An 87,106-nucleotide genomic window follows, 5' to 3' on the forward strand; every position below is an offset into this window, starting at 1 on the left:
GATCAGACCCAGCTCATGGGGGATCGTCCGGTGGTCGGTCTCCAGGCCGAGCCGCGGGCGGTGCGCCTCGACGCGCAGCGCCTCGTACGCCAGCACACCGGCCGGCGGGCCGCTCGCCGCGGCGAAGGACTCCAGATCGGCGCGCGGCAGGAACAGGTCCCGGCCGTACGGGGTCTCGCGGACGGCGGCGCCCTCGGGGGCCTCGGCGATACTGCCCGCCGGAAGGTGGACGACCGCGAACTCCTCGGTGCGGTCGGCGATCTCCACCCGGTAGAAGAACTTCATGCTCTCCAGGTACGCGAGCAGATCGCCCTGGGTGCCGGGCTCCACATGGGCCCAGGTGGTCTCGCCGTCATCGACTATGTAGAGCGCGTGTTCGATATGGCCGTGCGGGGAGAGGATCAGCGCCTCCGTGGCCTGACCGGCCGGGAGTTCGCTCACATGCTGGGTGAGCAGCAGATGCAGCCAGCTCAGCCGGTCCGGGCCGGCGACCGTGACCACACCGCGGTGCGAGAGGTCCACGAAGCCGGAGCCGTCGGCGAGCGCGCGCTGCTCGCGGAACAGGTCGCCGTAGTGCGCGGCGACGCCTTCGTCGGGGCCCTCGCCAGGGACGGCGCCGGGCAGCGACAGCAAAGGGCTCTTCATGAGCTCAGCCTACGACTCGGTCCGGGTCGGGACCTGACCTAGGACCTCGGCGCAGGACCAGGGCCGTCGTCCGCTCGATCGGCTGAACACTTGGCGCAGCGGCCGAAGATCGCGAAGTGCTTCATATCGGTGTCGAAGCCGAAGCTCGCCCGCAGCTGCCGGACGAACGGCTCGGCCACCGACAGATCGGCCTCGATCACATCCGTGCAGTCCCGGCAGACCATGTGGATGTGGTGGTGCCGGTCGGCCAGGTGGTACGTGGGGGCGCCGTGCCCGAGGTGGGCATGGCTGACCAGCCCCAGCTCCTCCAGCAGCTCCAGGGTGCGGTAGACCGTGGAGATGTTGACGCCGCTGGCGGTGCGGCGCACCTCGGTGAGGATGTCGTCCGGGGTGGCGTGCTCGAGGTGGTCGACGGCCTCGAGCACGAGCTGGCGCTGCGGCGTCAGGCGGTAGCCGCGCTCCCGCAGATCTGTCTTCCAGTCGGTGGTCGCCACGGTGCCCAGTGTAGGGCGGTCGGACAGCGGCCGGTCAGCGGTCGGTCAGCGGAAGAAGGCGATGCCGTCGTCCGGGAGGTCCTTGAGGTCCTTGGCCCATTCGCGCGGGTCCACGACCTTCTTCAGATGCGCGGACATGTACGGCCGCAGCGGCACCTCCGGGGTGGCCTTCTCGCCGACCCACATCAGATCGCTCTTGACGTAGCCGTAGAGCCGCTTGCCGCCGGAGTACGGGCCGGAGGCGGCGGTACGGGCCACGGCGTCCGTCACCACGTCGATCTGCGGCTTGCCCTCCGCCAGCTCGCCGTACCAGACCTCGACGACGCCCTGGTCGCGGATCATGACGATCTCGACCTTGCGGTCCTTGTCGATCCGCCAGAAGCCGTACTCGCTCTCCAGCGGGCGGACCTTCTTGCCTTCGCCGTCGAGCACCCAGGTGTGCGAGATGTACTCCAGGAAGTCGCGGCCGTCGTGGGTGAAGGTCACTTCCTGCCCGAAGTTGCACTTCTCGGTCCCCGGGAAGTCATAGACGCCCGCGCCCTCCCAGTTGCCGAGGAGGAAGACGAGCGGTACGAGGTCCGGGTGGAGGTCGGACGGGATCTCGATCATGAATCCAGGTGATCTGTGGGAAGGGGCGGGGGAGGGGGTGGGTCAGCGCTGGCCCTGGTACAGCTTCTTCCAGGTCAGTGCGGCGAAGCCGAGGGTGGCGACGACGACCAGGATCATCAGCGTGGTGAAGACTGCCTCAAGCACGAGCGCGCTCCTTGGAGGAGTGGGACGTTCCGTTGGGACTCGCGGAACGGTCATGGACCGGGGCCGAGTCTAGTCGCCGGTGCGGTGACCGGCTCTTCGAGGTCTCCCGTGCGGGGGAGGGCTGCGGGGGACGGCGCGGGGGAGGTCTCCCGCCCGGCCTAGGCTGGCCGTATGGCGAAGAAGCTGGTGATCAAGGTGACGGCGGGCGCGGACGCGCCCGAGCGGTGCTCCCAGGCGTTCACGGTGGCTGCGGTGGCCGCGGCGAGCGGTGTGGAGGTCTCGCTGTGGCTGACGGGGGAGTCGTCCTGGTTCGCGCTCCCGGGACGCGCGGCGGAGTTCCGGCTGCCGCACGCGGCGCCGCTGCCGGAGCTGATCGACGGCATCCTCGCGGGCGGCACGATCACGGTGTGCTCGCAGTGCGCGGCCCGCCGGGACATCGAGGAGAAGGACCTCGTCGAGGGCGCCCGGATAGCGGGGGCACAGGTGTTCGTCAGCGAGATCATGCCGGAGGGCGTACAGGCGCTCGTCTACTGATCCAGGCCCTGTCCGGGCGATCGTTGAGGATCAGCCCGCGGCGTCAGATGCGGTGCATCGCAAGGCGGAGGTTTGCCCTCGTACTGGGCGTACTCGGGCGATCCGACAACACGGCGAGGTGCCGTAGCTGGCGTCGTCGGGCCCGAGAAGATCGCCCGGACAGGGCCTAGCGGCGGTGGTTGTACTCATCCAGCTCCCGCCACCAGCGGTCGGACTCCTCGTCGCCCGACTCGTCCCACCACCGGTCGTCCGGGCCCCTGCGGTTGGCCACGATGGCGGCCAGTGGCGGGATCACCATGGCGACGATGCACATCACGACGGCGGCCGTGACGGACCACAGGCGCACGAATCCCCATGCCGAGATGAAGAGCGTCAGGCACGCGCCCATCAGGATGAAGTATGCGTGGCGCCGTCGCGCGTACATACGACCAGGATACGTCCGGAGGCGCCGCCCGGACAGCCGTGAGACGGCCCCCGGACAACCCAGAGGGCCGCACCCCGCCGAGGCGTCCAACCCCGGGGTACAGCCCTCTGGCCGTGCCTGGCCATGACGCGAGGTACGCGTCAGACGGCGATGGCGACCTCCGCCAGGCCACCCTTCTGGGCGACGACGGTGCGGTCCGCGGTCGCGCCGGGGACCAGGGCGCGCACGGTCCACGTGCCCTCGGCCGCGTAGAAGCGGAACTGTCCGGTCGCCGAGGTGGGGACCTCGGCGGTGAACTCACCGGTGCTGTCCAGCAGCCGGACGTAGCCGGTGACCGGCTCGCCGTCGCGGGTCACCGATCCCTGGATGGTGGTCTCGCCGGGCTTGATGGTCGACGCGTCGGGGCCGCCGGCCGTTGCTCCACACATGGGTGACTGTCCTTACGTTTGGGGAGGGGGAGGGGAGGAGGGAGGGTCGGGTCAGCTGTTGGCGCCCAGCTCGATCGGCACGCCGACGAGGGAGCCGTACTCGGTCCAGGAGCCGTCGTAGTTCTTGACGTTGGTCTGGCCCAGCAGCTCGTGCAGGACGAACCAGGTGTGAGCGGAGCGCTCACCGATGCGGCAGTAGGCGATGGTGTCCTTCGACAGGTCGACGCCCTCGCCCTCGTAGAGCTCCTTGAGCTCGTCGTCGGACTTGAAGGTGCCGTCGTCGTTGGCGGACTTCGACCAGGGGATGTTGCGGGCGGTCGGCACGTGGCCCGGCCGCTGCGACTGCTCCTGCGGGAGGTGCGCCGGGGCGAGCAGCTTGCCGGAGAACTCGTCGGGGGAGCGGACGTCCACCAGGTTCAGCGAGCCGATGGCCGCCACGACGTCGTCGCGGAAGGCGCGGATCGAGGCGTCCTGGGCCTTGGCCTTGTACTCGGTCTGCGGCCGGGACGGGGCCTCGGCGACCAGGTCGCGGGAGTCGAGCTCCCACTTCTTGCGGCCGCCGTCGAGGAGCTTCACGTCCTGGTGCCCGTAGAGCTTGAAGTACCAGTAGGCATAAGCCGCGAACCAGTTGTTGTTGCCGCCGTAGAGCACGACCGTGTCGTCGTTGGCGATGCCCTTCTCGGACAGCAGCTTCTCGAAACCGGCCTGGTCGACGAAGTCGCGGCGCACCGGGTCCTGGAGGTCCTGCCGCCAGTCGATCCGGATGGCGTTCTTGATGTGGTTCTTGTCGTAGGCAGAGGTGTCCTCGTCGACCTCCACGATGACCGTCTTGGGGTCATCGATGCGGGCCTGTACCCAGTCGGCGTCAACCAGGACGTCGCTGCGGCTCATGTTTCTCTCCTCCGGGGCAGTTGCGGCGGTACGGGTACGCGTCGGTATGCGGGCTACGCGCGGTTCGGTAGCGAGCGTACGAACGGAGTGCGGGCGGGCTCGGCTGACGGGCCGATAGGAGCGGGGCCGATGAGGTTGAAGGAGCGGGCCGCGCGTCCTCGTCAGGCGGCGCGACAGAGCATGGCGGCCACGCGGCACAGGTCTACTGCCCGCCGCTTCGTGAGATCCGCCTGTCGCTTCATGCGTCCGATCGTAGGGACGGACTGGCGGGCATGTCACCGGTGTGTCGGATGGTGAGACGAGATTGTCCGCGATGTGAAACGAGAGGGGCGTCCTGTGCCCCGCCGAGCGGTCGGCGGGGCACAGGACGCCCATGGATGTCTGCTGTATGTCTGCCATCGCGGACGAGATCGTCTCAGCGGATGGACAGGAGGAACGATCTGGAGGAACGACGTGGGGGGAGGGGCCGCAAGGGGAGGGCGGCGCCGGGGGTTCCGCCGGCTCAGCCCGCCAGCTCGACGTTATTACCCACGACCGATACGTCTATGCCGTCCTTGTCCGTCTCGACCTTGTCGAGCCGCATGCCCGTCGGCAGGCCGTCGATCTTCCGGTCGATGTCCGTGCGCTGGCGCACCTTCCCCTCCCACCCGGGGATCTTGCTGCCCGGGACGGACTCGGCGCGCATCCGGATCGTGTCGCCGTTGACGATGGTGACGGTGGAGTACGTGCTCATGCTCAGGCCCATCAGCTGTCCGGTGATCTTGACGCGGGCCCGGCCCGACTCGTCCTTCCCGGCGTAGCCGACCGTGATGCCCTGGCCGGCCGCCGTGGACAGGTCCGCGTAGCTGATGTGCGCGGAGCCGGTGGCGCTGTCGGCGGTGGCGGAGGAGAAGCTGCTGGATATCCGGACGTTGTGCAGCGAGGCGTTGAGCTTGGTGACGCGCACCGTACGGCCGCCCCCCGCGTCCGTGGTCAGCCCGTCCATGCCGATCTCGACCTCGTCCAGCTCCTTGCCGGCGACCTGGGTCAGGAACGGGAAGCCCTTGATCGAGACGTCGGGGGTGTTGGTCAGCCCCTGACTGGTCTTGATCTTGTCGGCGGCCTCGGATTCCGCGAAGTACACCGCCAGGCGGTCGGCGGCGACGAACAGAATGCCGAGTACGACGAAGACGATCGCCGTGATTCGCAGTGCGCGCATTGTGTTGGGGTCCCCCATGCTCTGGCTCAGGCCCACGCCTGAGGCTGCGAGCCTAACCGCAGCGGTACGGGCGTGGCCGGGCGGCGAGGCCCGGATCACACGGCGAGGCCCGGATCACACGGCGGGGTCCCGACCGTACGGCGGGGCCGGATCACCCCAGGGCGCGCCCGATGACATAGACCGCCGGGGCCGCGGCGGCGAGGGGGAGGGCGACGCCCGCGGTCATATGGACGAAGCGGGACGGATAGTCGTAGCTGGCCACGCGCAGTCCGATCAGCGCGCACACCCCCGCCGCCAGGCCCAGCAGCACGGCGTTGGTGGTGCCGGTGTCGGTCACCCGGGTGGCCGCCAGGCCGGCGCCCGCGGACGCCGCCAGCGCCAGGACCGCGGAGGCCGCGCCCGGCAGCGGCAGGGCCCGTACGAGCGCCGCCACGGCGACGGCGGCGGCCCCGACCACGACGGCGTCCGAGGACTCGGCGACCGCGGCCAGGTGCCCGGCCGCGATCACGGTGACCGCGGTCGAGGCGACGGTCGCCGTCAACCCGTACAGCCGCTCGTCGGGCGAGGCGTGGCTGCGCAGCTGGAGGATCAGCACCAGCAGCAGCCAGACGCCGATCGTGCCCATGAGCACGGTCGGGGCGTGGGCGCGCTCGGTGGTCAGCAGGCCGATGTCCGCGGCCAGACCGCCCGCGAAGGCCAGCGCGATGCCCTGCCGGGCGGGCCACATGCCGTTGAGCCGGAACCAGCCGGCCGCGGTGACCGCCTGGAGCAGCGCCACGACGACGGCGACGGCCGGCCGGGCCAGCGGCGCGGTGGCCGCGAGGAGGGCGGCGAGCACGGCGGTCAGGGCGGCGGGCGTCAGCCCCGGGGAGAGGATCATCGGGCGGCCCTCGGCGCGGGCCTGCTCGGCGGCGGTGAGCGGCTTGGCGGATGCGGCGGGCTCGGCGGGCTTGGCGGATTCGGCGGGCTTGGGGGCGGGCCCGGCCGGAGCCGAGGGCGATGGCACGGCTTGGGCCGGGGTGTGCGGGGTGCGCGGGGCGGCTGCGAACTGCATGGTGTCCGCCGTCGTCTGGGCGGCCGGGGCGTGCTGCCGCTGACCGTCCCAGGCGGCGGCGTACGGCTCCTGCTGCCCCTGGTATCCCTGGTGCCCTTGACCTGCCTGCTGCTGCCCCTGGTATGCCTGCTGGCCCTGCTGCCCCTGGTGCGGCTGGTTCCCCTGGTTCCCCTGGTACGTCTGCTGCTGGTGGTACCCGTGCTGTGCGTACCCCTGCTCCGGATACGCCTGCTCCGGGTACCCCTGCTCCGGGTACGCCTGCTGCTGCGGGTGCTGGTATCCCTGCTGGTACGCCTGCTGCCCGTCGTACCCCTGCTGCCCGTCGTAGCCCTGCCAGGCGGCGGGCTGCTGCCCATGGGGGTCGTACTGGCCGTGCGCGTCGTACTGCCCCTGCGGGGCGTAGGACCCGTACGCGCCCTGCTGCGCTTGGCCCTCGTGTCCCTCGTATCCCTCGTAAGCCTGGTACGGCGGCTCGGCCGGCCCGTTCGGCCCATAAGGGTCGTACGGATGATTCCCGGGGTGCTGCGGCTGGTTGCTCATGACGTCGGGGTCACCCTCCTGCGAACGGCGGGAGCACCTCGACCGTGCCGCCCTCGGCCAGTTGGACCGTCTTGTGATCACGGGTGCCGACGGGGTCCCCGTCGACCAGGAACGAACAGAGCCCCAGCACCCGCGCGAACTCCGGCCGCGCGGTGTGCCGCTGCCGGGCCGCGGCCAGGGCCTCGGCGAGCGTCGCCGCGGCGTACGGCTCCTCGGCGGTGCCGGCGGCCGCCTTGGCCGCGGCCCAGTACCGGATGGTGCCGGCCGGCGGTCCCGCCGTGTTCTTCATCGCCATCGCGATCCCTCTCCCGTCATCTGCCGCCCCCCATGATGACGGGGTCCGGCGGCAGACCGGTAAATCCAGGGGCACGCCCAAAGACCCTCGCTTAGGGTTCCGGTGTGCTGGTCCGACTTATACGGGCGTACCTGAGGCCCTACACCCAATCGATTGCCTTGATCGTCGTGCTGCAACTGGTGCAGACACTGGCGACGCTCTATTTGCCGACCCTCAACGCCGACATCATCGACCACGGTGTCGTCAAGGGTGACACCGGTTACATCCTGCAGGTCGGCGGCCTGATGATCGCCATCACGCTGGCGCAGATCGTCTGCTCCGTCGGCGCCGTCTACTACGGCGCCCGGACGGCGAGCGCACTCGGCCGCGATGTGCGCGCGGCCGTCTTCGACCGCGTGCAGTCCTTCTCGGCGCGTGAGGTGGGCCACTTCGGCGCGCCCTCCCTCATCACCCGTACCACCAACGACGTACAGCAGGTCCAGATGCTGGCCCTGATGTCGTTCACCTTGATGGTCTCGGCGCCGATCATGTGTGTGGGCGGCATCATCATGGCGCTCAACCAGGATGTGCCGCTCTCCGGGCTGCTGCTGCTCATCGTCCCGACCCTGGGCATCATCGTCTCGCTGATCGTCCGGCAGATGCGCCCGCTGTTCCGCGGCGTCCAGGAGCGCATCGACACCGTCAACCGCGTGCTGCGCGAGCAGATCACCGGCATTCGCGTGATCCGGGCCTTCGTCCGCGACCAGCATGAGCGGGACCGCTTCACCGGGGCCAACACCGAGCTGCTCGACGTGTCGATGAAGGCCGGCCGGCTGATGTCGCTGATGTTCCCCGCCGTGATGATGGTGGTGAACCTCTCCAGCGTCGCGGTCGTCTGGTTCGGCGGGCACCGCATCGACAGCGGGGACATGCAGATCGGCGCGCTGACGGCGTTCCTCAGCTATCTGATGCAGATTCTGATGGCTGTGATGATGGCCACCTTCATGTTCATGATGGTGCCGCGGGCCGAGGTGTGCGCGGAGCGCATCCAGGAGGTGCTGGAGACCGAGACCAGCGTCGCCCCGCCCCTGAAGCCCGTTCCGCCCCTGGAGCGCCGGGGCCTGCTGGAGCTGCGGGGCGTGGAGTTCCGCTACCCGGGCGCCGAGGAGCCGGTGCTGCGCGATGTCTCGCTGGTCGCCAGGCCCGGTCAGACCACGGCCGTCATCGGCTCCACCGGAAGCGGCAAGTCCACCCTGCTGGGCCTGGTGCCCCGGCTGTTCGACGCGACCGACGGCAGTGTGCACCTCGACGGGGTCGACGTACGCGACATGGACCCGGTCCTGATGGCCGAGTCCATCGGCCTGGTGCCGCAGAAGCCGTACCTCTTCTCCGGCACCGTCGCTTCAAACCTGCGGTACGGAAAGCCGGACGCGACCGACGAGGAGCTGTGGCAGGCCCTGGAGATCGCCCAGGCCCGTGACTTCGTCGAGCGCATGGAGGGCGGGCTCGAGGCCCCCATCGCGCAGGGCGGCGGCAATGTGTCCGGCGGCCAGCGGCAGCGGCTGGCGATCGCCCGCGCGCTGGTCCGCCAGCCGGCCGTCTACCTCTTCGACGACTCCTTCTCGGCCCTGGACTACGCCACGGACGCGCGGCTGCGCTCCGCGCTGGCGGATGAGACGGAGGACGCGACGGTGGTCATCGTCGCCCAGCGGGTGTCCACCATCCGCGGCGCGGACCGGATCGTGGTCCTCGACGAGGGGCGGGTCGTCGGCACCGGCACCCACGCCGAACTGATGGAGAACAACCAGACCTACCGGGAGATCGTGCTCTCCCAGCTCACCGAGCAGGAGGCAGCATGAGCGTGTCTTGGCGCGCTGTGCGGGCTGGACTGAGGAGCCGCGCAGCGACGGCGGAGCGAGCAGCGACGAGGGAAGCCCGCGCGTTGAAGCGCGCCAAGACTGAGCGGGAGGAAGGGGCGTGAGCGAGAAGAGCGCTCCGGCAGTCAGTACCTCCAGCGTGCCGTTGTCCAAGGAACCGCCGCCCAGTACCGCCGCGCCCCGAAGAGGCCCCGCGCCCGCGGCCGGCCCCGGGCGCTTCATGGGCGGCCAGCCGACCGAGCGCTCCATGGACTTCAAGGGCTCCAGCCGCCGGCTGCTGGCGACGCTGCGGCCCGAGCGCGGGATGGCGCTGGCGGTGCTCGCGCTGTGCGCGGTCAGCGTCGGGCTTTCGGTGCTCGGCCCGAAGATCCTCGGCCAGGCCACGGACCTGATCTTCGCGGGCATCATCGGGCGGCAGCTGCCCGAGGGTGTGAGCAAGGCGGAGGCGGTCGAGGGGCTGCGGCGCGAGGGCCAGGGCACGGTGGCCGACATGGTCGCGTCCATGGACGTGGTCCCCGGCCAGGGCATCGACTTCGGCGCGGTCGGGACCGTGCTGATGTGGGTGACCGTGATCTACGCCTTCTCCTCGCTGCTCAACCTCTTCCAGGCGCGTATCGCCACGGTCGTGGTGCAGCGCGCGGTCTTCCGGCTGCGCGAGGACGTCGAACACAAGCTGGCCCGGCTGCCCCTGTCGTACTTCGACAAGCAGCAGCGCGGCGAGGTGCTGTCGCGGGCCACCAACGACATCGACAACATCCAGCAGACGCTTCAGCAGACCCTCAGCCAGCTGATGACCTCGCTGCTGACCATCGTGGGCGTGCTGGCCATGATGTTCTGGATCTCGCCGCTGCTGGCGCTGGTCGCGCTGGTGACCGTGCCGGTCTCGGTGGTCGTGGCGACGAAGGTGGGCAAGCGGGCGCAGCCGCAGTTCGTGCAGCAGTGGAAGACCACCGGCAAGCTCAACGCCCATATCGAGGAGATGTACACCGGCCACTCGCTGGTGAAGGTCTTCGGCCGGCAGAAGGAGTCCGCCGAGCTCTTCGGGGTGCAGAACGAGAAGCTGTACGAGGCGGGCTTCCGGGCCCAGTTCATCTCCGGGATCATCCAGCCCGCGATGATGTTCATCGGCAACCTCAACTATGTGCTGGTCGCCGTGGTCGGCGGGTTGCGGGTGGCCAGTGGGGCGCTGTCGATCGGCGACGTCCAGGCCTTCGTCCAGTACTCGCGCCAGTTCAGCCAGCCGCTCACCCAGGTCGCCTCGATGGCCAATCTGGTGCAGTCGGGTGTCGCCTCCGCCGAGCGGGTCTTCGAGCTGCTGGACGCCCATGAGCAGGAGCCGGACGCGGCCGAGTTGGCGCGGCCCGAGCGGGTGCGCGGCCGGGTCGAGTTCGAGGACGTCTCCTTCCGCTACGACCCCGACAAGCCGCTGATCGAGGACCTGTCGCTGGCGGTGCGGCCGGGCCAGACGGTGGCCATCGTCGGCCCGACCGGCGCGGGCAAGACCACCCTGGTCAATCTGCTGATGCGGTTCTACGAGGTCAGCGGCGGGCGGATCACGCTGGACGGGGTGGACATCGCGGCCATGTCCCGGGAGGAGCTGCGCTCCAACATCGGCATGGTGCTCCAGGACACCTGGCTCTTCGGCGGGACGATCGCGGACAACATCGCGTACGGGGCGGAGGGCTCGTCCTTCGACAAGATCGTGGAGGCGGCCAAGGCCACGCATGTCGACCGCTTCGTACGGACCCTGCCGGACGGCTACGACACGGTGATCGACGACGAGGGTTCCAACATCAGCGTCGGTGAGAAGCAGCTGATCACGATCGCCCGGGCGTTCCTCGCGGAACCGGCGATCCTGGTCCTGGACGAGGCGACAAGCTCGGTCGACACCCGTACGGAGGTGCTGATCCAGCATGCGATGGCCTCCCTGCGGACCGGCCGCACCAGCTTTGTGATCGCCCACCGGCTGTCGACGATCCGCGACGCGGACGTGATCCTCGTGATGGAGTCGGGGCGGATCGTGGAGCAGGGCACGCATGAGTCGCTGCGGGAGGCGGGCGGCGCCTATGCGCGGCTGTACGAGGCGCAGTTCGCGGAGCCGGTGGCCGAGGCGGAGTGAGCGGTGCCGGCTCTCAGACGTGGGCCGTCGCCCAGGCGGCGATCCGGCCCAGCAGGGCGGGGCCGGCCGCGTTCTCCGCGTGGCCGAAGCCCGGTTCGATCCACAGCTCTGTGGACGACGGGTCCGCCGCGTCCACGAGTGTCCGCGGATGGTCCAGCGGGAAGTAGGGGTCCTGGTCGCCGTGGACGATCAGCAGGGGCGTGGGGGCGATCAGCGGCGCGGCGGCGACCGGTGAGAGCGGTTCGGGGTCCCAGCCGCGGGAGTCGATACGGGTGCGCAGCCCGTAGCGGGAGACCAGGCGCCCGGCCGGCCGGGTGATCGCCCAGTGCACACGGCGCATCGGGGCGGTTCCCCGGTAGTACCAGCGGGCCGCCGCGCTCACCGCCACGGCGGCGTCGGTGTGCGCCGCTTCGCGCGCCCCTGCGCCCGCTTTTGCTTCAAGCGCCCCCGGAGTCCCCGGAGCCTCTGTGCCCGTTTTGTGCGTGCCCGTTCTCCCCGTGCCCGTTTTGCCGTCCGACGCCTCCGCCCCGTACAGCGCCGCATGCCGCAGCACCACCGAGCCGCCCATCGAGAACCCGACCGTGGCGATCCGCCGGTGCCCGAGCCGCCGCGCCCATCGCACCGCTGCGGCCAGGTCCAGGACCTCGCGGTCGCCGACCGTGGAGCGCCCGGCGGAGCGTCCGTGACCCCGGAAGGAGAAGGTGACCACGGCCGCGTGGCGGCCCAGCGCCGCCGCGGCGCGGCGCAGCGCGGGGCGCTCCAGAGCACCCGTGAAACCATGCGCGACCACGATGGCCGGACCCGGGGCCGGGTCCGTGCCCGACCCAGGTCCATACGGCTGAAACGGCGTGTACGCGGCCTCGATCGCCACCCCGTCGTCCGTCAACAACCTGGTCAGCCGTCCACGCTCCGTGATCAAGGAAACAGGAGGCGACGCGGATACAGCCTTAATCCCACGTGTCATGTGGGTTATTCTTCTGGGAAGAGGATCCGGGCAAAGTAGCCCCCGGGTCCTTTTGTGCTTTCAGACGCGTTCCGCGCGTTTGAGCGCACACGCGCTCCAGGGCGCGGAGCCGCAGTTCGGCACAGAGTGGTGCTGAGTCGCGTAAAGCAGTACACACGAAGCAGTGCGCACGAAGTAGTGCGAGTACGAAGTGGTACGGCAGGTACGAAGCAGTAGCCGCATACTCCCCCAGGCAGGGCCTGGGAGGTGCCCCCTCTCGCAAGGGACCGAGGAGGAACCGACGTAATGGGCGAGCGAAGCGTGTACGACCATAGGACGACGTCCGGGGCGGGTGATCATCGATGAGCTCCCTCCTCCTGCTGACCAACGCGCTACAGCCCTCGACGGAGGTGCTTCCCGCGCTCGGGCTGCTGCTGCACGGCGTGCGGGTGGCCCCGGCCGAGGGACCGGCCCTGGTGGACACCCCCGGTGCCGATGTGATCCTCATCGACGGCCGCCGCGATCTGCCCCAGGTGCGCAGCCTGTGCCAGCTGCTGCGTTCCACCGGCCCTGGCTGTCCGCTGATCCTCGTGGTGACCGAGGGCGGCCTCGCCGCGGTCACCGCCGACTGGGGCATCGACGACGTTCTGCTCGACACCGCCGGCCCGGCCGAGGTCGAGGCGCGGCTGCGGCTGGCGATGGGCCGCCAGCAGATCACGACGGACGACAGCCCGATGGAGATCCGCAACGGCGATCTGTCGGTCGACGAGGCCACGTACAGCGCGAAGCTCAAGGGCCGTGTGCTGGATCTCACATTCAAGGAGTTCGAGCTCCTGAAGTACCTGGCCCAGCACCCCGGCCGGGTGTTCACCCGGGCGCAGCTGCTCCAGGAGGTCTGGGGCTACGACTACTTCGGCGGCACCCGCACGGTCGATGTGCACGTACGGCGGCTGCGGGCCAAACTCGGCCCGGAACACGAGTCCTTGATCGGCACCGTGCGGAACGTGGGCTACCGTTTCGTCTCGCCCGAGAAGGGCGACCGCGGCGGCGAGGAAGCCAAGCTCAGGTCGGGCGCCGGGAGGGCGGCACACGAACCGGCTCCGGCCGACGAGGCGCCGCACGCTTCGATCGTGGCGGAGAACGTGAAAGCCGGGGCCGCACGCCCGGCCAACACTTAGCTGGACCCGCGTAGACTTCCGCGCGTGGCCAAGGTGACGCGGGATGATGTGGCAAGGCTGGCGGGGACCTCCACGGCGGTCGTCAGTTACGTCATCAATAACGGACCGAGGCCGGTCGCCCCGGCCACGCGCGAGCGGGTACTCGCCGCGATCAAGGAGCTCGGCTACCGGCCGGACCGGGTCGCGCAGGCGATGGCCAGCCGGCGGACCGACCTCATAGGGCTGATCGTGCCGGACGCCCGCCAGCCGTTCTTCGGCGAGATGGCACACGCCGTCGAACAGGCCGCCTCCGAGCGCGGCAAGATGGTGCTGGTCGGCAACTCCGACTACCTCGACGAGCGCGAGGTCCACTATCTGCGCGCCTTCCTGGGCATGCGGGTGTCCGGGCTGATCCTCATCAGCCAGGGCCTCAGCGAGAACGCCGCCGCCGAGATCGAGGCCTGGGACGCCCGCGTCGTGCTGCTGCACGAGCGCCCCGAGGCGATCGACGACGTGGCCGTGGTGCTGGACGACATCGGCGGCGCGCAGCTGGCCGTACGACACCTGCTGGAGCACGGGTACGAGTACGTGGCGTGCATCGGCGGCATCGAGATCACCCCGACCGTCGGCGACCCGGTCACCGACCACGTCGAGGGCTGGCGCCGGGCGATGCTGGAAGCCGGGCGATCCACCGAGGGGCGGCTCTTCCAGGCCCCGTACAACCGGTACGACGCCTACAAGGTCGCGCTGGGGCTGCTGTCAGGCCCCGACCGGCCGCCGGCCATCTTCTGCGCGACGGACGACCAGGCGATCGGCGTGCTGCGGGCGGCGCGGGAGCTGCGCATCGATGTGCCCGGAGAGCTGGCGGTCGCCGGCTTCGACGACGTCAAGGAGGCGGCGCTCACCGACCCGCCGCTGACGACCGTCGCCTCCGACCGGCCCGCGATGGCGCGCGCGGCGGTCGACCTGGTGCTGGACGACGCGGTACGGCCCGCGTCCTCGCGGCGGGAGCGGGTGCGCCAGTTCCCGTCGGCGCTGGTGGTGCGGCGGTCCTGCGGCTGCGCGTAACGCGCGCGATGTGTCCGGGGGCTTCCTTATCTCGGGCATACCGACTTCTGTCGGGCTTCTCAGCGGACACTTAGGAAGTTCTCATCTTCGCTGCGCACAGTCATATACATGACGGAGAACACGCCCCGCAGCGGCGATTACGAGGCCCCGCAGCACCCGCAGCCCCCGTACGGCGCCTGGTCCGGCTACCCCACGCCACCCGCGCACGCGCCCCAGGAACCCGTCACCACTCCCTCGGGGGTCACCGTATGGCCCGGAAGCGGCCCGGCGGCCGGTCCGCATCCCGGCGGCGGCCGCCGCAGGCGGCGTCCCTCCAGGTCCGCGCTGCTGATCGCGGCGGTGGCGGTGGTCTCGGCGCTCGTGGGCGGCGGGGCGGCGGCGCTGGTCACGGACGCGACCCAGAAGTCGGACAGCTCCACCACGACCACCGTCGTCAACGCCACCTCCAGCAAGGTCGGCGGGGTCAGCGCCGTCGCGACGGCGGTCAGTCCGAGCATCGTGGAGATCAGCGCCACCTCCAACAGCGGCCAGTCCACCGGCTCCGGCGTGATCATCACCAGCGGCGGCGAGATCATCACCAACAACCACGTCATCTCCGGCGCCGACACCATCAAGGTCACCTTCAGCGACGGCAGCAAGAAGAGCGCGACCGTGGTCGGCACGGACAAGAACAAGGACCTGGCCCTGATCAAGGTCGAGGGCGCCAGCAGGCTCAAGGCCGCCACGCTCGGCGACTCCAGCGGGGTCCGGGTCGGCGACCAGGTCGTGGCCATCGGCTCGCCCGAGGGGCTGACCGGCACCGTCACCAGCGGTATCGTCTCCGCGCTCGACCGCGATGTGACCGTCTCGACGGACGAGAGCCAGGGGCAGGGGCAGGGGCCGGGCGGCGGCAGCGGGGAGTGGCCGTTCGAGTTCGGCGGCGGCCGGTACAACGGCGACGTCGGCTCCTCGACCACCACCTACAAGGCCATCCAGACCGACGCCTCGCTCAACCCCGGCAACTCCGGCGGCGCGCTCATCAACATGAGCGGCCAGATCATCGGGATCAACTCCGCGATGTACTCCTCCGCCGCACAGCAGAGCTCCAGCAGCGCGGGCAGCATCGGCCTGGGCTTCTCCATCCCCGTCAACACCGTCAAGGCCGACCTCGACAATCTGCGCAACGGCGGCAGCGACAGCGGCGGCGGCACCAGTAACAGCTGAGCGGTGACAGCTGAGCGGTGACAGCTGAGCGGTGACAGCCGCAGCAGCCGACCGGCCCGCCGCCTGGGATGATCAGGCCCGTGCCCGGCCGCCCGTGCGAGGCTGAAGGCAGCGGGCCCACCCGGGCCCACCGCCCCGCCATCGCCGCCTTCCGTCGGCGCGCCACGCCGACTCCGAGTGAGGAACCCGAGCCATGAGCCCCGCCGAGCACGGCGACCAGCCCGCCCGCATCCTGATCGTCGACGACGAGCCGGCCGTCCGCGAGGCCCTGCAGCGCAGCCTCGCCTTCGAGGGCTATCTGACCGAGACGGCCCTGGACGGGCTCGACGCGCTGGAGAAGGTCGGCGCGTACGACCCCGAGCTGATCGTGCTCGATGTGCTGATGCCCCGGATGGACGGGCTGACCGCCGCCCGGCGGCTGCGTGCCACGGGTGTGACCGTGCCCGTCCTGATGCTCACCGCGCGCGACACGGTCGGCGACCGGGTCACCGGGCTCGACGCGGGCGCCGACGACTACCTCGTCAAGCCGTTCGAGCTGGACGAGCTGCTGGCCCGGATCCGGGCCCTGCTGCGCCGCAGCTCGTACGCGGCCGGCGCGGGGGCCGTCGCGGAGACCGGCGGTGACGAGCTGACCTTCGCCGATCTGCGGATGAACCTCGCCACCCGCGAGGTGAACCGGGGCGGGCGCCGGGTCGAGCTGACCCGTACCGAGTTCACGCTGCTGGAGATGTTCCTCGCCCATCCGCGCCAGGTCCTCACCCGCGAACAGATACTCAAGGCCGTCTGGGGCTTCGACTTCGAGCCCACGTCCAACTCGCTGGACGTGTACGTGATGTATCTGCGCCGCAAGACCGAGGCGGGCGGCGAGCCCCGGCTCGTGCACACCGTGCGCGGCGTCGGCTATGTGCTGCGCACTGCCGAGGGCGGCACGCCGTGACGAACCGCTTCCGCAGGCTGCCGCTCCGCTCGCGGCTGGCGCTGCTGACCGCGGTGGCGGTGGCGGTCGCGGTGGCGGTGGCGGCCTTCGCGTGCTGGTTCCTCACCCGCCAGGAGCTGACCAACGCGCTGGACCAGAAGCTGCGCGACAGCGTGTCCCCGGACCGTATCGAGCGCCTGATCGGCCTGCCCTGTTCGGCCAAGCCGCAGACCGACGACCGGCTGGGGCCCGACCCCGCGGGACTGCAGTTCGTCCGGGAGAACGGCGACCGGTGCGTCATCGGCTCGACAGCGGTGAAGGTGACGGACGCGGACACCGCTGTCGCCAACGGCCGGCAGCGGGAGGTCACGCGCGACGGCACGACCACCACCGGCCGGGCCGTCCGCGTCTACACCAAGGAGATGCTGGTCCGCACCGACACCGGTCCCGGCACGCTGACCGTGTCCGTCTCCCGCCCCCTCGACGAGGTGACCGACCCCCTCGACACGCTGGCGCTGGTCATGCTCCTGGTCGCGGGTGTCGGGGTCCTCGGCGCCGGGGCCGCCGGTCTGTGGATCGCCAGGACCGGGCTCAAGCCCGTGGACCGGCTGACCGAGGCGGTCGAGCATGTGGCCCGTACGGAGGACCTGGCGGTACGCATCCCGGCCGAGGGCGACGACGAGATCGCCCGGCTCTCCCGCTCCTTCAACTCCATGACGGCCGCCCTCGCCTCCTCCCGCGAACGGCAGCAGCAGCTGATCGCCGACGCCGGCCATGAGCTGCGTACGCCGCTCACCTCGCTCCGTACCAACATCGAACTGCTCGCGCGCAGCGAGGAGACCGGCCGGCCGCTGCCGCCCGCCGACCGCAAGGCGCTGATGGCCAGCGTCAAGGCGCAGATGACCGAGCTGGCCGCGCTCATCGGCGACCTCCAGGAGCTGTCCCGGCCGGACGCGCTGCCCGGCACCGGGCCGCTTCAGGTGGTCGCGTTGCACGAGGTGGCGGCGGCCGCGCTGGAACGGGCGCGGCTGCGCGGCGCCGACCTCACGATCGACGCCTCGCTGGGGCCCTGGTACGTACGGGGGGAGGCGGCGGCGCTGGAGCGGACGCTGGTCAACCTGCTCGACAACGCGGTGAAGTTCAGCCCTTCGGGTGGTGTGGTGGAGGTCGTGCTCAAAGACGGCCAGTTCACGGTCCGCGACCATGGCCCCGGCATTCCCGACGACGAACTGCCGCATGTCTTCGAACGGTTCTGGCGCTCGCCGTCCGCCCGCTCCATGCCCGGCTCCGGCCTCGGCCTGTCCATCGTGGCCCGCACCGTCCAGCAGTCCGGCGGCCAGGTCGGGCTCCAGCCCGCGCCGGGCGGCGGGACGCTGGCCTGGCTCCGGCTCCCGGGCGCGCCCACGCCGCCGCCGGGACTCGGCTGACACCCCCGCCCCGCCCCGCTCAGCTCCCCGCGAGCGGGGTGGGGAACTCGGATGTGTCCATGACGTCCGCGCCGTTCTGCGAGCCGTACAGCCGCGCGTACGCCCCGCCCAGGGCCAGCAGTTCGCGGTGCGTCCCGGTCTCCACCACCCGCCCGTGGTCGAGGACGAGGATCCGGTCGGCGTCCGGCGCCAGGTTCAGATCGTGCGTGATCATGATCGTCGTACGGCCGGACATCAGCCGCCTCAGCGGCCTGACCACCCGCCGCGCGGACAGTGCGTCAAGCCCGGTGGTGGGCTCGTCCAGGACCAGGACGGGCGCGTTCCGCAGCATCGCGCGGGCGATGGCCACGCGCTGCAGCTGGCCGCCGGACAGCTGCGCGGTGTGCGGGTCGATCGGGGTGTCGTAGCCCTCGGGGAGGGCGGTGATGAAGTCGTGGGCCGCCGCGTCCCGGGCCGCCTGGACGATCTCGTGGTCCGTGGCCCCCGGCCGCCCGCAGGCGATGTTCTCGCGGATGGTGTCGTGCAGGATGAGCGTCTCCTGCGGCAGGAGGGTGACATTCTCGCGCAGGAAGGCCAGCGGCATGGCGTCCAGCGGCACCCCGTCCAGGCGTACGGAGCCCTCGGCCGGGTCGTAGAAGCGCAGCAGCAGCTTGGAGACGGTCGACTTGCCCGCCCCGCTCTCGCCGGTGATCAGCACGAACTCCCCGGGCCCGGCCGTGAGCGAGACCTGGGCCAGGGTGCGCTTCCGGGCGCCCGGGTAGCGGAAGCCGACCCGGGCGAACTCCACCGTGCCGTGCACCCGCCAGGGCGCGACGGCCGCCCCCGGCGGCGGGTCGGCGACGGCGGGTTCGGCGTCGAGGATGTCCAGCAGCCGCTCGGCGCCCGCGGTCGCGGCGGTGAGAGTGAGGCCGAGCTGCCCGAGGTTGCGGATCGGCGGGTAGAGGTAGCCGAGGAAGGCCGCGAAGGCCAGGAGCTGCCCGATGGTCATCCGATCCTGGGAGATCTCCCAGGCGCCGAGTCCGATGACGGCGAGGACGCACAGCGTCTCGATGACCTCGACCAGCTGCTCGTACAGCTCGCTCATCCGCGCCCCGGCCACCGACGCGCGCATCCAGGCGCGCGCCTCGCGGCGCAGCCGCTGCTCCTCGGCGGCCTTCCGGTTGTAGGCCTGGGTGAGCACGATGTTGCCCAGCGACTCCTCGACCACCGAGGTGATCGCGCCGTCGGCGACCCGCTCCTCCCGTGCGACGGCCTTGATCCGGCCCGAGAAGCGCCGGGCGGCCAGCCAGAACAGCGGCGCCAGTACGAAGGTGGCCAGCGCCAGGTCCCAGCGCAGCCAGAAGGCGGCGGTGGCGAAGAAGACCGTGCTGAACAGGGCGGATACGGTGCCCACGACGCCGGAGACCACCATCTGCTCGATGGCCTCGACGTCCCCGGTGAGGCGTTCGACCAGGTCGCCCTGGCGGTGGCGCTGGAAGAAGTGCGGCGGCAGGTCCTGGACATGGCCGAAGACGCGGGCGCGCAGGCGCAGTACGAAGCGCTCGGCGGTCCACACCGCGAGCGAGTTGCCCGTGTACCCGACCGCCGCGCCCAGGACCGCCACGGCGAACCACTGCCCGGCGGGGGACCAGAACGCGCTGAGCGAGCCCTCCTGGAGGGCGTGGTCCGTCAGATTGGAGAACAGCAGGATCGCGGCCGTCTCGGCGAGCGCGGCGGCGACCACACAGCCGCAGATCAGCACCAGCCAGCGACGGTCGCCCCGGGTCAGCGGCCAGAAGCGGCGGAAGGCCATGCGCGCGGGCAACTGCGGGGTGGGCTGTTGCGGGGTGGGCTGTTTCTCCTCGGCGTCGTAGCCCTCGGGGCGCCGGTGGCGGCCGCGGCCGGGGGCGGGCCCGGTTCTGACCGCCCGCAACCGCATCGTCGGCTGGTCGTCGTGGCCTGTGCGCACTGTCGAGCTCACTGTCTCTCCCGTTCCTGGCGTCGGCCGGCTGCCGGGGCCCGCTCCGGGCCCTGACATGGCCGAGGCGGGCCCGCGGCACAGTGCCGCGGGCCCGCCTCCGGTATGTGGGTCAGCCGCCGATCGGGCGACGGTGCTGGGGCTTCTTGTGCTTCTTCGGCGCGGGCTTCGGGTGGCAGTTCTTCTTCGGCTCGGGCTTGCGGGCGGGCTTGACCGGAACGACCTTGCGGATGCTCATGGGATTTCCTTTCGGTTTTCCTTTTCTGGTGTCTCGCCGTTCGGCTTCGACACGGAAAAAGTTAGGAGGGATATCCGTGAGCGAGATCGGAGGAGCCTGTGCGTCAGCCAAGACCCTCATGAATGAATTCTCAGACGATTCCCGGAACCGCGGGCGCGGCGGCCGCGTCCCGGCTGCGCTCAGCCGCCCGAGTGCCGACCGGCGCCCACGGACAGCCCCGAGCCCGTCAGATCGGCCCGGATGCCCTCGCGCTCGACGGTGATGTTCCGCAGCCGCAGGCCCTTGACCTGCTTCGGCAGCTGGAAGGAGAACGCGACCCGCTCCGTCAGATCCTGGGCCCGCAGCCGCACCAGGGCCCGGGCCAGTACGGGGTCGACGCCGACCTGCTCCAGCGTCTCGGGGCGGTCGGCGACCAGGTCCACGAGGTTGGCCCGGGTCAGCCGGTCCGTGAAGCCCGGCCGCCCGGTGATCCGGCTCAGCTGCTTGTCGTCCCACAGCGCCTGTTCCGCGGCCCCGGGCGCGACGCCGAGCTGCCGCGCCACGGACTCCACCGCGAGCAGTGCCCGCGTCTTCTTCTTGTCGCGGCTGATGCGTTCGGCGGCCTCCGGGTGCAGCCGCAGCCGGGCGGGCCGCCCGGGCCGGTAGGTGGCGATGCCGGGGACGTCGAGCCGCATATCGCTGACGCTGGTGGCGACCCCGCGGTCGCCGTCCCGCCGTATATGCGCCACGGCGTGGATACGCGCCTGCCGCCCGGCCACCGGCAACACGCCCTCCGCGCGCACCGATTCGCGGTTGAGTACCCGGAACGTCACCTGCGAGGCGCCCAGTTCGCGGTTCAGATCGTCGAAGGCCAGCAGTACGTCCCCGTCCACCTGGGCCGCCTTGGCCCCGTCGAGGGGCAGCGGCAGATCTCCGAACAGGCGTATGCCCGTGGCCTCGGCCCGTACCCGGGCGAGCGTCACCCGGCCTGCCGCCACGTCGGGGACGGTGACGTCCACCCCGTCCAGGTGCTTGCCCAGCACCTGGGTGAGAAACGGAAACCCGTGGATGTTCACCTTGGGTGCTGCCGCAAGGCCGAGCTTGTGCTGCAGCGTCCGCTCCGCCCGCTTCTCGGCGTACATCACGGCGCAGCGGTCCACGAGCACCAGCAGCATGGCGCCCAGCAGAACCCCGATGGCCACCTTGGTGGTGCGCGGAATACGGGCGAGCCCCCGGTGAACCTTGCGCTCCGGATCCGGGTTGACGCTTTGGGGAGATTGGCGGGACAGGGGCAGGAACATGCGTACGGGGGATCGCATCACTCCATCCCAACACGCCCGCCCGGTCCGGATGCAAGCGCTGACGGAGGTTCGTGGCGAACAGCACGGCGCGACGTCGGCGTGCGCCGCGTGGCAGGGCTCTTTGGAAGGGCTCTTAGAGTGAGCTTCGTGCTCTACGGCAGATCGGCGGAGATCGGCGCGCTCGACGAGGTGATCGCGCGGGCTCGCGACGGCTCCGGCGGTGCGGTGGTGTTGCGGGGCGAGGCGGGCGCGGGCAAGACGGCCCTGCTCGACGCGGCGACCGCGCGAAGTGGCTCGATGCGCGTGCTGCGGGCCACCGGCGTCGAGCCCGAGTCCGACCTGGCGTTCGCGGCGCTGCACCAGGTGCTGCGGCCGGTGACCGGCTCGCTCGACGCGCTGCCGGAACCGCAGTGCGACGCCGTGCGCGCGGCGCTGGGGCTTGCCGCGGGCGGTGACGGCGATCGGTACCTGCTGGGTGCCGGCGTACTCTCGCTGCTGGCCGAGGCCTCCGCGCCGGACGGGCTGATCTGCGTGGTCGACGACTTCCAGTGGGTCGACCCGGCCTCGGCCGACGCGCTGCTGTTCGCCGCCAGGCGGCTGGGGACGGAACGGATCGCGATGCTGTTCGCCGTGCGCGGGGACGCTCCGGTCAAGGGTGTGCCGCTGACGGTGGACGTGCCCGGCCTGCCCGGGGCCGCGGCGGTCGAGATGCTGGAGTCCCGCCACGGTGTGCCGCCCGGAGTGGCCCAGGAAATCGTCACGCTGACCCGCGCGAACCCGCTCGCCCTGGGCGAGATCGCCGCCCGACTGACGCCCGCGCAGCTCGCCGGCCGCGAACCGCTGCCCGATCCGCTTCCCGGCGGCGCCCGGCTCTTCGGCGAGCAGGTGGCGGCGTTGTCCGCCGCAGCCCGGCTGCTCGCCCTGGTCGCCGCCGTGGCGGCCGACCTCGGCCTGGTGCTGCGCGCCACCGACCGGCTGACCACCGACCGGCTGACCACCGACCGGCTGACCACCGACCGGCTGACCACCGACCGGACGATACGGCCCGGGGAGCACATACGGGCGGGGGCTGGGGCGGGGGCTGGGCGGATGGCGCTGGCAGAGCTGGAGGAGTCCGGGCTGGCCGGGCTCTCGGGCACGCGCGTGCACTTTCGCCATCCACTCGTCCGGTCGGCGGTGCATGAGGCGGCCACCCCCGCCGACGTCCGCCGGGTGCATGCCGTGCTCGCGGAGCTGACCGAGGGGGACAGCCGCGCCTGGCACCTGGCCGGAGCGGCCATGGGCCAGGACGAGCGGGTCGCCGCCGAGCTGGTGGCCGCCGCGGAGCGGGCGCGGGACCGCGGGGGCTTCGGCGCCGCCGCCACCGCCCTGGCCAGGGCCGCCGAGCTGACTCCCGAGCCGCGCGCCCGTGCCGCCCGGCTGAAGGACGCCGCCGTCGCGGCCTGGCTCGGCGGCCGCCCGGGGCAGGCGGAGTCGCTGCTGGCCGAGGCCCGCGACCAGGCCGGCGGGGACGCCGACCTCGCCATGCGGATCGCCCAGCTCCGCGGCCGGTTCGAGCTGAACTCCGGCAACGCCGCCGAGGCCGTACGGATCCTGGCGGCGGGCGACAGCCTCGACATGCTGGCCGATGCCGCGGAGGCGGCCTCGTATGTCGGCGACACGGCGGCCCTCGTCGAGCTGGGGCGGAGGGCGGCGGCGCACCCCGAGGGGTTTCTGCGGGACGCGGTGGCCGGGATCGGCCTGGTGCTGGACGGCGACGACGCCGGTCCTGGTCTGCTGCGGCGGGCGCTGGCGCGGGTCGGCGAGCTGAGGCACGCGTCGGAGTATCTGTGGGCGACGGCCGCGGCCAGCTGGCTGGGCGAGTCGGACGTGGCGACCGAGATGGTCGACCGGGCCGGACGGGTGGCGAGGGTGTCGGGGATGACCGGGCAACTGCCGGTCGTGCTGGAGTTCGTGGCGACGGCCGAGCGCATCGCCGGGCGGCTGGCGAACAGCCGGGCCGTGTCCGAGGAGGGCCTGGAACTGGCCCGCGAGGCCGGGTACCGGAACACGATGGCCGCGCACCTGGCCAACCTGGCGGTGCTGGCGGCCCTGCGCGGCGATGAGGAGGACTGCGCACGACAGGCCCGTGAGGCGCTGGCCATCGCCGTACCGCATCGGGTGGGCCTGCGGGCGGGGGTCGCCGCCTACGCGTCGGCGATGCTCGACCTGTGCCTGGGGCGCCATGCGGCGGCGCATGACCGTTTCACGGCCATCGCCGCGGCGGGACCGGGCGCCGGGCATCCCACCGTGGTGTGGCGGATGGCGCCGGATCGCGTCGAGGCCGCCGTGGGCGCGGGCGACGACGCGGCCGCGCGGGCGGCGCTGGAGGCGTACGAGCGGTGGTCGGCGCACGCCGCCACGCCCGAGTCGCACGCTCTGCTGGCCCGCTGCCGGGGCCTGGTCGAGTCGTCCGAGGAGGCGTTCGGTGAGGCGCTGCGGCTGCACACCAACCCGTTCGAGGCGGCCAGGACGGCCCTGTTGCTGGGTGAGCGGCTGCGCCGCGGGCAGCGGCCGGGCGAGGCGCGGGCGCTGCTGCGGATGGCGTGGGAGACGTTCGAGCGGGCGGGCGCGCGGCCGTGGGCGAGGCGCGCACAGGGTGAGCTGCGGGCGGCGGGCGAGAGCGGACAGGCCCCGCCCTCCGCCGTTCTTGACGCGCTGACCCCGCAGGAGCTGCGCATCGCCGGCCTGGTCGCCGACGGGTTGTCGAGCAAGCAGATCGCCGCCCAGCTCTTCCTGAGCCCGCGCACCGTCGAGTACCACCTGTACAAGATCTATCCGAAGCTGGGCATCGGCTCCCGTACGGAGCTGGCGCGACTAGTAGTTCTACAGAAGGCGCCCGTGACGGAAGCGGACATGCTCTGAGACATGCGTGAAGTGAACATCTGGAGTGAAGAGTTCGGCGCCGTGACGGATGCGCCGATCCTGCTGATCATGGGGTCGATGTCGCAGGGCGTCCTGTGGCCGGACGAGTTCGTCGGCCGCCTTGCCGCCGGAGGCCGTCGGGTGATCCGGTACGACCACCGTGACACCGGTATGTCGGACACCGTCGACTTCGCGGCGGAGCCGTACACATGGGACGACATCAAGAACGACGTGTACCGCGTGCTGGACGCCCACGGCCTGGAGAGCGCCCATCTGGTCTGCCACTCGGCGGGCGGGCTGCTCGGCCAGTTCGTCGCGGTGGAGCGGCCGGAGCGGGTGCGCTCGCTGACCGTCATCGGCTCCTCGCCGCTCGGCGGCGGCGAAGGCCAGGTGATCGTGCGGGCCCTGATGGGGCAGCCGCAGCCCGAGGGAAGCCTGCCCGAGCCGGCGCCGGAGTTCACGGCCTTCTACCGCGCGCTGATCGCCGCCCCGCCGCCGGAGGACCGGCGCGCCCGGATCGACGGCATGATCGCCGAGCAGCGCGTGCTGCACGGCACCGGGCTGCCGTTCGACGAGGACGCGGCGCGTCGGCTGCAGGAACGGATCTACGACCGGGCCCGCGACCTGTCGGCGGTGGCCAACCACCGGCTGGCCGCGATGGCCAAGCCGGAATTCGAGCCGGTGGACGTGTTGCACCGGGTGAAGGCGCCCACACTGGTCATCGAGGGCAGCCACGAGCCGGCCAAGCCGGGCCACGGCGCGATCATCGCCGAGCGGATCCCGGGGGCACGGCTGATGATCGTGGCGGGCATGGGCCACACACTGCCGCCGGAGGTGCACGAGGAGCTGGCCGCCGCCATCCTCGCGCATACGGCCGGGTGACGTCTGCCTGGGCGGCGCCGGCCCCGGTCCGGTCCGGGCCGGTGTCACTCCTGGCCGGCGTCAGTCCGGGCCCGCGTAAGTCCGGGCCCGCGTCGTCGCGGGGGTGCCGTTCGCCAACTCCGCCAGCACGTCGAGCGCATGGGAGAGGGTGTCCGTGGGCGGTGAGGAGAGCGCGACGGCAGCGGCGTTCGCGTCACCTGTGTCGAACCCGGGATGTGCGGCGGAACCGAGTTCTCCACCGTGCGGTTCCAGGGCGACCAGGGGAAGGCCGACGCCGTCTACGCCGGTATGCGGCCACTCGGTGCCGACGACATCGCCGAGTCCGTGCACTGGGTGACCTCGCAGCCGGCGCACGTCAACATCAACACCATCGAGCTGATGCCCGTCGCCCAGAGCTTCGCGGCGTTCCAGGTCCACCGACGGGACGGCCTGAGGGCCTGAGCGGGCGGGGCAAGTAGCGTGTCGTCCATGGCCCGTTCCCGCAGCACCCGTCGGCTCGTCGTCGGCGACGACACCTATCTGTGGTCGGTGGGCCACACCCACGACGGCGGCAAGCAGCCGGACTACTCGACCTGCCGGGAGATCCTGTCCCTCCGCCTGGAAGGCAGCAGAGGCCGCCTGCAGCTCGCCTTCCGCCAGCCCTGGTTCCCGCCCGGCCCCGCCAGCACGGTCGGCGACCGCGACCGCGGCTGGCTGAACCTCCACGAGCCTGGCGTGGTCCGCGCCTTCCTCGACGCGGCCCTCGCCCAGGGCTGGCAGCCCGGCGCGAAGTCGGGTCAGGAGATCGACGGCTGGACCCTCTTCCCCGAGGCGCTGCGCACCCGCCGCGCCCAAAGCGACGGTGGGGCGGGCACCCCGGCTTCCTGAGCCGTACCCGGCCTAGCCGGCGCTGCCGCGGGCCGGGAGCTGGGCTTCGAATCCGGCGAGGAGGGCGCGACGCCGTCGGCCTCGTCTGACCGCCTGCCCGGCGCCCGTGCCCGCCGTACGAAAAGCGATGGTGGGGCGGGCTCCCAGGAGTGAGGATGCCGCCATGAAGAAGAAGCGGCTCACGCACATACCGGCCCCGGAGGGCGTCGCTCCGGGGACGGGCTACACCAACGTCGTCATGGGCTCCGGCCGCATGGTCGCGGTGTCCGGACAGATCGCGCTCGACGACCGGGGCGAACTCGTCGGCGCGGGCGATCCCGCCGCGCAGGCCCGGCAGGTCTTCGAGAACCTGCGCCGCTGCCTGGCGGCGGCGGGCGCCACTTTCGACGATGTCATCAAGCTCACCTACTTCGTCACCGACGTGGCCCACCTGCCCGCGGTCCGGTCCGTACGCGACGAGTACGTGGACATGACGCACCCGCCCGCCAGTTCGGCCGTCCAGGTCGCGGCCCTGTTCCGCCCCGAACTGCTGCTGGAGGTCGAGGCCTTCGCGCTTGTGGACGAGCCGCCGACCGGGGCCGTTTCATCGTGAACGCCGACGGGGCGGCGTACGCCGACGTGGTGTCGGGGTACGCCGCCCTTCTGGCGGGATGTGGTTCGGGTGGTTACTTCGGGTCGCGGTTGAACACCGCCTTCGACCAGCGGTAGCCGAGGGCTGTCAGGCCGAGGCACCAGGCGATGCTGATCCACCAGTTGTTGCCGATGTCGGTGCCGAGGAGCAGTCCGCGGATGGTCTCGATGGTCGGGGTGAAGGGCTGGTACTCGGCGATGGGCTGGAACCAGCCGGGCATGGCGTCGACCGGGACGAAGGTGCTGGAGATGAGCGGGAGGAAGATCAGCGGCATGGCGTTGTTGCTGGCGGCCTCGGCGCTGGGGCTGACCATGCCCATGCCGACGGCGATCCAGGTGAGTGCCAGGGCGAACAGCGCGAGCAGCCCGAACGCGGCCAGCCACTCCAGGGCCGTGGCATCCGTGGAGCGGAAGCCGATGGCCACGCCGACGGCGCCGACGAGAACCACGCTGATGATCGCCTGCAGCACGCTGCCGATGACGTGTCCGATGAGGATGGAGCCGCGGTGGATGGCCATGGTGCGGAAGCGGGCGATGATGCCTTCGGTCATGTCGTTGGAGACGGAGACCGCGGTGCCGATGGTGGTGCTGCCGATGGTCATCAGCAGCAGGCCGGGGACGAGGTAGGCGATGTATTGGGAGCGGTCGGCGCCACCGCCGCCGATGCCCGCGCTCATGGTGTCGCCGAAGATGTAGACGAACAGCAGGAGCAGCATGATCGGGGTGAGCAGCAGGTTCAGGGTCAGGGAGGGGTAGCGGCGGGCGTGCAGGAGGTTGCGGCGCAGCATGATGGTGGAGTCGCGGACGGTGAGGGCGAGGGAGCTCATCGGGCGTTCTCCTTGGGCTGGTTGGGGACGTCGGCGCTGTCGGTGAGGGCGAAGAAGACGTCGTCCAGGTCGGGGGTGTGGACGGTGAGCTCGTCGGCTTCGATGCCGGCGGTGTCGAGCCAGTCGAGGATGGAGCGCAGTTCGCGCTGGCTGCCGTCGCTGGGGATCTGCAGCGACAGGGCTTCGTCGTCGCGGGTGGCCTCGCGCAGTGTGGTGGCGGCGTTCCGGTAGGCGGCGGGGTCGGTGAAGCGGAGTCGTATGTGTCCGCCGGGGATCAGCCGCTTCAGTTCGTCGGCGGTGCCCTCGGCGGCGATCTTGCCGTTGTTGAGCAGGGCGATGCGGTCGGCGAGTTCGTCGGCTTCCTCCAGATACTGGGTGGTGAGGAAGACGGTGACGCCGCCGGTGACGAGTTCGCGGATGATCTGCCACATGTTGTGCCGGGAGCGTGGGTCGAGGCCGGTGGTGGGTTCGTCGAGGAAGATGATGCGCGGGTCGCCGACCAGGGTCATGGCGATGTCCAGGCGGCGTTTCATGCCGCCGGAGTAGGTGGAGGCGGGCTTCTTCGCGGCCTCGGTGAGGTCGAAGCGCTCCAGCAACTCGGCCGTGACCTGCCGTCCTTCGCGTTTGGAGAGGTGGTGCAGGTCGGCCATGAGGAGCATGTTCTCCTCGCCGGTGATCAGGCCGTCGACGGCGGAGAACTGCCCGGTGACCCCGATCGCGGCCCGCACCCCGTCGGGGGAGGTGGCGATGTCATGGCCGGCGACCTGGGACTGGCCGCCGTCGGCGGTGATGAGGGTGGACAGGATCTTCACGGCGGTGGTCTTGCCGGCGCCGTTCGGGCCGAGCAGCGCGAACACCGAGCCGGCGGGGATGTGCAGATCGATGCCGTCGAGGACGGTCTTGTCCCCGTACGACTTGCGCAGACCGACGGTGGAGATGGCGGCCGGCGCCGGGTGACCGCCGCTCTGACTGGATGTGGGCATGACAGAAGAAGGCATGGGGTCCTCCCGTGAGAAGGCTGAAGTGGGTGGGGGTGTGCGCGTGGTTCTTCTGGGAGCTCAGGCCTGGGCGCGGCGGATGTCGATGTTGCCGTGGCGGGTGCGGGCGCGGACCTCGACGGTGTCCTGGGTGTTGTCGGGGCTTTCGGACGCGGCGAGTGTGTTGCGGACTTGGCCGGAGCCGGAGTTGGCGTCGAGCCAGGCGGCGGTGCCCTGGCGGATGCCGACCTCGATGGAGCCGTAGGAGGTTTCCAGCTGGATGGTGCCGCGGGCGACTTCGGCGACGCGCAGGGTGCCGTGGGCGGTGGTGGCGGTCACCGAGCTCTCGGCGCGGTCGATGCTGATGTCGCCGTGGGAGCCGCTGACGCGCAGGTCGCCGGTCGCGGCGCCGATGGTGGTGGTGCCGTGGGAGTTCTTCAGGACGGCGGAGCCGTCGATGGTGCCGGCGCGCAGGCTGCCGGAGCTGGTGGTGATCTCGGCGGTGCCCTCGATGCGGTCCACGGTGATCGAGCCGTGGGAGGCGGTCAGCTGGAGCGGGCCGGTGGCATCGAGGCGGACGTCACCGGAGGAGGTCTTGACGCGGACTTCGCCGAGCCGGCCCTCGCCGAGTACCTGGGTCCAGGCGCCGGTCATGTCGATCCGGGAGCCGGTGGGCAGTTCGACGGTGACGTCGACGATGCCGGGGCGGCGGAGCGAGTGGCGCGCCTTGGGGGTCCGGACGGTCAGGGTGCCGCTCGCGTAGGTGACCTGGGCCTGTTCGGCGGCCCGTACGTCCCGGTCCTGCTTGGGGTCACGGGGCCGGACCTCGACGACGGTCTCGGGGCGGTCGGCGGCCATGAACTGGATGGAACCGGCCTCCACGTGGGCGGTGACAAAGATCGCGTCGGGAGTGTCGAAAGAAGGCATGGCTGTACCGTCCTGTTGAGTCCTGGTGGCGTCCTCGCAGGTGGGACGCGGTGTGGATGAAGTCGTATGGAGCCGGTGAGGGTGCGGGCGGGGGTGTGGTTAGCGCACCCAGCCGGTGAAGCTCTGTCCGATGCTCTGGGTCTTCTGCGCCGTACGCGGCGCGGTGCCGCCCTCGACCGCGGCCGATACGGCGCGTACGAGCCAGGCGTTGACCGACAGGCCCTCGCGGGTCGCGGCTTCCTCGGCGCGGGCTTTGAGGTGGGCGGGCAGGCGCAGGTTGACGCGGGCGGTGCCGCCTTCGTCGCCCTCGGCGGGGGCCGGGGGCCTGAGGGGTTCGAGGGGCGCGGCCGGCTGTGCGGGGGTGCCGCTGTCAGTGGGCGGTGGTGTCACGACGAAGTCGGGGTCGAGTCCGCGCAGCCGTAGGTCGACGGAGCCGGGGGCGAGTTCGCGGGTGATCTCGTCCATCGCGGCGGAGAGCACGTTGAGCATGGTCAGCCGGGTCGCCGACTCCAGGGGAGCGGTGAGCCGTTCGGCCAGCTCGCGGGCATCGTCCCCGCCGGCTTCGGCGGCCACCGCGAGTTCACGGCGGAGGTTGTCGACATACGGGGTGAGGTCCATGACGTCATCATGGCATCACTGTGGCGCCATATGCAAGCCCCGGCGGCGCCCCGTGGGGGTGAACGCAATAATGGCCGCCCTGACCTGCAAAAACATGCAGGAGATGGCCTGGGTCATCGTGGTGCCACGCATGCTCGCGCTCACTTAGCAGCCTGGAATGGCGCCGGATGGCGCCGCGCGACACCAAGTGGCGCCAGGTGGCATCGGATGGTGTCAAGCCGTGCCATCCGACGCCACGTGATGCCGTCGAAGGTCTAGGCGGCCGCTCGCCAGCCCAGTGCCGGGCCCAGCCTGGTGGCGATGTCGGTGAGGATCTGGACGTAGTCCTCATGCTCAAAGGTGAACGGCAGCGCGAACGCGACCTCGTCGATCTCCCGGAAGGCGGCGTGGGCGTAGAGCCGTTCAGCGATCTCGCTGGACGTTCCAACGAGGTCCGGCGCGAACATCAGGCGGGCCGGCCCCTGCGGGGTGGCCGTACGAGGCGTGCGCTCGCGGGCGTACGCCTCGTACTTGACCCGCTGCTCCGGCGTGGCGCTGTCGGTCGGGATGACGACCAGCCCCTGGGAGACGCGGGCGCGGTCGCCGTCGGGGTGGTGGGCGCGGAAGGTCCGGATGTGCGAGAGCTGGATCTCGGCGAAGTCCTCGGGATCCCCCGACCCCTCCGCCTTGACGACGCTGCTGGTCAGGAAGTTCATCCCGTGCTCACCGGCCCACTGAGCCGACCGCAGGCTGCCGCCGCCGTACCACAGGCGGCGGCCCAGGCCGGGGGAGTGAGGCTGGACGCGGTCGGAAGCTGTGTCCGATATGCGGCTGCCGCCGCGTGGTTCAAAGCCCTCGGTGCCGCTGAAGTCGGTGGCCGGTTCGCCCCGTACGAGGTCCAGCAGCCGCCGTACGCGCTCGAAGCTGAAGTCCTCGGCGTCGGCGGTGTCAGGGTAGAGCGCGTCTTTGACCCGCTCGTAGTGCATCGGCGGGCCGACGCTGACCCCCGGGTTGAGGCGACCGCCGGACAGGATGTCGACCGTCGCCAGGTCCTCGGCGAGGCGTAGCGGATTCTCCCAGCCCAGGGGGATGACCGCTGTGCCCAGCTCGATACGGCTGGTGCGCTGCGAGGCCGCGGCCAGGACGGCGACGGGGGAGGAGATGCCGTACTGGAGATGGCGGTGGCGTACCCAGGCGCTGTCGAAACCCAGCCGCTCGCCCAGTTCGATGATCTGGAGGGTCGACTCATGGCCCTGGCGGGGGTCGGCCTCGTCGAACAGCCCGATGGTCAAGAAGCCCAGCTTGCGCAACGGTTCCGAGGTCAGCGGCACGGCGCTCCTCCATCGTCCGCGGTGTGTTCTGCGTACACCGACACCGCCCGATTCTGGCAGGCGGTTGTTGCACGGGCCTGTCTAGTGCCGCATCAGCCAAGGTTTGCCCCGCTCGCCGCCCTGGCACGCACGCTCGCTGCGTTGGCCGAAAACCCGAGTAGGCCCTTCCCCAAGCTCTCGGCTTCGCTCGAGCAGGGGATACCCCATCCGAGGGCTTCCGGCCGCCTTGCGATCGCACGCACCAGGACGCCTCGCTATCGGGCAAACCTTGACTGACGCGGCACTAGAACGTGTCCGGGGACACGGCGGTCAGGTCGGCGAGGAGCCGCAGGGCTTCCTCGGACGGTGAGCCCGGCTCGGCGTTCATCACGGCCACCCGCTGCCCCTCGTCCTCCGGGAGCGCCAGCAACTCGCACATGAGCGTCATGGTGCCCACCACGGGATGGCGGTAGGTGCGAGCGGCGGTGCCGCAGTCGCCCACCGTGTGCGCGGCCCACAGCTCGGTGAACTCCGGGCTCTCCACCGTCAGTTCGCCGATCAGGCCGGTCAGCGCGGGGTCACCCGGGTAACGCCCGGCGATCAACCGCAGGTCGGCGACGGTGGAGCGGGCCTTGCGGAGCCAGTCGGCATACAGCTCGCGCGTATGGGGGTCGAGGAAGAGCAGGCGGGCGATGTTGGGGCGCTCGGCCGGGCGGTTCGGCGCGTCGAAGTCGAGGTGTCCGGCCGTCAGGGCATGCGCCATCCGGTTCCATGCGAGCACATCGCAGAAGCGCCCCATGACCAGCGCGGGCACATCCCCGAACGACTCGATCATCACGCGCACCCCCGGCCGCACCTGCTCCGGCCTGGCCGCCCGGCGGCGGGCCCTCGGCTTCGGCCGGGCCAGCGAGTACAGATGGGCCCGCTCGGCCTCGTCCAGCCGCAGCACACGGGCGACGGCGTCCAGCACGGCATCCGAGGCGTTGGGGCTCTGCCCCTGTTCGAGCCGTGTGTAGTAGCCCGCGCTCACCCCCGCGAGCTGCGCCAGCTCCTCCCGCCGCAGCCCCGGCACCCGGCGCCGTCCCCCGTACGCCGGAAGCCCCGCGTCCTCGGGCCGCAGCCGCGCCCGCCGCGACCGCAGGAACTCCCCCAGCTCCTCACGCGTGTCCATGCGTCCCAGTCTCGTGGACGCGCGCCAGTGGTGCCTGCACCTGCCAGGTGTAGTCACCACGGGTGTATCCCCGACAGGGGACTGGGTACGGCCCGCCGCACATCGCAGCCTGAGTAAGACCAGGGTCAGCGGAACGGACGGGACAGCCAGTGAAGATTCTTGTGATCGGCGCGACGGGAACCATCGGCAGCGCGGTCGCGGACGCGTTGGCGGAGCGCCACGACGTGCTGTGTGCCTCGCGCCGAGGCCCGGTAAGGGTGGACATGGCGGACACCGCATCGGTCGACGCCCTGTTCGCGAGCGTCGGGGACGACCACCTCGACGCGGTGGTGTGCTGCGCCGCGAGCGGGGCCCTCACCCCGCTGGACGCTCCGTCGGACGAGCGGTTCTGGAGCGGGCTCGACGGCAAGCTGATCGGACAGGTGAACCTCGTGCGGCGAGCACTCGCCCACCTTCGCGACGGCGGCTCCATCACCCTCACCAGCGGACGCTTCACCGAGCCCATCCCCGGCAGCTCACTCGGCTACCTGGTCAACGCGGGCCTGGAGGCGTTCGTGTACGCCGCCGCCACGGAGATGCCGCGCGGCATCCGCCTGAACGTGGTCAGCCCCGGCTGGGTCCGCGAAACCCTTGTCGCCCTGGACATGGACCCTTCCATCGGCACCCCGGCGGCGGATGTCGCCCGCGCCTACGCCGACGCGGTGGAGGGCGACGCCCACGGAAGGACTCTCATGGCCTGACTCTCATGGCCTGACGCTCATGGCCTGACGGGGACCGGTCCCCGACCGCCTCCACTAGCGTCCGGCGCCATCGGCCCTGAGAAAGGAGACGGTATGGAGTCGGCGGCACTGATCGGCGTGGTTGTTGCTCTCATCGTGCTGGGCGGCTTCTTCGCCGCCCTACGCGGTCGCCGATCGCGGTCCGGACCCACGTATATGCTCCTCCGCTCCGCCGCCGCTTCCCCGGTCGACGAGGACATCCGCACCGACCAACTCCTGGACGAGCTCGCCGTGATCGCCAGGACCCGGGGTTTCCTGAGCATGAAAGGGAAAGACCCGCGGACCCGGGAGATCGGTGCCGAACTCGACCGGATGAACGGCATGCAAAAGATGCGCGATGTGCATAGGGTGGTCGCCGCCGAGCTCGGTGGGGTTCGCGCGCGCGAGCTGGAGGTCGCGTGGGATGGCATCGGTAACTGGCGGGGCTAGCGAGGCGCAACAGCATGCGTGGCGGATCGAGAGCCGCGAGTACGCCCGGCACGAGCAGCGCCGTGGCCGTCGCTTCGCCTTCACCCACCTGGACCCGGCCCGCACCGCGCTTGTCGTCGTCGACATGGTGCCGTTCTTCGTGTCGCAGAATCCGTACTGCCGCGGCATCGTCCCCAACATCACCCGCCTCGCCGACGCCCTTCGCGCGGTCGGCGGCACCGTCGCCTGGGTCCTGCCGGAAGTGCGCGAACGGTCAGCTGTGGCCGAGGAGTTCCTCGGCCCCGAGGTCGCCGAGACCTACCGCACCTCCGGAGGCACCGGGCCGCCGGCCGGGCGTCTGTGGCAGGACTTCACCGTGCGACCCGGTGATCTCTTGGTCGAGAAATCCGCAGCCAGTGCGTTCTTCCCGGGATGCTGCCCCCTGCCGGAGTTGTTGAAAGACCGCCGGATCGACACCGTCCTGATCACCGGCACCGTCACCAACGTCTGCTGCGAGTCATCCGCGCGCGATGCCAGCACCCTCGACTTCCGGGTCATCATGATCGCCGACGCGAACGCGGCCCGCCGGGACCAAGACCACAACGCCACCCTCTACACCATCTATCGCTCGTTCGGCGATGTCCGGCCCACATCCGAGGTACTGGACCTGATCAACGCCATCTGAGGCGCGAGGCGCATCCAGCGGGGACGGATCCGTTTCCGTGCCCGCCGCGCCGCTGGACGGCATGCTCCGTCCGCCGAGTGCGGGCATCGTCTCGCGCCTTCGGCGCAAAGCGGCCAGCAGCGGGAAGGGGAGGGGCGCCGGAGGTATCGTCGCCGTCCAGCCCAACGGGTCGTCACCGGCCAACGCGGCAGCGGGGCGGCGGATGGTCGCTCGGAGCGGTGGGCGCCGGTCCGATTGGGCCCTCCCCCCACCCCCTCTTAAATAATCGCTTGATGCGGTACTTGATATAAAGCAAGCATTTTTTTAAGAGGGGGTGGGTGGAGAGCCGACTGACCGGCTTGGCCACCGCGCGGCAGCAGCTGCGGCGGAGCGCAGCGGAGCCTCTTTGAGCTCAGCCGCCCGCCGGGCCGAGGAGTCGGGACGCCGGGCCGGCCGCCCCCCTTCCCCCTTCTCGCCGGCGCTTTGGACCCGGAGGGTCCGAGACGAAAGCCGCACCCGCGTGAGCCGAATGCCGCGAGACGGCGCACAGGCGCGGGCGAAGCGCAGCGCAGCCAACCCTCAGCGCAGCGCAGCGAAGCTCACGCCGCAGCCAACGCGCAGCGCAGCGGAGCGTGGAAACGGCCTCGGCGGGTGCGACCGACCTGGCTCCTCGGCTCCCCTTGGTGCCCTTTCCCTGGTCACAGTCGTGTTAGCCGGACGTTAGCGGGGCGGCAGTGTCGCGGTAGTGGCCCCGGCCAGAGTTGTGGTCGTACCGAGCAGACCACGACACCGACCTCCCAGGGGGACCCGAAATGCGCTCCAACACCACTGCCCGCACCGCCCGCCGTCGCTCCTTCCGCGTCGCCGCCGCGGTCCTGACCGCAGCCGCCGCCCTGACTCTGACGGCCTGCAACAACGACACGAAGGCAGAGGGCCAGGACAAGGCCTCGGCCGGGTCCAGCGGCTCGTCGGGTTCCTCGAACGGTGCGCAGGGTTCCGACGCCAAGGCCCCCGAGGGCGGCGGCAGCGCGCACGCGGGCGCCGAGCGCTGCCGCACCGAAAACCTGGAAGCCGCCTTCGCCACGGGTGAGGACGCGCTCCCGGCCCGGAACGAGGACGGGGGCGCGACGACCGCCACCATCGTCCTGATGAACAAGGGCACCAGCTCATGCAGGATCGGCGGCTTCCCCGGTGTGGACCTGACCTCGATCAACGGCGGCGAGCGCTGGTCCCTGGCCCGCTCCTCGCAGAAGTGGAGCTCCCTGGAGGTGGAGGCCGGCCAGAGCACCGAGTTCACCCTCAACCTCGCCTTCACCAAGGAGGAAGAGGGCTTCTACCAGCCGGCCTGGGTCGAGATCACCCCGCCCAACGAGACCAAGTCCCTCAAGATCGAGTGGCCCTGGGAGAACGACAGCCTCGTCGACCAGCGCAGCGCCACCCGCCCCGCCACCTTCGTCAACCCTGTCGGCTGACCAGCTCAGAGCTGTGCGACGAAGGTCCGCTGCCCCAGTGCGTTACACACCAGGGCAGCGGACTTTCCGTTTCACGGCCCGCGCCCTTAAGAGGTCATCCCATTTGGCCGGTTGGGTAATCGGTCGGCCGTGGTGGGAGTCGTTGAGCGGATGGTGCCGGACGAGTTGGGGACGCTGTTCCAGCGGGTGGTGCCGCAGGCACCGGTGCGGTCGGCCTCAGGGCGGTGGCCGGCATCGACAGGGGGACCAGGAGGTGCCGGCCGTGACCGTGTTCGTGGCCACGTCCGGCTGTACCTGGCAGCAGTTGGCGTCCGCTTCCTTCGGCCCGTCAGGGGCCACGGTCATCGGCGGTTCACCGAGTGGAGCAAGGCCAGGGTCTGGGCGAACCTGCACGACGCGAACCTGCACGACGCGAACCTGCACGACAGCAGGGCCCTGACCCCGCTGGTCAAAGGCCGTACCCCCGAGCGCTCCGTTCCCGCCACGGCCGCGACGCCGCAGACCGGCAAAGCTCCATGGCGACAAGGGCTACGATGACGACCACCTGCGCCGCATCCTCGCGGGCGGCGGGCTGGACGGCTGGTTACGCGGCCGCTGGGTCAGCCACCCTCCGCCTGCCCCACCAGGTCCAGCAGGAAGAGGACGCTGGACGCGGCGACATCATCGGGGTCGAGGCGCAAGACCTCCTCCACGCTGGGCCGAAGTTCCTGCCACTTGAGGTACTGGACGACTGTCATTGCCGCTGAACGGACCCTTGGACGTGGGTCTCGAACGGCACCCTCGAGCATCTCGACAACTCGTGCGTCCGGATCCCGCGGGCCGGTCACGGCGAGCCGCCGAAGCTCCTGCTTCGCCTGCGCCTCGCCAAGCGTATTCAGGTGCTTGAGCGCGGACAGAACGTCGGAAGAGGTCCCACATTCCCAAGCCGCGCGGATCACCGCCTCCGTCGTCTCAATCGAGTCGCCCTGAAGTTCGACATGGCTCACTGCGATGATCGTGTCCAGGGTCAGCCGCACGACGGTGTGATCGAGGGTCTGCCACTCACGCACGGCACGGTCGCCATCCTCGTACGACTCCGGCAGCGCAATCGGCCGCCATCCTTGGCCAACGGCGAACATGGCGAACGGGTGGTTGGCCGCGACGTGACACCATCCCCCGTCCGCGTCCCATTCGACCTCGTCGTCTTCGTCGAGCGGAGCCACAAAGGCCAGGCGTCGCGTCGGCATGGCGGGACACTACAGGTGCGGCCGCCTCAAGCAGCGATGTCGAACGTGGCGCGGTGCGGGGTGAGTTCGAACCACAGGAGCTTTCCGCTGATGCCGAAGAGGTCGTCGGCGAGTGGGTAACCGCCCCAGTTGTCCGCGCAGAGCCGGACGATGAGCAGGCCACGGCCGTGCGTGTCGTCCACCTTGGCGGCGGCCTCGGTGAGGGCGGTGAAGCGGTCGAGCCGACCGGGCGGGGTGTCGAAGGGCGCGGGGATGAGCGGATTGGTGTCCCAGATGCTGACCCGGAGGCGGTTCTCGCAGAGATGGCGCAGGCGGAGTTGAGCGGGGCCGTCGGAGTGGCAGAGTGCGTTGCTCACCATCTCGCTGGTGAGCAGTTCGGCGGTCTCGGTCAGCTCGGCCATGCCGTGGCCGGACAGGACCGCCCGGAGAGTGACCCGCGCGATCCGGGCGGCCCTCGGGTCGTTGGGGAGACGGAGGGTGTACGTCCAGGGCTGGTCGGCGTCGTCCGATGGCCCGGGGCCGGAGTCGTGCGGCGATACGGTTGCCATGCGTGTCTCTCCCTCGGTCGGGTGGAGTTGAGTGGCTTGGCTCACACGGTAGAGCAGTGGGTGGTAGACCTGCTACGAAATCGGCAGCAGCGCTGCCAAATGACTTCGTGTGGGTGACAAGGGAGAGCCGATGCCGCCGAGTAGTACCCCGACGTTGACGCAGCGCCGCCTTGGCACGGAGCTACGGAAGCTTCGTGAACGAGCGGGCTTGTCCTCAACCGCTGCCGCCGCACGGCACGGGATCATTCAGGCTCGCCTGAGCAGCATCGAGGCCGGTCGATATCCGGTGAGCGCGGACCGTGTGCGGCTCTTCGCGCGCAACTACAGCTGCGCGGAGGACGGTCTGGTAGACGCGATGGCGGAGATGACAGGCGGGCGCACACGAGGCTGGTGGGACGAGTACCGGGAGCATCTACCGGCCAGCTTCGCCGATCTGGCGGAGCTGGAGCATCAGGCTCAGGAGATCCGCGTTGCGCTGGTCATTCATATCCCCGCGCTGCTACAGACCGTTGATCACGCACGGGCAGTGTTGCGGGAAGCGGCTCCGCCGCTGAGGGCTTACGAGGTGGAGCACCGGCTGTCCCACCGGATGAAGCGCCAGGCGGTTCTCCACGAGGGCGGGCCGGTGTCGTACACCGCGATCATCCACGAGGCTGCCCTGCGAATGGAGTTCGGCGGAGTGCGCACGGTCCGCGCACAGCTCGAACATGTCATTGCGATGAGTGAGCTCGACAACATCAACGTCCGGGTGATCCCGTTCAGTGGCGGCGGCACCTTCCCTGGGACAGGGCAATCGTTCGATTATGTCTCTGGCGCTGTGCCGCAGCTCGACACGGTGCAGCTCGACTCAGCTCACGGGTGTCAGTTCATCGACGCTGAGGCTGAGTTGGGCAAGTACAGAGCCCTTCTCGAACGGATGGAGACGACTGCCCTCAAGCCGGCTCAGTCGCGGGACTTCATCCACGGCATCATGCGCAGCATGTGAAAGGTGAGAAACGTGTCCACGTATCAGTGGCGTAAGTCCTCCTACAGCGCGGACGCATCCAACTGCGTGAACGTCGCCGCCGCCGACGGCAACATCGCAATGCGCGAGAGCGACGAGCCCGAGGCCATCCTGACCACAACACCCGCCGCTCTCCGCGCCTTCATACGCGGCACCAAGGCCGGCCGCCTGGACCACCTCGCGGCCACCCGGCGCCAGTAACGGCCACCCGTAACGTCACCCGGAAACGGCCGCGCCGAACGACGCCTTGACCGCCTCGTACCCGAATGAATCCGGGCCGAAGAGGATCGAACCGGTGCCGGTCAGACCGTCGCCACCGCCGTACAGCATGCTGACGGCCCCCGTCCCGCGCCACTTGCCGCGGGCGCCCACCGCGAGGTCGGCCGTCCCGTCGCCGTTGTAGTCGCCGGGGGCCATCGCCGAGCCGAACAGGTCGCCCGTCTCGGCGACGCCGACGACGCCCTTGGTGTCGAGCGACAGCGTCTGGGCCTTCGAGGCGGCCAGCCAGTTCGCGCTGCCGGGTACGACCGTGAGCGCTCCGGCGTTGGAGAAGCCGTCGCTGTCGTCCGCACTGGGGTCGCCGATGAGCAGATCGGCGTGGCGGTCGCCGTTGACGTCCGCGAGCCGGGCCGCGGTGCCCTGGTGGGGGCCGCCGTTCCACACCACGGCGCCCGCCGCGTCGAGGCCGCTCGCGCTGCCGGGGAACGTGCGCAGCAGATAGTCGTCGGGGCCGTCCGAGAAGCCGGTGTCGATGACGACGTCGGCCTTGCCGTCGCCGTTGATGTCGCCGACCACGGCCTTGTAGTCGGCGAAGGGCAACCCGACGTTGCGGCCCAGTGGCGTGCTCTTCAGGCCCGTTCGGGAGCCCGGCAGCACGCCGAGGGTGCCTTCGTCGGCGGGGTCGTCGAAGTACGCCACGGTGACGAGGTCGTCGTAGCCGTCGCCGTTGATGTCGCCGCTCGAGATGCCACGCGTTCCGGCGCCGCCGCCGGGCGGGGTGATCCGGGTGATCTTCGGGGTGGGCGTCGAGCGCAGGTTCTTCGCCCCGAGGACGACGTCGACCTTCGTGCCGTCGACGACGGCGAGGTCCTTCAGCCCGTCGTGGTTGTAGTCGCCCAGGGCCAGCCGGCCGCCGAAGCCCTGCCGCGCCGTGACGGTCGGCGCGTGGAACGCGATGGCTTTGGTGGACAGACCGGTCGCGGAGCCGAAGACGACGGTCACCGAACCGGCGCCCTTGACGTCGCCGATGGCCTCGCCGCTCGCGCCGACGACCAGGTCCGCGTAGCCGTCGCCGTCCATGTCGCCCAGCGCGAGCGCGGATCCGAACCGGTCACCGGCCTCCGGTGTGCCCGGGACACCGGTGGACGACTGGGTGAGCCCCTTGTGCCGGCTGACCTGGATGCCGTTCTTGGTGCCGTACGTCAGGGCCACGTAACCGGCCTTGGCGTAGCCCTTGGTGGCGGCGTCGGGCGCTCCGACGGCGAGGTCGTCGTAGCCGTCGCCGTCCACGTCGGCGGCCTTGCCCGAACCCGCGGTGGCTGCCGCCAGGCTCATGGCGTCGCTGCCGCCGCCCGGGGCGCCCGTGTTCGCGGCGACGTGCGAGGTCCCTGCCAGCGCCACCCCCGTGACCACGGCGGTGACCACGGCCGTCACGGCACCTACGGACAGCAAGCGTCTGCGCATACCCGTTCCCTCTTCCGGTGGTTCGTCATCTGGCTGGGTGAGACCAACGAGGAGGTGGAATGGTTGGGTTGATATGGCGGCCAGAAGGTTAACGCCGTCTGAAGCAGCGCGGCCCGGCGCCCAACGGAATCCGTTGGGCGCCGGGCCGCGTCCGTAGCGCTCAGCGCAGACGGCTCACTTCACGATCTTGATCCGGTCCGCCGTCGGCGGAGCCAGGGGCGAGGTGGCCGAGGAGTGGGCGCCCAGGTAGGCCGTGAAGGCGTCCAGGTCGGACTGGCCGACCAGCTTGTTCTTGCCGTCCTTGAAGGCGGGGAAGCCGTCGCCGCCGCCCGCGAGGAATTCGTTCATCGCGACGCGGTAGGTCTTGGCCGGGTCGATGGCCTCGCCGTTGAGCTTCACCGAGTCGGCGACGACGCGGTCGGCGCCGGTCTTGGTGAGGTCGAGGGTGTAGGTGAGGCCCTTGGAGACCTGGAGGATCTTGGGGGATGCCTCGTTCGAGCCGCTGACCTGCTGCTTCAGGGCGGTGATGAGCTGGGCGCCGGTGAGGTCGATGACGTTCAGCATGTTGGTGAAGGGCTGCACGGTGAAGGCCTCGCCGTACGTCACGACACCATCGCCCTCGCTGCCGGACGCCGCGTAGGCGAGGTCGGAGCGGATGCCGCCGGGGTTCATGAGGGCGAGCTGGGCGCCGCCCTTGTCGGCGGGGGAGAGCGCTTCGAGCTGGGCGTCGGCGATGACGTCGCCGAGCGGTGATTCGTAAGCCGTGGAGCCGCGGCCGGGGATCTCGGCGGAGACGTAGCCGATGGGCCGGTTGGCGACCGGCGCGGCGAGCTTGTTCCAACGGCCGATGAGGGCGGTCATATCGGCGGCCTTGGGCTGCTGCCGGTCGACGACGTGGTTGGCCGACTTCACCTTCGTACGGACGACGTCGCCGGTGCGCCGGTCGTAGGTGAGGGTGGTGTCGGTGTAGAGGCGGCCGAAGGAGGCGGCGGAGGTCACGGTGCGCGGGGTGCCGGAGGGGTCCGGGATGGTGCACGCGTAGGCCTGGTGGGTGTGGCCGGTGACCAGGGCGTCGACCTGCGGGGTGATCTTCTTGGCGATGTCGACGATCGGGCCGGAGATGCCGGCGCCCGGGCCGGAGCTGTCGCAGTCGTAGTTGTACGAGGAGGAGGCGGGCAGCCCGCCCTCGTGGATGAGCGCGACGATCGACTTGACGCCCTTGCGGTTGAGTTCCTTGGCGTACTTGTTGATCGTCTCGACCTCGTCGTGGAACTTCAGGCCCTTGACGCCCTCTGCGGTGACGATGTCGGGGGTGCCTTCGAGCGTGACGCCGATGAAGCCGATCTTGACGCCGTTGCGTTGCCAGACGGTGTAGGGCTTGAGGATCGGCTTGCCGGTCTTCTCGTCGGTGACGTTCGCGGCGAGGTAGGGGAAGTCGGCGCCGGGGAAGGTCTTGCCGTCCTCGTAACAGCCGTCCTTGGGGTGGCAGCCGCCGTTCTGGATGCGCTCCAGCTCGGCGCGGCCCTCGTCGAACTCGTGGTTGCCGACGGCCGTGACGTCCAGGTCGAGCTTGTTGAGCGCTTCGACGGTCGGCTCGTCGTGGAAGAGGCCGGACAGCAGCGGGCTCGCGCCGATCATGTCGCCGCCGGCGGCGGTGATGGAGTACGGGTGGCCCTTGCGCGCGGTGCGCAGGGCGTTGGCGAGGTATTCGGCGCCGCCCGCCGGGACGGCCTTGGTGGTGCCGTCCGGCTGGGTCTCGGTGACGGTGCCGGAGGAGCCCTGCGGGGGCTCCAGGTTTCCGTGGAGGTCGTTGAACGACAGCAGCTGCACATCGACGGTGCGGGCCGGGCGCGGCTTGGCGGAGTCGGTGGAGTCGGCGTTCGCGCCTGCCGGGCCCGCGGCGGACAGGACTCCGGCCGCCGCGGCCAGCACGGCCGCGGCGGCGGTCAACCGGCGGGCCGCGCGGTGCCGCCCAGGTGTCGCTGGCATGTGGTTCCCCTCTGTGAACCGTTCTGTGAACCGTGGTAGTTGTGCGCGGCAGCTTACGGTCAACGCGCGTAGCGGGGCAGGGGGATCGAGGTTACGAGCTCATTGCGTGCGGGCGACTGGAGGAGAGGGGGCGTCCGGTGCGGCGACCGGTTGAGACGCGTCGCCGAGGCCTCACCCGTTCGGCGGTATGGCGGGGGCGTGGGGTGTGGGGACGGTTCGGCGTGGGAGCCGGGGATCCGTCGGGCGAGTGACCCACGGATCAGGGGATGCGCGGCCGGCTGCCCGGCCAGGGCCTGGCCGTAGGCTCGGGAGCATGAATGACGTGCTGAACGAGGCGGCCGGCGCACGCCGGATCGATGTCCTCGACGAGGTGACGCCCGCCATGGCGCAGGACGTGCTGCGGCTCGTGGCGGAGGCCGCGCGCACCGATGGTCAGCAGGCCGTGTCCGAGCAGGGGCGGCTGCAATTGCGCGGGCGGCGGGAGGGGGTGCGCCATCTGCTGCTGAGCGAGGAGCCGAGCGGGAAGCTCGTGGGGTACGCGCAGCTGGAGGACACCGACCCGGTGGAGGCCCCGGCCGCCGAGCTGGTCGTGCATCCGGCGCACCGTGGGCAGGGGCACGGCCGGGCGCTGGGCGTGACGCTGCTGCGCGAATCCGGTAAGCGGCTGCGGGTGTGGGCGCACGGCGGGCACTCCTCGGCGCGCCATCTCGCGCAGGTGCTGGGGCTGACGCTGTTCCGGGAGCTGCGGCAGATGCGCCGGCCGCTGGGGCCGCCGGAGACGCTGGACATCCCCGAGCCGGTGCTGCCGGAGGGCGTGACCGTACGGACCTTCCGGCCGGGCGAGGACGAGGCCGCCTGGCTGGCGGCGAACGCGGCGGCCTTCGCGCACCACCCCGAGCAGGGCTCGCTGACCCTGCGCGATCTGGAGGACCGGATGGGGGAGCCGTGGTTCGACCCCGAGGGCTTCTTCCTGGCCGAGCGGGGCGGGGAGATCGTCGGGTTCCACTGGACCAAGGTGCATGCGCAGGAGCGGCTGGGCGAGGTGTACGTGGTGGGGGTGCGGCCCGAGGCGCAGGGCGGCGGGCTCGGCCGGTCGCTGACCGCGATCGGGCTGCGGCACCTGGCGGGGCGGGGGCTGCCGACGGCGATGCTGTACGTCGACGCCGACAATTTCCCCGCTGTCGCCGTTTACGGTCGGCAGGGCTTCACGACGTACGAGACCGATCTCATGTACCGCACGGAGACCTGAGCCCGGGAGGGGGGCTGGGGCCTGGGGCCCGACTGTGGGACGGTGGGCGGCGGAACGGCGGCCGGGGCGGGGCTCCAGGTCGCCTGCGGGATGGATCGCGATTTCCTACGCGCCATGTCTCCGTTACCGGCGATTCAAACTCGGTTGCAAGCATCGCTGAATGCAGCCCGCCGTGCCGCCCACCTCGAACCGGAGGCTCCGTGCCGCTTCAGCACAGGTTTCCGGTAAGCCGTTCCCGCCTTCGGCGCGGAACAATGAGGACATGAACCACTCCAGCGGTCAGGCCCCCGCCCACGCGCAGCCCCACCCGCAGCAGCCTCAGCCTCAGCCCTCGGTCGGCTCCATCGCGGCCCACCGGCCGCATGCTGTCGCCGCGCCGCCTGTCCGGAATCTCGACCCCGACCTCGACGGCGACCTGGACTCGTACGAGGTCGACACCCTGGACGCGGAGGGGGAGGCGCTGCCCCAGGGGCGGTTCCTCGACCGTGAGCGCAGCTGGCTGGCGTTCAACGAGCGGGTGCTCGAGCTGGCCGAGGACCCGAACACGCCGCTGCTGGAGCGGGCGAACTTCCTCGCGATCTTCGCGAGCAACCTGGACGAGTTCTTCATGGTGCGGGTCGCCGGCCTCAAGCGGCGCATCGCGACCGGAGTCGCCACCCGCTCCGCCTCCGGGCTGCAGCCCCGTGAGGTGCTGGAGCTGATCTGGACCCGGTCGCGGGAGCTCATGGCCCGGCACGCGGCCTGCTTCCAGCAGGACGTCTCGCCCGCGCTGGCCGAAGAGGGCATACATCTGATCCGCTGGCCCGATCTCACGGAGGACGAGCAGTCCCGCCTCTTCACACTCTTCCGCCAGCAGATCTTCCCGGTCCTGACGCCCCTGGCCGTGGACCCGGCGCACCCCTTCCCGTATATCTCCGGGCTCTCCCTCAACCTCGCGGTCGTGGTGCGCAACCCGGTGAGCGGCCATGATCACTTCGCGCGTGTGAAGGTCCCGCCGCTGCTCTCCCGGTTCCTGGAGGCGTCGCCGCAGCGGTACGTACCGCTGGAGGACGTGATCGCGGCGCACCTGGAGGAGCTGTTCCCCGGCATGGAGGTGCTGGCGCACCATATGTTCCGGGTGACCCGCAACGAGGACCTGGAGGTCGAGGAGGACGACGCGGAGAACCTGCTCCAGGCCCTGGAGAAGGAGCTGCTGCGGCGCCGCTTCGGGCCCCCGGTGCGGCTGGAGGTCGAGGAGTCCATCGACCCGTACGTGCTCGACCTGCTGGTGCGCGAGCTGAAGGTCTCCGAGGCCGAGGTCTATCCGCTGCCGGGGCCGCTGGACCTCACCGGGCTCTTCGGTATAGCGGCGCTGGACCGGCCGGAGCTGAAGTACCCGAAGTTCGTGGCCGGGACGCACCGGGACCTGGCCGAGGTCGAGTCCGCCTCCGCGCCGGACATCTTCGCCGCGATGCGCGAGCGGGACATACTGCTGCACCACCCGTACGACTCCTTCTCGACCTCTGTCCAGGCATTCCTGGAGCAGGCGGCGGCCGACCCCGACGTACTCGCGATCAAGCAGACGCTCTACCGGACCTCCGGCAAGTCGCCGATCGTCGACGCGCTGATCGATGCCGCCGAGGCCGGTAAGCAGGTGCTGGTCCTCGTCGAGATCAAGGCCCGCTTCGACGAACAGGCCAACATCAAGTGGGCGCGCAAGCTGGAGGAAGCCGGCTGCCACGTGGTCTACGGCCTGGTCGGCCTCAAGACCCACTGCAAGCTGTCGCTGGTGGTCCGCCAGGAGGGCGACACGCTGCGCCGCTACTGCCACGTCGGCACCGGCAACTACCACCCGAAGACGGCCCGGCTGTACGAGGACCTGGGGCTGCTGACCGCCGACCCGAAGGTCGGCACCGACCTGTCCGACCTGTTCAACCGGTTGAGCGGCTACTCCCGGCGGGAGAACTACCAGCGGCTGCTGGTCGCCCCCAGGTCGCTGCGCGACGGGCTGATCAGCCGGATCAACCGCGAGATCACCCACCACAAGGCGGGGCGGCCCGCCTACGTACGGATCAAGGTCAACTCGATGGTCGACGAGGCCGTCGTCGACGCGCTGTACCGGGCCTCGCGGGCGGGTGTGCCGGTGGACGTCTGGGTGCGGGGCATCTGCGCGCTGCGGCCGGGGGTGCCGGGACTCTCGGAGAACATCCGGGTCCGCTCGATCCTCGGCCGGTTCCTGGAACATTCGCGGGTCTTCGCGTTCGGGAACGGGGGAGAGCCCGAGGTGTGGCTCGGCAGCGCCGACATGATGCACCGCAATCTCGACCGCCGGATCGAGGCCCTGGTGCGGGTCGCCGACCCGGGCCACCGCGCCTCTCTCAACCGTCTGCTGGAGTCCGGCATGTCCGACTCCACCTCCTCCTGGCATCTGGGCCCGGACGGCGAGTGGACGCGGCACGCAACGGATGCGGACGGACAACCGTTGCGGAACATACAGGAAACGCTCATAGACGCCCGGAGGCGACGGCGTGGTACAGCGACATGATCTGTCGTCGCCGGTCGGGGTTACGGGGGCCGGCCGGTCGCACGGCGCTCCACCCGCCGCTGCCCTCGGCCCTGGGGGGTACGACACGATGACGGACGGTGTGATGGGGGCCGAAGCGGCGGCGGCCGGGCCGGCGCTCGCGACGGCCACGGCGGGCGATGTGCTGTCGTGGTACTTGAACACACAGGCCGGGGACTTTCTGCGGAGCCTGCGCCAGCAGCGCGAGAGCGGAGCGGACGCCGAGGAGGCGGCCGAGGCCGCCCGGCTGCTGCGCCGCTGCGCGCGGCGGATCAGCGGCACGCTGTGGGTCTACCGGCCGATCACGGACACCGCGTGGGCGGATCAGCTGCGCACCGAACTGGTGTGGCTGTCCGGCACGCTCGCGCTGGAGCACGCCTACGCGGCGCGCCTGACCCGGCTGCGCGGCGCCCTGCACCGGCTCTCGGGCGCGGGCGCCCCGGCGGACGTGGCGGCGGACGCGGCCACTGGCGTGGGCTCTGGTGCGGGTTCCGGTGCGGGCGGGGACGTTCGGGGGGACGTCCGGGCGGATGCCCGCGTGGATGCGGCGGCGGACGTACGGCGGGAAGCGCGGGCGGATGCGCGCGTGGACTCACGGGCGGAGGCGCGGCCGGATACGCGGGCGGACGTGCGGGCGGACGTGCGGGCGGACGCGCGGGGCGATGTGGCGGCGGGGGACGCCGCGGCGCAGCGCCCGTCCCGGGCCGCACGCCGCAGCGTCTCCCTGACGGCCGACGCCCCGCAGGACCCGCCAGGCTCGCGCGGGAGCGGTACCGCGAGCGGGGGTGCGGGGAGCGGGGGTGCGGCGGCGAGCGCCGGACGTGACACCCATGACGCTGAACGTGACGCCACCCGTGACGCCACTCGTGATGCTGCCCGTGACGCCGTGAAGGACACCGCCGACGGGGACGCGGCGGCCGGGCAGCGGGGCGACAGGGCGAAGCAGCAGCCGGGCGGCGGCGCCGGACCGCGGTCGGGCGGCGGCGCGGACGAGGCCCGGGGCGGGGCGCTGACGGTCGGGGCCGCGCGGGCCGGGGCCCTCCTGGAGCGCCAGCTCACCCTCGCGCGGACCCGCGCGCACACCGCGGCCCTTCAGGTGCTCGGGTCCTCCCGGTTCCACGCGGTCGCCGACGCGGTCGCGCTGCTGGCCTCCGAGGTCCCCCTCGACGAGGCCGCCGCGGCCCGCCCCGCCGATCTGGCGCTGCCCCCGCTCGCGGAGCTGGCCCACCGGCGGCTGGTCGAGTCGGTCGAGGCGCTGCCGCTGGGCCGGGCCGGGCATCCGTACAACGCGGAGGCGCTGATCCACGGCCTCGCCGCGACCTCTGCGGCCGACGCCCCGCCCGCCAGCGAGCGGCAGGACGCGCCCTGGGACCAGGTGCGGCGGCTGCTGCGGCTGCGGCGTTACGCCCTGGAGGTGCTCGACGTGGGGCAGCGGCCGGACGCCACCGGGCCGGTGGAGGCCGACCCCGCCCTGTCCGTACGGCTGCTGGCCGCCGGGCAGGCGCTCGAACGGCACCGGGACGCGGCCGAGGCGGCGGCCGCCTCGGCCGCCGCGGCCCGGACCCCGCGGATCGCCCCCGCCACCGCCTATGCCCTCGGCGTGCTGCACGCCGACCAACGACACGAGGTCGAGGCCGCCCGCTTCGCCTTCGGGCGGATCTGGCAGCGGATCGCGGCCTCGGCGTCCTGACGGACTCCTGACGGACTCCTGACGGACTCCTGACGGACTCCTGGCGGACTCCTGACGGATTCCTGACGGACGGGAAGGGACGGGAGCAGAGGGGAGCCGGTGCATGGATGAGAAGTCGGTGATCCGCGCGGCGGGGTGCGTCCTGTGGCGGCGCTCCCCGCGCGGCGGCGGACCGGAGATCGCGCTCGTGCACAGACCGCGTTACGACGACTGGTCGCATCCGAAAGGCAAGCTCAAGCGGGGCGAGGAGCCGCTGCAGGGCGCGGTGCGCGAGGTGCTGGAGGAGACCGGGGTGGTCTGTGTGCCGGGGGCCGCGCTGCCCACCGTGCGCTATCTGGCCAAGGGCCGCCCCAAGGAGGTCCGTTACTGGGCGGCGGAACCGGCCGGGACCGGCGGGGCCCATGGAACCGACGAGGACTTCGTGCCCAACGACGAGGTCGACCGGCTCGTATGGCTGCCGCCGGACGAGGCCCGTGCGTGGCTGACGCATGACCACGACCGGGCGCTCGTCGACGCGTTCCTCGACACCCTGCGCTCACGGGCATGAAGGGGGTGGCGGCCCCCGAGGCGGACCTCAGGCCCCCGGCCGGCGGCGACGCTGTGCCTTGTCGGCCAGGGCGGGCGGCGTGTAGTAGCTGTCGTCCCGGTTGAGGTCCGTACCCGGTGGGACGATTTCGTCGATGCGGTCCAGGACGTCCTCGCTCAGCTCCACGTCCACCCCCGCGAGCAGGTCCTCCAGCTGCTCCATCGTGCGCGGGCCGATGATCACCGAGGTGACGGCCGGGTGCGACCGTACGAACGCGAGCGCCAGATGCGGCAGCGAGAGCTTGGCGTCCGAGGCCAGCTCGGCCAGCCGGCCGACGGCCTCCAGCTTGCGCGCGTTCCCCGGCAGCGAGGGGTCGAACTTGTGCTGCTCCATGGCCGTACGGCCGCCGGTCAGATCGACGTCGGACGCCTTGGTGTAGCGGCCGGACAGCCAGCCCGCGGAGAGCGGGCCCCAGGTCAGCACGCCCATCCCGTACTTCTGGGCGGTCGGCAGCACCGCCGCCTCCACCGAGCGCGCCAGCATCGAGTACGGCGGCTGCTCGCTGCGGAAGCGGACGTGGCCGCGCCGTTCGGAGGTCCACTGGGCCTCCACGATCTGCTCCGCCGGGAAGGTGGACGAGCCCACGGCCCGCACCTTCCCCGCCCGGACGAGGTCCGACAGGACCGAAAGAGTCTCGTCGATATCGGTCGCCGGGTCGGGGCGGTGGATCTGGTACAGGTCGATGTAGTCGGTGCCGAGGCGGCGCAGGCTGTTCTCGATCTCGCGGGTGATCCAGCGCCGGGAGTTGCCGCCGTGGTTGGCGTCCGGCCCCATCGAGCCATGAGCCTTGGTCGCCAGGACGACATCGTCACGGCGCCCCTTGAGCGCCTTGCCGACGATGTCCTCCGACTCGCCGCTGGAGTAGACGTCGGCGGTGTCGACGAAGTTGATGCCCGCGTCCAGGGCGCGGTGGATGATCCGTACCGAGTCGTCGTGGTCCTGGTTGGCCCAGCTTCCGAACATCATCGTGCCCAGGGCGTATTCGCTGACCGAGATGCCGGTGCCGCCGAGGATTCTGCGCTTCATGGGGTCCGCCTTATGTGGATGCGGTCGTGGATGCGGTCGTCGATGCGGTCGTGAATGCGGCCGCGGATGCGGTCTGCCGCGGTCTGTGGCTACAGCCTCGGATCCGGGTGATGGGGGGACCAGGCCCGGTTCAACCTGGGTCCGGCAGAACCACCCGGACGGGCCCCTTCCGGGTACCCCCGCGGATAATGGAGCGATGGGCGATGCGGAGCCGGAGATCAAGGCGTTCCTGAGGGCGCGGCGCGCGGCGCTCGACCCCGCCGAGCTGGGGTTGTCCGAAGGGCTCGTACGGCGCCGGGTGCGGGGGCTGCGCCGCGAGGAGGTCGCGCAGCTGGCGGGGATCAGCGTCGACTACTACACCCGTATCGAGCAGGGCCGCGCCCCCGCCGTCTCGGACTCGGTGGTGGACGCCCTCGCGCGGGCGCTGCGGCTGACGCCGTCCGAGCACACGTATCTGCGCAACATCACGCTGCCCCGGCACGGGCACGGACCTGGGCAGCAGCTGGATTCCGGTCCCCGGCCGCGGGTGCGGCCCGAGGTCCGGCTGTTGCTGGACGCCATGGACGAGGCCGTGCCCGCCTTCGTCTTCGGGCCCGGCGCGGACATCCTCGCCTGGAATCTGCTGGGCGGCCGGGTCTGCTTCGACCTCCCCGCGATCCCGGAGCGCGAGCGCAACGCCGCCATGTTGGTCTTCCTCCACCCGGACGCCAGGGCCCTGCACCCGGACTGGGACAAGGTCGCCGACGAGACGGTGGCGAGCCTGCGGGCGGAGACCGGACGCCACCCCGGCCACCCCAGGGTGTGCCAGGTCGTCGAGGAGCTGCTGGAGCGGAGTGAGGAGTTCCGGCGGCGGTGGGAGGCGCAGCTGGTACGCGAGCGCACCAGCGGTACGAAGTGGATCCGGCACCCGGTGGTGGGGGATCTGACGCTGGCGTACGAGGCCCTCGTGCTCCCCTCGGACCCCGGCCAGGTGTTGTGCACCTACGCGGTGGAGAAGGGCTCGCCGACGGCCGAGGCGCTGCGGACGCTGGCGCGGGCCACAGCAGTGGTTGCGTAGTCGGGTAGTGGTTGCGCAGTCGGGGCGCGCTTCGCGTTACGCGCCGCCCTCCCGGGTACGGGTGAACACCCGCTCCCGGGCCGTCTCAAGCCCCGTCGCCACCGCGCCGAGCAGCACCGCGTCCTCGCCGAGCGCGCTCGCCGCCACCTTCGGCCGCAGCGGTCCGATCCGCTGCAGGGTCAGCTCCACCGTCCGCAGCAGCAGGTCCGCGCTGTGGCCGACGCCACCGCCGAGCACCACCAGGTCCGGGTCGAGCACGGCCGCGACGGCCGCGACCACATGGGCCAGTCGCTCGGCCTCCTGTCGTACGGCCTCCAGCGCGGGAGCGACCCCGTCCCGCGCCGCGTCGAAGACGGCCTTGGCGGTCAGCGGTTCGGACCTGGTCCCGGACATGCCGAGCTCCCGGGCGGCCCGTACGACCGCCTCGGCCGCGACGGCGTCCTCAAGACCCTGCCGCTCGGCGCCGCCCACCTGGGGCAGCAGCGGCAGGAAGCCGATCTCCCCGGCCGCCCCGTGCGCCCCGGTGAACAGCCGCCCGTCGGCCACCACGCCCATGCCGAGACCGGTGCCGACCAGGACGTATACGAAGAGCCTGCTGCCCCGCCCGGCGCCGAAGGCGTACTCGCCGAGCGCCGCCAGATTCGCGTCGTTGTGCACCGACAGGGAGGTGCCCAGTGGGGTGCCCAACTCCTCGCGCATCCGGTCCAGCAGGCCCGCGCGCCCCCAACCGGGCAGGTTGTCGGCGTAGCGCACCCGCCGCTGTTCGGGGTCGTACACGCCGGGCACGCCGACGACGGTGTGCGCGACCAGGGCCGGGTCCACCCCGGCGTCGGCGATGACCCGGCGGGCCGCCGCGACGGTGAGGTCCGCCATGGCGGCGGCGCTGCGGCCGCGGTTGCGCACCTCCGCGCGTGCGACGACGGTGCCGTCCAGGTCGGCGGCGGCCACGCGCAGCCAGGCGCGCCCGATGTCCAGGCCGAGGACGTAGCCGGCGGTCGGGTCCGGCTCGTACAGCACGGCGACCCTGCCCCGCTCCGGTGGCGCCTGCCGGCCCGCCTCGCGTACCAGACCGGCCTCTTCGAGGGCGGCCAGGGCGCTGGAGACGGTGGGCTTGGACAGGCCCGTCTCGCGGGCGAGTTGGGCCCGGGAGGCGGGGCCCTCGGCGCGCAGCCGGGCCAGCAGCAGGCGTTCGTTGTTGCTGCGCAGCCGCTGCCGGTTCCAGGGTTCCGAGTCTTGACTCATCAAGTAAGGCTCCTTAACTTAATCACACTCGCACAGCGAGCCAGGGAGGTCCAGATGGCCGGAGGACCGGCGCTCAGCAAGACCCCGCCGGGCGGGGGAAGCGGCAGCGGGGGCGAGGGGAACGGCGCAGGCGGCGGGGGCGGATTCGTCCGCCGGATCGGGCTGTTCCAGGCCACCGCCATCAACATGAGCCAGATGTGCGGCATCGGGCCGTTCGTGACCATCCCCCTCATGGTCGCGGCCTTCGGCGGGCCCCAGGCCGTCATCGGCTTTCTCGCGGGCGCGGTGCTGGCGCTGGCGGACGGGCTGATCTGGGCCGAACTCGGCGCCTCGCTGCCCGGCGCCGGGGGCAGTTACGTCTATCTGCGCCAGGCGTTCCAGTACCGCAGCGGCAAGCTGATGCCCTTTCTGTTCGTCTGGACGGCGATGCTGTTCATCCCGCTGATCATGTCCACGGGCGTGGTCGGGCTTGTGCAGTACCTCGGGTATCTGTGGCACGGCATGACACAGACGCAGGGCGACCTCGTCGGACTCGGCGTCATCGCCCTGGTCGTGCTGCTGCTGTGGCGGGGCGTGGAGCACATCGCCAGGCTCAGCGCCGTGATGTGGGGCGTGATGATCACCTCCGTGGTGCTGGTGATCGCGGCGGCGCTCAGCGACTTCGACCCGGACAAGGCGTTCACCTACCCCGCGCACGCCTTCGACCTGGGGTCCGGCCACTTCTGGACCGGCTTCGCGGCGGGGCTGACCATCGGCATCTACGACTACCTCGGCTACAACACCGCCGCGTACATGGGCGCCGAGATCAAGGACCCCGGCCGCACCCTGCCCCGCGCGATCGTCGTCTCGATCCTCGGCATCATGGGCATCTACCTGCTGCTCCAGATCGGCACCCTCGGCGTCATCGACTGGCATCAGATGCTCGACTCCGAATCGGTGGCGTCCCAATCCGTCGCGTCCGCGGTCATGGAAGAGACCTGGGGGAAGGGGGCGGCCGATGTCGTCACGGTCCTCATCCTGGTCACAGCCTTCGCGTCCGTCTTCGCGGGGCTGCTCGGCGGCTCCCGCGTCCCCTACGACGCCGCCCGCGAACGCGTCTTCTTCCGCCCGTACGGCACGCTCCACCCGCGCCACCGCTTCCCCGTGCTGGGCCTGGCCACGATGGGCGTGGTCACGGCCATCGGCTTCCTGATCGGCCGCCACACCGACCTGGCCACGCTGATCCAGCTGCTCACCACCGTGATGGTCATCGTGCAGGCGCTGGCGCAGGTCCTCGCCGTGACGGTGCTGCGCCGCCGGCAGCCGGCGCTGCGGCGCCCGTACCGGATGTGGCTGTATCCGCTGCCGAGCGTGGTCGCGCTGGTCGGGTGGCTGGTGATCTACGGATACGCGGACAAGAACTCGCCCGGGCGCCACCCCATCGAGTGGTCGCTGGCGTGGGTCGGGGCGGGATGTGTGGCGTTCGTGCTCTGGTCGCGGTTCGAGAAGGTGTGGCCGTTCGGGCCGAAGGAGATCAGCGAGGAGTATCTGGGCGGGGGTGTGGACGGGGCGGCCAGGGCAGACGGGACGAGCAGGGCGGCCGGGGCACAGGGGACGAGCGGGGCGGCCGGGGCAGACGGGACGAGCGGGGCGGCCAGGGTAGACGGGACGAGCGGGGCGGCCAGGGCAGAGGGGGCGCCCGGGGCAGGCGAGGCAGACAGGCCGGACGGTACGGACGGGGTGGCCGGGGCGGACGACGGGACGGACGGGGTCACGGGCGCGGCGCCAGCGCCTCCCAGCTGACGGTGACCTCGCCCTGACGCCAGCGCCGCGGGCCGTCCACGAGCGGCCAGCCCGCGGCGCGCAGCGCCTCGGCGCTGCGTATCCAGCGCTGGCGCGCGCCCAGCGCCGCGTACGGGGCGGCGGCCGCCCAGGCGCGGTCGAAGTCGCGCAGGAAGGTGTGCACCGGCTCGCCCGGCACATTGCGGTGGATGAGCGCCTTCGGCAGCCGTTCGGCCAGGTCGGAGGGGCGGTCCAGGGAGCCGAGCCGGGCCGCGAAGGTCACGGTGCGCGGGCCGTGCGCGGTGAGGGCGACCCACACATGCCGCCGCCCGATCTCGTCGCAGGTTCCCTCCACCAGCAGCCCGCCCGGCGCCAGCCGCGCGCACAGCCGCCGCCACACGTCGGCGACCTCGTCCTCGTCGTACTGGCGCAGCACATTGGCCGCCCGGATCAGCGCGGGCCGCGCGCCGTCCGGCAGCGGCACCTCGAATCCGCCGTGCGCGAAGTCCAGCCCCTCCCGCTGGTACGGCCGCGCGGCGGCGACCCGGGCCGGGTCGATCTCGACGCCCACGACCCGGGCGTCCGGCCGTACCGTACGCAGCCTGCCCAGCAGCTCCACGGCGGTCCACGGCGCGGCCCCGTAGCCCAGGTCCACGGCGATGGGCGCCTCGGCGCGGCGCAGCGCGGGGGCGTGGGCGGCAGCGATCCACCGGTCCATGCGGCGCAGCCGGTTGGGATTGGTGGTCCCCCGGGTCGCCGACCCGATGGGCCGGCCCGGCGGCGAGGAGCGCTGCGGAGGGACGCTGACAGACATGCGCCGAGCCTAAGCGCCGGAGTGTCCGCACCCAGAAGCACCGGACGGCCCGCCCCGGAACATCACGCTTTGGCAAAGAGGAAACACACTTCGGCAAAGCGGAAATGGGAACAACAGGTTCCGGTGTTGAGAGGTCGGAGGGGAAATCCGGAGTCCGCCTCCGCCCGAGTCCGGCCCCGGCAAGGAGGTATCGCGCGGTGAGCCAGCACATTCCCCGCCTCGGCGGCCTGAGAGGCCGTTCCCACGGACACGGACATGGACACGGAGCGTTCGGCGGGCCGCACCATCCGCGCCTCAGGCGCGTCGGGCGCCGCCCCCGCCGGATCGCGATGCTCAGCGTGCACACCTCGCCGCTGCACCAGCCCGGCACCGGTGACGCGGGCGGCATGAACGTCTACATCGTGGAGCTCGCCAAGCGGCTGGCCACCATCGACATCGAGGTGGAGATCTTCACCCGCGCCACCACCGGCACCCTCCCGCCCACCGTCGAGCTCGCGCCCGGTGTGCTCGTACGGCATGTGGACGCCGGTCCGTACGAGGGGCTGGCCAAGGAAGACCTCCCGGCCCAGCTGTGCGCGTTCACCCACGGCGTCATGGGGGCCTGGGCGGGGCAGCGCCCCGGGTACTACGACCTCGTCCACTCCCACTACTGGCTCTCCGGCCACGTCGGCTGGCTGGCCGCCCAGCGCTGGCGGGTGCCGCTGGTCCACGCCATGCACACCATGGCCAAGGTCAAGAACGCCGCCCTCGCGGAGGGCGACACCGCCGAGCCCGCGGCCCGCGTCATCGGCGAGGAGCAGATCGTCGGGGCCGCCGACCGGCTCATAGCCAACACCGAGGAGGAGGCGGACGAACTGGTCCGCCACTACGGCGCGGACCCCGAGCTGGTCGCCGTCGTCCACCCCGGGGTGAACCTCGAACGCTTCCGGCCCGCCGACGGCCGCGCCGCCGCCCGCGCGCGCCTGGGACTGCCGCCCGACGCGCTGATACCGCTGTTCGCCGGGCGCATCCAGCCGCTGAAGGCGCCCGACATCCTGCTGCGCGCGGTCGCCCATCTGCTGGACGAGGACCCGCGGCTGCGCGAGCGGATCGTCGTCCCGGTGGTCGGCGGGCCGAGCGGCAGCGGTCTTGCGAAGCCGGAGCGGCTGCACAAGCTCGCGGCCCGGCTCGGCGTCAGCGATGTGGTCCGCTTCCGGCCGCCGTGCACCCAGGACGAGCTCGCGGACTGGTACCGGGCGGCGTCCGTGCTGGTCATGCCCTCGTACAACGAGTCGTTCGGGCTGGTGGCGATCGAGGCCCAGGCCTGCGGCACACCGGTGATCGCCGCCGAGGTGGGCGGTCTGCCCGTGGCCGTACGGGACGGGCACAGCGGCATCCTGGTGCCCGGCCACAACCCGGCCGACTACGCCCGGGAGCTGCACCGCCTGTCCGCCGACCCTGGGCTGCTGAAACGTTTGGGCAGTGGGGCCGCCCACCACGCCGAGCGCTTCGGGTGGGACAAGGCCGCCGCGGCGACGGCGGACGTCTACGCGGAGGCGATGCGCGGGTACCGTCGCCTACGATCGGTTCATGGGTGACGCCGAGGTCAGCAACAAGGTCAGCAGCGAGTCCAGGAACGAGTCCAGGAACGAGACCGCCGGGACGACGGCCGCCAGGGCCGTGATCGAGCAGACGCTGCGCGACGCCGAGCTGGAGTGGGAGAGCCCGTCCGACGGCACGTACGTCGTCACGCTGCCCGGCACCCGCAAGCTGTCCACGACCTGTTCGCTGCGTCTGGGCCGGCACTCGCTGTCGGTCAACGCCTTCGTCGTCCGCCGCCCCGACGAGAACCACGAGGCCGTGCACCGCTGGCTGCTGGAGCGCAACACCCGCCTGTACGGGATGAGTTACGCGATCGACCAGCTCGGCGACATCTATCTGGTGGGCCGGCTGCCGCTGTCGGCGGTCACACCGGAGGAGCTGGACCGGGTGCTCGGCACGGTGCTGGAGAACGCCGACGGCAGCTTCAACACGCTGCTGGAGATGGGGTTCGCCAGCGCGATCCGCAAGGAGTACGCATGGCGTACGGCGCGTGGCGAGTCCACGCGGAACCTGGCGGCGTTCGCCCATCTGACCGGCGAGTCCTGAGCGCCTGGGCAACCCGCCCCCTCGCCCCGCCCTTGCACGACCCCTTCCGCCCACCCCTGCCCCGTGGCATCCTCACGCCGTCGCACATCTGAACGCCGTTCACATGCATGGAAGGCGGGCTCATGGACAGCAGGGACAGGGAGATCGACCGGAGAAGACTGCTCGGTGGCGCGCTCGGCGCCGCGACGGCCATGACGGGCGCATCGCTGCTCGGCGCCACCTCGGCGGTGGCACAGCAAGCAGCCGGACACAGCACAGCCGCACCCCCCACATCCACCCTGTGGCGGGAGTTCCGCGCCGCCCCGTACACGCACCCCCAGATCCCCTACGTCGGCCGGGCCGGCTACCGGGGCGGGAGCGCGGACTTCCCGCGCCACCCCGTCGTCGCCGACGTCCGCGCGTACGGCGCCGAACCGGACGGCTCGGCCGATGCCGCCCCCGCGATCAACCGCGCCATCGCGGACGCCGGCCGGCGGGGCGGTGGCACGGTCCTGGTGCCGCCCGGTACGTACCGCGTGGACGACGTCATCCGCCTCGGCCACGACAACGTCGTCCTGCGCGGCGCGGGCAGCGGCCGCACCACCCTGCACGCCACCCGCCACCTCACCGAGCTGATCGGCCCGTACGGCAGCCGGTACGGCGGCAACAAGTCCTCCTGGTCCTGGTCGGGCGGCCTGATCTGGATCTGCCCGACCGACCGCTGGCGCACCCTCACCGACGCGATCAAGGCGCAGGACTGGCCCTTCGAGGGCTGGACCGGCAACAAGCGCGACGAGTGGCACACCCTCACCGCCGTCACCGGCTCCGCCCGGCGCGGCGACTGGACCGTCACCGTCGCGGACACCGCCCGGCTGCGCCGCGGCGACCGCGTACTGCTGCAGCTCAGCGACGACGCGGACCACACCCTGCTGCGCCATATGGCCGGGGACGTCGAGGGCGCCGCCGACTACGTGTGGACCGACAAGACCAAGCTGACCTCGTACGTCCCGTACGAGTGGCCCTGCCGGATCACCGCCGTCGACGCCCGCCGCCGCCGGGTCACCCTCGACCGCCCCCTCCCGCTCGACGCCCGGCCCGTCTGGCAGCCGCGGCTGACGACCCTGGTCAAGGGCGTCGTCGGCGCGGGCGTCGAGGGCATCACCCTCGACATCGTCGAGACGCCGCAGTCGCAGCATCTGCTCGACAAGGGCTACAACGGCGTGGCGCTGCAGTGCGCTTGGGACTGCTGGGTCGACGACGTGACCGTCAACAACCCCGACAACGGCTTCCTGCTGGTCGCGGCGAAGGCCTGCACGCTCAGCCGGGTACGGGTCTCCGGCCGCGGCAGCCACCACCCGTTCTGCTGCCGCGAGGGCTCCCACGACAACCTCATCGAGGACTTCGTGCTCAGCGAGCGCACGGTCCCGGCCCCTGCCGGGACGCAGCTGCACGGGATCAACGTCGAGGGCCTGTCCAGCTACAACGTCTGGTCGCGCGGGCGCATGGAGATGGGCACCTTCGACACCCACCGCGGGATGCCCTTCGCCAACGTCCGCACCGACATCACCGTCAACAACGACGGGCGGCACGGCGGCGACGCGAGCGCGGGGCCGCTGTACGGCGCGCGGTTCACCCACTGGAACGTCACCGTCACCAACCAGCGCGCGGGCCTGATCAAGATCGACGAGATCGCCCCGTACAGCGCGACGGCCGGCATCAGCGAGGTCCGCGAGTTCGACCAGACCGACGTCCCGGACTTCGCCGGTCCGCTCCACTCCCGTATCGAGTCCTACGGCCACCCGGAGGCGCTGCGCCCCCGCAACCTCTACGAGGCGCAGCGCGACTTGGACCGCTGAACGTCCCCGAGATTCAACGTGGTTGACGGTGAAGAATCTCGTCCCCCGATGCCTCTTCCTTGTGCACCGGTCACCGACCGGGAAGCATCAAAGGAGACCACGATGGGGGCCGGGCATGAGTGACGCGGTCGAGGAGGCCACGGGCGGCGGGGAGTTCGAGGAGCCGGAGGAGTTCGAGGAGCCGGAGGAGTTCGGGGATTTCTACGCCCGGACCTACCCCTGGCTCGCCGCCCGCGCGGTGATGCTCAGCGGCAATCGTCAGAACGCCGAGGACGCCGTCCAGGAGGCGTTCATCGAGGCGATGCGCCGCTGGCCGACCGTGCGGGCGTGCGCCTCGCCGGAGGGGTGGGTCGTTACCACCATGCGCCGCAAGCTGTCGCGCGACGGCCGACGCTGGTGGTTCCGGTGGAAGCCGGTCGAGCTCACCGTACCGGCCGCCACCACCGCCACCGTCGAGGAGACCGCGGAGGCGCTGGCCGTGCTGCGCGCGCTCGGCATGCTGCCGCCGCGCCAGCGCCAGGTGGTCGTGATGCACTCCCTGGAGGGGATGAGCTACGCGGAGATCGGCGCCGAGCTCGGCATCAGCACCGGGAGCGTCGGCAGCAATCTGCACAGGGCCCGCGCCCGGCTCAGCCTGTTGCTCGACGCTTCGCCGGAGCTCGGCCGGCCGGGAGACTCCCTGGTCCCCGGCGTACGGACCGACCCGCTGTCCACGGCGCTGCGCGGCGCTGCCGAGTGGCTGCTGAACGGGCTGCGCGCCGCTCACGACCATGGCGACCATGGTGCCCCCGGCGAGCGGGGGCGGAGATGATCGCCGCTGCCGTCGCCGCCGCCCGGGCCGTGCTGGCCCTGGTGCTGCTGGTCGTCTTCTACGCCCTGGTCGCGCTGCTGGTCCTGGTGTGGCTGGCCTTCCTGGTGCTGGGGCTGTGGGCCGCCGGGGCGCCGGAGAGTACGGCGCCGCCCACCAGCGTCATCCTGGGCTGCGCCGCGTTCGCGCCGATCCTGGCGGGCATGGTGTGGGCGGTGGTGCGCACCGCGCGGCCCGCCGGGCCGGCGGAGGGCACGGTGTGGGTGAGCCGCCGCAGGGCCCCCGCGTTATGGGCGGCCGTCGAGGAGCTGGCCGAGGGCGTGGGCACCGCCCCGCCGGACGCCATCCGGCTGACCGCCGAGGTCAACGCCTCCGTCACCGAGGACGCCTCGTTCCTCGGCCTGGTGCCCGGCCGCCGCACCCTCTACCTCGGCCTGCCCCTGGTGGTGGGCCTGCCGCCCGCCGAACTGCGCGCGGTGCTCGCGCACGAACTGGGCCACTTCTCCCGTCGCCACAGCCGCTTCGGCGCCCTCGCCCACCGCGGCTCGGCGGGGCTGGCGGCCGCCTGCGAGGCGATCCGGAGCGCGGCGGCGGCCAACGACCTGGTGCGGATGTACGCGGGCGGGCCCCTGCTGCTGCTCCGCGGCTACACACGCGTCTTCCGCTGGCTCACCCGGCCGGTCCGGCGGCGCCAGGAGCTCGAGGCCGACCGCGAGGCGGCCCGGGTGGCCGGGGCGCGGACGGTCGGCGACGCCCTGCGCTCCGCGTCCGCGCTGGAACAGGCATGGCTGGAGTTCGTCGCGGGCTTCCTCACCCCCGTACGCCGGGCCGAGGGGCGCGTACCGGACGATCCGTTCCGCGTCTTCGCGCAGCTGGTGGAGGCCCCTGAGCTGCGGGAGCCCTTCGCCGCGCTCCGGGCGCGGGCCACCGAGCGGCCCGCCGACCGCGACGACCCCCACCCCGACCTGGCCACCCGCCTCAGCCGCCTGGCCCGCCTCCCCGACCGGCCGGGTGAGGGGGGTGTCGCCGAGCCCATCGAGGTGCCGTCGGGGTACGCGGTGGAGCTGGCCCGCACGCTGTACCCGGGCCGGCACCCCGGCCTGGGGGCCACGCCGACCATGCCGTGGCGGGACTGGCTCGGGCTGCTGGCCGAACACCGGGCGACGCGGCTGCTGGGGCCGCTGGCGGAGGCGGTCCGTACGGTCGAGAAGGCCGAGGGGATCCATGACGCGGGGGCCGGGGACGGAACAGGGGACGGGGACGGGGCCGGGGCCGAAGCCGGGACCGGCGAACCGTCCGGGTTGACGATCCAGCGGGTGCTGCGCCTGCTCGACAGCGGACGGCGGATGCCGCTCGCCCGCGCCCTGGGCAGCCGCGTACGGCCCGATGAGAGCGCTGAGCGGAACGAGGGGGCCGGACGAGGTCCGCTGGGCCTGCTCGCGGAGGCCCTGTACGTGCTGATCGGGGCGCAGTTGGTCGCGCGGGGGAGCGCGCACTGGACGATGAACTGGACCGGCCCGGGCACCCTCGTACCGCCCGAGGGCATCGCGCCCGAGACGATCCGGGACTGGGCCGACACCGCCGTACGCCTGCCCGGCGAGACCCAGCGGCTCGGCCTGTACGTGGCCGCGCTGGGGGTGAACGAGCAAGCGCCGCTGCCGGGGGAGAGGGCGCCGGACGGAGTGAAGGGGCCCGACAAGCGACCTTCCGGAATTTCGCGACCGTCCAAGACGCCCCGGCCCTCCGGGATCAGCATCGCGCCCGGCGTGGACGCGCCCGCGCAGCGGCGTATCTCCGGTATCCGGGTGCTGGCGCTCACCGTGCTGCTGGGGATGACGGCCGTGTCCTGGCTGCTGTGGGCCAACCGCGGGGAGCGGACGTACCCCGGGACGCCCGGGACGGGGTGGCAGTCGGTGAACCCGACCAGCACATACGACCCGGCCGCGGGCGGCGCCGGGCTGCCGGGGGAGCCGCCGGGCGCGGGCGGATACCCGACCTGGCCGACCTGGCCGACCACGGCCCCGATCTGGACGCCGGGGACGTTGCTGCGGCCGAGTTTCGACATCGAGTCCTTGGTGCCCAGGCACACGCCGTGAACCGCGGGGGCTCAGCCCGCTGAGACGGTGCGATCGGTCCTGGAGCCGTCCCCGGCAGGTTCCCCCACGCCGTCCCCTCGCTCCGCCCCAGGCCCGACGGCCCGCATCAGCGAGGCGTACCCGACCGCGGCCAGGGTCCCCACCGCCGCGCAGCCCGCCCACAGCACATCCGCCCCGTAGTGGTCGATCACCGCCCCGGCCGTCAGCGGGGCGACGAGCGCCGCGAGCGACCAGGAGAGCACGTAGACCCCCTGGTAGCGGCCGCGCCCGTGGGCCGGGGAGAGCCGGGCCACGAGCCCCATCTGGATCGGGGTGTTGATGATCTCGCCCATGGTCCAGACGCATATGGTCAGGGCGTAGATCGCGACTGATCCGGCGAAGGCGGTGAGCCCGAAGCCGTAGCCGATCAGCAGCGCGGCGCCGATCAGCAGCCGGGTCGGCTCGCGGTGCCGCTCGATGAACCGGGTGACGGGGATCTGCACGGCCACGATCAGCACCCCGTTCACGGCGATCGCCAGCCCGAAGTCCGTACTGGACAGCCCGCTTTCCCCCATCGCCACCGGCAGCCCCACGAACCCCTGCTGGATGAGGCTCGCGATGAGGAACGACAGCGCCACCACGGCCATGAACGACCGGTCGCGCAGTACGGTCCCGAGCCCGATCTCCGGCTCGTCCGCCGTCCCTTCCGCCCCTTCCTTCCCTTCCTTCCCCGCCGTCCCCTTCCGCACCGGGCGGGACTCGGGCAGCTTGACGAAGACGACGACGGCGCACAGCAGCGTCATCATCGCCTCGCCCAGGAAGAGCGCCAGATAGCCGTGTTCGGCGATCAGCCCCGCCACGGCAGCGGAGAAGGCGAAGCCGAGGTTGATGGCCCAGTAGTTCAGCGAGTAGGCGCGTATATGGTCCTCGGGGGCGACGATGTCGGCCATCATGGCCTGCACCGCGGGCCGCGACCCGTTGGTCGCCATGCCGACGAAGCAGGCGACCGCGGCGATCGCGACCGGATGCTCGACGAACCCGAGCACGGCGACGCTGACCGCCGTCGCGCTCTGCGCGATCAGCAGCGTGGGACGCCGTCCCAGCCGGTCCGTCATGACCCCGGCCCCCAGCGCCGACACCGCCCCGCCCAGCCCGTGCAGCGCGCCGACCAGACCGGCGTACGTGGCCGAATAGCCGCGGTCGACAGTCAGGTACATGGCGAGGAAGGGGGCGACGAAGCCGCCCAGCCGGTTCACCAGGGTGGACGTCCATAGCCACCAGAAGGCGCGGGGCAGACCCGAGACGCTTTCCTTCGCTGCCTGTGTCAGTCTGGCGACGGACGGTAGCGCAACGGACATCGGGCGACCCCTTGTGCAAAAACGCGGCATATGTAAGTGGTGCAAGCGGTACCCGCAAATTACCGACCCCGGCCCCCGCGCGCCACCGGATTGACCGGGTGCGTCAAGCGTTGTTGTTGGGCACGGCTGGCCGATGTGTCACTCGTCAGGGTGAGTGGGGGCGGTTTCCAGGGTCCTGTGTGTGTTGGGAACGCATGATCGGTGGCGGCAGCTCAGTTCGTGGTGTCCCGGGGAGAGGGGGAGCGGTGGCGCGTCAGCGTGGGGGGAAACGTGTGTTGCGTGCGATGGCGCCGCCGTTCACGGTGGCCGCGCCGTCGGGTGCGCGGATTCGGGACCGGCTGCATGTCGATGGCGCGGATGAGAAGGTTCTTACCCTGGTCGGGCAGCATCTGGGCCGTCATCGGCGGGCGGATCTGGCTGAGCGGGTTGTGATCGGCCTGGTGCCGGTGAAGGAGACCCGGCGGGCCGAGCGGAAGAAGAAGCTGACCGGCGTGTCGTCCTCGCGCTGGGCGGGAGCGATGACCCGGGGCAGCGAAGACCAGTACCAGCTCAGCATGCGCTGCCTGCGCGACGAGCGTGTCGGACTCCGCCGCGCCATCAAGAAGATTGCCCACCGCCTCGCGGTGCCGTGCGGAGGCCGCAAGGGCAGGACGCGCGGCTACCGGGACCAGGGCGAACGCTTCCAGAAGCAGCGCCGCCTCCAGGCACTCAAGGCCCGCCTTGCCGTGGTCGAGCGGCGCATCGCCGAGGGGCGGCCGTCTGTGGTCGTGGGCGGGCGTCGTCTGGCGAAGCTGCGGCACAACCTGGCCGAAGCCCACCTCACGGCCGAGGGGTGGCGTGAGCGGTGGGATGCGGCCCGGATGTTCCTCACCGCGGACGGCGAGTCCGGGGCCCCGCACGGGAACTACACCATCACGGTGGATCCGGCGGACGGCGGCGTGACGATCGTGCTGCCCGAGCCGCTGAGGCATCTGGCGAACGCGCCGCGTGGCCGCTACCGACTGGCCTGCACCGTCACCTTCCACCACCGCAGGCCAGAGTGGCTGGACCGCGTCACCGCGCATCAGGCTGTCCGTTATGACATCGTGCGCGACCCGGTGCGCGGCCGCTGGTACGTCGATGCCTCATGGTCGGTGGCGCAGGTCGTGCTGCCGTCGCCGCAGGAGATCCGGGCGGCGGGCGGGCGCATGCTCGGGGTCGACCTGAACGCCGACCATCTCGCGGCGTACGTACTCGACCCGCATGGCAACCCGGTCGGCGAACCCTTCACGGTGCCGCTGGAGTTGACCGGCGAGGCGTCCCGGCGGGACGGCAGACTGCGGGCCGCTGTCACCACGCTGATCAAGATCGCCGAGATGAACGGCTGCATGGGGATCGTGGTCGAGAACCTGGGCTTCACCGACGCCCGGCAGACTGGCCGGGAGACGATGGGGCGCGGTCGGCGTGGCAAGGCCTTCCGGCGCATGGTGGCCGGTATCCCGACCGCGAGGTTCCGGGAGCGGCTGCGCGGCATGGCCTGCCACCAGGGGCTGGTGGTGGTCGCCGTGGACCCGGCCTACACCTCCCGCTGGGGCGCCCAGCACTGGCAGGCACCCCTCGATGATCAAGCGAAGACCATAGTCACCGGGCATCATGCGGCCGCGGTGGCGATCGGCAGACGCGGCCTGGGACAACGGATCCGGCGTCGGCCAGGTGTGACCGCTCCCGACCGGAGGATCGGACAGCGGAGAGCTACCGGCCAGACCGCATCCGAGCCCAGGCCGCGTGGGACCACGAGCCCACCCAGGACCACAGGCACGCCCCACAAGGGCGGTAAGACCTGCCGGAGCCGAAGTGACCAGCTGGTGCTGTTCCCCGCACCCAGGACCGTTCGGGGTGCACCCGGCGCCAGGCACCTCCCGCCTGGCCCGGAATGCGCTGGTTTGGCCAACAGTGGCCAACAGCGCTAGGAACGGTGCGTCAAGCGTTGCGTTCATGCCGGTCAAGTAGGCTCGACGCCATGGCCGACGCACCGTACAAGCTGATCCTCCTCCGCCACGGCGAGAGCGAGTGGAACGCGAAGAACCTGTTCACCGGCTGGGTGGACGTCAACCTCAACGAGAAGGGCGAGAAGGAGGCAGTCCGCGGCGGTGAGCTGCTGAAGGACGCCGGCCTGCTCCCCGACGTGGTCCACACGTCCCTCCAGAAGCGCGCCATCCGCACCGCGCAGCTCGCCCTGGAGTCCGCCGACCGCCACTGGATCCCGGTCCACCGCTCCTGGCGGCTCAACGAGCGCCACTACGGCGCCCTCCAGGGCAAGGACAAGGCCCAGACCCTCGCCGAGTTCGGCGAGGAGCAGTTCATGCTCTGGCGCCGCTCGTACGACACCCCGCCGCCGCCCATCGACGCCGACTCCGAGTGGTCACAGGCCGACGACCCGCGCTACGCGACCATCCCCCCGGAGCTGCGGCCGCGCACCGAATGCCTCAAGGACGTCGTCGCGCGCATGCTCCCGTACTGGTACGACGGCATCGTCCCGGACCTCCTGGCCGGCCGCACGGTCCTGATCGCCGCCCACGGAAACTCGCTGCGCGCCCTGGTCAAGCACCTCGACGGCATCTCCGACGCCGACATCGCGGGCCTCAACATCCCCACCGGCATCCCCCTCGCCTACGAGCTCGACGCCGACTTCCGCCCCCTCAAGCCGGGCGGCACCTACCTCGACCCGGAGGCCGCGAAGGCGGCCATCGAGGCGGTCAAGAACCAGGGCAAGAAGAAGTAGCCTTTGTGATCATGCCCCCGACCTGCGCTTACGGCGCGGATCGGGGGCATTTTCACGGCCTGGGCCCACTCTGGGCCCTCAGTGACCCGGATCTTCCGGCCGGAGCGCCAGGCCGAGAGCCTTCCGGGCGCGTTCCCGGCTGCTGGGCATGAGGTGTGCGTACACCTTCAGGGTCAGGCCCGGGTCGGAGTGCCCGAGGTGCTCGGCGAGAGCCTTGATGTTCTCCCCGGCGTCCAGGAGGACGGACGCGTAGAAGTGTCGCAGCGTGTGCATGCCGTTCTCGCGGGACTCCGCGTACGGCTGGCCTCGCTCGGGCACCGGGATGACCTCAGCCGCAGCGAGCGCCGGTTTCCACGCCTCCTCGTTGAGCGACGTACGCCAGACGTGCCCGCCACGCGGCCCGGTGAAGACCAGTCGCTTGGTCACCGGGGGACCGTCGGCCACCTTCCACGGCAAGGTGATCTCGACCGGCGGGAACCGCTTCGTATGTTCCCGGAGCGCGTCAGCGACCGGCCCGGGCAGCGGTACGTCCCGGAGCTCGCCGCCCTTGGGCGGGGCGAACACGGCCGTGCTGCGGCTTGGCTTCAACTGCTGGACCACGTGGAGCGTGTCCGACTCGAAGTCGATCGCGTCGACGGCGACGCCAAGGATCTCGCCCTGTCGGAGCCCACAGCCGCCGCCCAGGTCGACCATGCTCGGCGTACTGCTGAAAGGTGATGCGAGCGGCTCGGGGGTCGATGTACTGCCCCCGCGCCATGTCCGCCTCGATGTGGGCGAGCCACTGATCGGCAAGTCGCTTCTGCCGGTCGGGCCGCCGGGTCACCGGCTGGCCGTTCGCTCGCATCCACGGGAGCTTGATCTCCACAGGCGGGAATCGCTTGATGTGCTCCTGTAGTGCCTCTGCCACGGGGCCGGGCAGAGGCACGTCACGCAGCTTGCCGCCCTTCAGGGGCGCGAACACGGCCTTGCTCGGGCTCAGCTTGAGTTGCTGCACCACGTGCAGAGTGCCGCTGTCGAAGTCGATGTCATCGACGGATAGCCCGAGGATCTCCCCTTGTCGCAGGCCGCATCCGGCGCCTACATCGACCATGGGCCGGAAGCGCTCGACCATGGCGGCGCGCATGTCGAAGACGCGGCTCGGCTCCCAGGGGACGACGCGGCGCGAACCCATGGCCGACGGGGTCACCGTGCGCGAGTTGCAGGGGTTCCGGCGTAGGCATCCGTCCTCTGCGGCAGCGGAGAGCACGGCGCGGACGTTGGAGAAGATGACGCGGGCGTACGAGCCGGACATGCCGGTCTCTTCGAGTTGGGTCACGAACTCGCGGATGTGGCTCGGCTAAAACGACCCGAGCTGACGAGACCCGATGCGGGGGAAGACGTGCAGCTTGAGCTGAGACTCCGGCGACGCACGGGTGTTGGGGTCACCGCTCTGGCTGGCGAGCGACTTCTCCGCGAACTCCGAAGGGGAGCTGTGCGCCAAGGTCGGGCCCGAACTGGCCGACGACTGCCGCAGCGCGCTGGACATGGCCGCGTCCATGCTGCCGCCCGGCGACGAAGCCAGGGACCCGGACTTGCTGAGCATCTTCCTGAACGGCTCGCACCGTCGCGCCGGCGGCGTGGCTGATGGGCCTGTCAGGAAGAGCTCGTAGACGCCGTCCTGGGTTCAGTCCGCCGCCAGCGCCTCCACCCCGCTCCGCCACACAAAACCTCAATGTGCTCGGCCGTCACGATTTCACCGTGGGCGGGCTGCTGCCTTTGCGGAATCCGGACGCGGTCGAGCTGGATGGAGATGGCTGGAGGAATGAACGGAGTCTGCTCATTCCTGGGAGGAGGGTGCTCCTGCTGGAGGATGTCGATCAGGGCGCGACCTTGCTCGACGGACGGCTCGATCTGCTATCTGCTGCTCGCTGTGCCGCTGGGCGTGCCGGAGGTGGTGGGACTTCCCTTGTTCGGCGGGTGGTGGCAGCCGCCCAGACTCGGCCAGGCCCTCTTCCCACGTGCCTCGGCCGATCGCTGTGATCAGCGATCGGCTGAGGCGGTGCGTTAGGCCGAGTCGCGTTGTCCGCAGCTCGCCGTAACGTGCCCAGTCAGTTTTTCCCAGTTACCGGATCCGATCGCGGCCTTTTCCTCGTGGCTGAACGGTGCCTGCTCCAGGAACGAGCGGGCGACCCCGTTGGCGGTGTCGAGGAAGGGGAATCCGCCGGGTCGGGTCCCGAAGGTGTAGGGGTAGTCGGTCGAATACATCATGCGCTCAGTTCCGACGACCTCCGACGTCCACCTCATGTAGCGCTCACTGACCGTGCCGCTGCCGCACACCCAGAAGTTCTGCGTGAAGTAGTCAGCGAGCGGGCGCTCCAGCCTGGCGTTGTGCGCCATGATCCCGGTGTGGTCGAGGTAGAACAGGACGACTTCGCCCCAGTGCCCCGCGATCACCTGCAGTCCGGGGTGCCGGTCGAAGACGCCGGAGAAGATCATCCGCAGGTACTGGACACCCAGGTCGAAGTACCAGCCCAGCCCCGCCGTCGCGAGCCCCATGCCGGTGCTGCGCGCCATCCCCACTCCGTCATCGAAGCCGGAGTAGTACGCCTTGAGAACCTCGGGAACCGGAGTTTGGGGATGGAAGTGCAGCGGCACCTGAAGGCGTTCAGCCGTGGCGTAGAGATCATCGAACTCCGGGGCGTCGGCCAGCTTGTCCCCTGTGCGCCCGTACAGCATCGCGCCGGGTAAGCCGAGTTGGGTGACCGCGCGCTCCAGTTCGGCCGCGGCGGCCTCGGGCGCCGCCGTGGGGATGGCGGCGAACGCCTGGAACCGGTCGGGCCGCCCGGCGACGATCTCGGCCAGTGTGTCGTTGGCCTCACGGGCCGCGCTCACTGCGTCTTCAGCTGTGAGGTTCTGCACGCCCGGTGAGGCCAAGGACAGGACTGCGACATCGATGCCCTGGTCGTCCATGTCGGCCAGGCGCTGCTCCCCGAAGCCTCGCAGCCGCCGTGCGAAGGGTTCGTCGCCAAATCCGAGCTGGGGGATCTGCGGCACCCCCGCCTTGGCCCACGCATCGAGCAGCGAAGGCGGGGCGATGTGTTCCTCAAGAGCCACGATCTCGATTTTGTCTGGCATTTTTCACTCCTTCACCTTGATGGTTCCAGTGGAATCGCATTGATCGTATCAGTGGAACTAACGATGGAATCACTGAGGCTCTATCGTTGGAACATGCCCTCACGTTCACACGGCAGGGACGGCGCAGCCGCCGTCGAATCCGACACCGCGACCACCGGCCGCGAGCAGCTTCGGCAGCGGGTCATCGAGGCCACCATCGACCTGTTGACGCGCGAGGGCCGCGACGCGGTGACCACTCGCGCGGTCGCGGTCGCGGCAGGCGTACAGCCACCGGCCATCTACCGGCTGTTCGGCGACAAGGACGGGCTGCTCGACGCGGTGGCCGAGCACGGCTTCACCACGTTTCTCGCAGCCAAGCTCGTCGACCCCGACCCGCAAGACCCCATCGAGGACCTGCGGACCGGCTGGGACCTGGCGGTCGAGTTCGGTCTGGCCAATCCCGCGCTGTACACGCTGATGTACAGCGAGCCCACGAGAGAGACGTCAGCCGCCTTCAAGACCGGCATGGAGATCCTGATGGGCCGCATCCGGCGCCTCGCCGCCAGCGGCTGGCTCCGCGTCGACGAGGAACTCGCGGCCACGCTCATCCACGCCACAGCACGCGGAGCGGTGCTCACCTGGCTGTCCCTGCCCGAAGACCGGCGCGACCCAGCCCTGTTGACCACACTTCGGGAGTCCATGATCACTGCCGTGACCAACCAGGAGCCGACCGTGCAGGAGCCGGGCCCGGCCGGCGCCGCCCGCGCCTTGCGGGCCGCACTGCCAGAACAGACAACCCTGAGCAGCGCTGAGCAGCACCTGCTCCGGGAGTGGCTGAACCGCCTCGCCTCCGACGGGTCAGGCCGAGCCTGACAGCTCTGTGTTCCGCCCTCGAGCAGCAAGAACGGAGAGCGAAGCCCCGGTCCTGACCAGCTGAGACATTTCCACGATTAGGTCGTGGAACGCCGCTGCACAGATCGAGACCGCGACCAGACCACCCAGGGCAAGAAGGAGTAAGCCGACGCTGGTAAGCCCCCTGCCTGCGGTTCTCCGCGAGCAGGGGGCTTACTGCCGGGCCGGGGCCGAGCGTTCGCGGCCCTGGTGGCGTTACTTCGACGACGAGTCGGACCGCAGCAGCTGGACCTCGGCGAGGTTGGCGTTGCCACCGTGTCCGTCGTAGACCCGCAGCATCGGGATCACCGTGTGCTGGGGCAGCTTGAACGTGTACCACTGCTGCTCACTGGTCACGCCCGCGAGGGTCAGGAAGGTCGTCCAGGTTTTCCCGCCGTCGGTGGAGCTCTGCAGCACCGTGCCGTTGGCCCGGTCCGCGTACTTCGCACGGGGGCGGATCAGCACGGCGTCGACCGCCAGTGAGGAGCCGTCGGTCGGTTTGACGGTCACCCAGCCGGTCGAGGTGGTGGTGTCGGTGTACGTGGCGATGTCGCTGTCGAACATCCGCCATCCGTTGGCCGCCGTGGTACCGGTCCCCGGCCACTGGGGGGTGGACGCGTCGACCCAGCCCTGGTCGATCTGGTCGGGCACCAGATGGGTGTTCCACAGCTGGAGCGACGACCCGTCGGTGGTTTGGAAGACCGTCGAGCCGGGTTCGCCGTCGGCCGTCGTGTAGTCGGCCGTGAAGCGCAGTGCGCGGCCGAAGTCCACGTCGTCCGGCAGCACCGCTGTGGCGCTCCAGTGCTCACTGTCGGTGCTGGTGACCTCCGCGTCGGTGCCCTCGATGCGCACGTTCACCGTGGCCAGCGGCCGCGTGGCCACCAGGTCGAGCGTCACCTTGTCGCCGTTGACGGCCCGCGCCGGGTCGTCATTGCTGGAGGTGAGCGTCGCCGACTTGACGGCCTGCGCCGTTTCGAGCCGGGAACCGTGAATCCGGAACTCGCCGAAGGAGGAGATCCCGGGGTAGCTCGGGTCGGTGGGCACGCCCGGGTCGTCGACCTTGACCTTGAGGAACCGGAACGACTTGTCCTGGACCTTGGACAGGACCGGGATGGTCTCCATCTTGAAGTCCGGGGTGGTGTTAGTGGTCTCTCGTGAGGTCAGCAGGGTCCAGGTGGAGCCGTCGTTCGACCCGTAGACGTTGGCGCCCTCGGAGCGGTTGCCGAAGTTGTACCGGGCCTGGAGCCCGAACGCGTCGGCCCGCACCCCGAACCCGGTCCCGAAGTCCAGCGTGAACGGAGCCCTCAGATCGCCGGAGAAGGTGTTGATGTCACCGTCGGTCATGTTCCAGACATTGGCCTCGGACAGGGACGAGGTCACCAGCGCCGGATAGCTCAGGGTGCCGTCGGCGAGCTTCGGGTTGAGCAGTTGCAGCGCCTTCACCGCGTCCTGCACGGTGACCAGCCCGGCCGAGAAGGTGCTGTCATCGGCCGTGTCGATCGTGGCCTTGACGGAGGACACCGCGTCCTTGAACTTCTGGAGGGGTGCGCGGACGTATGTCGCCTTGGGATCGAACCCGTCCTGTGCCGCGGTGAGCGCGCCCGCCCGGTCCGGTGCGACCACCAGGTCGAGCTTCAGGACGGTGTCGGTCTTGCCGTCGGAGGCGACGACGGACGCGTGGACGTCACCTGTCCGGGAGCTCGTGGGTGTCCAGCTGAACGCTCCGGTTGTGCCGTTGACCGTGGCGCCCTCGGGAAGGCCGGAAGCCTCGTAGGTGAGGGTGTCGTCGCCCGAGTCGGTCGCGGCGAGCGACCGCTTGAGCGGCGCCCCGGCCACACCGACCAGTGTGGTCCGCTGCCCTTGCGGGAAGGCCGGCGGGGTGAGCTGGGCCTTGGCCTGGAGGTTGACGCTGTCGATGTCGACGTTCACGTCGGAGGCGCCGACGACCGTGTAGTACGCCAGGTTGTCGCCTGCGGTGCTCCCGTGAAGGATGCCGAGGTCCATGTCGTACGTGACGTAACGCCACTTGCCGTGGGTGTCGGGCAGGCTCACCGTGTGGTACGGCTTCAGCGACATGTCCTTGCGGATCTCCAGGGTCGCCGGGCCGTTGGTGCGGATCAGCACCCCCACCGGGCTGTATCCGTTACGGCTGTCGTACATCAGGGTGCGGACCGCGATGGTGGCGCCCTTCTTCGACGCCCGCATCCGGACCATGTCGCGTCCGTCCTCCTCGCGGACCCCGGAGCGGCCGTCGAGGGGGATGGAGCGGTGCGCCATCCGCACCAGCGGGTTGTCCTGCTTCGGACGGGTCTGCCCGGCCACCTTCTCGGGCAGCGACAGCCAGTAGTCCGGGTTGTAGTCGGGGTTGCTGTTCCAGAAGTTGTACGCCCCTGTTCCCCAGAAGAACTCGGGGCCGTCGGCCTGCTCCTTGACCTTCGCGAGGTTGGGGGCCACTTCCTTGACGTCGACCCCGAACTCGTACCGGTAGATGTTGTAGAGCTCGTCGATGGGCTGGAACACCCGTCCCCGGTAGGCCTCGGAGAGCTTGCCTGGACCGCCCGTGGTGTCGATCCACGGGACGGTCTTGCCCGTCATGTACGCGTACCAGGCGTCCGCTCCCGCGAGAAGCCGGTCGTTGCCGAACCGGAACGGCGACACGGCGTTCGGCTTGGTGGACACGGTGCCGGCGACCGGGTCCAGCCGGGTTTTCTGCACCGTGAGCATGCGCGAGATCTCCGTCGCGATGTCGATGCCGTCCCATGCGTGCGCCTGGTCGCGGCCCATCTCCTGGTGCTGTACGAACGAGTAGCCGTAGTGGTTCAGCGGGTCGTCCGCGCTGATCACGCGGAGCAGGGAGTTCAGGGCCCCGTTGGTGTCGCGGTTCGGGTTGGACTTGTTGACCGAGAACCACTCGACAGCCTGTTCGTAGCCGGCCCGGTTGTCGGTGAACACGTAGCCGGCCAGCTCACCGACTATCGGGTACAACTGCTGGTTCATGAAGAAGGTGTTGCCGTAGAGCAGGGTCTTGATGACGGGCGTCACGAGGTTCTTGGTCAGGTTCGTGGTGTCCGCGTCGGTCCAGTTGATGTCGTAGCCGTCGGAGCCGGGATTCACACTGGAGTAGCGGAAGATCTCGGCCGCGGCGAGCATGCGCATCAACGGGACGCCGGCGTGGATGTGGTCGTCCGGATACGGCGCGACCTTCTCGGGGTCCATGTGCGACCACGTCCGGATGATGTGCATACCGTTCGCGCGGTAGACGGGGTCACCCGTGATGAAGTACTCGATCGCCTGGGTGTAGGCACCGAAGGCATCCTGGATGAACCTGGACTCGATGCCCTGCGAGTTGAACGCGTCCGACTTCGGGGTGTCGACTCCCGACCCACCGTTGACGGGGGTGAGGGTGCGCGACGCGTACGTGGTGCCGTGCATGGACGCGTAGTAGGAGGCCCATGGCTCCACGCCTTCAAGCACCTGGCGACGAGCCAGCCGCAGGCTCGACGCGCTCACCGCGATACCGGGGTGGACGAACCCGTCGCTGCTGGTGACCTCCTTCAGCGTGACGGTGGGGAAGGCGTCGCCGGTCACCGGGCCGGAGGTGGTCGCCGCCGCCGCGGAGGACGCCGGAACGAAGGCCGCGAGCAGAGCACATACCACGGTGGCTATCGCCCACCACCGCGTATGTCTGAGCCTCATCCCTGATTTTTTCCACATACAACTCTCCAGTGGGTGTGGGTGCCTGCCGGGAATGAGTGGGGGGTGAGGGGGCGGACTCCGGTCAGACGGTGCCCTGGGTGAGAACCACGAGGTTGGAATACGCTTTCTACATCAGTGGGTCGTCGGCGGTGCCCAATGCGGGCGAGTACGGCCGTAGCACTGCCCAGCACCCAGGTCACGCCTTGTTTCCGCATAACTCCGCATGACTCCGCATGGTTGCGGACTTCTTAGAAACCGATTTCTGTGAACCATAGATACCCCGGCCCCACCACACAAGAGGCGTGCGCAGACGGCCCTCGTTCTCGTGGCTGCCGGTGGTGGTGAAGGTGTCGGCGCCTCGACGCCGTCGCCGCCGAGGTCAACGGCCGCCCATGCAAAACGCTCGACTGGGAAACCCCAGCCGCGGGTGCGGGTTTCGTCTCGGACCCTCCGGGTCCGAAGCGCCGGCAGGAGGAGGGGAGGGGCGGTTGGTCCGTTGTCGTGGTTCCTCGGCCCGGCGGGTGGCCGGGCTCAGGACAGGCTCCGCCGCGCTCCGCCGCAGCTGCTGCCGCGCGGTGGCCAAGCCGGTCAGTCGGCTCTCCCCCACCCCCTCTTAAATAATCGCTTGATGCAGTACTTGATGTAGAGCAAGCATTTTTTTAAGAGGGGGTGGGGGGAGAGCCCTGCGCGCTGCCCTCGCGCTCGAGCGCCACCCGGGCCGAGCCGCCCGCCTGCGGGTACGTCACGCGTCGTCCTCCTCCAAAGCATCGCGGATGTCGTCCGCCTGGGGGGTGTTGGAGGGCCAGGTGGCCAGCAGGCGTTCGAGGAGGGGGCGATGCGCGTCGAGGTGGGCGGTGAGGACAAGGGCGCCGGCCAGCTGAAGCTCGAGTTCCGGAAGGTCGGTCAGCCGTACCGCGATGTCGGCGGCCTGGTCGGATTCCGCCGAGGCCAGCGCGCTTGCGCACGCCGCGCGGACTCGCAGGGGGCGGTCCTCGTCCAGGGCCATCGCCCCTAGCTGGGCGACAAGTTCGAAGTCCTCAGGGGGATCGCAGGCGTAGAGGCACTGCGCGGCAGCGGACACGGCGCCATCGTCGACGACGTCGCCGTTCACGGCGCGCAGCGCGGCGGTGATCAGTGGGGCGTCCGCGGCTTCGGCGTGGTTCTGGATCGCCCACAGTGCGCTGGCCCGGTCCTGCCCTCGTGCTTCCGGCAGCGGCGTCCCGCGCAGCACCCACCGGGCGCGGTCCAGCACCTCCGCGGCGTACTCGTCCAGTGGGTTGCCGAAGCCCCACCGGGCCTGCCGGTCCTGGCAGTGGAAGTACTCCAGCGCCGTGCACACCGCGTCCCGTCGACCGGAGCGCAGCAGGTTGAGGAACGCGGCGTAGGGGTCCGGGTTCTGGTCCGCCGGCTTGAGCAGTTCGTCCCGGTCGGCCGCCACCGCCAAGTCGTCGAAGCGGTGCCGTTCCCAGTACGCGAGCGTCATGGCGGGAGCCTACTAAGACGCCTGCCCCGCTCCACGGCATCCATACGGCACTCTGAGCGCACACCGTGCATACCTGTACAGCAGCGCGGGCCGAAGCGGTCGTGGCGGCCGAGCGTGCGAGGCACGATGTTGGGGTGTCCTTCATCAACACTCGGCGAGGGCCCCAAGACGGGCCCTACGCCTGTCCCTGTTGTGGCTTCCTGACGCTGAGCCGGCGCGGCTACTACGAGATCTGCCCAGTGTGTTACTGGGAGGACGACGGGCAGGACAACCACGATGCGGACGAGGCGCGTGGAGGGCCGAACCGCGGGCTGAGCCTCACCGAGGCCCGGAGCAACTTCGCCGCCATGGGCGCCAGCGACGAACGCCGACTGCCGCACGTACGGAATCCCCTCCCCGAGGAACGCCCCGCGCTCTGACATCCGGGCCTGACATCAACAAGCTGTACGCTGCCGTCATGTCCAACGACCAAAGGGGCAATGCCGCGTAGGCGCCCATCAGCCCTGCGGGGCGACATCCCTGTCCGCACCCTGGCTCGACGCAGATACCCCGCGATCGCTCGCCTCTCAGGCTCCTGCACAGCCGATCTGCGTCGGCTCGAACGGACCCGCTTCTGGCCCGAGGCCGCGGCGGAAGCCTTCTGGCACTGGAAGACCCTGGCGCACGGACCCCTCAGGTATGTCGCAGACCCGTTCACGGGTCCTCGCTGCGGCACCCCTGAGTGCGGATGCGATCCCGGCCACTTCCGGGATCGCCTCGAAGCCGTGCTGCACGCGCTGCCCGAGAAGAGCGCGCGTGAGTTCCGTTCCCTCGTGCGGACCCTCGACAACAAGATCCTGGCGCGAGCCCGGGTCATCCATGTCAGCAGCCCTGATGCGCCGTGGTGGCGAGACCGGTTCTAGGGTGTCGACGCCTACTCGCTGTGCCGCGTACGGAGTCCGTGGAGCAGCTGGTCGATGTGGTCGGGGGCCTGTGCTGGTTCGAGTGGTTTGTGGCCGACCAGGAGGCGGTACCAGAACAGTCCGAAGAGCTGGTCGGTGGCGGCGTCCAGGTCGGCGGTGGCGGGGAGTTCTCCGCGCTGCATGCCGCGGGTGAGCAGGGTGAGGACGACGGCCCGCCGGCTTTCCACCCACTGCTGGAACGGTTCGGCGAAGGCGGGGTCGAGCTGGGCTTCCGCCATCAGCCCGCGCAGGGTCCGGACCCGGATCGGGTGCGCCGAGACGCTGTACAGGGCGGTGGTGAAGGCGGTCAGGTCGCCGGCGAGTGAGCCGGTGTCGGGTTCGGGCATCCGCTGCTCGACGGCCGTGCGGTAGGCGTCCATGACGAGGGCGGGCTTCGACTTCCACCAGCGGTAGATGGTGCTCTTGGCGACGTCGGCGCGGGCGGCGATGCGTTCGATGGTGACGGCTTGGTAGCCGAGTTCCTCGACGAGGTCGATCGCGGCGGCGAGGACGGCGTGGTGGGCGTCCTGGCTGCGGATCCGGCCGCCGGTGCGGCGGCTTGGTGTTTCTCTCGTGGGCACGTCGTCACGGTAGCAGCGTGCTACCTTATATCGAAACGCGACGGATCGTTTTGATTAAGGGGAGTGGATCGATCATGAGCGAGATCGTGGTGTCGCACGGCTACGGCTCAAGCGACGACAGCGTCTGGTTCCCGTACCTCACCGAGCGGCTCGCGGCCGCCGGCCACCGGGTCACCGTGCCCCGGCTGCCGGAGACCACTGCCCCGCGGCTGGAACCCTGGCGCAAGACCTACGGTGAGGCCGTCCTGGCTGCCGGCCCCGCCGAGTCAACCGTGCTCGTCGGGCACAGCATCGGCGGAGTCAACGTGCTGCGCTTCTTGGAGCAGCATGACCCCGATACTCAGGGGGTGTTCGCGGGTGTGCTGCTCGTGGCGACCTCGGCACACGAGGTCGGCTACGACGCACTCGCCGAGTTCTTCGAAGGCGGCTTCGACTGGGAGCGGATCCGCCGCTCGGCGCGGCGGTTCCGGGTGCTCCAGGCCATGGACGACCCGGTCAATCAGCCTGACCCGACCGAGCACGTCCGGCTGCTCGTGGACGGCCTTGGCGCGACCGCGTTGGTGACCCCGACCGGGGCCCATTTCGGGGCGACTCCGGACGACCACGTCGAGGTGCCGGAGGCGGTCCGGCTGGTCATGGAGCTGCTGGCGGCCTGACCAGCTGTTACCCATGTCCCGTACGGCGGCCCCTTTGGGGTCGCCGTACGGGACACAACAACAAGCAGCAAGCGCCAGTCACTCGCGGGCGCCGATCGCCTCCGCCGGGTGCCGGCGGAGGGCCAGGCGGGCCGGGAGGGCGGTGGCGGCCAGGGCCAGGGCCGCGGTGGGGGCGAGGACCGCGAGGTAGGTGAGTGGGGGGATGTGGGGGGTGGAGGAGCCGGTCATGCCGGTGGCGAAGGCGGTCAGGGTGAGGAGGGCGATGCCGGTGCCGAGTGTTGTGGCGATGACGAGGGCGGTGAGGGTTTCCAGGCGCAGTACGCGGAGGACTTGGCGGCGGGTGGTGCCGACCAGCCGGAGCAGGGCCAGTTCGCGGGAGCGGTCGGAGGTGGACATGGAGAGGGTGTTGATGACGGCGATCGCGGAGAAGGCGATGATCAGGCCCATGGCCACGTAGTTGACCTCGGCGTTGGGCGTGCTTGCGGCGACGGCCTCGGCGCGGTCCATGACCATGACTCCGGGGACGGCCGAGGCCAACTTGGACAGTTCGGCGCGGGGCAGGTCGGGGGCCGTGACGAAGAGGGTGCCCATGGGGTTGTCGACGTGCGGGGCGACCGTGGCGTGGGAGAGGGTGAGGTCGCCGTAGCCCAGGCCGCGGGTGTAGAGGGCGGCGACCTTGAGGGTGGCGGGGGTGCCGTCGCCCAGGGTGAGGTGGACGGTGTCGCCCACGGATACGCCGAGCCGGTCGGCCGCGTTCTCGCTGACGGCCAGGGAGTCCGTACCGAGGTGGCGCAGGGAGCCGGCGACCACGTCGAGGTCGGTGGTCCGCTCGAGGCCGGCGGGGGTCACCGCTTGCGCTCCGTACTTGGTCAGGCCGACCCGTACCGAGGTGTGCAGGACTTCGGTGACGGCCTCGACGCCGGGCCGGTCGCGCAGGGACTTCGCGAGGGAGGTGGGGACGCGGGGGCCGAGGACGTAGTCGGCGCGGTTGCCGGCGGCGGCCTCGCGCTGGGCGGCGTGGCTCATCGTGGTCTGGCTGAACAGGATGGTGCAGGTCAGGGCGGTGAGCAGGCAGAGCGGTGCCACGATGGAGGCCAGCCGCCGGGAGCCGGCCCGCAGGTTGGCCGCAGCCAGGTGGCCGCCGACGCGGGAGGCGCGGAGGGGCAGGGCGAGCAGAGCGACCGCGGCGCGGGCCAGGAGGGGGCCGAGGAGGGAGACGGCGGTGGTCCATATCAGCGCGGTGAGCAGCACCACCGGGCCGGAGGCCGCCTCAGTGGACAGGGTGGACAGGACGAGGGTGAGTACGACCCCCGCGGCGGTGGCGAGGAGTCCGGCCACCAGCCGGACCCAGGGCAGTCGGGCGGTCGGCAGCGCGGCCTCGCCCAGCGCCTCGACCGGGCGTACCCGGGCCGCCCGGCGGGCGGAGAGGCGGGCCGCGGCCCAGGCGGCCAGCGCGGTGGCGAGCAGCGCGGCGAAGGCGGGGAAGGGGCTGACCACGAGGGGCAGATGTTCCGGTACGGCGCCCAGGGCCACGAACCGGGACCGCAGCCAGAAGCCAAGACCGATGCCGACGGCGGAGCCGAGGAGGCCCGCGGCGACGGCGGTCACCAGCGCCTCGCCGGCCAGCAGCCGGCGCAGCTGCTTCGGGGTGGCCGCGACGGCGCGCAGCAGGGCGATCTCCCGCTGCCGCTGCTGGACGGAGAGCGCGAAGGTGCCGGCCACCACGAGGATCGCGACCAGGAGCGAGGTGCCGCCGAGCGCTCCGCCCAGGCTGATGAGTTTCACCCGCGCCTGCTCCGCGTCGAGGAATTCCACGGCGCCGCGGTCGTCCCCGGTGTACTCCAATGCCTTCGTCCCGCGCAGTGCGGCGGTCACATCCGGCCGCTGCCCGGCCTTCGGGAAGACGCCGATCGCGCTGACCTGGCCGGTGCGGCCCGCGAGCCGCCGTGCCTCGGCCGGGGCGAAGAAGAGCGTGTCCTGGCTGGGCAGGGCCTGCCGGGTGACGCCCGACACCCGGTACGTGGCGGGGCCGGCCGAGGTCAGAACGGGCAGCCGGGCGCCCACGCGGGCACCCGAGCGGGCGTCCACGACCACCTCGTCGGCGGCCTTGGGGGCGTGGCCGGAGGCCAGGGTGAAGGGGGTGAGCGCTGCCGAGTCCCAGCCGTGGCCCTGGGCCGGGCCGGTCTTGGCAGAGACGGGGAAGGTCACCTCGGCGACCACCTCGCGTACGCCCGGGGACCGGCGCAGCCGCTGCGCCAACGACGCCGGTATCCAGGCGCGTTCGGCGATCGGCTTCGCCTTGTGCTTCGTCTTGCCGTTGGACTTGTGGATCGTCTGGTGTACGTACTGGTCACCGGCCACCAGCACCGGGGCGCCCGCGTAACGCTCGGGCGCGACCCGGCCCCGCAGCCCGGTCTCCAGCAGCATCCCGCAGGCGGTGACGAGCGCGGCGGCGCACAGCAGGGTGACGAACGCGCCCGCGAAGGCGGCCTTGCGGTGGCGCAGCGTCTTGAGTGCGAGGGTCAGCACGGCCATCAGTTCCACGCTCCCAGCCGGGTCATCCGCTCGGCGATCTTGTCGGAGGTCGGGGCGCCCATCACGTCGACGATGCGGCCGTCGGCCAGGAAAAGGACGGTGTCCGCGTACGAGGCCGCCACCGGGTCGTGGGTCACCATGACCACCGTCTGACCCATGTCGTCGACGGTCTCCCGCAGCAGGGTCAGCACGTCGCGGGCGGTCATCGTGTCGAGCGCTCCGGTCGGTTCGTCGCCGAAGATCACCTCGGGGCGGGTGGCCAGCGCGCGGGCGAGCGCGACGCGCTGCTGCTGGCCGCCGGAGAGCTGGGCGGGGCGGCGGTCCGTACGCCCCTCAAGTCCCACGCGTCGCACGATCTCGCCCAGCCACGCCTTGTCCGGGCGGGCACCGGCCAGCCGCAGCGGCAGGGTGATGTTCTCCAGCACGGTGAGCGACGAGATGAGGTTGAACGCCTGGAAGACGAACCCGACCCGCTGCCGCCGCAGTCGGGTCAGCTTTGTCTCGTCCATCCCGGTCAGGTCCGTGTCCCCCAGCCGGACCGTGCCCGAGGTGGGGGTGTCGAGGCCGGCGGCGCAGTGCAGGAATGTGCTCTTGCCCGAACCGGAGGGGCCCATCACCGCCGTGAAAGTGCCCTGGGCGATGTTCACCGATACCTCGCGGAGCGCGGCGACGGCCCCTTGGCCCTTGCCGTACACCCTGCTGACTGCGTCCAACCGCACTGTGTCTGCCATGGCTTCAACCCTGCTGGCCAGGCACGATACGGGCCATGGAGCTGATCATGTCCGACCCATGACCTCGTCATGATCCGGACTATCCGCAGCTCAGCTGGTATACCTGGCCGGGTGATACGGGTGCTTCTGGCGGAGGATCAGCACATCATCAGGGAGGCGCTGGCGGCGCTGCTCGGCCTCGAGGAGGACATCGAGGTCGTCGCCACCGTCGACTCCGGCACCGCGGCCGTGGACGCGGCCAGGGTCTATCAGCCGGACATCGCCGTGCTCGACATCGATATGCCGGGGACGATGGACGGGCTGGAGGCTGCGGCCGTGGTGCGCGAGAAGGTGCCCGGCTGCCGGGTGTTGATGCTCACCGCGTACGGCAAGCCGGGGCATCTGCGCCGGGCGCTCGGCGCGCGGGTGGACGGGTTCGTGCTGAAGACCGCGCCGCCGGACGACCTCGTCAGCGCGATTCGCAAAGTGGCGGTGGGCGAGCGCGTGCTCGACGCCTCGCTCGCGGTCACCGCATGGGACCTGGCCGACAACCCGCTCACCCCCCGCGAGGTCGAGGTGCTGCGGCTGGTGGCCCAGGGCGCGGAGGCCACCGAGATCGCGGCGCAGGTGCATCTGACGGCGGGGACGGTACGCAACTACCTCACCGCGATCGTCACCAAGCTCAACGCCCGCAACCGCACCGATGCCGTCCGTATCGCGACGGAAGCGGGCTGGATCTAGCGGAGCCGGTGGCGGTCCGCCCAGGAGGAGATCGCGCCGGCGATCTCGGCCGGGCGGTCCTCGGGGGCGTGATGCCCGGCCGCTCCGCAGTGGACGGTCTCCAGGGCGGCGATGTGCTCGGCGCACCAGCGGGCCATGTCGGGGCCGATCAGCAGGGTCGGTGAGCCCTCGAAGGTCATGAGCAGCTTGGGGACGTCATCGCTCTTCGCGAGCCAGGCGTCGTACGCCTCGATACGGGCGACGAGTTCCGCCGGGTCGCCGCCCAGGGGCATTTGGCGGGCCCACGCCAGGACGGGCTGTCGGCTCTCGGGGGTGGGGAAGGGGGCGAGGTAGGTGGCCAGTTCCTCGGCGGCCACCGGGGTGAGCACGCCGCCGGTGAACGCCTGGCGGACGAAGAGGTTCTGGTCGAGCACCATCTCCTCGCCCGTGCCGGGGGTGCGGATCGCCTCGGAGCGCTTGCGGGCCTGGGCGGACAGGTCTTCCCAGGCCATCGGCTTCACGATGCTCTCCAGGAAGGCCAGGCCGAGCACCCGTTCGGGGTGTCTGGCCGCCCAGTCGAAGGCGAGCGCGCCGCCCCAGTCGTGGCCGATGAGGACCACTCGGTCCAGGTCGAGTGCGTCGAACCAGGCGTCGAGGTAACGGGCGTGGTCGGCGAACTGGTAGGGGATGTCCGGCTTTCCGGACCGGCCCATCCCGATCAGATCCGGGGCCAGCAGCCGCCCTCGGCCGACGCCGGACGTGACGTTGCGCCACAGGTGGGAGGAGCTGGGGTTCCCGTGGAGGAACACGAAGGTCGTCCCGTCGCCCGACTCCTCGTAGTACATGGTCGAGTCGAGAACACGTGTCTCAGGCATGTCGATTGGTCCTTTCGGCCGAGAGGTCGCGTCGGCCCTTTCGGCGCGTCGCTCATGACAGAAACAGTACATGGCTACTATGTCCATGGCTACTAAATTCTGTGGCCGCTGAATCCGCGGCCGCGCAATCCAAGGCAGGCCGGCCGCTATGAAGTTCTGCCGGCCGGTCCGGCCTCGTACGGCACCCACGCGGCCAGTTCGAACCAGCCGTCGCCGCCCGCCTCCACGGTCAGCTTCCCGTCCAGCGCCGCCAGCCGGGTCGTCAGATTCCCGATGCCCGACGACCCCGGACGGCTGCCCGTACCGCGTGCCCCGTCATTGCGTACGACCAGCCGTACGCCGCCGTCCTCGGAGGCCGTCGAGATCGTGCAGGAGCGGGCGCCGCTGTGCCGCAGCACATTGGTCACCGCCTCCCGCAGCACCGCGCTCAGCGCGGTCTCCACCTCGGCCCCGAGGCCGCCGAGGCCGCCGAGGCCGTCGGGGCCGTCGGGGCTGCCAGGGCCGCCGGGGCTGCCAGGGCCGCCGGGGCCGCCGGGGCTGCCGGGGCCGCCGGGGCTGTCGTGGGCCAGGGACACCTCGGCCGAGACGCCCGCGGCGGTCAGCACCGAGCGCACCGAGGCGGCCTCCGCGGTCAGCGACATACTGCCCACGCCACCGGAGGCCGCCCGCAGATCGGCCTCGCCGCGCTCGGCCATGGCCAGGACGTTCGCGAGCTGTGCACGGGCCTGCTCGGGCGGCAGTCTGCGCGCCAGTTCGCAGGTCAGCAGCATCCCGGCCAGGCTGTGGCCGAGCAGGTCGTGCAGGTCACGGGCCGCGCGCAGGCGTTCCTCGACCACCGCTGAGCGGGCCAGCCGCCGCTGCGCCTCCTTGAGTTCGTTCACGATCTGGTCGAGGCGCAGCAGTCCGTAGACGACCAGCCCGGTGACCACGGTGCTGACGGTGTAGTTGACCGTCATGGCGAGCGGCATGCCCAGCCGCGGCCCGATGAGCGCGACGCTCGCCGTCACACCGCCGACCAGCGGCCAGGCCACGGACCGGCGGAACGCGAGCAGCAGCGGCCCGGCGAGGAACCCGGCGACCCCCAGCCAGGCGCGGCCGAACGCGAGGATCGGCAGATACGTGAACAGCGCCATCACCGCGAGCGCCACCATGTGCCGGCCGCGCACCGAGCGGACCTGCAGCGCGATCACCACGGCCAGACACGCGGCAGCCGGCAGGACCCGGCCGGCGGGCACCATCAGCAGCGCCTTGAGCGAGAAGCCGACCAGCACGGTGACCAGCAGGGTGAGGGAGAGCGCACGGGCGTGCCGGTCGTCGGCAGGCTCCCGGGGCCGCGGCACGTCCGGAAGCGTGGCCTCCACGACCTGCCGCCCTTCGCGGGTCAGCCCGGTCGTCAGGGTGCCGCCCGCGTCGGCGATCCGGTCGGGCAGATCGCCCAGGCTCTCGTCATCCGCCGTCCGCGCCCCGTCGCTGACGACGCGCAGCCGGATCCTTCCCCGCTCGGCGGCGGTCTCGATCAGGCAGCCGGTGGCCGTGCCCTGCCGGACGATGTCGGTCACGGCCGCGCGCAGCACGGCCGCGAGCAGCGCGCCCGCGGGGCCGAGGGGTTCGGTGTGCCCGGTATGCACCTCCACCGGGACCTCGGCCGCGGTCAGCATCGCCCGCGCCGCCGTCACCTCGGGCGCCAGCGACATGGAACGGTAGGACGCCGCGGAGCGCCGGGCGTCGGCGAGGCAGTCGCGCGCCGAGCGAGTGACGTCGGCGAGCAGCCGCTCGGCCCGCTCCGGCTTCGCCAGGGCCGCCCGTACGCCCGTGGTGATCTCGGCGAGCCCGCGCCCGAGGCCGTCGCTCAGCTCACCGGCGATCCGCAGCCGCTCCTCGGCGACCGCGGCCGCCGTCAGGCTCAGCCGGGCGGTGTGGAGCTCGTCGGCCCGCTCCGTGAGCCGGGTGAGTCCGTAGATCACCAAGCTCATCAGCACCATGCTGACGGCCGAGTCCACCGGCCCGCGGAGCGCCGCGCCCACGGCGACCGGTACGGCCAGCGGCCACACCGGGGTCAGCAGGAGCGAGCCGCCGAGAAAGCCGAGGATCCCGACGGAGGTGCCGGTGGCGTACACCGCCGCATAGCACGCGACCCCTTGTGCGGCGAGCAGCCATGGCCATCCGGGGTGCCACCGCCGCGGCACGGGCGGCACGTGGAACAGACGGAGCAGTTGGAGGCCGAACACGACGGGCGCGAGGAACGACCCGCCGACGAGATAGACGGTCGCGAAGGCGGCCAGCACCACGACGGTGACAGCTCGCGCCGGACCGGACACCAGACCTCCCCCGCCAGCAGCCGCGCCCAGATGCCCAAGATGACCAAGATGGCCAAGATCCTAAACCTTGAAGGGCCTTCGACCGGACATCGGTCGAAGGCCCTTCAAAGTGAGGCGAATGCGTCAGCCGCAGCTGCCGCCGCAAGAGCAGGAGCCGCCGGACTGGCAGCCACAGGAGCAGCTGGAACCGCAGCCGCAGGCGCCCAGGATGGGCAGCGGGGGGCGGTGTTCGGCGGCCGGCCGGGCAGGGTCGGCGGGGGTGGGAGTGGGGAAGTCGGCCATGAGTCGCCTCCTTGGGAGGTCTTCGGGAGATCTGGAGGAGGGGTCACCTCCTGCCCATGGTCAGGTCCTCCCGCCCCGCCCGTAGCGGCGCATGGACGGCGCGCGGATGCACAGGGCCCGCCGCGCGGTGGGCGCGTACCCGGCGCGCGAGGGCGCGCCGGGACGACCTCACGCCCCCGCCGGGATGCTGTCAGGCCCCCTCGGGATACCGCCACGCCCCCGCAGAGGCGCGGTCACGCCCCCCGCCGGAGCGGCCTTATGCCCCCTCCGTGGCCTCCGCCTGCGCGAGCTCGTCGGCGTGCTCCCCGGTGACCAGGTACACCACGCGCTTGGCGACCGAGACCGCGTGGTCGGCGAACCGCTCGTAGTAGCGGCCCAGCAGCGTCACATCGACAGCCGTCTCTATGCCGTGCTTCCAGCGGTCGTCCATCAGGTGCTGGAAGAGGGTGCGGTGCAGCAGGTCCATCGCGTCGTCGTCCTCCTCCAGCTGGAGCGCGAGGTCGACGTCCTTGGTGATGATCACCTCGGCGGCCTTGGCCATCAGCCGCTGCGCCAGCTGGCCCATCTCCAGGATGGTCGCGTTCAAGTCACGCGGAACGGCCGAGTCCGGGAAGCGGAGCCGGGCCAGCTTGGCGACGTGCTGGGCGAGGTCGCCCGACCGCTCGAGGTCGGCGCTCATCCGCAGGCTGGTCACCACTATCCGCAGATCCGTGGCCACCGGCTGCTGCCGGGCCAGCAGCGCGATCGCCCGCGCCTCCAGGTCGCGCTGCAGGCCGTCGACCTTCTCATCTGCGGCGATGACGCTCTCGGCGAGCTTGAGGTCCGCGTCGAGAATCGCCGTGGTGGCCCGTCCGATGGCGGAGCCGACCAACCTGGCCATGTCGACGAGGCCGTCCCCGATCGAATCGAGCTCCTCGTGGTACGCGTCCCGCATCACTGACCCTCTCTCGCTGTCTTTCGCTGCTGACTCTCGGTGGACTCGTCACTCGCCGCCCCCCCAGGCTTACACGTTCCGGCTGGAACGCGTCGGGTTCCGGCATCCGGAGTGAACCGCCACTGACTCCCCGGTGAACTCTGGGAAACGTCTCCCCACGGGTGCCCGTCTGGGGCTGTGGAGCTGTCTCGCGCCGCGCATAACCTGGACGCATGAACGTGAACGCGGCGATCGCCGCACTGGCGGCGCTCGCCGGGTTGTGCACCGGCGTCATCGCCATGCTGGCGTTCCGCTGGAGCGAACGCGAACAGGCGAAGCCTACGCGCTCCTCACTGCACACCGATGCCGCGCTGCCGCCCGGCGTGGACACCGTGCTCTCCGTCCTGCGCTCCTCGGCCGTCGTCCTCGACGAGGCGGACGCCGTGGTCAAGGCCAGCTCCGCGGCGTACGCGCTCGGGCTGGTCCGCGGTGGGAAGCTGGCCGTCGAGCCGATGCTGCAGATGGCCCGCGACACCCGGCGGGACGGTGAGATCCGCCAGATCGAACTGGACCTGCCCCGGCGCGGCACGGGCCGCGGCGAAGCCCTCGCGGTGTCGGCCAGAGTCGCCCCGCTGGGCTCCCGCCTGGTGCTCCTCCTGGTGGAGGACCTCACCGAGGCCCGCCGGATCGAGGCCGTACGGCGCGACTTCGTCGCGAACGTCAGCCATGAGCTCAAGACCCCCGTCGGCGCGCTGTCGCTGCTGTCCGAGGCCGTGATGGACGCCTCCGACGACCCCGAGGCGGTCACCCGCTTCGCCGGCCGGATGCAGATCGAGGCGACCCGGCTGACCAGTCTGGTCCAGGAGCTCATCGACCTGTCGCGAGTGCAGAACGACGACCCCCTGGAGGACGCGGAGCCGGTCCGCGTGGACGAACTGGTCGCCGAGGCCATCGACCGGTGCCGCCACCAGGCGGGCACCAAACAGATCACCATGGCCACCGGCGGCACCGCCGATCTGCACGTATGGGGCAACCGCGGCCAGCTGGCCGCCGCGCTCGGCAACCTCGTGGAGAACGCCGTCAACTACAGCCCGGCCCGCACCCGCGTCGGCATCGCGGCCCGCCGTATCCCCGCCACCGGCGGCGATCAGATCGAGGTCGCCGTGACCGACCAGGGCATCGGCATCTCGGAGAAAGACCGCGAGCGGATCTTCGAGCGCTTCTACCGGGTGGACCCGGCACGCTCGCGACAGACCGGCGGGACCGGGCTCGGGCTCGCCATCGTCAAGCATGTGGCCGCCTCGCACGGCGGGGAGGTCACGGTGTGGAGCGCCGAGGGACAGGGCTCCACCTTCACCCTGCGGCTGCCGGAAGCCGGCTCGGTGCGCGACCGAGACCGCGACCGCGACCGAGACCGCGACCGCTCGTCGCGCGAGCCGTACGAGACCAACGCTGACCTCGATGGAGAGGACCAGGACCGGCCGTACGAGACCAATTCCTGTGAACCCCTTTCTGCCCCGGAGGTCCTTCCGTGACCCGAGTTCTGGTCGTCGAGGACGAGGAATCGTTCAGCGACGCGCTGTCGTACATGCTCCGTAAGGAGGGATTCGAGGTCGCGATCGCGGCAACGGGACCCGAGGGGCTCGACGAGTTCGAGCGCAACGGCGCCGACCTGGTGCTGCTCGACCTGATGCTGCCGGGCCTCCCCGGCACGGAGGTGTGCCGTCAGCTGCGCGGCCGCTCCAACGTCCCGGTGATCATGGTGACCGCCAAGGACAGTGAGATCGACAAGGTCGTCGGCCTGGAGATAGGAGCCGACGACTATGTGACCAAGCCCTTCTCCTCCCGCGAGCTGGTGGCCCGCATCCGGGCCGTGCTGCGCCGCCGCGGCGAGCCGGAGGAGGTCACCCCGGCCGCGCTGGAGGCCGGGCCGGTACGGATGGACGTCGACCGGCACGTGGTCACGGTCGGCGGCGGCAAGGTGGATCTCCCGCTGAAGGAGTTCGACCTGCTGGAGATGTTGCTGCGCAACGCGGGCCGGGTGCTGACCCGGATGCAGCTGATCGACCGCGTCTGGGGTGCGGACTACGTGGGCGACACGAAGACGCTGGACGTCCACGTGAAGCGGCTGCGCGCGAAGATCGAGCCGGATCCGGGTGCGCCGCGTTATCTGGTGACGGTGCGTGGTCTGGGTTAC

76 protein-coding genes and 3 pseudogenes (1 of these 79 cut by a window edge) are annotated in these 87,106 nt (G+C 71.1%); 40 read left to right on the forward strand and 39 right to left on the reverse strand.

What is annotated here, in order from left to right:
• The 3 genes in view from ACH4U7_RS23825 to ACH4U7_RS23835 are tightly spaced (at most 45 nt apart) and all read right to left on the reverse strand, a layout consistent with a single transcriptional unit that may run on beyond the window.
• A protein-coding gene (locus tag ACH4U7_RS23825) for a YgfZ/GcvT domain-containing protein (RefSeq protein WP_385627944.1) crosses the window boundary here: on the reverse strand, positions 1 to 645 show its 5' portion. 321 nt of this gene lie to the left of the window's left edge; the window shows 645 of its 966 coding nt (coding positions 1-645); its start codon is at positions 643 to 645; its stop codon lies beyond the left edge, outside the window.
• 38 nt (positions 646 to 683) lie between these two features.
• Entirely contained in the window at positions 684 to 1,139 is a 456-nt protein-coding gene (locus ACH4U7_RS23830) for a Fur family transcriptional regulator (protein ID WP_398529877.1), read from the reverse strand.
• A 45-nt stretch (positions 1,140 to 1,184) separates the two neighbouring features.
• Positions 1,185 to 1,748 (reverse strand): FABP family protein, encoded by a 564-nt coding sequence (locus tag ACH4U7_RS23835; protein WP_089512488.1) that lies wholly within the window; start codon positions 1,746 to 1,748, stop codon positions 1,185 to 1,187.
• Positions 1,749 to 2,063: 315 nt separating this feature from the next.
• On the opposite strand from ACH4U7_RS23835, the gene ACH4U7_RS23840 reads away from it, so the two are divergent.
• A complete protein-coding gene (locus tag ACH4U7_RS23840) occupies positions 2,064 to 2,426 on the forward strand; it encodes a DsrE family protein (RefSeq protein ID WP_398529878.1) in 363 nt (120 codons plus the stop codon).
• 166 nt (positions 2,427 to 2,592) lie between these two features.
• Here the strand turns inward: ACH4U7_RS23840 and ACH4U7_RS23845 are convergent, their stop codons facing one another.
• From ACH4U7_RS23845 to ACH4U7_RS23875, 7 genes are all read right to left on the reverse strand, one after another.
• Positions 2,593 to 2,850, reverse strand: coding sequence for a DUF3099 domain-containing protein (locus tag ACH4U7_RS23845; protein WP_398529879.1), 258 nt, complete (start codon positions 2,848 to 2,850; stop codon positions 2,593 to 2,595).
• A gap of 140 nt (positions 2,851 to 2,990) precedes the next feature.
• Positions 2,991 to 3,278, reverse strand: coding sequence for a DUF1416 domain-containing protein (locus ACH4U7_RS23850; RefSeq protein ID WP_014177646.1), 288 nt, complete (start codon positions 3,276 to 3,278; stop codon positions 2,991 to 2,993).
• 51 nt (positions 3,279 to 3,329) lie between these two features.
• On the reverse strand, positions 3,330 to 4,169 hold the full coding sequence (locus ACH4U7_RS23855; RefSeq protein ID WP_398529880.1) for a sulfurtransferase: 840 nt from the start codon (positions 4,167 to 4,169) through the stop codon (positions 3,330 to 3,332).
• Positions 4,170 to 4,330: 161 nt separating this feature from the next.
• A complete protein-coding gene (locus ACH4U7_RS23860) occupies positions 4,331 to 4,411 on the reverse strand; it encodes a putative leader peptide (protein WP_352133573.1) in 81 nt (26 codons plus the stop codon).
• Positions 4,412 to 4,671: 260 nt separating this feature from the next.
• Positions 4,672 to 5,367 carry a DUF2993 domain-containing protein gene (locus ACH4U7_RS23865; RefSeq protein ID WP_398529881.1) on the reverse strand — a complete coding sequence of 232 codons (696 nt, stop codon included), beginning with the start codon at positions 5,365 to 5,367 and terminating at the stop codon, positions 4,672 to 4,674.
• Positions 5,368 to 5,518: 151 nt separating this feature from the next.
• Positions 5,519 to 6,961 carry a hypothetical protein gene (locus ACH4U7_RS23870; RefSeq protein WP_398529882.1) on the reverse strand — a complete coding sequence of 481 codons (1,443 nt, stop codon included), beginning with the start codon at positions 6,959 to 6,961 and terminating at the stop codon, positions 5,519 to 5,521.
• Between the two features lie 10 nt (positions 6,962 to 6,971).
• Entirely contained in the window at positions 6,972 to 7,256 is a 285-nt protein-coding gene (locus ACH4U7_RS23875; protein WP_398529883.1) for a MoaD/ThiS family protein, read from the reverse strand.
• Between the two features lie 104 nt (positions 7,257 to 7,360).
• Between ACH4U7_RS23875 and ACH4U7_RS23880 the strand changes: the two genes are divergently transcribed.
• On the forward strand, positions 7,361 to 9,094 hold the full coding sequence (locus ACH4U7_RS23880) for an ABC transporter ATP-binding protein (protein WP_398529884.1): 1,734 nt from the start codon (positions 7,361 to 7,363) through the stop codon (positions 9,092 to 9,094).
• A 238-nt stretch (positions 9,095 to 9,332) separates the two neighbouring features.
• Positions 9,333 to 11,231, forward strand: a complete 1,899-nt coding sequence (locus ACH4U7_RS23885; protein ID WP_398530224.1) for an ABC transporter ATP-binding protein — start codon at positions 9,333 to 9,335, stop codon at positions 11,229 to 11,231.
• A gap of 13 nt (positions 11,232 to 11,244) precedes the next feature.
• Here the strand turns inward: ACH4U7_RS23885 and ACH4U7_RS23890 are convergent, their stop codons facing one another.
• The gene (locus ACH4U7_RS23890; protein ID WP_398529885.1) at positions 11,245 to 12,195 is read right to left on the reverse strand and encodes an alpha/beta hydrolase family protein; all 951 of its coding nucleotides are present in this window, start codon (positions 12,193 to 12,195) and stop codon (positions 11,245 to 11,247) included.
• A gap of 341 nt (positions 12,196 to 12,536) precedes the next feature.
• Here ACH4U7_RS23890 and ACH4U7_RS23895 point away from each other — a divergent pair, with 341 nt between their 5' ends.
• From ACH4U7_RS23895 to ACH4U7_RS23915, 5 genes are all read left to right on the forward strand, one after another.
• Positions 12,537 to 13,352 carry a response regulator transcription factor gene (locus ACH4U7_RS23895; protein ID WP_398529886.1) on the forward strand — a complete coding sequence of 272 codons (816 nt, stop codon included), beginning with the start codon at positions 12,537 to 12,539 and terminating at the stop codon, positions 13,350 to 13,352.
• A 24-nt stretch (positions 13,353 to 13,376) separates the two neighbouring features.
• Entirely contained in the window at positions 13,377 to 14,399 is a 1,023-nt protein-coding gene (locus ACH4U7_RS23900) for a LacI family DNA-binding transcriptional regulator (protein ID WP_398529887.1), read from the forward strand.
• A 108-nt stretch (positions 14,400 to 14,507) separates the two neighbouring features.
• Entirely contained in the window at positions 14,508 to 15,602 is a 1,095-nt protein-coding gene (locus ACH4U7_RS23905) for a S1C family serine protease (protein ID WP_398529888.1), read from the forward strand.
• A gap of 193 nt (positions 15,603 to 15,795) precedes the next feature.
• Positions 15,796 to 16,539, forward strand: a complete 744-nt coding sequence (locus ACH4U7_RS23910) for a response regulator transcription factor (protein WP_398529889.1) — start codon at positions 15,796 to 15,798, stop codon at positions 16,537 to 16,539.
• Positions 16,536 to 17,945: a sensor histidine kinase gene (locus ACH4U7_RS23915; RefSeq protein ID WP_398529890.1), complete on the forward strand. Its 1,410-nt coding sequence runs from the start codon at positions 16,536 to 16,538 to the stop codon at positions 17,943 to 17,945. Before ACH4U7_RS23910 ends, ACH4U7_RS23915 begins: the two co-directional genes overlap by 4 nt.
• Before the next feature lie 19 nt (positions 17,946 to 17,964).
• Here ACH4U7_RS23915 and ACH4U7_RS23920 read toward each other — a convergent pair whose 3' ends face one another.
• From ACH4U7_RS23920 to ACH4U7_RS23930, 3 genes are all read right to left on the reverse strand, one after another.
• Positions 17,965 to 19,863 (reverse strand): ABC transporter ATP-binding protein, encoded by a 1,899-nt coding sequence (locus ACH4U7_RS23920; protein ID WP_398530225.1) that lies wholly within the window; start codon positions 19,861 to 19,863, stop codon positions 17,965 to 17,967.
• A 151-nt stretch (positions 19,864 to 20,014) separates the two neighbouring features.
• Positions 20,015 to 20,140 carry a hypothetical protein gene (locus ACH4U7_RS23925; protein WP_256982699.1) on the reverse strand — a complete coding sequence of 42 codons (126 nt, stop codon included), beginning with the start codon at positions 20,138 to 20,140 and terminating at the stop codon, positions 20,015 to 20,017.
• 179 nt (positions 20,141 to 20,319) lie between these two features.
• Positions 20,320 to 21,438, reverse strand: coding sequence for a DUF2993 domain-containing protein (locus ACH4U7_RS23930; RefSeq protein ID WP_398529891.1), 1,119 nt, complete (start codon positions 21,436 to 21,438; stop codon positions 20,320 to 20,322).
• Positions 21,439 to 21,567: 129 nt separating this feature from the next.
• On the opposite strand from ACH4U7_RS23930, the gene ACH4U7_RS23935 reads away from it, so the two are divergent.
• The 5 genes from ACH4U7_RS23935 (at position 21,568) to ACH4U7_RS23955 (ending at position 26,665) form a co-directional block, all read left to right on the forward strand.
• The gene (locus ACH4U7_RS23935) at positions 21,568 to 24,324 is read left to right on the forward strand and encodes an AAA family ATPase (RefSeq protein ID WP_398529892.1); all 2,757 of its coding nucleotides are present in this window, start codon (positions 21,568 to 21,570) and stop codon (positions 24,322 to 24,324) included.
• 3 nt (positions 24,325 to 24,327) lie between these two features.
• A complete protein-coding gene (locus ACH4U7_RS23940) occupies positions 24,328 to 25,206 on the forward strand; it encodes an alpha/beta fold hydrolase (RefSeq protein ID WP_398529893.1) in 879 nt (292 codons plus the stop codon).
• A gap of 213 nt (positions 25,207 to 25,419) precedes the next feature.
• Positions 25,420 to 25,647, forward strand: a complete 228-nt coding sequence (locus ACH4U7_RS23945; RefSeq protein WP_398529894.1) for a hypothetical protein — start codon at positions 25,420 to 25,422, stop codon at positions 25,645 to 25,647.
• A 27-nt stretch (positions 25,648 to 25,674) separates the two neighbouring features.
• On the forward strand, positions 25,675 to 26,073 hold the full coding sequence (locus ACH4U7_RS23950; protein ID WP_398529895.1) for a hypothetical protein: 399 nt from the start codon (positions 25,675 to 25,677) through the stop codon (positions 26,071 to 26,073).
• Positions 26,074 to 26,236: 163 nt separating this feature from the next.
• Positions 26,237 to 26,665 carry a RidA family protein gene (locus ACH4U7_RS23955; protein ID WP_398529896.1) on the forward strand — a complete coding sequence of 143 codons (429 nt, stop codon included), beginning with the start codon at positions 26,237 to 26,239 and terminating at the stop codon, positions 26,663 to 26,665.
• 73 nt (positions 26,666 to 26,738) lie between these two features.
• Here ACH4U7_RS23955 and ACH4U7_RS23960 read toward each other — a convergent pair whose 3' ends face one another.
• The 6 genes from ACH4U7_RS23960 to ACH4U7_RS23985 all read right to left on the reverse strand — a co-directional run bounded on the left by ACH4U7_RS23960 (position 26,739) and on the right by ACH4U7_RS23985 (position 32,512).
• Complete coding sequence (locus ACH4U7_RS23960) at positions 26,739 to 27,530, reverse strand: ABC transporter permease (RefSeq protein ID WP_398529897.1); 792 nt, start codon at positions 27,528 to 27,530, stop codon at positions 26,739 to 26,741.
• On the reverse strand, positions 27,527 to 28,513 hold the full coding sequence (locus ACH4U7_RS23965; protein ID WP_398529898.1) for an ATP-binding cassette domain-containing protein: 987 nt from the start codon (positions 28,511 to 28,513) through the stop codon (positions 27,527 to 27,529). The genes ACH4U7_RS23960 and ACH4U7_RS23965 overlap by 4 nt, the downstream gene beginning before the upstream one ends.
• 75 nt (positions 28,514 to 28,588) lie before the next feature.
• Entirely contained in the window at positions 28,589 to 29,434 is an 846-nt protein-coding gene (locus ACH4U7_RS23970) for a DUF4097 family beta strand repeat-containing protein (RefSeq protein WP_398529899.1), read from the reverse strand.
• Positions 29,435 to 29,533: 99 nt separating this feature from the next.
• Positions 29,534 to 30,052 (reverse strand): toxin-antitoxin system HicB family antitoxin, encoded by a 519-nt coding sequence (locus ACH4U7_RS23975; RefSeq protein ID WP_398529900.1) that lies wholly within the window; start codon positions 30,050 to 30,052, stop codon positions 29,534 to 29,536.
• Positions 30,053 to 30,306: 254 nt separating this feature from the next.
• A complete protein-coding gene (locus ACH4U7_RS23980) occupies positions 30,307 to 31,362 on the reverse strand; it encodes an LLM class flavin-dependent oxidoreductase (RefSeq protein WP_398529901.1) in 1,056 nt (351 codons plus the stop codon).
• A gap of 283 nt (positions 31,363 to 31,645) precedes the next feature.
• On the reverse strand, positions 31,646 to 32,512 hold the full coding sequence (locus tag ACH4U7_RS23985; RefSeq protein WP_398529902.1) for a helix-turn-helix transcriptional regulator: 867 nt from the start codon (positions 32,510 to 32,512) through the stop codon (positions 31,646 to 31,648).
• Positions 32,513 to 32,661: 149 nt separating this feature from the next.
• On the opposite strand from ACH4U7_RS23985, the gene ACH4U7_RS23990 reads away from it, so the two are divergent.
• The 5 genes and pseudogenes from ACH4U7_RS23990 to ACH4U7_RS24010 form a co-directional block, all read left to right on the forward strand.
• Positions 32,662 to 33,252: a short chain dehydrogenase gene (locus ACH4U7_RS23990; RefSeq protein ID WP_398529903.1), complete on the forward strand. Its 591-nt coding sequence runs from the start codon at positions 32,662 to 32,664 to the stop codon at positions 33,250 to 33,252.
• Between the two features lie 93 nt (positions 33,253 to 33,345).
• Complete coding sequence (locus tag ACH4U7_RS23995; RefSeq protein ID WP_398529904.1) at positions 33,346 to 33,720, forward strand: hypothetical protein; 375 nt, start codon at positions 33,346 to 33,348, stop codon at positions 33,718 to 33,720.
• Positions 33,695 to 34,384 carry an isochorismatase family protein gene (locus tag ACH4U7_RS24000; RefSeq protein WP_398529905.1) on the forward strand — a complete coding sequence of 230 codons (690 nt, stop codon included), beginning with the start codon at positions 33,695 to 33,697 and terminating at the stop codon, positions 34,382 to 34,384. Before ACH4U7_RS23995 ends, ACH4U7_RS24000 begins: the two co-directional genes overlap by 26 nt.
• A 791-nt stretch (positions 34,385 to 35,175) precedes the next feature.
• Positions 35,176 to 35,835 (forward strand): DUF4232 domain-containing protein, encoded by a 660-nt coding sequence (locus ACH4U7_RS24005; RefSeq protein ID WP_398529906.1) that lies wholly within the window; start codon positions 35,176 to 35,178, stop codon positions 35,833 to 35,835.
• A gap of 150 nt (positions 35,836 to 35,985) precedes the next feature.
• Positions 35,986 to 36,409, forward strand: a pseudogene (locus ACH4U7_RS24010) (transposase); the annotation flags it as partial.
• 25 nt (positions 36,410 to 36,434) lie between these two features.
• Here ACH4U7_RS24010 and ACH4U7_RS24015 read toward each other — a convergent pair.
• Positions 36,435 to 37,061, reverse strand: coding sequence for a hypothetical protein (locus tag ACH4U7_RS24015; RefSeq protein ID WP_398529907.1), 627 nt, complete (start codon positions 37,059 to 37,061; stop codon positions 36,435 to 36,437).
• A gap of 26 nt (positions 37,062 to 37,087) precedes the next feature.
• Positions 37,088 to 37,609, reverse strand: a complete 522-nt coding sequence (locus ACH4U7_RS24020; protein WP_398529908.1) for an ATP-binding protein — start codon at positions 37,607 to 37,609, stop codon at positions 37,088 to 37,090.
• A gap of 130 nt (positions 37,610 to 37,739) precedes the next feature.
• On the opposite strand from ACH4U7_RS24020, the gene ACH4U7_RS24025 reads away from it, so the two are divergent.
• Complete coding sequence (locus tag ACH4U7_RS24025; protein ID WP_398530226.1) at positions 37,740 to 38,594, forward strand: helix-turn-helix domain-containing protein; 855 nt, start codon at positions 37,740 to 37,742, stop codon at positions 38,592 to 38,594.
• Between the two features lie 12 nt (positions 38,595 to 38,606).
• Positions 38,607 to 38,813, forward strand: a complete 207-nt coding sequence (locus ACH4U7_RS24030) for a DUF397 domain-containing protein (RefSeq protein WP_398529909.1) — start codon at positions 38,607 to 38,609, stop codon at positions 38,811 to 38,813.
• A gap of 15 nt (positions 38,814 to 38,828) precedes the next feature.
• Here the strand turns inward: ACH4U7_RS24030 and ACH4U7_RS24035 are convergent, their stop codons facing one another.
• Together ACH4U7_RS24035 and ACH4U7_RS24040 are read right to left on the reverse strand one after the other, a co-directional pair.
• Positions 38,829 to 40,295, reverse strand: a complete 1,467-nt coding sequence (locus ACH4U7_RS24035; RefSeq protein ID WP_398529910.1) for an FG-GAP-like repeat-containing protein — start codon at positions 40,293 to 40,295, stop codon at positions 38,829 to 38,831.
• Between the two features lie 174 nt (positions 40,296 to 40,469).
• Positions 40,470 to 42,284 carry a bifunctional metallophosphatase/5'-nucleotidase gene (locus ACH4U7_RS24040; RefSeq protein WP_398529911.1) on the reverse strand — a complete coding sequence of 605 codons (1,815 nt, stop codon included), beginning with the start codon at positions 42,282 to 42,284 and terminating at the stop codon, positions 40,470 to 40,472.
• Positions 42,285 to 42,597: 313 nt separating this feature from the next.
• Here ACH4U7_RS24040 and mshD point away from each other — a divergent pair, with 313 nt between their 5' ends.
• From mshD to ACH4U7_RS24060, 4 genes are all read left to right on the forward strand, one after another.
• Complete coding sequence (gene mshD / locus ACH4U7_RS24045; protein ID WP_398529912.1) at positions 42,598 to 43,533, forward strand: mycothiol synthase; 936 nt, start codon at positions 42,598 to 42,600, stop codon at positions 43,531 to 43,533.
• A 262-nt stretch (positions 43,534 to 43,795) separates the two neighbouring features.
• The gene (locus ACH4U7_RS24050; RefSeq protein WP_398529913.1) at positions 43,796 to 46,057 is read left to right on the forward strand and encodes an RNA degradosome polyphosphate kinase; all 2,262 of its coding nucleotides are present in this window, start codon (positions 43,796 to 43,798) and stop codon (positions 46,055 to 46,057) included.
• Between the two features lie 88 nt (positions 46,058 to 46,145).
• Complete coding sequence (locus ACH4U7_RS24055; RefSeq protein WP_398529914.1) at positions 46,146 to 47,765, forward strand: hypothetical protein; 1,620 nt, start codon at positions 46,146 to 46,148, stop codon at positions 47,763 to 47,765.
• A gap of 103 nt (positions 47,766 to 47,868) precedes the next feature.
• The gene (locus ACH4U7_RS24060; protein WP_398529915.1) at positions 47,869 to 48,312 is read left to right on the forward strand and encodes an NUDIX hydrolase; all 444 of its coding nucleotides are present in this window, start codon (positions 47,869 to 47,871) and stop codon (positions 48,310 to 48,312) included.
• Between the two features lie 27 nt (positions 48,313 to 48,339).
• Here the strand turns inward: ACH4U7_RS24060 and ACH4U7_RS24065 are convergent, their stop codons facing one another.
• The gene (locus ACH4U7_RS24065; RefSeq protein ID WP_398529916.1) at positions 48,340 to 49,377 is read right to left on the reverse strand and encodes an aldo/keto reductase; all 1,038 of its coding nucleotides are present in this window, start codon (positions 49,375 to 49,377) and stop codon (positions 48,340 to 48,342) included.
• 196 nt (positions 49,378 to 49,573) lie between these two features.
• On the opposite strand from ACH4U7_RS24065, the gene ACH4U7_RS24070 reads away from it, so the two are divergent.
• Positions 49,574 to 50,434, forward strand: a complete 861-nt coding sequence (locus tag ACH4U7_RS24070; protein ID WP_398529917.1) for a helix-turn-helix domain-containing protein — start codon at positions 49,574 to 49,576, stop codon at positions 50,432 to 50,434.
• A gap of 36 nt (positions 50,435 to 50,470) precedes the next feature.
• On the opposite strand, the gene ACH4U7_RS24075 is transcribed toward ACH4U7_RS24070, so the two are convergent.
• Positions 50,471 to 51,676 carry an ROK family protein gene (locus ACH4U7_RS24075; protein WP_398529918.1) on the reverse strand — a complete coding sequence of 402 codons (1,206 nt, stop codon included), beginning with the start codon at positions 51,674 to 51,676 and terminating at the stop codon, positions 50,471 to 50,473.
• A gap of 186 nt (positions 51,677 to 51,862) precedes the next feature.
• Here ACH4U7_RS24075 and ACH4U7_RS24080 point away from each other — a divergent pair, with 186 nt between their 5' ends.
• The gene (locus ACH4U7_RS24080; RefSeq protein ID WP_398530227.1) at positions 51,863 to 53,458 is read left to right on the forward strand and encodes an amino acid permease; all 1,596 of its coding nucleotides are present in this window, start codon (positions 51,863 to 51,865) and stop codon (positions 53,456 to 53,458) included.
• Here the strand turns inward: ACH4U7_RS24080 and ACH4U7_RS24085 are convergent.
• Positions 53,427 to 54,251: a class I SAM-dependent methyltransferase gene (locus ACH4U7_RS24085; protein ID WP_398529919.1), complete on the reverse strand. Its 825-nt coding sequence runs from the start codon at positions 54,249 to 54,251 to the stop codon at positions 53,427 to 53,429. The genes ACH4U7_RS24080 and ACH4U7_RS24085 overlap by 32 nt on opposite strands.
• 197 nt (positions 54,252 to 54,448) lie before the next feature.
• Here ACH4U7_RS24085 and mshA point away from each other — a divergent pair, with 197 nt between their 5' ends.
• The 5 genes from mshA to ACH4U7_RS24110 all read left to right on the forward strand — a co-directional run bounded on the left by mshA (position 54,449) and on the right by ACH4U7_RS24110 (position 61,117).
• Positions 54,449 to 55,828, forward strand: coding sequence for a D-inositol-3-phosphate glycosyltransferase (gene mshA, locus ACH4U7_RS24090; protein ID WP_398529920.1), 1,380 nt, complete (start codon positions 54,449 to 54,451; stop codon positions 55,826 to 55,828).
• Positions 55,821 to 56,378, forward strand: coding sequence for a YbjN domain-containing protein (locus tag ACH4U7_RS24095; RefSeq protein WP_398529921.1), 558 nt, complete (start codon positions 55,821 to 55,823; stop codon positions 56,376 to 56,378). The genes mshA and ACH4U7_RS24095 overlap by 8 nt, the downstream gene beginning before the upstream one ends.
• Before the next feature lie 107 nt (positions 56,379 to 56,485).
• Entirely contained in the window at positions 56,486 to 58,213 is a 1,728-nt protein-coding gene (locus tag ACH4U7_RS24100) for a glycosyl hydrolase family 28-related protein (RefSeq protein ID WP_398529922.1), read from the forward strand.
• Positions 58,214 to 58,328: 115 nt separating this feature from the next.
• The gene (locus ACH4U7_RS24105; protein WP_398529923.1) at positions 58,329 to 59,024 is read left to right on the forward strand and encodes an RNA polymerase sigma factor; all 696 of its coding nucleotides are present in this window, start codon (positions 58,329 to 58,331) and stop codon (positions 59,022 to 59,024) included.
• Positions 59,021 to 61,117 carry a M48 family metalloprotease gene (locus tag ACH4U7_RS24110; RefSeq protein WP_398529924.1) on the forward strand — a complete coding sequence of 699 codons (2,097 nt, stop codon included), beginning with the start codon at positions 59,021 to 59,023 and terminating at the stop codon, positions 61,115 to 61,117. Before ACH4U7_RS24105 ends, ACH4U7_RS24110 begins: the two co-directional genes overlap by 4 nt.
• Before the next feature lie 11 nt (positions 61,118 to 61,128).
• Here ACH4U7_RS24110 and ACH4U7_RS24115 read toward each other — a convergent pair whose 3' ends face one another.
• A complete protein-coding gene (locus tag ACH4U7_RS24115; RefSeq protein ID WP_398529925.1) occupies positions 61,129 to 62,454 on the reverse strand; it encodes an MDR family MFS transporter in 1,326 nt (441 codons plus the stop codon).
• Between the two features lie 284 nt (positions 62,455 to 62,738).
• Here ACH4U7_RS24115 and ACH4U7_RS24120 point away from each other — a divergent pair, with 284 nt between their 5' ends.
• Entirely contained in the window at positions 62,739 to 64,403 is a 1,665-nt protein-coding gene (locus tag ACH4U7_RS24120) for a hypothetical protein (RefSeq protein ID WP_398529926.1), read from the forward strand.
• 50 nt (positions 64,404 to 64,453) lie between these two features.
• Positions 64,454 to 65,215: a phosphoglyceromutase gene (locus ACH4U7_RS24125; protein WP_385617656.1), complete on the forward strand. Its 762-nt coding sequence runs from the start codon at positions 64,454 to 64,456 to the stop codon at positions 65,213 to 65,215.
• Between the two features lie 96 nt (positions 65,216 to 65,311).
• On the opposite strand, the pseudogene ACH4U7_RS24130 reads toward ACH4U7_RS24125, so the two are convergent.
• Together ACH4U7_RS24130 and ACH4U7_RS24135 are read right to left on the reverse strand one after the other, a co-directional pair.
• A pseudogene (locus tag ACH4U7_RS24130) lies at positions 65,312 to 66,026 on the reverse strand (tyrosine-type recombinase/integrase); the annotation flags it as partial.
• Positions 66,027 to 66,677: pseudogene (locus ACH4U7_RS24135) on the reverse strand (tyrosine-type recombinase/integrase); the annotation flags it as partial.
• Between ACH4U7_RS24135 and ACH4U7_RS24140 the strand changes: the two are divergent.
• Positions 66,631 to 66,864 (forward strand): hypothetical protein, encoded by a 234-nt coding sequence (locus ACH4U7_RS24140; protein ID WP_398530253.1) that lies wholly within the window; start codon positions 66,631 to 66,633, stop codon positions 66,862 to 66,864. The pseudogene ACH4U7_RS24135 and the gene ACH4U7_RS24140 overlap by 47 nt on opposite strands.
• Before the next feature lie 394 nt (positions 66,865 to 67,258).
• Here the strand turns inward: ACH4U7_RS24140 and ACH4U7_RS24145 are convergent, their stop codons facing one another.
• A complete protein-coding gene (locus ACH4U7_RS24145) occupies positions 67,259 to 68,329 on the reverse strand; it encodes an amidohydrolase family protein (RefSeq protein ID WP_398529927.1) in 1,071 nt (356 codons plus the stop codon).
• A gap of 93 nt (positions 68,330 to 68,422) precedes the next feature.
• Between ACH4U7_RS24145 and ACH4U7_RS24150 the strand changes: the two genes are divergently transcribed.
• Positions 68,423 to 69,181, forward strand: a complete 759-nt coding sequence (locus ACH4U7_RS24150; RefSeq protein ID WP_398529928.1) for a TetR/AcrR family transcriptional regulator — start codon at positions 68,423 to 68,425, stop codon at positions 69,179 to 69,181.
• A 234-nt stretch (positions 69,182 to 69,415) separates the two neighbouring features.
• Here the strand turns inward: ACH4U7_RS24150 and ACH4U7_RS24155 are convergent, their stop codons facing one another.
• Together ACH4U7_RS24155 and ACH4U7_RS24160 are read right to left on the reverse strand one after the other, a co-directional pair.
• A complete protein-coding gene (locus ACH4U7_RS24155; RefSeq protein WP_398529929.1) occupies positions 69,416 to 72,856 on the reverse strand; it encodes an Ig domain-containing protein in 3,441 nt (1,146 codons plus the stop codon).
• A 781-nt stretch (positions 72,857 to 73,637) separates the two neighbouring features.
• Positions 73,638 to 74,378 carry a hypothetical protein gene (locus ACH4U7_RS24160; RefSeq protein WP_398529930.1) on the reverse strand — a complete coding sequence of 247 codons (741 nt, stop codon included), beginning with the start codon at positions 74,376 to 74,378 and terminating at the stop codon, positions 73,638 to 73,640.
• A 134-nt stretch (positions 74,379 to 74,512) separates the two neighbouring features.
• Between ACH4U7_RS24160 and ACH4U7_RS24165 the strand changes: the two genes are divergently transcribed.
• Positions 74,513 to 74,797 (forward strand): CPCC family cysteine-rich protein, encoded by a 285-nt coding sequence (locus ACH4U7_RS24165; protein ID WP_398529931.1) that lies wholly within the window; start codon positions 74,513 to 74,515, stop codon positions 74,795 to 74,797.
• Between the two features lie 494 nt (positions 74,798 to 75,291).
• On the opposite strand, the gene ACH4U7_RS24170 is transcribed toward ACH4U7_RS24165, so the two are convergent.
• Positions 75,292 to 75,900, reverse strand: coding sequence for a TetR/AcrR family transcriptional regulator (locus ACH4U7_RS24170; protein ID WP_398529932.1), 609 nt, complete (start codon positions 75,898 to 75,900; stop codon positions 75,292 to 75,294).
• A 74-nt stretch (positions 75,901 to 75,974) separates the two neighbouring features.
• Here ACH4U7_RS24170 and ACH4U7_RS24175 point away from each other — a divergent pair, with 74 nt between their 5' ends.
• Positions 75,975 to 76,556: an alpha/beta fold hydrolase gene (locus tag ACH4U7_RS24175; protein WP_398529933.1), complete on the forward strand. Its 582-nt coding sequence runs from the start codon at positions 75,975 to 75,977 to the stop codon at positions 76,554 to 76,556.
• 78 nt (positions 76,557 to 76,634) lie between these two features.
• Here ACH4U7_RS24175 and ACH4U7_RS24180 read toward each other — a convergent pair whose 3' ends face one another.
• Entirely contained in the window at positions 76,635 to 79,091 is a 2,457-nt protein-coding gene (locus ACH4U7_RS24180; RefSeq protein ID WP_398529934.1) for an FtsX-like permease family protein, read from the reverse strand.
• Positions 79,091 to 79,822 (reverse strand): ABC transporter ATP-binding protein, encoded by a 732-nt coding sequence (locus ACH4U7_RS24185; protein WP_055413965.1) that lies wholly within the window; start codon positions 79,820 to 79,822, stop codon positions 79,091 to 79,093. The genes ACH4U7_RS24180 and ACH4U7_RS24185 overlap by 1 nt, the downstream gene beginning before the upstream one ends.
• Positions 79,823 to 79,933: 111 nt before the next feature.
• On the opposite strand from ACH4U7_RS24185, the gene ACH4U7_RS24190 reads away from it, so the two are divergent.
• Positions 79,934 to 80,542 carry a DNA-binding response regulator gene (locus ACH4U7_RS24190; protein ID WP_089508423.1) on the forward strand — a complete coding sequence of 203 codons (609 nt, stop codon included), beginning with the start codon at positions 79,934 to 79,936 and terminating at the stop codon, positions 80,540 to 80,542.
• On the opposite strand, the gene ACH4U7_RS24195 is transcribed toward ACH4U7_RS24190, so the two are convergent.
• The 3 genes from ACH4U7_RS24195 to phoU form a co-directional block, all read right to left on the reverse strand.
• Entirely contained in the window at positions 80,539 to 81,396 is an 858-nt protein-coding gene (locus tag ACH4U7_RS24195; RefSeq protein ID WP_398529935.1) for a haloalkane dehalogenase, read from the reverse strand. The two genes, ACH4U7_RS24190 and ACH4U7_RS24195, sit on opposite strands and share 4 nt — an antisense overlap.
• 146 nt (positions 81,397 to 81,542) lie before the next feature.
• Positions 81,543 to 83,714, reverse strand: coding sequence for a sensor histidine kinase (locus ACH4U7_RS24200; RefSeq protein WP_398529936.1), 2,172 nt, complete (start codon positions 83,712 to 83,714; stop codon positions 81,543 to 81,545).
• Between the two features lie 538 nt (positions 83,715 to 84,252).
• Positions 84,253 to 84,930: a phosphate signaling complex protein PhoU gene (phoU, locus tag ACH4U7_RS24205; protein WP_014177582.1), complete on the reverse strand. Its 678-nt coding sequence runs from the start codon at positions 84,928 to 84,930 to the stop codon at positions 84,253 to 84,255.
• A gap of 212 nt (positions 84,931 to 85,142) precedes the next feature.
• Here phoU and ACH4U7_RS24210 point away from each other — a divergent pair, with 212 nt between their 5' ends.
• Positions 85,143 to 86,444, forward strand: a complete 1,302-nt coding sequence (locus tag ACH4U7_RS24210; RefSeq protein WP_398529937.1) for a sensor histidine kinase — start codon at positions 85,143 to 85,145, stop codon at positions 86,442 to 86,444.
• On the forward strand, positions 86,441 to 87,106 hold a 666-nt coding region (locus ACH4U7_RS24215; protein WP_398529938.1), incomplete at its 3' end, for a response regulator. The genes ACH4U7_RS24210 and ACH4U7_RS24215, both read left to right, overlap by 4 nt.

It is taken from the genome of Streptomyces sp. NPDC020845, assembly GCF_044334165.1.
Taxonomy (GTDB): domain Bacteria; phylum Actinomycetota; class Actinomycetes; order Streptomycetales; family Streptomycetaceae; genus Streptomyces.

What these genes read in the sequence shown, in the direction of transcription:
- ACH4U7_RS24180 (WP_398529934.1), bottom strand. Translation starts at nt 79,091, where the DNA reads ATGGCCGTGCTGACCCTCGCACTCAAGACGCTGCGCCACCGCAAGGCC.
- ACH4U7_RS24070 (WP_398529917.1), top strand. Translation starts at nt 49,574, where the DNA reads ATGGGCGATGCGGAGCCGGAGATCAAGGCGTTCCTGAGGGCGCGGCGC.
- ACH4U7_RS23895 (WP_398529886.1), top strand. Translation starts at nt 12,537, where the DNA reads ATGAGCTCCCTCCTCCTGCTGACCAACGCGCTACAGCCCTCGACGGAG.
- mshD (WP_398529912.1), top strand. Translation starts at nt 42,598, where the DNA reads ATGAATGACGTGCTGAACGAGGCGGCCGGCGCACGCCGGATCGATGTC.
- ACH4U7_RS23960 (WP_398529897.1), bottom strand. Translation starts at nt 27,530, where the DNA reads ATGAGCTCCCTCGCCCTCACCGTCCGCGACTCCACCATCATGCTGCGC.
- ACH4U7_RS24175 (WP_398529933.1), top strand. Translation starts at nt 75,975, where the DNA reads ATGAGCGAGATCGTGGTGTCGCACGGCTACGGCTCAAGCGACGACAGC.
- ACH4U7_RS23995 (WP_398529904.1), top strand. Translation starts at nt 33,346, where the DNA reads ATGGAGTCGGCGGCACTGATCGGCGTGGTTGTTGCTCTCATCGTGCTG.
- ACH4U7_RS23835 (WP_089512488.1), bottom strand. Translation starts at nt 1,748, where the DNA reads ATGATCGAGATCCCGTCCGACCTCCACCCGGACCTCGTACCGCTCGTC.
- ACH4U7_RS23930 (WP_398529891.1), bottom strand. Translation starts at nt 21,438, where the DNA reads ATGCGATCCCCCGTACGCATGTTCCTGCCCCTGTCCCGCCAATCTCCC.
- ACH4U7_RS24080 (WP_398530227.1), top strand. Translation starts at nt 51,863, where the DNA reads ATGAGCCAGATGTGCGGCATCGGGCCGTTCGTGACCATCCCCCTCATG.
- ACH4U7_RS24005 (WP_398529906.1), top strand. Translation starts at nt 35,176, where the DNA reads ATGCGCTCCAACACCACTGCCCGCACCGCCCGCCGTCGCTCCTTCCGC.
- ACH4U7_RS23920 (WP_398530225.1), bottom strand. Translation starts at nt 19,863, where the DNA reads ATGCGGTTGCGGGCGGTCAGAACCGGGCCCGCCCCCGGCCGCGGCCGC.
- ACH4U7_RS24075 (WP_398529918.1), bottom strand. Translation starts at nt 51,676, where the DNA reads ATGAGTCAAGACTCGGAACCCTGGAACCGGCAGCGGCTGCGCAGCAAC.
- ACH4U7_RS23870 (WP_398529882.1), bottom strand. Translation starts at nt 6,961, where the DNA reads ATGAGCAACCAGCCGCAGCACCCCGGGAATCATCCGTACGACCCTTAT.
- ACH4U7_RS24120 (WP_398529926.1), top strand. Translation starts at nt 62,739, where the DNA reads ATGGCGCCGCCGTTCACGGTGGCCGCGCCGTCGGGTGCGCGGATTCGG.
- ACH4U7_RS23840 (WP_398529878.1), top strand. Translation starts at nt 2,064, where the DNA reads ATGGCGAAGAAGCTGGTGATCAAGGTGACGGCGGGCGCGGACGCGCCC.
- ACH4U7_RS24160 (WP_398529930.1), bottom strand. Translation starts at nt 74,378, where the DNA reads ATGACGCTCGCGTACTGGGAACGGCACCGCTTCGACGACTTGGCGGTG.
- ACH4U7_RS23945 (WP_398529894.1), top strand. Translation starts at nt 25,420, where the DNA reads ATGTGCGGCGGAACCGAGTTCTCCACCGTGCGGTTCCAGGGCGACCAG.
- ACH4U7_RS23855 (WP_398529880.1), bottom strand. Translation starts at nt 4,169, where the DNA reads ATGAGCCGCAGCGACGTCCTGGTTGACGCCGACTGGGTACAGGCCCGC.
- ACH4U7_RS23965 (WP_398529898.1), bottom strand. Translation starts at nt 28,513, where the DNA reads ATGCCCACATCCAGTCAGAGCGGCGGTCACCCGGCGCCGGCCGCCATC.
- ACH4U7_RS23905 (WP_398529888.1), top strand. Translation starts at nt 14,508, where the DNA reads ATGACGGAGAACACGCCCCGCAGCGGCGATTACGAGGCCCCGCAGCAC.
- ACH4U7_RS24040 (WP_398529911.1), bottom strand. Translation starts at nt 42,284, where the DNA reads ATGCCAGCGACACCTGGGCGGCACCGCGCGGCCCGCCGGTTGACCGCC.
- ACH4U7_RS24055 (WP_398529914.1), top strand. Translation starts at nt 46,146, where the DNA reads ATGACGGACGGTGTGATGGGGGCCGAAGCGGCGGCGGCCGGGCCGGCG.
- ACH4U7_RS24125 (WP_385617656.1), top strand. Translation starts at nt 64,454, where the DNA reads ATGGCCGACGCACCGTACAAGCTGATCCTCCTCCGCCACGGCGAGAGC.
- ACH4U7_RS23850 (WP_014177646.1), bottom strand. Translation starts at nt 3,278, where the DNA reads ATGTGTGGAGCAACGGCCGGCGGCCCCGACGCGTCGACCATCAAGCCC.
- ACH4U7_RS24100 (WP_398529922.1), top strand. Translation starts at nt 56,486, where the DNA reads ATGGAAGGCGGGCTCATGGACAGCAGGGACAGGGAGATCGACCGGAGA.
- ACH4U7_RS24065 (WP_398529916.1), bottom strand. Translation starts at nt 49,377, where the DNA reads ATGAAGCGCAGAATCCTCGGCGGCACCGGCATCTCGGTCAGCGAATAC.
- ACH4U7_RS23975 (WP_398529900.1), bottom strand. Translation starts at nt 30,052, where the DNA reads ATGGACCTCACCCCGTATGTCGACAACCTCCGCCGTGAACTCGCGGTG.
- ACH4U7_RS23885 (WP_398530224.1), top strand. Translation starts at nt 9,333, where the DNA reads ATGGGCGGCCAGCCGACCGAGCGCTCCATGGACTTCAAGGGCTCCAGC.
- ACH4U7_RS24000 (WP_398529905.1), top strand. Translation starts at nt 33,695, where the DNA reads ATGGCATCGGTAACTGGCGGGGCTAGCGAGGCGCAACAGCATGCGTGG.
- phoU (WP_014177582.1), bottom strand. Translation starts at nt 84,930, where the DNA reads ATGCGGGACGCGTACCACGAGGAGCTCGATTCGATCGGGGACGGCCTC.
- ACH4U7_RS24085 (WP_398529919.1), bottom strand. Translation starts at nt 54,251, where the DNA reads ATGTCTGTCAGCGTCCCTCCGCAGCGCTCCTCGCCGCCGGGCCGGCCC.
- ACH4U7_RS24110 (WP_398529924.1), top strand. Translation starts at nt 59,021, where the DNA reads ATGATCGCCGCTGCCGTCGCCGCCGCCCGGGCCGTGCTGGCCCTGGTG.
- ACH4U7_RS23860 (WP_352133573.1), bottom strand. Translation starts at nt 4,411, where the DNA reads ATGAAGCGACAGGCGGATCTCACGAAGCGGCGGGCAGTAGACCTGTGC.
- ACH4U7_RS23890 (WP_398529885.1), bottom strand. Translation starts at nt 12,195, where the DNA reads ATGACACGTGGGATTAAGGCTGTATCCGCGTCGCCTCCTGTTTCCTTG.
- ACH4U7_RS24095 (WP_398529921.1), top strand. Translation starts at nt 55,821, where the DNA reads ATGGGTGACGCCGAGGTCAGCAACAAGGTCAGCAGCGAGTCCAGGAAC.
- ACH4U7_RS23940 (WP_398529893.1), top strand. Translation starts at nt 24,328, where the DNA reads ATGCGTGAAGTGAACATCTGGAGTGAAGAGTTCGGCGCCGTGACGGAT.
- ACH4U7_RS23875 (WP_398529883.1), bottom strand. Translation starts at nt 7,256, where the DNA reads ATGGCGATGAAGAACACGGCGGGACCGCCGGCCGGCACCATCCGGTAC.
- ACH4U7_RS23950 (WP_398529895.1), top strand. Translation starts at nt 25,675, where the DNA reads ATGGCCCGTTCCCGCAGCACCCGTCGGCTCGTCGTCGGCGACGACACC.
- ACH4U7_RS23845 (WP_398529879.1), bottom strand. Translation starts at nt 2,850, where the DNA reads ATGTACGCGCGACGGCGCCACGCATACTTCATCCTGATGGGCGCGTGC.
- ACH4U7_RS24060 (WP_398529915.1), top strand. Translation starts at nt 47,869, where the DNA reads ATGGATGAGAAGTCGGTGATCCGCGCGGCGGGGTGCGTCCTGTGGCGG.
- ACH4U7_RS23865 (WP_398529881.1), bottom strand. Translation starts at nt 5,367, where the DNA reads ATGCGCGCACTGCGAATCACGGCGATCGTCTTCGTCGTACTCGGCATT.
- ACH4U7_RS24145 (WP_398529927.1), bottom strand. Translation starts at nt 68,329, where the DNA reads ATGCCAGACAAAATCGAGATCGTGGCTCTTGAGGAACACATCGCCCCG.
- ACH4U7_RS24025 (WP_398530226.1), top strand. Translation starts at nt 37,740, where the DNA reads ATGCCGCCGAGTAGTACCCCGACGTTGACGCAGCGCCGCCTTGGCACG.
- ACH4U7_RS24185 (WP_055413965.1), bottom strand. Translation starts at nt 79,822, where the DNA reads ATGGCAGACACAGTGCGGTTGGACGCAGTCAGCAGGGTGTACGGCAAG.
- ACH4U7_RS23985 (WP_398529902.1), bottom strand. Translation starts at nt 32,512, where the DNA reads ATGGACACGCGTGAGGAGCTGGGGGAGTTCCTGCGGTCGCGGCGGGCG.
- ACH4U7_RS24015 (WP_398529907.1), bottom strand. Translation starts at nt 37,061, where the DNA reads ATGCCGACGCGACGCCTGGCCTTTGTGGCTCCGCTCGACGAAGACGAC.
- ACH4U7_RS24105 (WP_398529923.1), top strand. Translation starts at nt 58,329, where the DNA reads ATGAGTGACGCGGTCGAGGAGGCCACGGGCGGCGGGGAGTTCGAGGAG.
- ACH4U7_RS24115 (WP_398529925.1), bottom strand. Translation starts at nt 62,454, where the DNA reads ATGTCCGTTGCGCTACCGTCCGTCGCCAGACTGACACAGGCAGCGAAG.
- ACH4U7_RS24210 (WP_398529937.1), top strand. Translation starts at nt 85,143, where the DNA reads ATGAACGTGAACGCGGCGATCGCCGCACTGGCGGCGCTCGCCGGGTTG.
- ACH4U7_RS24050 (WP_398529913.1), top strand. Translation starts at nt 43,796, where the DNA reads ATGAACCACTCCAGCGGTCAGGCCCCCGCCCACGCGCAGCCCCACCCG.
- ACH4U7_RS24035 (WP_398529910.1), bottom strand. Translation starts at nt 40,295, where the DNA reads ATGCGCAGACGCTTGCTGTCCGTAGGTGCCGTGACGGCCGTGGTCACC.
- ACH4U7_RS23970 (WP_398529899.1), bottom strand. Translation starts at nt 29,434, where the DNA reads ATGCCTTCTTTCGACACTCCCGACGCGATCTTTGTCACCGCCCACGTG.
- ACH4U7_RS23925 (WP_256982699.1), bottom strand. Translation starts at nt 20,140, where the DNA reads ATGAGCATCCGCAAGGTCGTTCCGGTCAAGCCCGCCCGCAAGCCCGAG.
- ACH4U7_RS24195 (WP_398529935.1), bottom strand. Translation starts at nt 81,396, where the DNA reads ATGCCTGAGACACGTGTTCTCGACTCGACCATGTACTACGAGGAGTCG.
- ACH4U7_RS23910 (WP_398529889.1), top strand. Translation starts at nt 15,796, where the DNA reads ATGAGCCCCGCCGAGCACGGCGACCAGCCCGCCCGCATCCTGATCGTC.
- ACH4U7_RS24020 (WP_398529908.1), bottom strand. Translation starts at nt 37,609, where the DNA reads ATGGCAACCGTATCGCCGCACGACTCCGGCCCCGGGCCATCGGACGAC.
- ACH4U7_RS23955 (WP_398529896.1), top strand. Translation starts at nt 26,237, where the DNA reads ATGAAGAAGAAGCGGCTCACGCACATACCGGCCCCGGAGGGCGTCGCT.
- ACH4U7_RS24150 (WP_398529928.1), top strand. Translation starts at nt 68,423, where the DNA reads ATGCCCTCACGTTCACACGGCAGGGACGGCGCAGCCGCCGTCGAATCC.